General features: G+C 63.3%; 103 protein-coding genes and 5 pseudogenes (1 of these 108 only partly in view). 68 read left to right on the forward strand and 40 right to left on the reverse strand.

The window, feature by feature from the left end:
- Positions 1-26 precede the first annotated feature (26 nt).
- From QCE83_RS16695 to QCE83_RS16705, 3 genes are read right to left on the reverse strand one after another with little or no spacing between them, the layout of a single operon-like run.
- On the reverse strand, positions 27-602 hold the full coding sequence (locus QCE83_RS16695) for an ABC transporter permease subunit (RefSeq protein WP_309812975.1): 576 nt from the start codon (positions 600-602) through the stop codon (positions 27-29).
- A gap of 14 nt (positions 603-616) precedes the next feature.
- Entirely contained in the window at positions 617-1,471 is an 855-nt protein-coding gene (locus QCE83_RS16700; protein ID WP_309812979.1) for an ABC transporter substrate-binding protein, read from the reverse strand.
- Positions 1,472-1,527: 56 nt separating this feature from the next.
- Entirely contained in the window at positions 1,528-1,905 is a 378-nt protein-coding gene (locus tag QCE83_RS16705) for a RidA family protein (RefSeq protein ID WP_309812982.1), read from the reverse strand.
- A gap of 173 nt (positions 1,906-2,078) precedes the next feature.
- Here QCE83_RS16705 and QCE83_RS16710 point away from each other — a divergent pair, with 173 nt between their 5' ends.
- On the forward strand, positions 2,079-3,008 hold the full coding sequence (locus tag QCE83_RS16710) for a LysR family transcriptional regulator (protein ID WP_309812985.1): 930 nt from the start codon (positions 2,079-2,081) through the stop codon (positions 3,006-3,008).
- Positions 3,009-3,049: 41 nt separating this feature from the next.
- Here the strand turns inward: QCE83_RS16710 and QCE83_RS16715 are convergent, their stop codons facing one another.
- Positions 3,050-3,961, reverse strand: coding sequence for a LysR substrate-binding domain-containing protein (locus tag QCE83_RS16715; protein WP_309812989.1), 912 nt, complete (start codon positions 3,959-3,961; stop codon positions 3,050-3,052).
- A 153-nt stretch (positions 3,962-4,114) separates the two neighbouring features.
- Between QCE83_RS16715 and QCE83_RS16720 the strand changes: the two genes are divergently transcribed.
- Genes QCE83_RS16720 through QCE83_RS16760 form a run of 9 tightly spaced genes read left to right on the forward strand, consistent with a single transcriptional unit; the run spans position 4,115 to position 11,954 of the window.
- Positions 4,115-4,936, forward strand: a complete 822-nt coding sequence (locus tag QCE83_RS16720; protein WP_309812991.1) for a transporter substrate-binding domain-containing protein — start codon at positions 4,115-4,117, stop codon at positions 4,934-4,936.
- A 40-nt stretch (positions 4,937-4,976) separates the two neighbouring features.
- Positions 4,977-5,684 carry an amino acid ABC transporter permease gene (locus QCE83_RS16725; RefSeq protein WP_309812993.1) on the forward strand — a complete coding sequence of 236 codons (708 nt, stop codon included), beginning with the start codon at positions 4,977-4,979 and terminating at the stop codon, positions 5,682-5,684.
- Positions 5,681-6,523 (forward strand): ABC transporter permease subunit, encoded by an 843-nt coding sequence (locus tag QCE83_RS16730; RefSeq protein WP_309812996.1) that lies wholly within the window; start codon positions 5,681-5,683, stop codon positions 6,521-6,523. Before QCE83_RS16725 ends, QCE83_RS16730 begins: the two co-directional genes overlap by 4 nt.
- On the forward strand, positions 6,520-7,290 hold the full coding sequence (locus tag QCE83_RS16735; protein WP_309813001.1) for an amino acid ABC transporter ATP-binding protein: 771 nt from the start codon (positions 6,520-6,522) through the stop codon (positions 7,288-7,290). Before QCE83_RS16730 ends, QCE83_RS16735 begins: the two co-directional genes overlap by 4 nt.
- Before the next feature lie 16 nt (positions 7,291-7,306).
- Positions 7,307-8,344: a C-terminal binding protein gene (locus QCE83_RS16740; RefSeq protein WP_309813003.1), complete on the forward strand. Its 1,038-nt coding sequence runs from the start codon at positions 7,307-7,309 to the stop codon at positions 8,342-8,344.
- Positions 8,345-8,354: 10 nt separating this feature from the next.
- A complete protein-coding gene (locus QCE83_RS16745) occupies positions 8,355-9,026 on the forward strand; it encodes an RraA family protein (RefSeq protein ID WP_309813006.1) in 672 nt (223 codons plus the stop codon).
- Positions 9,027-9,031: 5 nt separating this feature from the next.
- Positions 9,032-10,231, forward strand: a complete 1,200-nt coding sequence (locus tag QCE83_RS16750) for an alpha-hydroxy acid oxidase (protein ID WP_309813010.1) — start codon at positions 9,032-9,034, stop codon at positions 10,229-10,231.
- A gap of 38 nt (positions 10,232-10,269) precedes the next feature.
- A complete protein-coding gene (locus QCE83_RS16755) occupies positions 10,270-11,625 on the forward strand; it encodes an acyclic terpene utilization AtuA family protein (protein ID WP_309813012.1) in 1,356 nt (451 codons plus the stop codon).
- The gene (locus QCE83_RS16760; protein ID WP_309813015.1) at positions 11,622-11,954 is read left to right on the forward strand and encodes a DUF4387 domain-containing protein; all 333 of its coding nucleotides are present in this window, start codon (positions 11,622-11,624) and stop codon (positions 11,952-11,954) included. Before QCE83_RS16755 ends, QCE83_RS16760 begins: the two co-directional genes overlap by 4 nt.
- 297 nt (positions 11,955-12,251) lie before the next feature.
- Here QCE83_RS16760 and QCE83_RS16765 read toward each other — a convergent pair whose 3' ends face one another.
- Positions 12,252-13,733, reverse strand: coding sequence for a mannitol dehydrogenase family protein (locus QCE83_RS16765; protein ID WP_309813019.1), 1,482 nt, complete (start codon positions 13,731-13,733; stop codon positions 12,252-12,254).
- A gap of 119 nt (positions 13,734-13,852) precedes the next feature.
- On the opposite strand from QCE83_RS16765, the gene manD reads away from it, so the two are divergent.
- The 5 genes from manD to QCE83_RS16790 all read left to right on the forward strand — a co-directional run bounded on the left by manD (position 13,853) and on the right by QCE83_RS16790 (position 19,843).
- Entirely contained in the window at positions 13,853-15,061 is a 1,209-nt protein-coding gene (gene manD, locus QCE83_RS16770) for a D-mannonate dehydratase ManD (RefSeq protein WP_309813022.1), read from the forward strand.
- A 50-nt stretch (positions 15,062-15,111) separates the two neighbouring features.
- Positions 15,112-16,482 carry an MFS transporter gene (locus tag QCE83_RS16775; protein WP_309813024.1) on the forward strand — a complete coding sequence of 457 codons (1,371 nt, stop codon included), beginning with the start codon at positions 15,112-15,114 and terminating at the stop codon, positions 16,480-16,482.
- 30 nt (positions 16,483-16,512) lie between these two features.
- The gene (locus tag QCE83_RS16780; protein ID WP_309813027.1) at positions 16,513-17,550 is read left to right on the forward strand and encodes an L-idonate 5-dehydrogenase; all 1,038 of its coding nucleotides are present in this window, start codon (positions 16,513-16,515) and stop codon (positions 17,548-17,550) included.
- Between the two features lie 66 nt (positions 17,551-17,616).
- Positions 17,617-18,912 carry an MFS transporter gene (locus QCE83_RS16785; protein WP_309813030.1) on the forward strand — a complete coding sequence of 432 codons (1,296 nt, stop codon included), beginning with the start codon at positions 17,617-17,619 and terminating at the stop codon, positions 18,910-18,912.
- 115 nt (positions 18,913-19,027) lie between these two features.
- A complete protein-coding gene (locus QCE83_RS16790) occupies positions 19,028-19,843 on the forward strand; it encodes a GntR family transcriptional regulator (protein WP_404985213.1) in 816 nt (271 codons plus the stop codon).
- Positions 19,844-20,302: 459 nt separating this feature from the next.
- On the opposite strand, the gene QCE83_RS16795 is transcribed toward QCE83_RS16790, so the two are convergent.
- Both QCE83_RS16795 and QCE83_RS16800 read right to left on the reverse strand, forming a co-directional pair.
- Positions 20,303-20,995: an alpha/beta family hydrolase gene (locus tag QCE83_RS16795; protein ID WP_309815414.1), complete on the reverse strand. Its 693-nt coding sequence runs from the start codon at positions 20,993-20,995 to the stop codon at positions 20,303-20,305.
- 489 nt (positions 20,996-21,484) lie between these two features.
- Positions 21,485-22,546, reverse strand: a complete 1,062-nt coding sequence (locus QCE83_RS16800; protein WP_309813036.1) for a LacI family DNA-binding transcriptional regulator — start codon at positions 22,544-22,546, stop codon at positions 21,485-21,487.
- Positions 22,547-22,744: 198 nt separating this feature from the next.
- On the opposite strand from QCE83_RS16800, the gene QCE83_RS16805 reads away from it, so the two are divergent.
- From QCE83_RS16805 to QCE83_RS16830, 6 genes are all read left to right on the forward strand, one after another.
- Positions 22,745-23,896 carry a sn-glycerol-3-phosphate ABC transporter ATP-binding protein UgpC gene (locus QCE83_RS16805; RefSeq protein WP_309813039.1) on the forward strand — a complete coding sequence of 384 codons (1,152 nt, stop codon included), beginning with the start codon at positions 22,745-22,747 and terminating at the stop codon, positions 23,894-23,896.
- Between the two features lie 9 nt (positions 23,897-23,905).
- The gene (locus QCE83_RS16810) at positions 23,906-25,846 is read left to right on the forward strand and encodes a beta-galactosidase (protein ID WP_309813042.1); all 1,941 of its coding nucleotides are present in this window, start codon (positions 23,906-23,908) and stop codon (positions 25,844-25,846) included.
- 46 nt (positions 25,847-25,892) lie between these two features.
- Positions 25,893-27,158 carry an ABC transporter substrate-binding protein gene (locus QCE83_RS16815; RefSeq protein WP_404984939.1) on the forward strand — a complete coding sequence of 422 codons (1,266 nt, stop codon included), beginning with the start codon at positions 25,893-25,895 and terminating at the stop codon, positions 27,156-27,158.
- Positions 27,159-27,233: 75 nt separating this feature from the next.
- Positions 27,234-28,193, forward strand: coding sequence for a sugar ABC transporter permease (locus tag QCE83_RS16820; protein ID WP_309813045.1), 960 nt, complete (start codon positions 27,234-27,236; stop codon positions 28,191-28,193).
- A gap of 9 nt (positions 28,194-28,202) precedes the next feature.
- Entirely contained in the window at positions 28,203-29,054 is an 852-nt protein-coding gene (locus QCE83_RS16825) for a carbohydrate ABC transporter permease (protein WP_309813051.1), read from the forward strand.
- Between the two features lie 109 nt (positions 29,055-29,163).
- Positions 29,164-29,544: a hypothetical protein gene (locus QCE83_RS16830; RefSeq protein ID WP_309813054.1), complete on the forward strand. Its 381-nt coding sequence runs from the start codon at positions 29,164-29,166 to the stop codon at positions 29,542-29,544.
- 54 nt (positions 29,545-29,598) lie between these two features.
- On the opposite strand, the gene QCE83_RS16835 is transcribed toward QCE83_RS16830, so the two are convergent.
- Positions 29,599-30,309, reverse strand: a complete 711-nt coding sequence (locus QCE83_RS16835; RefSeq protein ID WP_309813057.1) for a pirin family protein — start codon at positions 30,307-30,309, stop codon at positions 29,599-29,601.
- A 61-nt stretch (positions 30,310-30,370) separates the two neighbouring features.
- Positions 30,371-31,123, reverse strand: coding sequence for an SDR family oxidoreductase (locus QCE83_RS16840; RefSeq protein ID WP_309813059.1), 753 nt, complete (start codon positions 31,121-31,123; stop codon positions 30,371-30,373).
- 115 nt (positions 31,124-31,238) lie between these two features.
- On the opposite strand from QCE83_RS16840, the gene QCE83_RS16845 reads away from it, so the two are divergent.
- Both QCE83_RS16845 and QCE83_RS16850 read left to right on the forward strand, forming a co-directional pair.
- Positions 31,239-32,156 carry a LysR family transcriptional regulator gene (locus QCE83_RS16845; RefSeq protein ID WP_309813061.1) on the forward strand — a complete coding sequence of 306 codons (918 nt, stop codon included), beginning with the start codon at positions 31,239-31,241 and terminating at the stop codon, positions 32,154-32,156.
- Between the two features lie 202 nt (positions 32,157-32,358).
- Complete coding sequence (locus tag QCE83_RS16850) at positions 32,359-32,982, forward strand: glutathione S-transferase (RefSeq protein WP_309813064.1); 624 nt, start codon at positions 32,359-32,361, stop codon at positions 32,980-32,982.
- 256 nt (positions 32,983-33,238) lie between these two features.
- Here QCE83_RS16850 and QCE83_RS16855 read toward each other — a convergent pair.
- Positions 33,239-34,210 (reverse strand): annotated as a pseudogene (locus tag QCE83_RS16855) (LysR family transcriptional regulator); the annotation flags it as partial.
- Positions 34,211-34,310: 100 nt separating this feature from the next.
- On the opposite strand from QCE83_RS16855, the gene QCE83_RS16860 reads away from it, so the two are divergent.
- From QCE83_RS16860 to QCE83_RS16885, 6 genes are read left to right on the forward strand one after another with little or no spacing between them, the layout of a single operon-like run.
- On the forward strand, positions 34,311-35,333 hold the full coding sequence (locus tag QCE83_RS16860; RefSeq protein WP_309813066.1) for an asparaginase: 1,023 nt from the start codon (positions 34,311-34,313) through the stop codon (positions 35,331-35,333).
- A complete protein-coding gene (locus QCE83_RS16865; RefSeq protein WP_309813068.1) occupies positions 35,324-36,082 on the forward strand; it encodes an amino acid ABC transporter ATP-binding protein in 759 nt (252 codons plus the stop codon). Before QCE83_RS16860 ends, QCE83_RS16865 begins: the two co-directional genes overlap by 10 nt.
- Before the next feature lie 59 nt (positions 36,083-36,141).
- The gene (locus QCE83_RS16870; protein WP_309813071.1) at positions 36,142-36,978 is read left to right on the forward strand and encodes a glutamate ABC transporter substrate-binding protein; all 837 of its coding nucleotides are present in this window, start codon (positions 36,142-36,144) and stop codon (positions 36,976-36,978) included.
- Between the two features lie 13 nt (positions 36,979-36,991).
- Positions 36,992-37,636 carry an amino acid ABC transporter permease gene (locus QCE83_RS16875; protein ID WP_309813074.1) on the forward strand — a complete coding sequence of 215 codons (645 nt, stop codon included), beginning with the start codon at positions 36,992-36,994 and terminating at the stop codon, positions 37,634-37,636.
- On the forward strand, positions 37,633-38,523 hold the full coding sequence (locus QCE83_RS16880; RefSeq protein ID WP_309813078.1) for an amino acid ABC transporter permease: 891 nt from the start codon (positions 37,633-37,635) through the stop codon (positions 38,521-38,523). The genes QCE83_RS16875 and QCE83_RS16880 overlap by 4 nt, the downstream gene beginning before the upstream one ends.
- Positions 38,524-38,527: 4 nt before the next feature.
- Positions 38,528-38,950 (forward strand): hypothetical protein, encoded by a 423-nt coding sequence (locus QCE83_RS16885; RefSeq protein WP_309813081.1) that lies wholly within the window; start codon positions 38,528-38,530, stop codon positions 38,948-38,950.
- 82 nt (positions 38,951-39,032) lie between these two features.
- Here QCE83_RS16885 and QCE83_RS16890 read toward each other — a convergent pair whose 3' ends face one another.
- Positions 39,033-39,974: a LysR substrate-binding domain-containing protein gene (locus tag QCE83_RS16890; protein ID WP_309813084.1), complete on the reverse strand. Its 942-nt coding sequence runs from the start codon at positions 39,972-39,974 to the stop codon at positions 39,033-39,035.
- A gap of 252 nt (positions 39,975-40,226) precedes the next feature.
- Here QCE83_RS16890 and QCE83_RS16895 point away from each other — a divergent pair, with 252 nt between their 5' ends.
- Positions 40,227-41,372 (forward strand): porin, encoded by a 1,146-nt coding sequence (locus QCE83_RS16895; protein WP_309813087.1) that lies wholly within the window; start codon positions 40,227-40,229, stop codon positions 41,370-41,372.
- 28 nt (positions 41,373-41,400) lie between these two features.
- Entirely contained in the window at positions 41,401-42,903 is a 1,503-nt protein-coding gene (locus QCE83_RS16900; protein WP_309813090.1) for a CoA-acylating methylmalonate-semialdehyde dehydrogenase, read from the forward strand.
- Positions 42,904-42,917: 14 nt separating this feature from the next.
- Here the strand turns inward: QCE83_RS16900 and QCE83_RS16905 are convergent, their stop codons facing one another.
- From QCE83_RS16905 to QCE83_RS16920, 4 genes are read right to left on the reverse strand one after another with little or no spacing between them, the layout of a single operon-like run.
- Positions 42,918-43,709 carry an SDR family oxidoreductase gene (locus tag QCE83_RS16905; protein ID WP_309813093.1) on the reverse strand — a complete coding sequence of 264 codons (792 nt, stop codon included), beginning with the start codon at positions 43,707-43,709 and terminating at the stop codon, positions 42,918-42,920.
- Positions 43,710-43,724: 15 nt separating this feature from the next.
- Positions 43,725-44,465 (reverse strand): beta-ketoacyl-ACP reductase, encoded by a 741-nt coding sequence (locus QCE83_RS16910; RefSeq protein ID WP_309813095.1) that lies wholly within the window; start codon positions 44,463-44,465, stop codon positions 43,725-43,727.
- Positions 44,466-44,487: 22 nt separating this feature from the next.
- A complete protein-coding gene (locus tag QCE83_RS16915; RefSeq protein WP_309813098.1) occupies positions 44,488-45,831 on the reverse strand; it encodes an MFS transporter in 1,344 nt (447 codons plus the stop codon).
- 47 nt (positions 45,832-45,878) lie between these two features.
- Entirely contained in the window at positions 45,879-46,817 is a 939-nt protein-coding gene (locus QCE83_RS16920) for a 3-keto-5-aminohexanoate cleavage protein (RefSeq protein ID WP_309813100.1), read from the reverse strand.
- Between the two features lie 147 nt (positions 46,818-46,964).
- On the opposite strand from QCE83_RS16920, the gene QCE83_RS16925 reads away from it, so the two are divergent.
- Positions 46,965-47,990 (forward strand): AraC family transcriptional regulator, encoded by a 1,026-nt coding sequence (locus QCE83_RS16925; protein ID WP_309813103.1) that lies wholly within the window; start codon positions 46,965-46,967, stop codon positions 47,988-47,990.
- A gap of 84 nt (positions 47,991-48,074) precedes the next feature.
- Here QCE83_RS16925 and QCE83_RS16930 read toward each other — a convergent pair whose 3' ends face one another.
- From QCE83_RS16930 to QCE83_RS16950, 5 genes are all read right to left on the reverse strand, one after another.
- The gene (locus QCE83_RS16930) at positions 48,075-48,236 is read right to left on the reverse strand and encodes a hypothetical protein (protein WP_309813106.1); all 162 of its coding nucleotides are present in this window, start codon (positions 48,234-48,236) and stop codon (positions 48,075-48,077) included.
- 19 nt (positions 48,237-48,255) lie between these two features.
- On the reverse strand, positions 48,256-49,617 hold the full coding sequence (locus QCE83_RS16935) for a DEAD/DEAH box helicase (protein WP_309813108.1): 1,362 nt from the start codon (positions 49,615-49,617) through the stop codon (positions 48,256-48,258).
- A 140-nt stretch (positions 49,618-49,757) separates the two neighbouring features.
- On the reverse strand, positions 49,758-50,540 hold the full coding sequence (locus QCE83_RS16940; protein ID WP_309813111.1) for an alpha/beta hydrolase: 783 nt from the start codon (positions 50,538-50,540) through the stop codon (positions 49,758-49,760).
- A gap of 122 nt (positions 50,541-50,662) precedes the next feature.
- Positions 50,663-50,806, reverse strand: coding sequence for a hypothetical protein (locus QCE83_RS16945; protein ID WP_309813114.1), 144 nt, complete (start codon positions 50,804-50,806; stop codon positions 50,663-50,665).
- A gap of 21 nt (positions 50,807-50,827) precedes the next feature.
- Positions 50,828-51,226, reverse strand: coding sequence for a 4-oxalocrotonate tautomerase family protein (locus tag QCE83_RS16950; protein WP_309813117.1), 399 nt, complete (start codon positions 51,224-51,226; stop codon positions 50,828-50,830).
- A 105-nt stretch (positions 51,227-51,331) separates the two neighbouring features.
- Between QCE83_RS16950 and QCE83_RS16955 the strand changes: the two genes are divergently transcribed.
- The 17 genes and pseudogenes from QCE83_RS16955 to QCE83_RS17035 all read left to right on the forward strand — a co-directional run bounded on the left by QCE83_RS16955 (position 51,332) and on the right by QCE83_RS17035 (position 76,497).
- The gene (locus QCE83_RS16955) at positions 51,332-52,216 is read left to right on the forward strand and encodes a LysR family transcriptional regulator (protein ID WP_309815423.1); all 885 of its coding nucleotides are present in this window, start codon (positions 51,332-51,334) and stop codon (positions 52,214-52,216) included.
- 238 nt (positions 52,217-52,454) lie between these two features.
- A complete protein-coding gene (locus QCE83_RS16960) occupies positions 52,455-53,324 on the forward strand; it encodes a transporter substrate-binding domain-containing protein (RefSeq protein ID WP_309813120.1) in 870 nt (289 codons plus the stop codon).
- Between the two features lie 13 nt (positions 53,325-53,337).
- Positions 53,338-54,063: an amino acid ABC transporter permease gene (locus QCE83_RS16965; protein ID WP_309813123.1), complete on the forward strand. Its 726-nt coding sequence runs from the start codon at positions 53,338-53,340 to the stop codon at positions 54,061-54,063.
- Between the two features lie 12 nt (positions 54,064-54,075).
- Positions 54,076-54,720, forward strand: a complete 645-nt coding sequence (locus QCE83_RS16970) for an amino acid ABC transporter permease (RefSeq protein WP_309813125.1) — start codon at positions 54,076-54,078, stop codon at positions 54,718-54,720.
- Entirely contained in the window at positions 54,717-55,469 is a 753-nt protein-coding gene (locus tag QCE83_RS16975; RefSeq protein ID WP_309813128.1) for an amino acid ABC transporter ATP-binding protein, read from the forward strand. The genes QCE83_RS16970 and QCE83_RS16975 overlap by 4 nt, the downstream gene beginning before the upstream one ends.
- Positions 55,470-55,480: 11 nt before the next feature.
- The gene (locus tag QCE83_RS16980; protein WP_309813131.1) at positions 55,481-56,230 is read left to right on the forward strand and encodes an IclR family transcriptional regulator; all 750 of its coding nucleotides are present in this window, start codon (positions 55,481-55,483) and stop codon (positions 56,228-56,230) included.
- 209 nt (positions 56,231-56,439) lie between these two features.
- Positions 56,440-57,180, forward strand: coding sequence for an ATP-binding cassette domain-containing protein (locus QCE83_RS16985; protein WP_309813134.1), 741 nt, complete (start codon positions 56,440-56,442; stop codon positions 57,178-57,180).
- A 24-nt stretch (positions 57,181-57,204) separates the two neighbouring features.
- On the forward strand, positions 57,205-58,230 hold the full coding sequence (locus tag QCE83_RS16990) for an ABC transporter permease (RefSeq protein WP_309813138.1): 1,026 nt from the start codon (positions 57,205-57,207) through the stop codon (positions 58,228-58,230).
- 21 nt (positions 58,231-58,251) lie between these two features.
- Positions 58,252-59,244, forward strand: a complete 993-nt coding sequence (locus QCE83_RS16995; RefSeq protein ID WP_309813141.1) for a sugar-binding protein — start codon at positions 58,252-58,254, stop codon at positions 59,242-59,244.
- Positions 59,245-60,254: 1,010 nt separating this feature from the next.
- The gene (locus QCE83_RS17000) at positions 60,255-68,372 is read left to right on the forward strand and encodes a hemagglutinin repeat-containing protein (protein ID WP_404985216.1); all 8,118 of its coding nucleotides are present in this window, start codon (positions 60,255-60,257) and stop codon (positions 68,370-68,372) included.
- A gap of 1,065 nt (positions 68,373-69,437) precedes the next feature.
- Entirely contained in the window at positions 69,438-69,818 is a 381-nt protein-coding gene (locus tag QCE83_RS17005; protein WP_309813143.1) for a barstar family protein, read from the forward strand.
- A gap of 24 nt (positions 69,819-69,842) precedes the next feature.
- Positions 69,843-71,468: pseudogene (locus QCE83_RS17010) on the forward strand (hemagglutinin repeat-containing protein); the annotation flags it as partial.
- A 120-nt stretch (positions 71,469-71,588) separates the two neighbouring features.
- Complete coding sequence (locus tag QCE83_RS17015) at positions 71,589-72,029, forward strand: polymorphic toxin type 22 domain-containing protein (protein WP_309815428.1); 441 nt, start codon at positions 71,589-71,591, stop codon at positions 72,027-72,029.
- 436 nt (positions 72,030-72,465) lie between these two features.
- Positions 72,466-73,086 carry a hypothetical protein gene (locus QCE83_RS17020; protein WP_309813146.1) on the forward strand — a complete coding sequence of 207 codons (621 nt, stop codon included), beginning with the start codon at positions 72,466-72,468 and terminating at the stop codon, positions 73,084-73,086.
- A 10-nt stretch (positions 73,087-73,096) separates the two neighbouring features.
- Positions 73,097-73,453, forward strand: a complete 357-nt coding sequence (locus QCE83_RS17025; RefSeq protein ID WP_309813149.1) for a hypothetical protein — start codon at positions 73,097-73,099, stop codon at positions 73,451-73,453.
- The gene (locus QCE83_RS17030) at positions 73,432-74,502 is read left to right on the forward strand and encodes a hemagglutinin repeat-containing protein (protein ID WP_309813152.1); all 1,071 of its coding nucleotides are present in this window, start codon (positions 73,432-73,434) and stop codon (positions 74,500-74,502) included. The genes QCE83_RS17025 and QCE83_RS17030 overlap by 22 nt, the downstream gene beginning before the upstream one ends.
- 204 nt (positions 74,503-74,706) lie before the next feature.
- Entirely contained in the window at positions 74,707-76,497 is a 1,791-nt protein-coding gene (locus tag QCE83_RS17035) for a ShlB/FhaC/HecB family hemolysin secretion/activation protein (protein WP_309813155.1), read from the forward strand.
- Between the two features lie 61 nt (positions 76,498-76,558).
- Here the strand turns inward: QCE83_RS17035 and QCE83_RS17040 are convergent, their stop codons facing one another.
- Complete coding sequence (locus QCE83_RS17040; RefSeq protein ID WP_309813157.1) at positions 76,559-77,452, reverse strand: LysR family transcriptional regulator; 894 nt, start codon at positions 77,450-77,452, stop codon at positions 76,559-76,561.
- A gap of 105 nt (positions 77,453-77,557) precedes the next feature.
- On the opposite strand from QCE83_RS17040, the gene QCE83_RS17045 reads away from it, so the two are divergent.
- Entirely contained in the window at positions 77,558-78,673 is a 1,116-nt protein-coding gene (locus tag QCE83_RS17045) for an NADH:flavin oxidoreductase (RefSeq protein ID WP_309813159.1), read from the forward strand.
- A 12-nt stretch (positions 78,674-78,685) separates the two neighbouring features.
- On the opposite strand, the pseudogene QCE83_RS17050 reads toward QCE83_RS17045, so the two are convergent.
- A pseudogene (locus QCE83_RS17050) lies at positions 78,686-79,159 on the reverse strand (helix-turn-helix domain-containing protein); the annotation flags it as partial.
- 115 nt (positions 79,160-79,274) lie between these two features.
- The gene (locus QCE83_RS17055; RefSeq protein WP_309813161.1) at positions 79,275-80,126 is read right to left on the reverse strand and encodes a LysR substrate-binding domain-containing protein; all 852 of its coding nucleotides are present in this window, start codon (positions 80,124-80,126) and stop codon (positions 79,275-79,277) included.
- 134 nt (positions 80,127-80,260) lie between these two features.
- On the opposite strand from QCE83_RS17055, the gene QCE83_RS17060 reads away from it, so the two are divergent.
- Positions 80,261-81,133 carry a DMT family transporter gene (locus QCE83_RS17060; RefSeq protein WP_309813162.1) on the forward strand — a complete coding sequence of 291 codons (873 nt, stop codon included), beginning with the start codon at positions 80,261-80,263 and terminating at the stop codon, positions 81,131-81,133.
- Positions 81,134-81,150: 17 nt separating this feature from the next.
- Here QCE83_RS17060 and QCE83_RS17065 read toward each other — a convergent pair whose 3' ends face one another.
- The 4 genes from QCE83_RS17065 to QCE83_RS17080 form a co-directional block, all read right to left on the reverse strand.
- Complete coding sequence (locus tag QCE83_RS17065; protein ID WP_309813163.1) at positions 81,151-82,026, reverse strand: MBL fold metallo-hydrolase; 876 nt, start codon at positions 82,024-82,026, stop codon at positions 81,151-81,153.
- 17 nt (positions 82,027-82,043) lie between these two features.
- On the reverse strand, positions 82,044-83,405 hold the full coding sequence (locus QCE83_RS17070) for an MFS transporter (RefSeq protein WP_309813165.1): 1,362 nt from the start codon (positions 83,403-83,405) through the stop codon (positions 82,044-82,046).
- A 29-nt stretch (positions 83,406-83,434) separates the two neighbouring features.
- Positions 83,435-84,451 (reverse strand): succinylglutamate desuccinylase/aspartoacylase family protein, encoded by a 1,017-nt coding sequence (locus QCE83_RS17075; protein ID WP_309813168.1) that lies wholly within the window; start codon positions 84,449-84,451, stop codon positions 83,435-83,437.
- Positions 84,452-84,571: 120 nt separating this feature from the next.
- Positions 84,572-85,447 carry a LysR family transcriptional regulator gene (locus QCE83_RS17080; protein WP_309813172.1) on the reverse strand — a complete coding sequence of 292 codons (876 nt, stop codon included), beginning with the start codon at positions 85,445-85,447 and terminating at the stop codon, positions 84,572-84,574.
- A 73-nt stretch (positions 85,448-85,520) separates the two neighbouring features.
- Here QCE83_RS17080 and QCE83_RS17085 point away from each other — a divergent pair, with 73 nt between their 5' ends.
- On the forward strand, positions 85,521-85,757 hold the full coding sequence (locus tag QCE83_RS17085; protein ID WP_309813176.1) for a hypothetical protein: 237 nt from the start codon (positions 85,521-85,523) through the stop codon (positions 85,755-85,757).
- 30 nt (positions 85,758-85,787) lie between these two features.
- On the opposite strand, the gene QCE83_RS17090 is transcribed toward QCE83_RS17085, so the two are convergent.
- Positions 85,788-87,434: an ATP-binding cassette domain-containing protein gene (locus tag QCE83_RS17090; RefSeq protein ID WP_309813179.1), complete on the reverse strand. Its 1,647-nt coding sequence runs from the start codon at positions 87,432-87,434 to the stop codon at positions 85,788-85,790.
- Positions 87,435-87,617: 183 nt separating this feature from the next.
- Between QCE83_RS17090 and QCE83_RS17095 the strand changes: the two genes are divergently transcribed.
- Entirely contained in the window at positions 87,618-88,136 is a 519-nt protein-coding gene (locus QCE83_RS17095; protein ID WP_309813182.1) for a cytochrome P460 family protein, read from the forward strand.
- Between the two features lies 1 nt (position 88,137).
- Here the strand turns inward: QCE83_RS17095 and QCE83_RS17100 are convergent, their stop codons facing one another.
- Positions 88,138-88,785, reverse strand: a complete 648-nt coding sequence (locus QCE83_RS17100) for an isochorismatase family protein (protein WP_309813186.1) — start codon at positions 88,783-88,785, stop codon at positions 88,138-88,140.
- 413 nt (positions 88,786-89,198) lie between these two features.
- Between QCE83_RS17100 and QCE83_RS17105 the strand changes: the two genes are divergently transcribed.
- Positions 89,199-91,139: a hypothetical protein gene (locus QCE83_RS17105; RefSeq protein ID WP_404985218.1), complete on the forward strand. Its 1,941-nt coding sequence runs from the start codon at positions 89,199-89,201 to the stop codon at positions 91,137-91,139.
- Between the two features lie 54 nt (positions 91,140-91,193).
- Here QCE83_RS17105 and QCE83_RS17110 read toward each other — a convergent pair whose 3' ends face one another.
- From QCE83_RS17110 to QCE83_RS17135, 6 genes and pseudogenes are all read right to left on the reverse strand, one after another.
- On the reverse strand, positions 91,194-92,096 hold the full coding sequence (locus tag QCE83_RS17110; RefSeq protein WP_309813191.1) for a DUF72 domain-containing protein: 903 nt from the start codon (positions 92,094-92,096) through the stop codon (positions 91,194-91,196).
- 47 nt (positions 92,097-92,143) lie between these two features.
- The gene (locus tag QCE83_RS17115) at positions 92,144-92,455 is read right to left on the reverse strand and encodes a hypothetical protein (RefSeq protein WP_309813193.1); all 312 of its coding nucleotides are present in this window, start codon (positions 92,453-92,455) and stop codon (positions 92,144-92,146) included.
- Positions 92,452-92,826, reverse strand: coding sequence for a phage holin family protein (locus QCE83_RS17120; RefSeq protein WP_309813196.1), 375 nt, complete (start codon positions 92,824-92,826; stop codon positions 92,452-92,454). Before QCE83_RS17120 ends, QCE83_RS17115 begins: the two co-directional genes overlap by 4 nt.
- 484 nt (positions 92,827-93,310) lie before the next feature.
- Positions 93,311-94,138 (reverse strand): annotated as a pseudogene (locus tag QCE83_RS17125) (YihY/virulence factor BrkB family protein); the annotation flags it as partial.
- Between the two features lie 726 nt (positions 94,139-94,864).
- Positions 94,865-95,350 (reverse strand): annotated as a pseudogene (locus tag QCE83_RS17130) (ferritin-like domain-containing protein); the annotation flags it as partial.
- 1,057 nt (positions 95,351-96,407) lie between these two features.
- Entirely contained in the window at positions 96,408-97,547 is a 1,140-nt protein-coding gene (locus tag QCE83_RS17135) for an L-dopachrome tautomerase-related protein (protein ID WP_309813198.1), read from the reverse strand.
- A gap of 193 nt (positions 97,548-97,740) precedes the next feature.
- Between QCE83_RS17135 and QCE83_RS17140 the strand changes: the two genes are divergently transcribed.
- Positions 97,741-98,136, forward strand: coding sequence for a DUF3331 domain-containing protein (locus QCE83_RS17140; RefSeq protein WP_309813202.1), 396 nt, complete (start codon positions 97,741-97,743; stop codon positions 98,134-98,136).
- 17 nt (positions 98,137-98,153) lie between these two features.
- Here the strand turns inward: QCE83_RS17140 and QCE83_RS17145 are convergent, their stop codons facing one another.
- Together QCE83_RS17145 and QCE83_RS17150 are read right to left on the reverse strand one after the other, a co-directional pair.
- Positions 98,154-99,029 (reverse strand): MBL fold metallo-hydrolase, encoded by an 876-nt coding sequence (locus tag QCE83_RS17145; RefSeq protein WP_309813205.1) that lies wholly within the window; start codon positions 99,027-99,029, stop codon positions 98,154-98,156.
- Positions 99,030-99,050: 21 nt separating this feature from the next.
- Positions 99,051-99,281 carry a hypothetical protein gene (locus QCE83_RS17150; RefSeq protein ID WP_309813208.1) on the reverse strand — a complete coding sequence of 77 codons (231 nt, stop codon included), beginning with the start codon at positions 99,279-99,281 and terminating at the stop codon, positions 99,051-99,053.
- Between the two features lie 58 nt (positions 99,282-99,339).
- On the opposite strand from QCE83_RS17150, the gene QCE83_RS17155 reads away from it, so the two are divergent.
- The 11 genes from QCE83_RS17155 (at position 99,340) to QCE83_RS17205 (ending at position 109,361) form a co-directional block, all read left to right on the forward strand.
- Positions 99,340-99,921: a hemerythrin domain-containing protein gene (locus QCE83_RS17155; RefSeq protein WP_309813211.1), complete on the forward strand. Its 582-nt coding sequence runs from the start codon at positions 99,340-99,342 to the stop codon at positions 99,919-99,921.
- A gap of 152 nt (positions 99,922-100,073) precedes the next feature.
- Complete coding sequence (locus tag QCE83_RS17160) at positions 100,074-100,439, forward strand: glycine zipper domain-containing protein (protein WP_309813213.1); 366 nt, start codon at positions 100,074-100,076, stop codon at positions 100,437-100,439.
- Between the two features lie 88 nt (positions 100,440-100,527).
- Complete coding sequence (locus QCE83_RS17165) at positions 100,528-101,841, forward strand: cation:proton antiporter (RefSeq protein ID WP_309813218.1); 1,314 nt, start codon at positions 100,528-100,530, stop codon at positions 101,839-101,841.
- Between the two features lie 102 nt (positions 101,842-101,943).
- On the forward strand, positions 101,944-102,900 hold the full coding sequence (gene coxB, locus QCE83_RS17170) for a cytochrome c oxidase subunit II (RefSeq protein ID WP_309813223.1): 957 nt from the start codon (positions 101,944-101,946) through the stop codon (positions 102,898-102,900).
- Positions 102,897-104,819 carry a cytochrome c oxidase subunit I gene (ctaD, locus tag QCE83_RS17175; protein WP_309813226.1) on the forward strand — a complete coding sequence of 641 codons (1,923 nt, stop codon included), beginning with the start codon at positions 102,897-102,899 and terminating at the stop codon, positions 104,817-104,819. Before coxB ends, ctaD begins: the two co-directional genes overlap by 4 nt.
- Entirely contained in the window at positions 104,816-105,460 is a 645-nt protein-coding gene (locus QCE83_RS17180; RefSeq protein WP_309813229.1) for a cytochrome c oxidase subunit 3, read from the forward strand. The genes ctaD and QCE83_RS17180 overlap by 4 nt, the downstream gene beginning before the upstream one ends.
- A complete protein-coding gene (locus tag QCE83_RS17185) occupies positions 105,457-105,792 on the forward strand; it encodes a hypothetical protein (protein WP_309813232.1) in 336 nt (111 codons plus the stop codon). The genes QCE83_RS17180 and QCE83_RS17185 overlap by 4 nt, the downstream gene beginning before the upstream one ends.
- The gene (locus tag QCE83_RS17190) at positions 105,771-106,712 is read left to right on the forward strand and encodes a cytochrome c oxidase assembly protein (RefSeq protein ID WP_309813235.1); all 942 of its coding nucleotides are present in this window, start codon (positions 105,771-105,773) and stop codon (positions 106,710-106,712) included. The genes QCE83_RS17185 and QCE83_RS17190 overlap by 22 nt, the downstream gene beginning before the upstream one ends.
- 4 nt (positions 106,713-106,716) lie before the next feature.
- Complete coding sequence (locus QCE83_RS17195) at positions 106,717-107,079, forward strand: c-type cytochrome (protein ID WP_309813237.1); 363 nt, start codon at positions 106,717-106,719, stop codon at positions 107,077-107,079.
- 53 nt (positions 107,080-107,132) lie between these two features.
- Complete coding sequence (locus QCE83_RS17200; RefSeq protein WP_309815435.1) at positions 107,133-108,356, forward strand: cytochrome c; 1,224 nt, start codon at positions 107,133-107,135, stop codon at positions 108,354-108,356.
- Between the two features lie 771 nt (positions 108,357-109,127).
- A complete protein-coding gene (locus QCE83_RS17205; RefSeq protein ID WP_309813242.1) occupies positions 109,128-109,361 on the forward strand; it encodes a hypothetical protein in 234 nt (77 codons plus the stop codon).
- A 75-nt stretch (positions 109,362-109,436) separates the two neighbouring features.
- On the opposite strand, the gene QCE83_RS17210 is transcribed toward QCE83_RS17205, so the two are convergent.
- Both QCE83_RS17210 and QCE83_RS17215 read right to left on the reverse strand, forming a co-directional pair.
- Entirely contained in the window at positions 109,437-110,645 is a 1,209-nt protein-coding gene (locus QCE83_RS17210; protein WP_309813245.1) for a zinc-dependent alcohol dehydrogenase, read from the reverse strand.
- 238 nt (positions 110,646-110,883) lie between these two features.
- Positions 110,884-112,032 (reverse strand): HAMP domain-containing sensor histidine kinase, encoded by a 1,149-nt coding sequence (locus QCE83_RS17215; RefSeq protein ID WP_309813248.1) that lies wholly within the window; start codon positions 112,030-112,032, stop codon positions 110,884-110,886.
- Positions 112,033-112,337: 305 nt separating this feature from the next.
- Between QCE83_RS17215 and QCE83_RS17220 the strand changes: the two genes are divergently transcribed.
- Both QCE83_RS17220 and QCE83_RS17225 read left to right on the forward strand, forming a co-directional pair.
- Positions 112,338-112,556 carry a DUF2795 domain-containing protein gene (locus QCE83_RS17220; protein ID WP_309813251.1) on the forward strand — a complete coding sequence of 73 codons (219 nt, stop codon included), beginning with the start codon at positions 112,338-112,340 and terminating at the stop codon, positions 112,554-112,556.
- A gap of 55 nt (positions 112,557-112,611) precedes the next feature.
- Complete coding sequence (locus tag QCE83_RS17225) at positions 112,612-115,041, forward strand: membrane-bound PQQ-dependent dehydrogenase, glucose/quinate/shikimate family (protein ID WP_309813253.1); 2,430 nt, start codon at positions 112,612-112,614, stop codon at positions 115,039-115,041.
- Between the two features lie 38 nt (positions 115,042-115,079).
- Here QCE83_RS17225 and QCE83_RS17230 read toward each other — a convergent pair whose 3' ends face one another.
- A protein-coding gene (locus tag QCE83_RS17230; protein WP_309813255.1) for a DUF6723 family protein crosses the window boundary here: on the reverse strand, positions 115,080-115,343 show its 3' portion. 30 nt of this gene lie beyond the right edge of the window; only the last 264 of its 294 coding nucleotides appear in the window; its start codon lies off the right edge, out of view — the gene reads right to left on this strand; it ends in the stop codon at positions 115,080-115,082.

The following is a 115,343-nucleotide window of genomic DNA, read 5'->3' on the forward strand; positions in this document are numbered from 1 at the left end:
ACGCGTGGCTCTGACGCGCACCGCCATCATGGGAAATCAATCAACGTATGGCGCGGGAGCACGCGCCGCCGAAGCGCCGCCGCCATCTGCGTAACGACCTTGTTGGTGGCGATCAGCTTGATCGACGGGCCGAACGGAATGCCGATGGACAAGGTCGGCACCAGCGCAGAGAAGAAGTAGATGAAGAGGATCATCACGAGTGGCGGAATACCACGGAAGATCCACGTGAAGCCGGCGCTCGACCACGACAGCAGCGGATTCTCGGACAACCGCATGATCGCCAGCAGGATCCCCAGACCGATGCCGACGATCTCTGCAAGCACCGTCAGCAACAGCGTATTGCCGACGCCCGCCAGAATCGGCGCGCTGAACAGATAGTCGAGCACGGTGCGCCATTCCCAGCGGGGATTGGTGATCAGGAGATCCGCGATCGAGAGCAGCACGAACAGCATCAGCGCCGCGCACAGCCAGCGGCCTGGATGGCGCAGCGGCACGACCGTGAATTCTTCCGGCGGCGACGGCTGCGGGCGCGCGTCAGGCGGCAGGGTCGGCGGCGCTTCGGCGGCGCGTGCTCCCGCGCCATACGTTGATTGATTTCCCATGATGGCGGTGCGCGTCAGAGCCACGCGTCGTTGATGCTGATCTTGTCGGCTCGCGTATCGCCTTGTCCCCACTTGTCGAGGATCTGCCGATATTTGCCGTTGGCCTGCAGTTGATCGAGCGCCGCCTTGACGGCATCACGCAACTGCGTGTTCTGTTTGCCGACCGCATAACCGAGCAACGCGATGATGCGCATGTCGCCGACCTGTTCAAGCGCGTTCGGATACTGCTTGACCGCGTACGCGACCTGGGCGGTGTCGCCGGACCATACGTCGGCGCGGCCCGAGCGCAACGCCAGCACGGCGCCGGATGCATCGGTGAAAGTCTGGATGTCGAGCGAGCCGCCTTGTGTCTTGCATTTGGCCTGCTGCGCCGACAGCTCGCGTTCCTGGAAGGTGCCGCGCACCGCCGCGACGGTCTTGCCGCACAGGCTCGACAAACCTTTGATGCCCGCGCCGCTGCCTTTCGGCGCCGCCATGCCGACACCCGCTTTCACGTAGTCGACAAAATCGACTTGCGACTGGCGCGCTTTCAGATCGCCGATCGAGCCGACCGCGAGATCCGCGCGGCCTGCGGCGATCGACGGAATCAGGCTGTCGAAGGTGCCGGACGTGAGCTCGAGTTTCACGCCGAGCGCATCGGCCACCGCCTGCGTCAGATCGATTTCCATGCCTTCGAGCGTACGTGCGTCCTTGCCCGCATAGATCATCGGGGGACTGTTCGGCGATGCGATCACGCGCAGCGTGCCGGCCTCGCGAATCGATTGCGGCAGCGTTTTCGTCAGCGCGGTATCCGCGTGCGCGGACATCGCGACGGCTTGGCTCAGCGCAACCATCAGCGCCTGCACGACGAGCTTCGAGCACCCCTTCATGGCATTTCTCTCCTTTCGATCCGCAAAGTTTTGCGCGCCTGACGGAGGCGCCGAACTCAGCCCAGGTTCGCGTTGACGACGATTTCGATCCGCATGCCTTCCAGCATCAGTTGCTTGACGACCACCGTCGCGCGCGCGGGATACGGATCGGCGAAGGTCTCGGTCCAGATCGCGTGCATCGGCGCCCAGTCGGCGGGGTCGGTCAGATAGACCTGCACCAGCATCACGTCGGCGAGCGTGCCGCCGGCCGCCTGCATCGCGCGGTCGAGCTTGTGAAATACCTGGCGCACCTGAGTCTCGATGCCGCCGTCGACCAGCTTGCCGGTCGCGCTGTCAGTCGGGGTCTGCACGGTCAGGACCTGGCCGCCTTTGCGGACCACGCCGGAAATCGGGTGACCGGGGCGTTTCGGTCCGACGTCGATGCTTTCGAACATGTTGTCTCCGTAAGTTATTCTTTAGCGCATAGGGTCAGGCGCGCATCAAACTGCGCGTAATCCCTTATGAATTATGGATCGGCGAGTGAGTAAGCGCACCTTATCACTCCGATTTTGCCGGCGGAACTGCGATTTTCGTTATGCTTGCATGCGTTTTGTTATAGGGGGCGGACGTGAAGCGTGGGCAATTGCAGTTGAAGCACGTCGCGGCTTTTCGCGCGGTCATCACCGGTGGCAGCGCCTCTGCGGCAGCGCGCGCGCTGGGGCTGTCGCAGCCCGCGGTCAGCAAGATCGTTGCGCAGGCGGAGGACTACGCGGGCATCCGCCTGTTCGACCGGCAGCTCGGACGGCTGATCCCGACGCCGCTGGCCTACCAGCTGTACAACGAGACCAACGTGCTGTTCTCGACCATCGACCACATCGATCAGATCGTCTCGCGCGTGATCAACAGCGAAGTGCAGCCGATCGCCTTGGGCTCGGTGCCGCTGATCGCGGTGTCGCTGCTGCCGAAGGTGCTGCCCGACTGGCAACGCCGCACCGGGCGGTCGATTCTGATCTACACCTATGACACGCCGAATCTGCTGAACGTCCTGGCGACGCGGCGGCTGGAGATCGGCGTCGCGGTCGGGGGTCAGCCGAGTCACGGGCTCGAGACTGCCGCGCTGATCCGCAGCCCGATCTACTGTGCGGTGCCGAAGGACCATCCGCTCGCGCAACGGCCGCTGATCCGCGCAAGCGATCTGGATGGCGTCGATTACGTCAGTCTCTCGCGAGTCGAGAGCGCGCAGGCGGGCATCGACCGAATGTTCCTGGTCGAGAACGCGCGGCCCAACGAAGTGATGCAGGCGCCGCTGATGGCGGCGGCGATCCGGATGGCCGAGGAGGGCGTCGGTGTGACCCTCACCGACGTGTTCGGAATGGACGTTGCCCGACGCGATCGGCTGGTGTATCGGCGCTTCGAACCGGCGATCTTCTTCGATTACTTCGCGGTGTGGCCCAAGGATCGGGAAGCGGATTTCGATCGCGACGAGCTGATCGCGCTATTGCGGCAAGCTGCGAGAGGCATGCTCGAGGATGCCGAGAGACTCGTCGATGCGGTTTGACGAAAGTCGTTCAGCCCCCATGGCTCCCCATGAATGAACGACTAACGCCGATCGGGAAACGACTCGTTCGCTAGACGAACGAGTTCCCCGGAAGCGTACGCAGCGAACGTTTCGATCAGCGCGAAGGGCCGCGCGATCTTCGGCCGGATCAGCCAGATTTCGAATTCCATCTTCGGCTCGAATGCGCATACGACGAAGTCCGCTCCGGCATTGTTGTAGACGCTGATCGGATCCACCACTGCGACACCCATGCCGTTCGCAACGAACGCGCAGGCAGTCTCGGACTGACCGACTTCGATCTGAATCCGCCGCTGCACATCCGCTTCCTCGAAAATCCTGTCTATCTGGAAGCGCGAATGGTCCTGCGGCCCGAGCGCGACGAAGGCCTCGCCATCCAGATCCTTTGCGCGAATGAGCCGCCGCGCAGCAAGTCGATGCCCCTTCGGCAGAATGCAAACTCCCCGCAAGGTACACACATAGGTGCTGTTGAGCTCGGGCCGATCGCCCGGCAGCACGCTGAAGCCGAGATCGACCTGTTGCGTCGCGATCGCGTCGAGAAGCGAGTTCGACCGCATGCTCTCGACGCTGAACTTCACATCGGGCCGATCCTTGCAAAACGTCGTGACGATGCCCGGCAGCACGCGCCGTGTGAGCACCGGAAACGACGCCATGCTGAGCGCGCCCCACGACTGGTCGCGCAACGCCTTGGCGACCCCTGCCACGCGCCCGACGCCGATGAACATGCGCTGCACCTCGGCATAGAGCACCTCTGCCTCGCGGGTGGGACGCATTTTCGTGCCGGCGCGCGTGAACAGGGAAAACCCGCAACTGCTTTCGAGCTGTGCGATCAACTGGCTTACCGCCGGCTGCGATACGCCCAGCAGGCCGGCGGCCGCAGTCAGGCTTCCGGCGGACATGGCGGCCTGGAATGCCTCAAGTTGACGAACATTCATGACTCGATGCCTGCATAAGCCATCCTTATAAACAGTGAATTTTGTCCTATTTGACTATTATAGGACGCGATCGAAGAATAGCCTCATGCCAGACGCCGCTCACCGCGTTGAACGGCTGACGCGTTTCACCTGTTTCTTCTTATGGAGATGTTCATGTCGAAGCGTTCGTGGTGGGTCGTTCTGATGATGCTCGCGCTCGGCTTCGGCTGGCTTTCCGGCGTGGCGCGCGCCGATCAGCTCGACATGGTCAAGGCACGCGGCAAGCTCGTCGTCGGCATCCGCAATGACTACGTGCCCTTCGGTTATCTCGACAGCAAGGGCCAGTTGATCGGCTTCGAAGTGGATCTGGCGAAGTTCGTCGCCAAGGACATGTTCGGCTCCGATACGGCGATCGAATTTGTTCCGGTCGTGGCGTCGAACCGGATCGAGCTGCTCAACGCGGGCCGTATCGACGTGATCTTCGCCACGCTCGGCAAGAACCCGGACCGCGCGAAGGTGATCGACTTCACGGACCCGTATTACATGATGGCCGGCATGGTGCTGCTCGCGCCGAAGACAACGACCATCGGCAAATGGGAAGACCTCAAGGGCCGCAAGGTGTGCGGCAGTCAGGGCAACATGTACAACCGTGCACTGCAGGAGAAGCTCGGCGCGGAGACGGTGCTCTTCACCGGCACGGCGCAGATGTACAAGGCGTTCCAGGACAACCGGTGCGAGGCGATTGCCTACGACGGTCCGAATCTCACGCTGAAGGTCAACGAAGACGGCTGGAAGGACAAGGACAAGATCGCGCTCGATGCCTACGAATTCGTGCCCATCGTCGGCGGCGTGCGCAAGAACGAACCGAAGTTCCTCGCCGCGCTGAATCAGTCGATCAGGCGGGCGGAAACGGCCGGCGTGCTCGTCAACGCGGAGAAGACCTACAACATGGGCACGAGCAAGTTCGTAACCGAGCAGCAGGCGTCCGCGAAGTAGTCGCGCGCGCCGACCCGGACGACATGCGCAAGGGGCGCCCATGAGTCTCGACTTCACCTGGCTGGCCGATCCGCTGTATCAGACCTGGCTCGTGCGCGGCGTGGGCACGACGGTCACGATGTGCGTGTGTGCGATCGCGCTGATGTTCGTGATCGGCATCATCGGCGCGGCAGTGATTTATTTCCGCATGCCGCTGCTGGAAACCCTGACCACCATCGTCGTCGAGTTGTTGCGCAACACGCCGCCGCTCGTGCAGTTGTTCGTGCTGTATTTCACGCTGTCGGAATTGGGCCTGTCGCTGCGCAATCTGGCGACCGGTCAGCAGATTCCGGTGTTCAGCGGCTTCACGTGCATGGTGCTGTCGCTTGCGCTCTACAACGGCGCGATCGCGGTGGAGATCGTGCGCTCCGGCCTGCATGCGGTGCCGCAAGCGACCGTCGATGCCGCGCGCAGTCTCGGCTATTCGCGGCTGCGCACCTTCTGGCATATCCAGTTGCCGATGGCGATGCGCCTGTCCATGGTGCCGATGACCAACAATATCGTGAGTCTGATCAAGACGTCGTCGCAGGCCGCGTTCGTCGCGGTGGCCGACGTGATGTACTACGCCACGCAGATCACGCTCGACAACTTCCGCAATCTGGAAGTGATGCTGGTGGTGTGGGTCTGTTATCTGATCCTGGCTTCGTTTGCGTCGATGGTGGCGGGGCGCATCGGGCGCGCGGTGCGGATTCCGGGATACGGCCTATGAACGCGACGACCACGCTTAAACCGCTGGCGCCCGCACGCGGCATGCAGCCGGAGACCCGTGCGTTCGTGTACGGCATGATCGGCGTGCCGTTGTTGCTGCTGGCGGCGCTCGTCGGCTGCTACGGCCGCGCGAGCGGCGATGCGTTCGCGCTGCTCGCCTCGCGCAGCGCGTTGCTGCTCACCGGCGCACCCGGCGCGGGACTCGCAGGCGGCTTCTGCGCGAACATCCTGATGAGCCTCGCGGCGATGGCCGTGTCGCTCTGCACCGGCGTGCTGCTGTGCGTCGGCACGATTGCGAACACGCGTGTGGTGCGCTTCGTCGCGCTCGGCATCGTCAATCTGCTGCGCAACACGCCCTGGCTGATCGCGCTGTACGCGATGCTTTATCTGCTGCCGTTCTACGTGCCGGCATTCGGCATGGTGATTCCGTTTTCGCCGTTCGTGAAGGCCGTGGTCGGGCTCTCGCTGCCGGTAACGGCGAACGTTGCGGAAGTCATGCGCGGCGGCATCGAGGCGATACCAGGCGGACAGTGGGAATCAGCGCGCGCGCTCGGCTATCGCAAGAACCAGATCCTGCGTTACGTGGTCGTGCCCCAGGCCATTCCGCTGATCCTGCCCAACATGATGACGGTGTACGCGGGCCTCTTCATCGGCACGAGTCTCGCGGTGGTGACGGGGACCTCCGATGTCCTCTCGGTAGCCAACACGATTACCGCGAGCGACGGTTCGAACTATGCAACGGCGGTGCAACTGTATGTGCTGCTGCTGTTCTTCCTCTTCAGTTTTCCGCTTGCGACCTTGAGCCGTCGCCTTGAACGACAGATCCGGGAGAAGCAATGAACGTGATCCAGCAACACGCGCCGCTGATCGAACTGGTCGACGTGCACAAGGCGTTCGGCGGCACCGACGTGCTCAAGGGCGTCTCGATGACGATCCGGAAAGGGCAGACGGCCTGCATCATCGGGCCGTCGGGCTCGGGCAAGTCGACGCTGCTGCGTTGCCTGAACGGCCTGATTCCGGTGGATCGCGGCACCATTCGCGTCGGTTCATTCGCGGTCGAGCAACTCAAGCGCGACCGGGACCTCGTGCCGCTGCGGCATCAGGTGTCGATGGTGTTCCAGCAGTACAACCTGTTTCCGCATCGCACGGTGCTCGAAAACATCATGATGGCGCCGATGCAGGTGCTGCATCAGCCGCGCGACGAAGTGAAGCAACGCGCGCTCGACCTGCTCGCGCGGGTGCGCCTGACCGGCAAGGAGAGCGCGTATCCGGCGCAGTTGTCGGGTGGGCAGCAGCAGCGTGTCGCGATTGCGCGCGCGCTGGCGATGCAGCCCGCGATCATCCTGTTCGACGAAGTGACAGCCGCGCTCGACCCCGAAATGGTGAGCGAAGTGCTTGCCGTGATCCGGGATCTGAGCCGTGACGGCATGACCTGCGTGCTGGTCACGCATGAAATGCGCTTTGCAGAAGAAGTGGCCGACGTCGTGTTCTTTACCGACCGCGGCACCATCGTCGAATCCGGTGCGCCGGCCGACATCTTTCACGCGCCGCGCGATGCGCGCCTCAGGAGCTTTCTCGGCAAGATCCTGTCGCGCACGGCGGCGTGATTCAACTGGAGGAGCAGTGTCGAACCCACTCAAGGTACTGGTGCCCGACGCGCATCTGCGCGATCTCGATGTCGAACGGGGCGTGACGGGCGCGCTCATCGACTATCAGGTCTTCGACGAGACCGACGCCGCGGCGATTCCCGACGACGCCTGGACTTCATGCGATGCGATCCTCGTCTGGCATCGCATGAAGATCACGCGTGATGTGGTGAGCCGTCTGGCGCGTTGCCGGATGATCGTGCGCGTGGGGGTCGGTTTCGACAACGTCGATACGGCGGCCTGCCGCGAACGCGGCATTCCGGTGTCGAACGTACCGAACTACGGCACCACGGAGGTAGCCGATCACGCGATCGCCATGATGCTGTTCCTGGCGCGCGGACTCGGCACATACGAGGCGCGCCTGAAGGCCGATCCCGCACGCGGTTTCGTCGCGGAGAACGTGCCGGTCGTGCGGCGTCTGCGCGGGGGCACCTTCGGCGCGATCGGCATGGGGCGGATCGGCACGGCGATCGCGCGGCGCGCAGCGGCGCATGACATGCATGTGGTCTATTACGATCCGCATCTGCCGGAAGGGCACGAGCTCGGTCTCGGCTACGAGCGTGTCAATTCGCTCGATGCGCTGCTTGCGCGCGCCGACGTGGTCAGCCTGCACGTCCCGCTGTCCGACGAAACGCGTTACATGATGGGCGACGCGCAGTTCCAGGCGATGAAGCCGAACGCGATCTTCATCAACATCGCACGCGGCAAGCTGGTGGACGTGGACGCGGTCTATCGCGCGCTGCGCGCCGGACATCTCGCGGCGGCCGGTCTCGACGTGCTGCCGTCCGAACCGCCGGTGCCGCTGCCGCCGCTGCTCGACGCGTGGCGCAACGACGAGCCCTGGCTCGCGGGGCGTCTCGTGGTCACGCCGCACGCCGCGTTCTATTCCGAAGCCGGCTATCTCGACATGCGCACGTTCTCCGCGCAGATGCTCGTCGACTATCTGGTGCACGGACGCTTGCGCAACAACGTCAACCCGGGCTGGCGCGACGCCGTGCCCGCATCACACCGGTAAAGCGACCGCCATGGCCTATCACCAGCTCGATGTGAACTTCAAACAACTGTCTGACGCCGTGCTCGCGCAGTGGCGGCTCATCCCGCCGGCCGTCGCGTCCGATTGCATGAACCGCACGCAGGTGATGGCGTCGGTCATCAAGCCGATCTTCGCGGGCGCGCGGCTATGCGGTCAGGCGCGCACCATCGCCACGATGGTCGGGGATTGCGGGCCGATCTGCAACGTGATCGGCAGCGCGCGGCCCGGCGAGGTGCTCGTCGTGGACGCGGGCGGCGCGGAAGACATCGCCGTGTGGGGCGGCGTGATGGCCGAGGAAGCGGTGCATCGCCGGCTCGGCGGCGCGGTGGTCGACGGCGCGGTGCGCGATGTCGCGGACATGCGGCGCCTGAAGTTCAACATGTTCTGCCGCTCGGTCGTGCCGCGCGGCCCGCATCACGGTTTTGGCGGCACGGTGGATGCGACCATCGCGGCGGCGGGCGCGCCCGTCAGCCCCGGCGATATCGTGCTCGGTGACGACGACGGCGTGGTCATCGTGCCGCTGGCAATCGCCGACCAGGTGCTCGAAGCGGCGCAGGCTCATCTGTTGAAGGAGGCGAAGTGGATCGATGGCATTCGGGGCGGGGTGTCGATCAGCGAGATGTTCTCGCTGCCGCAGGCCCGGACGAGCGAGCCGCAGCGCTAGCGCAGATGCACGCACGCCGCGTCGAGGCGCCGGACCTGCCGGCGAGTCTGCGCGACGTGCTGTGCCTGAACGACTTCGCGGCGCTCGCGAAACGTCGCCTGCCCGCGGCGATGTATGCGTATGTGTCCGGCTGGTCCGAGGACGGCGCGGCGCATCGGCGCAATCTGCGCGGCTTCGAGTCGCGGGCGTTCGTGCCGCGCGTGCTGGTGGACATCGAGCGGCGTGACACGCGCACCACCCTGTTCGGCGTCGAATATGAAAGTCCGTTCGGCATTGCGCCGATGGGCTTCAGCCGGATGGCCGCCGCTCGCGGCGACGAAGTGCTCGCCCGCGCCGCCGCCGCTGCGGGCGTGCCGTTCATCCTGAGCGGCGCGTCGCTGACGCGGCTGGAGACCGTGCGCGCGGCGGGCCCGACGAGCTGGTTCCAGGCCTACATTCCGGGCGATGCCGGGCGCATCGATCCGATGCTCGATCGCGTTGCGCAAGCGGGCTTCGATACGCTCGTCATCAATGTCGATACAGCGGTGCACGGCCAGCATGAGTACGCGGAGAAGCACGGCTTCCGGTCGCCCGTGAGGCCCGGCGCGCGGCTGGCTTGGCAGGCGCTGACGCGGCTGTCGTGGTGCTGGCGCGTGCTTGGCGAGAGCGTGCTCACGCGCCGTCCGTTGCGCTTCGAGAACATGGACGCCGTCGCGGGGCCGCCGGTGTTCTCACGCACGCTGGTGCGCGACATCGGTCGGCGCGGCGCGCTTTCGTGGGCGCATCTGGAGCACATTCGCCGGCGCTGGAACGGACGCATCGTGCTCAAGGGCGTCATGTCCGCCGACGACGCGGTGATCGCGGAGCAAGCCGGGATCGACGGGATCATCGTGTCGAATCACGGCGGACGGCAAGTGGATTGCGCGATCGGTTCGCTCGATGCGCTGGAGGCGATCGCCGCCCGTGTCGATACGCTGACGCTCCTGTACGACGGCGGCGTACGGCGCGGCTCGGACGTGCTGAAGGCACTGCATGGCGGGGCACGCTTCGTCTTCGTCGGCCGGCCGATGTTGCTGGCCGCCGCCGCCGCCGATGCAACCGGCGTCGCGCATGCGCTCGCGATCCTGAAGCGCGAGATCAGCACGAACATGGGATTGCTCGGCATCAACCGCATCGACGAGGTCGCCCAGCTCGAACTGTTGCGCGACCGGGGCGGCGCGCTGTGATCTTCCACGACGCATCACGCGTCATCATGAGGACCGGGATGGACAAGCCAATACGCGTACTCACGCCCACCTGCACGCTGGGCTACGGATTCGCCGACGAAGCATTCGAACGCGCGATGTCGATGCGGCCCGACGTAATCGCCGTCGACGCCGGATCGACCGATCCCGGCCCGCATTACCTCGGCTCGGGCGAAGCGCTGGTGTCGGAAATCAGCATTCGCCGCGAACTCACGACGATGATCGTGGCCGGCAGGCGGGCGGGGATTCCGGTGATCGTCGGCAGCGCGGGCGGTGCGGGCACGCGCGCGCACGTGGACGAAGTGGTGCGCATCGTGCGCGGCATCGTCGCGGAGCACGCGCTGAACCTGCGTCTCGCGTGGATCTACGCCGATATTCCCGCGGGCGTCGTTGCCGATGCCGTGGGCCTGGGCGAGGTGCGCGACTTCGAGGCAGGCTGGGAACTGAGCGCCGAGGAGGCGCGAGCGAGCCACGCGATCGTCGCGCAGATGGGACACGAGCCGATCGTCGAGGCGCTCGCGGCCGGCGCGGACGTGATCATCGCCGGCCGCGCGTGCGACGACTCGGTGATCGCCGCGTTCCCGATCTGGAAGGGCGCCGATCCGGGGCTGGCCATCCACATGGGCAAGATTCTCGAATGCGGCGCGTTTTCCGCCGAGCCGCACGGCACGGACGTGATGATGGGCACCATCGACGAGACGGGTTTCACGCTGGAACCGGGCGGGCTGAACCGGCGCGCGTCGCTCACGTCCGTGGCGGCGCACACGCTGTATGAACGCGAGAACCCGTTTCTGCAGGCGGGGCCGGGACATGAACTCGATCTGTCAGCATGCGATTTCGTGCAGATCAGCGAACGCGAAGTGCGCGTGACGGGCTCGCGGTTCATCGAGGCGGACGATTACTGGGTCAAGCTCGAAGGCGCACGGCGGCGCGGTTACCGGAGCATCACCGTGGCGGGCGTGCGCTGCCCGACGATGGTCGCGCGCATCGACACGCTGCTCGCGGATGCGAAAGCCGCCGCGCTCGCGTATTTCGATGCGCCCGACCTCGATGTTCAGTTCCATGTCTACGGCCGCGACGGCGTGATGCGCGGACTCGAACCCGTGCGAAAAACGACGAGCCACGAACTCGGTCTCGTGATCGAAGCGGTCGCGCACGAGCAGTCGCTCGCGCATGCGGCGGCCCATTTCATCAGCGGGACGCTGTTGCACGTGAGCTTTCCGGGCATGTACAACACGGCGGGCAATCTCGCGTTTCCGTATTCGCCATCCGAAATCGATGCCGGGCCCGTGTACGAATTTTCCGCGTATCACCTGCTGAAGACTGCGTCGGCGACGGCGCTCTTTCCCGTTCATTTCGAGGCGCTCGCATCATGACAACGGTTCCGCTTTCGTCGCTCGCGACGGTGATCCGCAGCAAGAACGCCGGTCCGTTTCTGCTCACGTTCGACGTGTTGTTCGAGGACACTGCTCACTTCGATACGGTGTGGGAATCGGGGCGTTTCACCAAGACCGCCATGGCCGAACTGTTCGGCGTGGAGGATGGCATGATCACGTCGATCTTTGCGGTGCCGCGCGGACAGGCGATCAAGGTGACCATGCGCCGGCAGTTGCCGCAAGGGCGGCTCGGCGAGTCCGACATGTACGGCTGTCAGCAGCACGCGCCGCTGCTGGACTTTGCGATTCCGGTCGGCCTGGAGGACTGAAACGCTCGGCAAGCTGCTCGTCGTGGCGGCGCAGTTCATCGTCGGGTCCGATCCGAACCCGGTACTCCGGGCCTTGCTCCAGGACATGCCTCAACATGCCGGCGGCGAGAAGACTTGCTCGATTCGGGACGCGAATCCAGGCGTTCGAACCGAGGCTGGATCAGAGTGATATTTGACGGCCAAGCTCTGCCGCAAGCCCTCACGAACGACGCAGCGTGCGATCCAGTTCTCCGAGCAGCCGGTCGATCAGCGGGCCAAGGTCCGGCAAGCCCGGCAGACTCCAGCAAAGCCGCCGCCTCAACGCATCTCCGCATAACGTTCGATAGCCGGGCGCGTTCCGCCTTCGAGCAATCGAACGCCACGAATGAGCGAAGCTCGCAACGCCTTCTCGTTGGCGAGCGCTTCGGGAAAAACCTCTCGCACGCCGAGCATCGCATCGACGAGTTGTTCCGCATTCCCGGCCGACAAGCTGAGCTGCGTAAGGCGCTCGCCAAGCGGATCGCTGATCGTATAGCGCGTACCGTCATCGGTCTGTCCGCGAAGGAACATGAACCAGGCCGCGACCGCCAGAGCAAGCCGTTCGAACGGCTGGCCCATCGCGATACACGCATGGATCGTCGACAGGATACGGGGCGGCAGCTTCTGGCTGCCGTCCATCGCAATCTGCGCGCAGCGATGCTTCAGCGCCGGATTCGCATAACGGTCGAGCAGCGCATCGCGATAGGCGAGCAAGTCGAACGAGGCCGGCACGTCGAGCGTCGGCGCGATCTCATGCGTCATCATCGCGTGGATCAGCGTGCGCAGCGGTGCGTGGCTGACGGCGTCGCTGACGGTTTCGAAGCCCGCGAGCATCGACAGATACGCAAGCGTCGAGTGCGTCGCGTTCAGCATGCGCAGCTTGGCGATCTCGAAGGGCGCGACGTCATCGACCAGTTGCGCGCCCGCGACTTCCCACGCCGGACGTCCCGCAGTAAAGCGATCTTCGATCACCCATTGCCGGAACGGCTCGCACGGCACGGGCACATCATCGATGACGCCGAGCGCGTCGCGCGCAGCTTTACGATCGGCGTTGGCTGTAGCGGGCACGATGCGGTCCACCATCGTCGATGGAAACGCGACGTGTGACTCGATCCATGCCGCGAGCGACGGACTGAGCCGCGCCGCGAACGATACGACTACTCGTTTCAGCGCCGCGCCGTTGTGCGAGAGGTTGTCGCATGAGAGCACGGTGAAGGGCGGCATGCCCGCGTCGCGGCGCGCCTTCAATGCCGCCGTGAGGATGCCGGGAACGGTGGACGGTTCATCGGGCCGGGCCAGATCGCTCACGACGGCTGCATGGGAGAAATCCGCATCGCCGGTGGTCGCGTCGCGGCAATAACCCTTTTCCGTCACGGTCAGCGACACGATACGCACGCGCGCATCCGCCAGCAGTTCGAACAGGCGCGCACGGTCGAAGGGCATCGCGAGCACTTCGCGCAGCGCACGCACGACGGTCACGCGCTCGCCGTCAGGTCCGCGTTCGACCACGCTATAGAGACCATCCTGCGCCATCAGCGCATCGCGCTTGCTGACATCGCCCTGCAGGGTGACGCCGCAAATGCCCCAGTCGCCGCCGCGCGCGAGCATCGCCTCTTCGGTATAGAGCGCCTCGTGCGCACGATGAAAATTGCCGATGCCGAGATGCACGATGCCGATGTCCGGCTCGCGCCATTCCGGCGAGAGAAGGTGCGGCTGCAAGGGATCGAGTCGAGTACGTGCAAGCCTGTTTGCGCTGGTCATGGGTCGGATGCGTTGATTGATTTTGCGTCGGGACGACGAAGGGAAAACCCGGAGTAACTCTGTAACATACTGGTATGGTAGTATTCACTCGCAGGTTTCGCCATCTAAGGAATTCCCCTATGAAGATCATTCGTGCGGATGTCATCGTGACGTGTCCGGGTCGCAATTTCGTGACCTTGAAGGTGGTGACGGACGAAGGCGTCCACGGCATCGGCGATGCCACGCTCAATGGCCGCGAACTGGCGGTGGCGTCGTATCTGAAGGACCACGTGTGTCCGCTTTTGATCGGTCGCGATCCGGGTCGTATCGAAGATACCTGGCAGTTCCTCTACAAGGGCGCGTACTGGCGCCGCGGTCCGGTGACGATGACCGCCATCGCCGCCGTCGACATGGCGCTGTGGGACATTCTCGGCAAGGTCACGAAAACGCCGCTCTACAAGCTGCTCGGCGGCGCATCGCGCGAAGGCGTGATGGTCTACGGACACGCGACGGGCCGCGACATTCCCGAAGCGCTCGACAAATACGAAGAACACGTCGAGCAAGGCTACAAGGCTATTCGCATTCAATGCGGCGTTCCGAACATGCGCTCGGTGTACGGCGTATCGAAGGGAAGCGGCATGTACGAGCCTGCGACCAAGGGTGAGGTCGAAGAGCAGAGCTGGTCGTCCGAGAAGTATCTGGATTTCGTGCCCAAGCTGTTCGAAGCCGTGCGCGAGAAGTTCGGCTTCGACACGCACCTGCTGCACGACGTGCATCATCGGCTGACGCCGATCGAAGCCGCGCGACTGGGCAAATCCATCGAGCCGTATCGTCTCTTCTGGATGGAAGATCCCACGCCTGCCGAAAATCAGGCCGGCTTCCGTCTGATCCGGGAACACACCGTCACGCCGATTGCAGTCGGTGAAGTCTTCAACAGCATCTGGGATTGCAAGCAGTTGATCGAGGAACAACTGATCGACTATGTCCGCGCGACGCTCACGCACGCGGGCGGCATCACGCATTTGCGGCGCATCGCGGATTTCGCCTCGCTGTATCAGGTGCGCACGGGCTGTCATGGGCCGTCGGACCTGTCGCCGGTCTGCATGGGCGCCGCGCTGCACTTCGACCTGTGGGTGCCGAACTTCGGCGTGCAGGAATACATGGGCTTTCCGCAGGAAGCGCTCGACGTCTTCCCGCACGCGTGGTCGTTCGATCGCGGCATGATGCATCCGGGCGATGCGCCGGGTCACGGCGTGGATATCGACGAGACGCTCGCCGCGAAGTATCCCTACGATCCCGCCTGGCTTCCGGTCGCCCGGCTGGAGGACGGCACGCTCTGGAACTGGTGACGGCAGACGCTCCAGGCTTTCGAAAAGACACTATTCGCGGAGACGAAGACATGGCGGACAAGGAGACGAACGCGATGCTGCGCAGGGTGGCAGCGGCATCGACCATCGGCACGGCGGCGGAATACTACGATTTCTTCGTGTACGGCACGGCAGCGGTGCTGGTGTTCGGCGCGAAGTTTTTCCCGGCGAGCGATCCGCTGATCGGCACGCTGGCCGCGTTCGCCACCTACGCCGTGGGCTTCGTTGCGAGGCCGATCGGCGGCATCGTGTTCGGTCACTTCGGCGACAGGCTCGGGCGCAAGAAAGCCTTGATCGTGACCATTCTGATCGTGGGTCTTGGCACCTTCGCAATCGGTCTTCTGCCGGACTATTCGCAGGCGGGCATCTGGGCGCCCGCGGCGCTCATCTTCATTCGCGTGCTGCAGGGCTTCGGCGTGGGCGGCGAACAGGCTGGCGCGGTGCTGCTGACGGCGGAATACGCGCCGCCGCGTGAGCGGGGCTTCTTCGCGAGTCTCGTGCAACTGGGCGCGCCTGCGGGGTTTCTGATTCCCTCCGGCATCTTCGCGCTGCTCACGTCCGCACTCACGCACGATCAGTTCATGAGCTGGGGCTGGCGGCTGCCGTTCCTGGGCAGCATCGTGCTGGTAGTGGTCGGGTTGTATATCCGCTTGCGCACCGAGGAGTCGCCGGTGTTCGCCGCCATTCGCGAGACGCAGGCGGTCGAATCGCGGCCGGTGGTCGAGGTCGTGAGGCAACATGGCGGCATCATTGCCAAAGGCGTTGGTGCGAAGCTGATCGAAGCATGCACGTTCGGCATGTACACGATGATCGTGCTCGCCTATGGCCGCGCGCATCATGTTTCCGACGCGCTCCTGTTGCAGACCATCATCGTCGCGGTCGTGCTCGAACTCATCGCGATTCCGCTGGCCGGTGCGCTGTCGGACCGCATTGGACGGCGCGCCACGTTCATGGCGGGCGCGGTGCTGCACGTGCTGCTGGTCGCACCGCTCTTTCATGCGATCGACAGCGGCAATCGCCTTGCGATCCAGACCGTCATGATCCTTGCGATCACCGTCGGCCACAGTCTCTGTTATGCACCGCAGGCCTCGCTCTTTCCCGAACTGTTCCCCGCGCGCGTGCGATGCAGCGGCATTGCGCTGATCTGGCAGATCGGTTCGCTGATCGGCAGCGGCGTGCTTGGCCTGGTCGCGGTCAAGCTGATCCAGGCGACGGGCGGCAGTTCTACCGGCCTGATTGCGTATGTCGCCGTGCTCGGCATCGTATCGGCGATCTCGATCTTCCTCTTGCCCGAGACCGCGCCCGTGCGGCGCGGCGGGGACCTGCATGACTGGATCGCGCCGCCGCACGAGGCTGTATTGCACGAGGCGCCTGCGGCCGCCACGCTGGCTGCACGCCGCTGAATCACCTTTCGCCAACACGAGAACCTCATCATGCTTGCAGCCGTCCTTCACGAAGCGAAGAAGCTTTCCATCGATGAAATCGATACGCCTCAACCGCTTGCGGGCCAGGTGCAGATCCGCGTGCGCGCGGGCGGCATCTGCGGCTCGGACCTGTCGTATTACTTCAAGGGCAAGAGCGGCGATTTTGCCGTGCGTGAGCCCTTCGTGCTAGGCCACGAAGTCGCGGGAGAAGTAGCGGCGCTGGGCGAAGGCGTGAGCGGCTTGTGGGTCGGTCAGCGTGTCGCGGTGAATCCGGGCCTCAATTGCGGCGCATGCCGCTATTGCGTCAAGGGCATGCCGAATCATTGCCTGAACATGCGCTTCATGGGCAGTGCATCGACGTTTCCGCACATGCAGGGCATGTTTCGTCAGTACCTCACGGCGACGGCGCGTCAGTGCGTGCCGGTGCCTGACACGCTCGATTACGCGCAGGCGTCGATGGCCGAGCCGCTCGCCGTCGCGCTGCATGCCTTGAAGCAGGCCGGCACGCTCGTGGGCGCGAGGCTGCTGCTGGTGGGCTGCGGGCCGATTGGCTGCATCGTGGTGGCGGCGGCGCGCAGTGCGGGCGCGCATCGTATCGTCGCGCTCGATCTCGCGCCGAAGGCCTTGCAGATGGCTGCCGCCCTGGGCGCCGACGAAACCGTATTGGCCGACGATCGGGCGACCATCGACGCATGGTCGCGCGAGCGTGGCAGCTTCGATATCGTGATCGAGGCATCGGGAGCCCCGGCAGGACTCGATACCGCATTGCGCGCGGCGCGTGCGGGCGGCACGGTGATTCAGCTCGGCAATCTGCCGGCGGGACAGTCGCCGGTCGCGGCCAACCTCGTGATGTCGAAAGAGCTGCGCTATCAAGGCTCGTTCCGCTTCACCGATGAATACGCGATCGCCGCCGAGATGCTGGCGTCGCGCCGCATCGACCTGACGCCGCTGATGACGCATGCGTTCCCGCTTCAGGACGCAAATCGCGCGTTCGAAGTCGCGCATGACCGCAACCAGTCGATGAAGGTGCATATCCGGTTCGACTGAACCCACCCGACAACACGAGCCGCCCATTCAACATAAACACAAACGCGCGGCGCACAGGAGACATACATGATCAAAAGCCAGCGATGGTTCGTCGTCGGCCTGCTGTTTCTCGCGGGCGTCATCAACTATCTGGATCGCGCGGCGCTGTCGATCGCTGCGCCGCTGATCCAGAAGGACCTGCATTTCACGCATGCGCAGATGGGCGTGGTGTTCAGCAGCTTCTTTGTCGGCTATGCGCTGTTCAATTTCGTCGGCGGCGTGTTGTCGGACAAGATCGGCGCGAAGAAAGTCTTCGGTGGCGCCATGGGCATCTGGTCGCTGTTCTGCGGCGCGACGGCGCTCGCGAGCAGTCTGGTCTCGCTGATCGTATTGCGCGTGTTGTTCGGGATGGGTGAAGGGCCATTCAGTTCATCCAACAGCAAGATGATCAACAACTGGTTTCCGCGTCGCGAAGTGGCGAGCGCCATCGGCGTGCTGAATTCGGGCACACCGTTGGGCGGCGCGCTGGCGGGTCCGATCGTCGGTTATATGGCCGTGCAGTTCGGCTGGCGCTGGGCGTTCGTCATCATCATGCTGATCGGCTTCGCGTGGCTGCTGTTGTGGGCGCTCACGACGACCGAGCATCCGCAACACAACCGGCGCGTGTCGAAGGACGAGCTCGAACTGATCGTGGCGGGGCAGGCCCTCGGTGAATCGAAGGAGCAGACCGGGCAGGGCGGCGCGCGTCTGGGCTTCTATCTGCGCCAGCCGATCATCCTCGCCACCGCGTTCGCTTTCTTCTCCTACAACTATGTGCTGTTCTTCTTCCTCTCATGGTTCCCGACGTATCTGACCGAAGCGCATCACATGTCCCTGCGTGACATGAGCATTGCGACGGTGATTCCCTGGCTGCTCGGCAGCATCGGGCTGGCGGCGGGCGGCTTCATCACGGATGCGATCCTGCGCGTCACGGGCAAGCCGCTGCTGGCGCGGCGCATCGTGCTGTCGGTGTGTCTGGGCATGGCGGCGTTGTGCGTCGGCTTTGCAGGCCGCGTGCAGACCACGCAGGGGGCCGTCGCGCTGATGTCGGTGACGATCTTCTTTCTGTATGTCACCGGCTCGGTCTATTGGGCCGTGATCCAGGACACGGTGCGACGCGAGCGCGTTGGAAGCGTGAGCGGCTTCGTGCATTTCCTGGCCAATCTCGCCGGCGTGATCGGGCCGGCGGTGACGGGCTTCATCGTCGAAGCGGCGCATGGCGCCTATGGCGCGGCGTTCGTGCTGGCGGGCGGTATTGCCGTGCTCGGCGCATTGTGTGCGTTCGTCTTCATTCGCGAGCCGAGAAAGCAGGCGAGCCGCGAGGCGCAGACCCGCACGGCGTAACGCCGCGAGGCGCGATCATGCGTCCGGAACGGCAATGAAACATAGTAGTATGGCGGCAAGGCATACCTTCCCCACCGCATTGAGCATCATGAAAGCCTCGAAATCCGACGACACGATGTCGCCCCACGCCGGCAGCGCCGAACATGCAGGTCCGGCGCGCAAACGCGGGCGTCGCCGGCTGGGCGCGGGGGACGCGGAGGCGGTTACGCTGCCTGACCTGCGCGCGCAAGTGTCGCTGGATTCGCCTGAGCCCATTACGCGGCAGATCTATCGCGCGCTGCGCCAGGCGATCTTCGTGGGTGAGATGATGCCCGGCACGCCGCTGTCGGAGAAGGAAGTCTCCGACATGTTTCATGTCTCGCGCCAGCCGGTGCGGGAGGCGTTCATCAAGCTGGTGGAAGCGGGCGTGCTTCAGGTGCTGCCGCAACGCGGCACGTTCGTGAAGCGTATTTCACCGAGGCGCGTGCGCGAAGGGCGCTTCATTCGCGAGGCGATCGAAACCGCGGTCGCGCGCAAAGCCGCTGTACATATCACCGACGAACAACTCAAGCTGTTGGCCGACAATCTGCGCGATCAGAAGGTCGCCGCGAAGGCGAATGACACGGCTGCTTTTCTGGCGCTCGATGAGGCGTTCCATTTCACGATCGCGCAGACGATCGATTGCGGCGCCGCGTGGGAGACGATTCAGGACATCAAGGCGCAGATGGATCGCGTGCGCTATTTGAGTCTGCCGGACGATTCGCCGCTGGATCATCTCATCCGGCAACACGCGAAGATTTTTGCCGCGTTGCGGTCGCACGATCCGGATGCTGCCGAGCAGGCCATGCGCGCGCATCTGAGGGAGATCCTGGTGACGCTGGGTCCCATCGCGGCGCGCAATCCGAACTGGTTCGAGGCGGATGAAAGGGAGACGGTGCCGCTGTCGGAGTAGGGGTAGACCCGAGATGAAACGTTTTCACCCTGCACATTGCATCGGTTTTCGCGCGAGCGCCGGGCATTCTTTAGTGCGAGCGGACGCCAGAACACTTGGCGTCACCGGGCGAACGGGTTGATGGGCCGCACGGCCCCTTTGTCGCTTGCTCGTTCGAGCAGCTGCACCGTCTCCCACGCTGCGACCGTGGCCTCCACATCCCTAAGCGACCACCCACGGATCGACGCCGACCAAACCAAGGCAGATGCCTTCCGCGATACTGGGGGCGGGTCACCGCACGCGGATCTGACAAACTTATTTATTCTGCTCTGGGAAAACGTCGCCGCCGCGACAGCTGTCGCTTCTCGTGGCTATGCGACAGACCATCCACCGTTAGCGAAGGGATTGAGCGACCGAGTGCAGTACGGCGAGTTCGCCGGCTCGCCGTCCCGACTCTGCTACAGGCACTCCTGCGCTTGCTCAGGTAAGGCGCGCGAACTTGCCTTCGGCTAAGAACCACGCCGACATCGTTCGTGCCAGTTCGAGCACGACCTCCGCGTCGGTCCGGCCGGAGGATGCGCGCACGTGGAACGAATGATCCGCGTCGTCCACCACATGCAGCGCGGCGCGTGGGCTCAGCGTGTCGACGACCGACCTCAGCAAGTGCAGCTCGGCCAGCTTGTCGCGCGTTCCCTGCAGGAAGAGCATCGGCACCGTGACGTCTGCCAGATGCTGTGCCCGCTCAATGCCGGGCGCGCCTGCCGGGTGCAGCGGGAACGCAACAAAAGCAAGGCCGCGTACCCCATCGAGCGGGGCGATGGCCTGGGCCTGGGACGTCATGCGGCCGCCGAACGACCTGCCGCCCGCGAAGAGCGGCAGGGCTGGCAGCCTCCGGCGGGCCTCTGCGACGGCTGCCCGCACGGCAGCATGTGCCACGGTGGGCGAGTCGACCCGCTTGGAGCCGCGCTCCATGTACGGAAACTGGTAGCGCAATGTAGCGACATTGGCCGCCGCAAGCGCGTCTGCCAATGTCGACATGCCGGCATGCTGCATACCCGCCCCGGCCCCGTGCGCGAAGACATATAAGGCTCGCGCGTCCTCCGGCACTTGGAGAAGCGCGGAGACGTTAGTGCCGTCGGGCAGAGCCAGGGAAAGCGATTCTGGGTCGTCCATCATATTCAGTTCGTGTCGTTGTGGCGTTTGCGCTGATTCTGCATCAATGAGCCATCGGGGCAAGTCTGTGGAGGCCTCCGGAAAGGCATTGGGCAGGTCGAGCTTGCCAGCCTATCCATGGAGCGCGCTCATCGTGAACGGGGCCGCAGTCGCGAAGTGTCTGTTGACGACCACAAGCCCGACCTGCGGGCCGCAACGAAATCCGCGCTTTGATACATCTGCGATATTGTCAGCGAGCTGTTACGGCACTGCAATCAAAGTCACAAGGAAGGGTTTATTCAAGCCGCTCGCAACGCTCGTGTCAGAACCTTCCGCGACAGCAGCGACAGCAAAGGCTTCTGCGTGTATGACGGACGACACCCGTTCGCCAACGATCAATTTTGGCGAGCTTGCTGTAGATGGGCAGTCACTTTGAGCACCGACCGCTCATCATCAAGTCCCTCGTGACGTTGCATCGGTCGTCGACGGCGTCGGCCCGGCACGCGCAGGTCATATCGGAGACGGCCGGCCCGGGCACGCTGCATTGCCGGCCCTCGCCCGATCGACAGGCGCCGTCGAGCCACGCACGATCAAACGCGGTTCCGATGCGACGCGCATCCGGTTCGCGAGACTCGCGGGCTGCGCAATCAACTCACGCAGCAGCGAGACGGCCAGGCTCGCCGCTTCGACGGTCGGCACGGCGACGGTCGTCAGCGGAGGCCGCCATTGTTGCGCCAGCTGGATATCGGTGATCCCCACCACGGAAAGATCCCGCGGCACGGCGCGGCCAATATCCGCCGCGGCGTCGATGGCGCCGAGCGCCGGAAGATCGTTGGTCGCGAAAATCGCCGATATGCCGGGGTCGCGATCGAGCAGCGCGAGCGCCGCAGCGTACCCGCCCTGCACGGTGTCGGGCGCGTGCAGCACCTTCGCGGCGGGGACTTCCAGACCGGCGCGGCGCATGGCATCGGCGAAACCGTCGTAGCGCGATGCATGAATGCCCATCGGCTTGCTGCCGACGATCGCGCCGACGCGCTCATGTCCCAGCGCGATCAGATGTTCGCCGGCGAGCCTTCCCGCCAGCTCGAAATCGACGGCGACGCACGGCAGCGCGGGCGGATCGGCAGGCCGCTCCCACATGCACAGCACGACGGGCGTGCCGCCGGCCTGCGTGCGATGCAAGTCGTCGAAATCGAGATTGGCGTTCATCACGAGCACGCCTTCCGACAACGTCCCCGCGATCTGTTCGAGGTACGCGCGGCCCGTCAGCGGATCTTCATTCGTATTGCAGATGATCACGAAATGCCCGCTCTCGCGCGCGGCCCGTTCGACCGCCAACGCGAACTCCGGATAGAACGGATTGGCGATGCTGGAGACCATCAGCGCCAGGGTCGGCGCGCGTCCCTCCGCGAGCGCGCGCGCCGCGAGGTGAGGGCGATAATTCAGCGCGGCGACCGCTTCCAGGACGCGCCGGCGCGTTTCCTCGCCGACGCGCCCGCGGTTGCGCAGCACGTTCGACACCGTCGCGGCCGTGACGCCCGCATGCTTCGCGACCTGGCTGAGCGTGGACATGATTCGGAAGGCGAGGTCAGTATGTGGGAGACATGTTCAGCATTTGCATCGTCCAGGAAGGCCATGCACTATGCGCGAAACACCAGAACGATTTGACGGAGACAACCTTACGTATGCTGCACTTGCAGCAATTTTTTCGTACGCAAGGTTAAGCGCTTAATCTCCGTGCCGGACCGATTAAATCACGGAGTTCATGCAATGGCGAGTGTTTCGTTGCGAGGCGTGCAGAAAGCGTACGGGAATAATCCACCGGTGATCCGCGATGTCGATCTCGAGATCGGCGAAAACGAGTTCTGCGTGTTCCTTGGCCCCTCGGGCTGCGGCAAGTCCACCTTGCTGCGCATGATCGCGGGTCTCGAAGACCTGAGCGATGGCGACCTGCTGATCGGCGGACGCGAGGTCAACGACGTGCCCGCGGCCGAGCGCGGCGTGGCGATGGTGTTTCAGAGCTACGCGCTGTTCCCGCACATGAGCGTCTACGAGAACATGTCGTTCGGCCTGAAGCTGGCCAAAAAATCCAAATCCGAAATCGACACGCGCGTGCGCGAGGCCGCGCGCGTGCTTCAACTGGACGCGCTGCTCGAACGCAAGCCGCGCGAGCTGTCGGGCGGACAACGGCAACGCGTTGCGATCGGGCGCGCCATTGTGCGCGAACCCGGCGTGTTTCTGTTCGACGAGCCGCTGTCCAATCTCGACGCCACCTTGCGCGGTCAGACGCGCATCGAGATCGCACGTCTGCACAAGCAGTTCGCCAGTGCGAGCGTGGTCTACGTGACGCACGATCAGACCGAAGCGATGACGCTCGCCGACAAGATCGTGCTGCTGCACGCCGGCGCCGACACCGCGCGCCACGGCAGCATCGCGCAGGTGGGCGCGCCGCTCGAGCTGTATCACCGGCCTGCGAGCCGCTTCGTCGCGGGCTTCATCGGCTCGCCGCGCATGAACTTCTTGGCTGCGACCGTGAGCGCGGTCGACGCGCAAGGCGTCACGGCGACGCTCGTGCAGACGGGCGAAGCGATGCGTGTCGCCGTCGACGGAACCGGCTTGCAGGAGAACGAGCCGGTGACGGTCGGCGTGCGGCCCGAGCATCTGGAACTGTCGGCAGGCGATGCGCGCGACGCGGGCGGCACGCTCACGCGCACGGTCTCGCTGACCGAACATCTCGGCGAACACAGCTACGTGCATCTCGAACAGCCCGACCGTGGCGTGCTGATCGCCAAGGTGCCGGGCAATGTGCAGGTCGACCGCGGCCAGCGCGTGAGCTTCGTGGCGCGCCCGGACGTCTGCCATCTTTTTACCCAGGATGATTTCTCCGTGAAACCGCTCGCCGCCGTGGCCCACACCCTATAAGGAAAACTGATGCGTCTCGGAGTCTGCTATTACCCCGAACACTGGCCGGAAACGATGTGGGAGGATGACGCGCGCCGCATGAAGGCGCTCGGCATCGAACAGGTGCGGATCGCGGAGTTCGCGTGGAGCCGCATGGAGCCTTCGCCGGGCGAATACGACTGGGGCTGGCTGGATCGTGCGATCGACGTGCTCGGCGCGGCGGGATTGAAGGTCGTGATGTGCACGCCGACGGCAACGCCGCCCAAATGGCTGATCGACCGGCATCCGGACGTGCTGCCCGTCGGCGCCGATGGCCGTCCGCGCGCGTTCGGCTCGCGGCGTCATTACGACTTCTCGTCGCCGTCGTACTTCGAGGCGTCGCGCGCGATCTGCACGGCGGTGGCGCAGCGCTATGGCCAGCATCCGTCGGTCGCGTTCTGGCAGACGGACAACGAGTACGGATGCCACAACACCGTGGTCAGCTATTCGCCAGCGGCCGTGCAGCGCTTTCGTCAGTGGCTCAAGGCGCGCTACGGCAGCGTCGATGCGCTCAATCGCGCGTGGGGCACCGTGTTCTGGAGCATGGAATATCGCAGCTTCGACGAGATCGATGCGCCCGTCGCCACCGTAACGGAAGCGCATCCGTCGCATCGCCTCGACTATCAGCGCTTCGCCTCCGATGAAGTCGCGCGCTACAACCGCATGCAGGTGAAGATCATCCGCGCGCATTCGCCGGGGCGGCCTGTCGCGCACAACTTCATGCAGCTGTTCACGGAGTTCGATCACTACGACGTCGCGGCCGATCTCGATATCGCCACGTGGGACAGCTATCCGCTCGGCGCGCTGGAAGAGCAGTGGTACGCGCCAGACGTGAAGGCGAAATATCTGCGCACCGGTCATCCGGACTTTGCCTCGTTCAATCACGATGTGTATCGCGGCATGTCGAAGCTGCCGTTCTGGGTGATGGAGCAGCAACCCGGGCCGGTCAACTGGGCACACTGGAATCCGTCGCCGCTGCCGGGCATGGTGCGCGTGTGGTCGTGGGAAGCGTTCGCGCACGGCGCGGGCTGCGTGTCGTACTTCAGATGGCGGCAGGCGCCGTTCGCGCAGGAGCAGATGCACGCGGGGCTTAACACGTCCGATAACCGCCTCGATGTGGGCGGCAGCGAAGCGCATCGTGTCGCGGAGGAAATCGCCCGCGTCGAAGCACACGCCGATGCCAACGCGCCCGTGCACGGCAAGATCGCACTCATCTGGGATTACACCGCAAAGTGGCTGTTCGCGATTCACCCGCAAGGCGCGGACTTTTTCTATCCGCGCTTTGCGTTCGAGTATTACTCGGCACTGCGCTCGCTCGGCTTCGACGTGGATATCGTGTCCGCGCACGCACCGCTCGACGGCTACGCGATGATCGTCGTGCCGCCGCTGCCCATCGTCCCCGATGACTTCGCCGCGCGGCTGAAGGCATCGGGCGCGCAGGTCGTGTTCGGGCCGCGCTGCGGATCGAAGACCGGGAGCGTGCAGATTCCGTCCAACCTGCCGCCGGGTTCGCTGTCCTCGATTCTTCCGGTGCGCGTATGGCGCGTCGAATCGATGCGGCCGAACGTGACGGAAGCGGTGGAGGGCGGCTATGCGCGTCATTGGCGCGACTTGATCGAACCGGGGCAAGCGACGGTACACGCGCGCTTCGCGGACGAACATCCCGCTTATGTCCAGGCGGACAAGGTGCATTACTTCACGAGCCTGTTCGACGAAGCGCTCACGCAAACGCTCTTCGCCCGCATTGCAAAAGAAGCGGGGCTGGCGCCGACGCCGCTTGCGGACGGTATCCGCGTGAGCCGCCGTGGCGGGCTGACTTACGTCTTCAATTATTCGAACGAGCCCTACACCATCGACGATATTGGCGGCGACCGTTTCATCATCGGTTCGCGTGAAGTAGAACCGCAAGGCGTGGCGATTTATCGAGCTTGACAAGCGAAGGCCGTACAAAAAACACAACATCAACAGGAGACAGGACATGACAGCAGGCAGCCTCAAGACACGCATGCGCATCGCCGCGACGGCGTTCGCGCTGGCGATGGGCGTGACGTCGTTCGCCACGGGAGCGGCGCAGGCCGCAACGATGACGATCAACATCGCGTTCAAGGGCGCGAGTCAGCGCGCGGTATGGCAGGAAGTCGTCGATGCCTTCAAGAAGGCGCATCCCGACGTCGACGTGAAAGTGTCGTTCATCGACGAGGAAGCCTACAAGGTGCAACTGCCCGGCTGGCTGTCGACGGTCGCGCCCGATATCGTCAACTGGCACAACGGCGAGCGCATGGCGTACTACGCGCGGCGCGGCCTGTTCGAAGACCTGAGCGGCGACTGGAAGAAGAACGGCTGGGACGGCATGTATGCATCGACCAAGGAATCGTCGAGCTACAACGGCAAGCAGTATGCCGCGCCCACGGTGTATTACTCGTGGGGTCTGTTCTATCGCAAGGATCTGTTTCAGAAGGCCGGCATCACGGAAGAGCCGAAGACCTGGGACCAGTTGATGGACGCGTGCAAGAAGCTGAAAGCAGCGGGCGTGACGCCGTTCGCCGTCGGCGGGCGCGATGCGTGGACGCTTGCCGGCTGGTTCGATTATCTCGATCTGCGCCTGAACGGCAACGCATTTCATCAGCAGCTGATGGCGGGCAACGTGCCCTACACCGATCCGCGCGTGAAGAAGGTTTATCTCGCGTGGAAGCAGTTGCTCGACGATAAGGATTTCATCGACAACTCGCTGTCCTACGATCTCGATGCCGCGCAGCCCTTCCTGTTCCAGGGCAAGGCCGCGATGATGCTGATGGGCACGTTCATCACGGGCGGCTTCCCCGCGAACGTGAAGCCAGAGATGGGCTACTTCCAGTTCCCGATCATCGACCCGAAAGTGCCGACCGCCGAAGACGGCCCGGTGGAATCGCTGCACATTCCTGCGAAGGCCAAGAACAAGGCCGATGCCCACGCGTTTCTTGCGTTCGTGGAAACGCCGGAAATGGGCGCAAAGCTCGCGCAAGGGCTGGGCTCGCTTTCGGCGAACAGCAAGTCGCCCGAGCCGGACGATCCCATTTCGAAGATCGGTTTCCAGATCCTGTCGAACACGAAGGGCGGCATTGCGCAGTTCTATGATCGCGACATGACCAAGGAAATGGCCGACGAAGGCATGAAGGGCATGCAGCAGTTCGTCTCCGATCCGTCGAAGCTCGACAGTATCCTGGCCCAGCTCGAACAGACGCGCAAGCGCATCTACAAGAAGTAAGGTCGAAGGCAAGCCGGCGCGCGGCGGCTCGAAGCCGCGCGCCGCCGCCGCGAAGAAAGGAGAAGGAGAGCCGTCGTGCCGCATTTCGCCACCCGTCAGGACGTCAACGCGCAGCCGCGCGAGCCGGATGCGTCCCATCCGCCACGTTCGCCGCATTCGCGAACGAAGCGGCGCGGACCATCGCCGACGGCGCGCAGGCAACGCAAGGCAGCGGTGCTGTTTCTCGCGCCCGCGTGCGTCATGGTCGCCGTCTACGTCATATGGCCGATTCTTTCGTCGATCCGGCTCAGCTTCTACAACTGGGACGGCATGACGGAACCGGCCTTCGTCGGCCTGGACAATTTCATCGAACTGTTTCAGGCGCCGACCTTCTATACCGCGCTGAAGAACAACATCATCTGGCTCGCGCTGTTTCTCCTTGCGCCGCCGATGGGTCTGGCCGTCGCGCTCTATCTGAATCAGGCGGTGGCGGGCATACGCATCGTCAAGTCGCTGTTCTTTGCGCCGTTCGTGCTGTCGGGCGTGGTCGTGGGGCTGATCTTCTCGTGGTTCTACGATCCGACCTTCGGTCTGCTGGCGGTGATTCTCGGACACGGCGTGCCGGTGCTTGGCGACGCGCGCTATGCGACGTTCGGCATCGTCTTCGCAGCGCTGTGGCCGCAAACCGCTTACTGCATGATTCTGTATCTGACCGGCTTGACGGCGCTCAACAGCGAGCAACTCGAAGCGGCGCGCATGGAAGGCGCGAAGGGCTGGACGATGCTCTGGCATGTCGTGTTGCCGCAATTGCGCCCCGTGACCTTCATGGCGATCGTCGTGACCGTGATCGGCGCGCTGCGCAGCTTCGATCTGATCTCGGTGATGACGGGCGGCGGTCCCTTCGAAAGCTCGACGGTGCTCGCGTACTACATGTACGACCAGGCCATCAAGTATTACCGGATCGGTTATTCGGCGTCGATTGCGGTGGTGCTGTTCGCGATCATGCTCGTGTATATCGTCTATCACTTGCGGCGCATGCTGCGTAACGAACGCTAAGGAGCGAGCATGTATCCGATGCCCGTGCAGAAGTGGAAGCCGCTCAACCGGCGCCTGTACAAACTCTCGCTTCCCATCGCGCTTCTGATCTGGCTATTGCCCATGATCGCGGTGCTGGTGACGTCGGTGCGTTCGAGCGAGGAACTCAGTCTCGGCAATTACTGGGGCTGGCCGCAGCACATCTCGCTCGTGGCCAACTATCGCGAGGCGCTCACCGCATCGCCGATGCTGCACTACTTCATGAACAGCGTGCTCATTACCGTGCCGGCGGTGCTCGGCGCGATCGCGCTCGCCGCGATGGCGGGCTTCGCCCTCGCGATCTATCGTTTTCCCGGCAACACGGCGCTGTTCGCCACGTTCGTCGCGGGCAATTTCGTGCCCATCCAGATTCTGATGATTCCGGTGCGCGATCTCTCGCTGAGCCTCGGATTGTTCAATACGGTGGGCGCGCTGATCCTGTTCCATCTGTCGTTTCAGACGGGATTTTGCACGCTGTTTCTGCGCAATTTCATCAGCCAGCTGCCGTTCGAGTTGATCGAGGCGGCCCGCATCGAAGGCGCGAGCGAATGGACGGTGTTCACCCGCATCGTGCTGCCGCTGATTCGTCCGGCGCTCGCGGCGCTTACGGTCCTTGTCTTCACCTTCGTGTGGAACGATTATTTCTGGGCCTTGTGTCTCACCCAAGGCGATGATGCCGCGCCGATCACGGTCGGTGTCGCGGCCTTGAAGGGTCAGTGGACGACGGCGTGGAATCTCGTGTCGGCGGGGTCGATCCTGGCCGCGCTGCCGTCGGTGGCGATGTTCTTCGCGATGCAGAAGCATTTCGTCGCCGGACTGACGTTCGGGGCGACGAAGGGGTGAGCGGGGACACTGTCCTCCAGGTTGTCATTCTCACCTAAGCATCTCTCGTTAGTCTGTGGGTCTTGTTCGTCTATCCCATTCGAGGTGAATCATGATTCGCAGATGGCCTATGCTTTTGACGGCTCTCGGTGCGTGCCTGCTGATGACGGCATGCGCCACCCCGGCCCAGCGCGCCACTCAAAAAGACGATCTGTTGTCAGCCGCCGGGTTCCACATCGTCCCGGTCACGACGGACCAACAGCGCCAACAACTGAAAACCTTGCCGCCGAATCGCGTGGTTCAGAAGATCAAGGATGGCAAGCCAGTCTTCGTGTACGCAGACCCTTATGCGTGTGGGTGCTTGTACATCGGCGACGAAACTGCATGGGACACGTACAAGCGCGACCAACTACAACAGAGCTTCCTCGATCAGGAACGCATGAACGCCGAAATGAACGAGAACGCGGCCTGGAACTGGGGCTTGTGGGGGCCTGGCTGGTGGGCGTATTGAGGAGCGCGGGCGCGGGTCAAGCATGTTGAGTGCCAGCGCTGTCCCGAAGACGCATCAGCCGTCGAGCGTCTCCAGAAGCACGATGCTTGTGTGGTCGCATGCAGTGATCGACAGCGCCGCTTCGTTGCGCACCGCCGCGCCATCGCGCGCTGCGAGACAGACATCGTTCACGCGTATGCGCCCGGTCATGGGCACGAGATAGGCCTGCGCATCCTTCGCCAAAGCGCGCGCAAGGCATTGTCCCTTGCGCATGTCCGCGACCAGCAGGCGGGCATCGGCATCTATCGGCAGCGCGCCGGCGTCGATGTCGGCGGATGCACCGCTCGCAACGATGACGAAGCCTGCCTCAGTGTGGCCCAGACCAAGGCTTCGCCGGGCCCATCGCGGTTCGGCGTCGCGAGTGCGCGGCGTCAACCAGATCTGAAACAGCTGCGCAGGCTCTTTTTCTTCGTTGCGCTCGGCATGCCGGATACCGCGTCCGGCGCTCATCACCTGGACATTGCCTGCCTCGATGCGACCCGTGTTGCCGAAGCTGTCCTCGTGCGTGATCGCGCCGGAGCGCACCAGGCTCACGATCTCGACGTTCGCGTGCGCGTGCATGCCAAAGCCTGACTGCGCCGCGAACGTATCGTCGTTCCAGATATACAGCGGGCCGAGCGCCGAGTGCTCCGGCGGACCGATCTCGCCGAAGCGAAAATGCAGGCGTGCGTCGAGCCAGTCTCGCTCGATACGCCCGAGTGTTTCAAAGGGGCGGTGCTCGATCATGGCGTTCCTCGTCAGACGCGTGTGGCAACGCAGCCTCGCCTTGCCACATCAGGAAGCCGCCTCAGACTTGCGCCTGACCGCCGTCGACGAACAGTTCTGCGCCGTTTACGAAGCTCGCGTCGTCGGATGCCAGGAACAGCGCCGCGGCAGCGATCTCGTTCGGGTCGCCTACACGGCCCAGCGGGATGCGCGACGCGAGGTAATCCAGCAAGCCTTGCTGCTGGGTAGCGTCCGGCCCGGCAAGCTCGACCAGACCGGGCGTTTTGGTCGCACCGGGACTGATGGTGTTGACGCGGATGCCGCGGTCCTTCAGGTCGAGAATCCAGCTGCGCGCGAAGTTGCGGATCGCGGCCTTGGATGCCGAATAGACGCTGAACGCCGCCGTGCCTTCGATGGTCGTCGTCGACCCGGCGAGAATGACCGATGCGCCTTTCGACAGAAGCGGCAACGCCTTCTGCACGGTAAAGAGCGTGCCTTTCACGTTGCGGTCGAAGGTGTCGTGGTAGTGCGCCTCGGTGATTTCGCCGAGAGGGATCATCGCGCCGCCACCTGCATTGGCAAACAGCACATCCAGCCGGCCTTGCTCCTCACGGATCTGCGCATACAGCGCATCCAGCTGTTCCAGCTTCGACGAATCGACGCGTACGCCCGTGGCGTTGCCGACTTCCACGACGGCCGCATCGAGTTCAGCCTGGCGACGGCCGGTGATGTACACATGCGCGCCTTCTGCCGCGAAGCGCCTGGCCGTCGCGAGGCCAATACCGCTGGTGCCGCCGGTGACGAGAGCGATCTTGCCTTCGAGCTTGCCTGCCATGGTGTTTCTCCTTGAGGGTTTGGTTGAGTGCTTCGTTGAAGCGATGTGAGAAGAATATCGACGCACCGATCTTTTCGAAATAGAATCGCCTGCAAACCATCATTGCAAAAATGAAATGAACCGATTTCCGGATTTTGAAGGGCTGGCGATGTTTGCCAAGGTGGCCGAAGAGGGCTCTTTTGCGGCGGCCGCTCGGGCCATGGGCGTGTCGGTCGCTACTGTCTCGCGGGGTGTCGCGCGGCTGGAAGAGCGGCTGGGCGCGCGGCTGTTCAATCGGACCTCGCGGCAACTTGCGCTCACCGAGTTCGGCGGAACGATCGCCGGGAAAGCCGGAGACATCTACCGGCAAGCCGAGGAAGCGGAAAACGCGGCCCGTGAGATGTCGGTTCAGCCGCGTGGCCTTGTGCGTCTGGCCGTGCCCATGTCGTTCGGCTTGCGCTGGGTCGCGCCGTTATTGCCGGGCTTCTTCGAGGTCTGTCCGGAGGTGTCGATCGACCTGCATCTGTCCGATGCCACGGTCGATATCGTGGCGCAAGGCTTCGATGCGGCGTTGAGGATCGCCGCGTTGCCGGACTCGTCGCTGGTGGCCAGACGCCTGTGTCCGATGTCGCAACTGGTCGTCGCGTCTCCCCGGTATTTGCAGCGCCACGGTCGTCCGATGCATCCTCGCGAGCTCGTCGAAAGGCCATGCCTGTCTTATGCATACCGCGCGCGCAGCGATGTGTGGCGATTCGTGAACGATGCAGGCGACGAAGAGCCGATTACGCCTGTCGGTCCGCTGCGGGTGACGAACTCCGACGCGCTGCTGCCCATGCTGCTCGAAGGGCTCGCCATAGCGGAACTGCCTGAGTTCATCGCGGGTGAATATCTGGCGGACGGGCGCCTTGAAACGATTCTGACGGACTGGCACCTGACGAGAGGCGGACTGTTTTTCGTGACGCCGTCGGCGCGCGCGCGACCGGCCAAGGTCACGGCGCTGGCCGATTACTTCGCGCAGCATCTGTCGAAGCCGGTCTGGAATCAAGTGTCGTAGGGGCGGAATGAACGAACCCATCGACCGACAAACAAAGCGACAACGCGTCAAAAGACTTCACCATTCGCTGAATGCCGAGTAGCAGGGGCAGAGGATGAGGTCGGAGTCGGGGGCAGGCGATTACCGCTGGGCCGGACGCTACAATAAGGCGACGATTCCGCTGGCCTAAACTGACCGGTTCCACATCTCCAACGGCGCCCGCATGCTGAAAATTCTCGGAAAAGCATCGTCAATCAACGTCCGCAAGGTACTCTGGGTGTGTGCGGAGTTGCAACTTCCCTTTGAACAAGAGGACTGGGGAACGGGTTTTCGATCAACCAACACGCCGGAATTCCTTGCCTTGAATCCCAATGGCCTCGTCCCGGTCATCCGGGACGGAGACTTCGTTTTTTGGGAGTCGAACTCGATTATCCGTTACCTTGCATCACGATATGGCGGCCAGTTTCTCTATCCATCTGACGCGCTGGCACGAGCGCGGATTGATCAATGGATGGACTGGCAGTCTACGGATCTGAATCGCTCATGGAGTTACGCGTTCCTGGGTTTAGTCAGGCGATCCGCCTCTCACCAGGAGCCGGACCATATAGCCGATTCGATCAGGAACTGGACCAAGCACATGCACGTACTGAATAGTCAGATCGAAATGACAGATGCCTTTGTCGCCGGGACAGACTTTTCGCTCGCGGACATTGCCATAGGACTGTCGGTGAACCGTTGGTTCAGTACTCCCTTTGAACATCCGCATTTTCCGGCCGTGTCGAAATATTTTGAGCGCTTGGCTGGATGTCGTGGGTTTGCGACTTATTGCAAGAATGGGTTGCCATGACTGTCGGCGGCAGGTCTGAATGAGCTTGAGTTGTATGGCCGCTTTCAGGATGCGCGACTGGCCGCTTGGGATTTGAATCCAGGATCTACACCAAAAAAGTTGATCATGATGATTATGTCTAATTATGCCGCTGAGTTCATGCGCGACGTCGGAGACCCTTATCACGTTCGCCTCATGGCCTCCATCAAGGCTCCTTCCTGACCTTTGCCGTTCGCAAGACGCGAGGCTTGGCAACATTTGACCGCGGCCGCTTCGTAGCCGCAGGATCTCGCGCATTTGCCAAATCCGTAGGCAATTCCCCAATCCCCAATAGATGTTCAGTGAGAAACTCACGCAGTACACGAACCTTCGTCGAAAGCCGCCGGTTCGGCAGATAGGCCATGTAGATCATGCGTCCGGTCAACGCGTTGTCGAGCCGATAGGCAGGAAGCACGAGTTCCAGCTTGCCATCCTTGAGAAGATCGCGGACCAGCCAGATTTCGAATTCGGCGATGCCGAGACCCGCGCACGTCGCTTCCAGCAATAACTCCGAATGATCCGACTGCAGGTTGCCTTGCGGAAGCATCGACTGCGTGCTTCTGCCCTTCGACAAATGCCAGCGCGGGTCGCCCTCCGGATGCAGATAGCGCAGGCAGTTGTGCTGCGCAAGATCGCCTGGCGTCACGGGCCGGCCGCGCTGCGCGAGGTAGCCAGGCGCCGCGCACAGGACGCTGTCGTTGCGCGAGATCGGCTGAACGATCAGGTTATCGAGGTAGTTCTCGCCCTCGTGAATATCGAGGTCGAAGCCGCCTGCAACCATGTCGTTGTGATTGTCGGTGAGACGCAGATCGAGCTGAATGCCGGGATAGCGCACGAGAAACGGAGTCACCAGCGGCGCAAGGTAACGTCGGCCGAAGGCGACCGGCGCAGTCAGCTTCAGAGGCCCGCTCGGCGCGGCATCGAGTTCAGCGACGACGCGCAGCGTGTCGTCCAGGTCCGCGATCATCGAGACCGCGCGCGAGTGATAGAGATTGCCGGCTTCGGTCAGCGCGACATGATGCGTCGAACGATGCAACAGCGGCACGCCCAGCATATCTTCGAGCGCCGTGATCTTGCGCGCGACCGTGGAAGTCGCCAGCTTGAGCTCGCGCGCCGCCGCGGACAGACTTCCAAGCTCGACGACGCGCACGAGCGCGCGCATGGCGCCGAGATGATCGAGGCCGGTTTCCTGTGCTTTTTTTCGGACCATCTGGCGTTGCACCCCATGCAAAACGGTTTTCGAAATTACGCCTGAACACAGTTTTTTGCAATAATTAAACTCGCACTACCGTGTTCACTTTCCAGACCCGATGACCCTTCCCTCGCATGTCCCGCTTGCCATCGCGAGCCGCAACACCCATGTCGAACGCATTCACTGGGGTTCGGTGGCCGTCGTCGACACGGACGGTGCGTTGCTTGCCTACGCGGGCGACCCGCACGCGAGCGTCTTCTCGCGCTCCACGCTCAAGCCGTTTCAGGCGCTCCCGTTCGTGCGCGACGGCGGTCCCGGCCATTTCCGCTTCACCGACGCCGAACTTGCGCTGGCGTGCGCGAGCCATGGCGGCGAACAGTTCCACTTCGACGCGGTGTCCAGCATGCTCGACAAGATCGGCGCGGCGGAGTCCGATCTGCGCTGCGGCGTGCACATGCCCGACGTCTACGGCGAGCACAACCTGCCGCCGCGCGGCAGTGTGTTCGATCAGCGTCACCACAACTGCTCCGGCAAGCATGCGGGCTTTCTCGGCTATTGCACGCTGCACGGTCACGCCCGCGACTCCTATCTCGAACCCGAACACGCTCTGCAGCGAGCGATTTCCCGCGAGGTCGCTGCGCTCGCCGACATGCCCGAGGCGGACATGTGGTCCGGCATCGACGGATGCAGCGCCCCGAACTACGGCATGCCGCTCGAACGGCTCGCGCGCATGTGGGCGCGGCTCGCCGCCGGCACGTCGCCCTCGGGCGCGGAAACGGACGCGTCCCTCGCCCGCATCTATGGAGCCATGGCCGCGCATCCGGAGATGGTGTCCGGCACGGGCCGCTGCGATCTGGCGCTCGCGCAGGCATCGCACGATGGCGACTGGGTCACGAAAGTCGGCGCTGACGGCGTGCATGCGATCGGCGTGCGCAGCCGCGGCATCGGCGTGGCGGTGAAGATCGCCGACGGCGATTTTGCCGCCGTCTATGCCACGACCATCGCCGTGCTCAGGCAACTCGACTTGCCGCTCGTCACCGCGGGCACGCAACTCGAAAAATGGGCGGATCCGGTGCTGCGCAACGTGCGCGGCGCGGCCGTGGGCCAGCTTCAGTCGACGGTGAAACTCACATGGGCGTGAGCGCGCACCCGGAGAGGCCGCTCGTGTCGCTGCGGGGGCTGAACAAGTCGTTCGGAACACAGCAGGTGTTGTTCGACGTCGATCTCGAAGTCGGATGCGGGGAAGTCGTGGTGGTGATCGGACCGTCCGGCTCCGGCAAGTCCACCCTCTGCCGCTGCATCAACCGGCTGGAGACGATCGATGCGGGCGAGATCCTGATCGACGGCGAGCGGCTGCCTGAAGAAGGCCGCGCGCTCGCCGCGATGCGCGCGCAGATCGGCATGGTGTTTCAGTCGTTCAATCTGTTCTCGCACCGCACGGTACTGGAGAATGTGTCGATGGGCCCGCGCAAGGTGCTCGGCCAGCCGCGCGCGACCGCCGAAGCCGAGGCGCGGCGGCTGCTCGCGCGCGTCGGTCTCGCGCACAAGGCCGATGCCGCGCCGGCGGAACTGTCGGGCGGTCAGCAGCAGCGCGTCGCGCTGGCCCGCGCGCTGGCGATGAACCCGAAGCTGATCCTGTTCGACGAACCCACGTCGGCGCTCGATCCTGAAATGGTCAGCGAAGTACTGCAGGTCATGCTCGAACTGGCGAAGAGCGGCATGACGATGATCGTGGTGACGCACGAGATGGGCTTCGCGCGCCAGGCGGCGGACCGGATCGTCTTCATGGATGCCGGGCGGATCGTCGAGGTGGCGCAGCCCGGTTCGTTCTTCGCGGGGCCGCAGTCCGAACGCGGCCGCGATTTCCTGTCACGCATCCTGGAGCATTGAAGTTCCGATACTGAAGCGTCCATGAGGCCGCTTAACCATAACAGCACGGAGACAAGCGCATGAAACTCAAGTCGATCGTCGTCATTGCCGCATGCGCCGCGAGCGCGTGGCTGTCGGCAAGCACGGCCGCTCACGCCGAGACCTTCCCCGCCGACTCGACCATGGCGAAGATCCAGAAGCGCGGCAAGCTCGTGGTCGGGACCTCGCTGAACACGCTGATGTTCTCGGTACGCAATCCGATGTCAGGCAACACGGAGGGTTTCGAAGCCGATCTCGCGCGCCTGCTCGCAACCCGGCTCACGGGCTCGCCCGACAATGTCGAGTGGATCAAGACGACGACCGAGAACCGGCTCCCGTTCGTGCAGAACGGCCGTGTCGACGTCGTGATCGCCACGCTCACCATCAACGATCAGCGCAAGAAGGTCATCGGCTTCGCAGGGCCGTACTATGTGGCCGGCCAGGACATTCTCACGCGCCGTGCCGATACCTCGATCAAGGCTCCGCAGGATCTGAACGGCAAGACCGCGTGCGTGCTGAACGGCACGACGGTGGAAGACAACGTCAGGAAGATCGCGCCGCAGACGAAGTTCGTCACTTTCAACGACACCGCGGCATGCGTCGAAGGCGTCGCCGACAACCGCTTCGACGCCTACGTCGACGATGGCGCCACGCTCGCGGGCGAAGCGATGCGTCAGCCGAACAAGTTTCGCATCATCGGCAAGCCGTTCACGCAGGAACCGTGGGGTATCGGCGTAGCGAAACAGGACGAGCAGTTCCGCGAGTGGATCAGCGCGCAGCTGCAGCAGTCGATCAAGGACGGGACCTGGGACAAGCTCTACGCGAAGAACCTCGAGGGTACGCTCGGCAAGCCGCAGGTGCCGACGATCGAACGCTGATTCGCGCGCATCCATGGACCCTCTTCATTCGTTTGCGTGGCGCTTCGTCGAAGCGATGGGCGTCACGATCGAGCTATCGCTGCTGTCCTTCGCGATGGCGTTCGTGCTGGGCATCGCACTGACGGTCATGGCCATCGGACCGCTGGCGCCGCTGCGCTGGTTCGCGGCGACCTACATCGAAGTGATGCGCATGACGCCGCTGCTCGCGCTTCTGCTGCTGTTCGTGTTCGGCTTGCCGAAGCTCGGCTTCATGTACTCGCTCACGACGTCGTCCATCCTCGTGCTCGGCTTCTACACCGCCGCGTGGGTCGCCGAAGTCCTGCGCGCCGGCGTGAACGCGGTGCCGTCCGGGCAGATCGAAGCGGCGCGCAGCATCGGCATGCGCTTTACGCAGGTGGTCGGCAACGTCGTGCTTCCGCAGGCCGTGCGTACGGTGATACCGCCGCTCGGCAATCTCTTCGTCAATCAGATCAAGGCATCGTCGATCGCTGCGGCGGTCGGCGTGTTCGACATCACCTACACGGCCCAGCGGATCAACTTCGAAACCGCGCAAGCCGTGCCCACCTTCGCCGCCGCGATGTTCGCCTACATGGCGCTCACGGTGCCGCTCGGCCTTCTCATGCGTCGCATCGAACACAGCATGGCGGTGGCGCGATGAAGCGCACCACCGCGCTCTACGAAGCACCGGGTCCCATCGCGCGTAGCCGCCAGCGAGTCTTTTCGATCGTGAGCGCCGTTGCCGTGCTCGGTCTCTTGGTGGCGATCGGCGTGCGGCTCGAATCGAGCGGACAGTTCGAGGCGCCGAAGTGGGCCATTTTCTGGCATTGGGGCACCGCGAAATTCCTCTTCGACGGACTCGTCTCGACCCTCCAGGCCGCGCTGTGCTCGGCGCTCGCTGCATTCGTACTGGCCATCCCGCTTGCGCTCGGGAGGTTGTCCTCGCGCGGCTGGGTGCGCGCGCTGTCGGGCACGTATGTCGAATTGTTCCGCGCCGTGCCGTTGTTGTTGCTGATCCTGTTCATGGTGATCGAGCTGCCCGCCCTGGGTTTCGACTGGCCTGCCCTCGGCTTTCTCGTCGTGGCCATGGCGCTGCATCACGCGGCGCTCACCGCGGAAGTGGTGCGCGCAGGCATTCTCTCGCTGCCGCGCGGACAACGCGAAGCGGCGCTGGCACTGGGCATGCGTCCGTGGCAGGCGATGCTGCACGTCGTGCTGCCGCAGGCGCTGCGCAACATGCTGCCGGCGCTGATCAGCTCGTTGCTGGCCGTCGTGCAGGACACGTCGCTCGGCTATGTGATCCCTTACGACGAACTGCTGCACCGGTCGCAGGACATATCGAGCTATGCGCCCGAGTCGCTGCTGCAGGCGGCGTTCATCGTGACCGTGATGTATGGATGCGTCAGCGCCGCGCTGCTGTTCCTGAAACGATGGGTCGTGCGTCGCCAGAATCGCGGAGCCGTACGCAAGGGGAAATCGACCGCCTTGCGGGAGCCGGTTCTCGAAGGCGGCGAAATTGTCACCGCTGTGGACTCCAACAAGGCGTGAGGAGATGCGCCCCAGCGCCCCGTGGTATGTTTGGTTCCTGGCAAAGAAGCTGGATGGACATCGCCGATGTCTGTTTTTCCAGGGGCTCAACATGGCACAAGGTAACGAGACGACCGATATTGGCGACAGCCAGAGTATTCAGGCCCTGCAAGCACTTGCCGGGGTACTGGAGCGTGCGCTCGACGAGGCGACGAGCGTGGTGCTGATTCGGCATGTGCCGGAGGTGTGCACGGTCTATCTCGGTGACCCGTCCGGGCCGCGAGAGCAGCTTCGCCGAGTCGGAAAAGTGCCCCGTGAGATCGCGGATGAAATGTTGAAGCTGACGTCATCCGGGCCGAATCGCATTCAGATCGGCGATCAGCTGTATCGCTTTGTTCGGACCTTTACGCAGGTTGAAGGAACCGCTGCCGTGGTTCTTTCGATTTGAGCGTGTCACACTTTTAACGGATCGAACTTGCCCCTGAAAGCGAAGCACGCTTTCAAAACGGGGCGTTCTGAGCAAAGCGCTGTTACCTCACCTGTTCGAGACATTGCGTCTCGTCCGGGCTATCGGTTGCGGTTCTGAAGAAGTCGATGCAACAGTCGACGAAGTTTCTCAGCCGTGCAGGCAACAGTTCGCGGTGAGGATAGAAAAGACATACTTCGACGCTGCCGCTCGAACCTGTACATCCGGGCAGCAGCTGCACGAGATGCCTCGCATGGATGTCTTCACGGACCATCGTATCGGGCAGAATGGCGATGCCCATACCGGACATTGCTGCCGCGCGTAGCAGCACCTCGTCGCCTTCCATCGAGGATATCGGGGCTACCACCACCTTGCTCCCCTCCTCATCCAGTTCAACCATCCCAGGCCTTTTTGCTCTCGCGCCGTGATGAACCAGCAGGAAATGTCCGGCGAGATCCGCCGCACATTGGGGCAAGCCATATTCGGCAATATAGGCGGGTGAAGCGACCAGGATCGACGTCGACCTCAATAACGTGCGTCGGATCACCGTCGATTGCTCGACCAGATGCGACGGCAGCATCGCGAGATCGAAGCGGCCGCCGTAGAGATTGACCGGCCCCTCCTCCACGGCAATCGCGAGCCTGATGTGCGGTGCAATGCGCCGATAATGGCGCAACAGCCGCGCGAATTTGCCGCTCATGAGCGTGGGATGAATCGCCAGTCGAAGGCTGCCGCCATCGAACTCCCGCTCTTGCGAGATGCGCCGGTTGGCCTGATCGAGTTCTTGGAGCAGACGGCTGCACGTGACGAAGTACGGCCGTGCGGCGTCGGTCAGAAAGACGGATCGCGTCGTTCGCAGCAGGACTCTCGTCTGCATGCACGCTTCGAGCTTCGCAATTGCCTTCGATATCGAGCCCGTGCTGACATTCAACGATTCGGCGGCCTTGCTGAAACTCTGGAACCGCGCGGCCGCCACGAATGCCCGCAACATGTAAAGCTGATCCATCTCGCACCTCACGATTCAGTCTATAAAAAAGACTAGGTGCAAAGCGCCGGCGGCTCCAGCGTCCGTTGAGGTGCCGGGCACATGCTTGCGTATATGCACGCCATACCAGCGGATAGTTCTGCTTGCGCATTCCGGATGGCACGCATATTCGCCACGGCGGGAAAGCTGTTTTAACCGCCGCGCGTTTGAACAGCAGCGCATCGGCCGATACTCTTTAGACACCCACTTGTCCTGTCCGCTCCGGGGTGTGACATGAAGAGACTCGCTCTAGTCGTGATATCCGGCATCGTGGCGGCGTCGGCCCAGGCACAGTCTTCTGTCGTGTTGTATGGGTTGATCGATGCAGGGCTGTCCTATGCGAACAATGTCGCCAAGGGCGGCTCGCAAGGCGCGCTGTTCCAGACGACCAGCGGCCAGATCAACGGCAGCCGTTTCGGCTTGCGCGGCACGGAAGATCTGGGTGGAGGACTGCACGTCATCTTCGTCCTGGAGAACGGCTTCAATCTTCAGAATGGCAAGCTTGGACAGGACAACCGTTTCTTCGGCCGGCAAGCCTTCGTGGGTCTCGATGCAAAGCGCCTCGGCACCGTGACCGTGGGCCGGCAATACGACTTCGTGACTGACTTCGTCGAGCCGTTGACAGGTGTAGCCACCACGTTCGGTGACGCAAGCTTCGCGCACCCGTTCGACAACGACAATCTCGACCACTCGATCCGCATGAACAATGCCATCAAGTACACGAGCGACGATTACTTCGGCTTGAAACTCGGCGGACTCTATGCGTTCTCGAACAGTCCGTCCTTCGCGAACAATCGTGCCTACAGCGTCGGCGGGACTTATACCCACGGCTCGTTCAATGCCGCCGCCGCGTATCTGCAGGAAAACGGCTCAAACTCGACGACGAATGCCTCGGGTGCAATCGATTCAATGGAGACCCAGTCCAACGGCACGGCCGGATTCCAGCTTGGAGCCGATGTTCAGCGCACCGTCGCGGCCGCACTCAGTTACGCCTTCGGCAGCGCGACCGTGGGATTTGCTTACTCGCACAGTCAGTTTCAAGGGACGCGGTCATTCGGATCGAACAACGGCACGCTGAGATTCGACAACTATGAACTCAACGCAAAGTATGCGTTCACGCATGTGCTGGTCTTCGGCCTGTCCTACACCTACACGGACGGACATGTGACGCAGAGCACCAGCTATAGCGCGGATCCGAAATGGAATCAGGTCAACCTGCAGGCGGTGTATTCCTTGTCGAAGCGTACCGATGTCTACATGGAAAGCATGTTCCAGCACGCAATCGGACACGGCTATGTCGCGTTCGTCAATAACTCCGGCGGCGCGTCCTCGACATCGAATCAGGTGGTCGTGGCCGTCGGGATGCGCGCGCGGTTCTAGGCGCACGCAGGACAGACAGGAGAGAGCAATGAGCGAAGCCAGCGATTCGAAGTCATCCACGGTGCGGGAGCTGGGCCATTTCATCGACGGTCGACGGGTCGCCGGCACCAGCGGCTCGTTTTCCGACGTGTTCGATCCCGCACAAGGGCGCGTATCCGCGCGCGTGCCGGTCGCAACTTCTGATGAAGTCGCCGCCGCCGTGAGCGCGGCACAAGCCGCATTCCCGGCCTGGAGCGAAACGCCACCGCTGCTTCGCGCGCGCCTGATGTTCAAGTTCAAGGCGCTGTTCGAGAAGCATGCCGACGAAGTGGCGGAACTCATTACCCGCGATCACGGCAAGCTGTTCGACGATGCCAGGGGTGAAGTGGTGCGCGGTCTCGAGATCGTGGAGTTCGCATGCGGCATTCCCGACCTGCTCAAGACCGATTTCACCGATCAGACCAGCGTGGGCATCGACGCATGGAACCTTCGTCAGCCGCTCGGCGTGGCGGCGGGCGTCACGCCGTTCAATTTCCCGGTGGTCGTGCCGTGCTGGATGTTCGTCATGGCGACGGCCACGGGCAATACCTTCATCCTCAAGCCCTCCGAGCGCACGCCATCGGCGTCCATACGGCTCGCCGAACTATTCGTCGAGGCAGGCTTCCCGAAAGGCGTCTTCAACGTCGTGCATGGAAGCAAGGAGGTCGTCGACTTGCTGATGGCGCATCCCGACGTGAAGGCGATATCGGCTGTCGCCTCGACGCCCGTCGCCGAGTACATCTATACCGAAAGCGCGAGGCACGCGAAGCGCGTCCAGGCCCTCGGCAGCGCGAAGAATCATCTCGTCGTGATGCCCGACGCCAATCTCGACCAGACGATCGATGCCTTGATCAACTCGTCGTACGGCTCGGCAGGCGAACGTTGCATGGCGACGTCGGTGGCCGTGGCCGTCGGCGCTATTGGCGATGAACTGGTCGAGCGCCTCATTCCGCGCGTGCGCTCGCTCAGGATCGGCGGCGGCATGGAGCCCGATCTCGACATGGGTCCGCTCATCAGCGCGGCTCATCGCAGCAAGGTCACGCGTCATATCGAAGCCGGCGTCGCGGCGGGCGCCAGGCTGCTCGTCGATGGCCGTGGACACACCGTGCGCGGCCACGAGGAAGGATTCTTTCTCGGCGGTTCGCTCTTCGACGACGTGACGCCCGACATGAGCATCTATCGCGAAGAGATTTTCGGGCCGGTGCTATCGGTCGTGCGCGTGCCCGATCTCGCGAGCGCCATCGCGCTCGTCAACGCGCACGAACTGGGGAATTGCGTCTCCCTCTACACATCGGACGGCGCCGCTGCGCGTAGCTTCTCTCGCCAGATCCAGGTGGGCATGGTGGGCATCAATGTTCCCAGCCCGGTGCCTTCGGCGTGGCATTCGTTCGGCGGCTGGAAGCGCTCGCTATTCGGCGATCATCACACTCACGGAGAAGAAGCCGTGCGTTTCTACACGAACTACAAGAGCGTCATCCAGCGCTGGCCGGATAACGCCGGCAGAGACCGTTGAGCTGCGCCGCGTGCTCACAGATACTCGACATTCCCGTCGACGCTAATTGCCTGCCCCGTGATATTGCGGGCAGCGGGCGACGCAAGAAAAAGCGCCATTGCGGAGATGTCGTCGACCGTGACCATGCGACGCAGCGAGATTTTCTTCAGATACTCGTCACGCATCGCCGCCTCGCTCACACCGAGCGATTCGGCGCGTGCCGCGATCACGCGATCCATCCGCTCGCCCTCCACCACGCCCGGAAGAATGGCGTTGACCCGGATGTCGCTGGGTCCCAGTTCGATGGCCAGGGATCGCGTGAGTCCAACCAGCGCCCACTTCGTCGCGGCATACGGCGTGCGAAAAGCGTAGCCGAGCCTTCCTGCCACGGACGACATCGTAATGATGCCCGCACGCTGCGAAGTCGCTTTCATCAGCGGCACGGCCTTGCGCAGGAAGTTGAACTGCCCGTTCAGGTTCGTCGTGACGGTTTGCTCCCATTGCTGCGCGTCGATTTCTTCGATGGCTCCGGTCGGCCCCGCAATGCCGGCGTTGTTGATCAGCAGATCCAGTCCGCCCAGCGCGCGTTCGGCCAGGGCCGTCACCTGCCCGACCTGAGCCGCATCGCTGACATCCGCGACGCAGCCGTACAACGAAGCGCTCGCCGAAGTGAAGCGCTCGACGGCGGCCGCATCGACATCGCAGATCACGACTTGCGCGTCCACTTCAACGAAGGCGCGGGCCATCGCCGCGCCGATGCCCGAGGCCGCGCCGGTGATCAACACCCGCAGACCCGGCTGCGGCTTCAACAGTTCAAAAGGTTTCATGGCAAGGAGAAAGTTCTAGAGCGTCATGCCGCCGGACACTTCGATGACGGCGCCATTGATGTAGCTCGCCTCGTCGCTCGCCAGGAAGGCGTAGACGTTCGCGACCTCTTCAGCCGTCCCGAGGCGCGCCAGCGGAACCTGCTCGCGCATCTTGCGCAGCATGTCGTCGGGAATCGTCGAGAGGATGGCCGTGTCGATGAACCCGGGCGCGACCGCGTTCACACGAATGCCCTTCGGACCCAGTTCGCGGCTCCATGTCTTCGTGAATCCGATCACGCCGAATTTCGATGCGGCGTAATTGGTCTGCCCGAAGTTGCCATGGATGCCTACGACCGAACTCGCGTTCAGGATCACGCCCGAACCGCGCGCGACCATCCCGTGTGAAACCGCCTGACTCAGGTGGAAGACGCCGCGCAGATTGACGTCGATGACGGCGTCGAACTGATCGAGCGTCATTTTCTGAAGCCGTGCATCGCGCGTGATGCCGGCGTTGTTCACCAGCACGTCGATCCGGCCGAAGCGATCGAGCACGCTCGCGATCACTTCGTCCACGCCGTGCCGGTCAGTCGTATCGATGCAGTACGCCGCCGTCTGCGCGCCTGCGTTCGTGCATGCTTCGGTGACCGCGTTGAGCGAGGCAGCGTTGATGTCGCACGCGACCACCACCGCGCCTTCGCGCGCGAACTTGAGCGCCGTGGCGGCGCCGATGCCCTGCCCCGCGCCCGTGATCAACGCAACCTTGTCTTGTAGTCTCATGTTTTTCTCTGGCGTTAGTCGTTCAGGAATGCGCGCCGGCAGCGCTGGCGTTTCCAGGCGGCGGCGACGCTTCGGCTTCGCGGCGAATGGCCCGGGCGAACACGGGCACCAGCAGCAAGCCGAGCAAGGATGCCACGAGGATGATGTAAAAGCCGGAGTCGCTGCGTCCGGTAACCGTTTCAGTCAGTCCGAACAGATACGGTCCGACAAAGCCGCCGATCAGCCCGATCGTATTGATGAAGGCGAGCCCCGCGGCTGCCTGGATGCCGTGCAGCCGCTTCATCGCGATCGCCCAGTACGAGGGCAGCACGCCGCCGGCAAAGAACGCGGTGACCGCAAGCAGCACCATGCGCGCCGCCGGGCTCGATGTAGCGATGAACGCGCACGCACCGGCGATGAGTCCGACCGTGAGCATGCCCAGAAACGCGCAGTCATTGCCGTAACGCCGATGAATCCGCGGCAGCACGAGCACGCCCAGCAGGAAGCCGAGACCCACACTCGCGGACAGCACACCGACGAGCAACGGCGTCTTCACATGCATCTGCTGGATCATCGACGGGGCGAAGAAATACAGACCGACGAACGCGACCTGATTGAGGAAGTAGATCAGGCCCATCAGCACCGTCGTGGGACGCTTCAGCGCGGCCATCCAGTCGGATGAGGTCAGTTCGGGATGAGCGTGCGCATCGGCGGCGGCGCGCGCTTCAAGCACGCGGGCTTCGTCGACGGACAGCCAGCGCGCATCGCGCGGACGTTCCGGCATCTTGAAGAAGAGCAGGATGCCCACGAGCACGCTCGGAATGCCTTCGATCATGAACATCCATTGCCAGCCATGCAGGCCGCCAAGGCCGTTCATCTGCATGAGCGCCCCGCCGAGCGGGCTGCCGAGCATCAGCGCGAGCGCCGGCGCGATATAGATCCAGCCCACCACCACGGGCTTTTCGTTCGGCGCGAACCACAACGTGACCATGTACATCAGCGCCGGGAACAGTCCGGCTTCGGCGATGCCCAGCAACGCGCGCAGCACGTAGAACGACCACTCGCCCTGCACGAACATCATCGCGGTGGAGAGAATGCCCCATGTCACCGCGATGCGCGCAATCCATCGACGCGGCCCGACCCTGTGAGCCGCGAGATTGCTCGGCACCTCCAGCAGCGCATAGCCGATGAAGAAGATGCCCGAGCCCAGTCCGTATGCGGCTGCGCTGATGCCGACATCGATGGCGAGTTGCGCCTTCGCGAGCGCCACGTTCGTGCGATCCAGGAACGACATGAAGTAGATCGCGCACATGAGGGGAATCAGCCGCTGCATCGCCTTGTGCGTGGCGACGCGATGCAGCTTGTCGAGATCGTCGATGAGGTTCATGGTGTCTCCGGGATGGGTCTGCGCCCTGTCTTTGAATATCGAAAGTCTTACGGTGCAACGGTGTCGCGTCCTTTCAGGCCGAGCATGGCGCGCGCATCGTCCGGTGTGGCGATCTCGAACGACAGCTCTTCGAGGATGCGGCGGATCTTGCGCACTTGCTGCGCATTCGATTCGGCCTTGACGCCCTTCGCGATGTAGACGCTATCCTCCAGCCCGACGCGGACATTGCCGCCGAGAATGGCGCTCATCGTGACGAGCGGCATCTGATGACGGCCCGCGCCGAGCACCGAGAAGTGATAGTTCTCGCGGCCGAAGAGCCGGTCGGCCGTGGCGCGCATCACGGTCATGTTCTCGGGGTCCGCACCCATGCCGCCGAGGATGCCGAACACCGACTGGATGAAGAACGGCGGCTTGATCAAGCCCTGATCGACGAAATGCGCGAGATTGTAGAGGTGGCCGAGGTCGTAGCACTCGAACTCGAAGCGCGTCCCTCGCCCGCCCAGTTCGAGCAGGATGTGGCGGATGTCCTTGAAGGTGTTGCGGAAGATCCCGTCTTCCATGCCTTCGACATAGCTCTTCTCCCAGTCATAGCGCCATGACGACACCTTCGCTGCGAGCGGATGAATCGAGAAGTTCATCGATCCCATGTTGAGCGAACACATCTCGGGCGCGGCCAGCAAGGGATACGCGAGCCGTTCCTCGAGCGTCATGCGGGTGCTGCCGCCGGTCGTGATGTTGATGACCGCATTCGTCGCTTCCGCAATCGCGGGCACGAACTGGCGAAAGATGTCAGGGCTGGGCGTCGGGCGGCCGTCGTGCGGATCGCGCGCATGAAGATGGATGATCGCCGCGCCTGCCGCGGCGGCCTCGATCGCCTGATCGCGGATCTGGGCGGGAGTGATCGGCAGATGCTCCGACATCGTCGGCACATGCGTCGCGCCGGTCACAGCGCAAGAAATGATGACCTTGCGGGCGGAATCGCTCATCGGGGTGTCCTTGTCTCCGTTTTGGGTCGGCCGCTCGCACGGAGTGGCGCCTTGTGACCGAAATCTTATTGAGATAGCATGCCCGGGGAAAGGTCTTTTTCGGACACCCGGACGTCATCAGAGGACATCAGAAAACACCAGGCAAGCATGGCTACCATCCGACCACCGTTGAACGAACGCATGTTCGCGCCTTACAAGATCGCTGCACTGGTCGAGGTGCTCGAAGAGCAAGGGATTGCACCCGAAGACAGCCTGAACGGCTCGGGCGTCACCGTGGGTGAACTCCAGGACGCATCGGTGCTGACGTCGGTCGGCCAGTACGCGACCGTCTGCCGCAATGCGGTCCTGCTCGGCTGCGAACCGGCGACGCCGTTCAAGGTGGGCCGCAAGCTGCATTTGTCGGCATACGGCATGTACGGCTATGCGCTGATGTCGTGTCTGTCGTTGCGGGACTATTTCAAGCTGGGCGTGAAGTACCACAGCCTGGCCACGCCCACGGTTGCGATCGAATGGACCGAGTATCCGGATCGCATGGTGTGGACGTTTCCCGATGCGTTCGTGTCGAGTCCGTCGCGCGAGTTGCGCGAATTCATCATCGAGCAGCAATACACCCAGCACGTGACGCATCTTCAGGACGTGGCGGGCGGCCTCTGCCCGCCGGTGCGCGCGTGTTTCTCGTATGCCGCGCCCTTGCATGCGGACATCTACCCCGAATATCTCGGGTGCGAGTGTCTGTTCGGACAGGACCAGTGCGAACTGATTTACGACAGCGCCATCCTCGGTCGCAAGCCGCAGCTCGCCCATCCGCTCACGACGGCAATGCTTCAGGAGACGTGCGATCGCCTGATAGGACAGGCGAAGACCTCGAGCGGCATCGCGGGCGAGGTGTATCAGAGCCTGATGTCCACGCCCGGAAGCTTTCCCGACATGGAAGCCGTCGCGAAGTCGATGCATCTGACTTCACGCACGCTCAGGCGTCGGCTGAACGATGAAGGCACGACGTTTCAGGCTATCGTCGATGATGTCAAACGCTCGCTTGCGCTGGAGTATCTCAGGACGACCAAGATGAGTACGGAAGACATCGCGATGCTGCTCGGCTTCAGCGACGCGGCGAATTTTCGCCGGGCGCTGAAGCGGTGGACGGGGAAGGGAGTCGAGGATTTGCGTGATTGATCCACTATGATTTTTGCTGTTGCAGTGGAGTAGTCGTGTCCCCGGACAACGATGACGGGAGTGCTCCCGGCGAGATCGGAACCATTACTCCTGCGCGGCGGCGCTGACCGAAATGACGCGGAAGCGGTCGCCCGGCCAGATCGAAGGACACACGCCGCTGCGACCGGGAACCGCCGCTGCGATGGCGGGAATGTAGTGGCCGCACATGCGCATCGTAAGTTGCGTCGCGGCCGTTGATTGCAGCAAGCTTCTCGTTCGAACTGGTTCAACGTGGGCGTTTGCTGCGGCCGCCCACGGGTTTGTCCGCTGGCTTGCGGGACGCCGCAGACGGTTTGCCGGCCGGTTTGCTCCGCGGCTTTGTTGCGCTGAACGGGTTCGGGCCGGACAAGCTGGTGTCTTCACCTCCGGCCGCTGCTTGCCAGACCTTGGGCTTTTTCGGCTTCTTCGGTTTCTTGATGATCTGGCCCGTCGCACTGGTTTCCGGTACGCGGTGATCGGCTTCGAAACCCGGCACCTCTTCACGACGCAGCGTCTGCCCGATCAAGGCTTCGATCGCGGCCAGCTGCGGCGCTTCATCCGCGCATACAAGGGACACGGCCACGCCACTCGATCCCGCCCGCCCAGTCCGGCCAATACGATGCACATAGTCTTGCGGCTTGATCGGCAGATCGACGTTGATCACGAGCGGCAGCGCGTCGATATCCAGCCCGCGCGCGGCTACGTCGGTGGCAACCAGCATGTGTACTTCGCCCGTCTTGAACCGCTCGAGCGCACGCAGGCGCGCAGGCTGCGGCTTGTCGCCGTGAATGGTGTCCACCGCGTAACCCGCTTCGTCCAGCATGGCGGACAGGTAGTCCGCGCCGTTGCGGGTCTTGACGAACACCAGCGCGTGCGTCCACTTCTTCTCAGCCACGAGGTGCATGAAGAGATCGGGCTTGTTTCGCTTGTCGACCGGCACCACCCATTGCCTGATCTTGCTTGCCGTGACATTGGGCGGGCTGACGCTGATGTCGACCGGATTGCGCAGAAGGCTCGCCGCCATGGCGCGGACTTCGTCGGTGAAGGTGGCCGAGAACAGGAGGGTTTGCCGCGCGGCAGGCAATGCAGCGCAGACCGCGTCGAGTTCGCGCGCGAAACCCAGGTCGAGCATGCGATCGGCTTCGTCGAGCACCAGCGTTTCTACCTGATCGAATTGCACCGCGTTCTGACGATTCAGATCCAGCAGACGGCCCGGCGTGGCAACGAGCACGTCCACGCCCTTGCGCAACTTCATCATCTGCGGGTTGATGCTGACACCGCCGTAAGCCGCCAGGAATCGCAGATCGAGCCCTTCGCCGTAGTCGGCAAAGCTTTGCAGCACTTGTTCAGCCAGCTCACGCGTGGGAACCAGCACCAGCACGCGCGCACGGTTGCTGGACACGCACGGGCCTTGTTGCACCAGCCGTTGCAGCAGCGGTAACGCAAATCCCGCGGTCTTGCCCGTGCCGGTCTGCGCCGAAGCCATGACGTCACGGCCATCGAGCACGGCGGGAATGGCCTTGAGCTGGATGGGCGTCGGTGTCTGGTAGTTGAGACGCTGCGCGTTTTTCAGCAGCGGGTCGATCAGACCAAGCGAGGCGAACGACATGAACGGAATCCGGGCTTAAAGCCGCAATTTTAACGGGTGCCGGGTTGCTCGCGTTCTGACGATGGCGGAGATCCCGGCACGTCAGTCCTTGCGGCGATCTGACAGTCCGCCAACGGTCAGGTGTCAACGCAAGCGACACGCTAGTTCTTCTCACCCACCGCATCGAGAATCAGATCGGCCACTTCCTTTGGATGCGATATCAGCACGATGTGGCTCGCCTTGATCTCGACGGTGTGCGCGTGCATGCGCCTGGCCATGAAGCGCTCGAGATCGGAATTGATGGTGCGGTCTTCGGTGGACACCACGTACCATGTCGGCTTGTCGCGCCATGCGGCAACGGTCGTTCTCGCCGTGGTGATGGCGCGCCCCATGGGTTGCTGAACGGCAAAGTAGGCCTTCGCTTCCGGCTTGGGGATGTCTCCGGCGAAGTCGTCGATGAACGCCTGCTCCGACAGGCTGCCGTAGCCGTCCGCCGACCACTGCAATCCCGCCGACGCCGGTGCGGCCGGGAATGTCTTCGTGAGGGCCGTGTAGTCCTCGCCTGCATCCGGCGCGCGCGCGGCGACATAGACCAGCCCGCATACCTTGGGATCGTCGCCGGCCTGGCTGATGACCATGCCGCCGTACGAATGAGCGACCAGCAGCGTCGGACCGTCCTGCTGGGCCAGGACGCGCTTGACGGCGGCAACGTCCGCATCCAGCGAAGTGGTCGGGTTTTGTACGGCGGTGACGTGCAGCCCTTTGGCTTGCAAGAGCGGAATGACCTTCATCCAGCTCGAACCGTCTGCGAAAAGACCGTGCACCAACACCACGTTCCTGACCGAAGCACACGCTGAAGCCTGGCTGGTTTGCGCGAAAGCAGGACTCGCTGCGAACAGCGCGATACACGTCATGGCAGCGACCGCACATGCTTTCAACTTCATAGGGATGCTCCTCTTGATAAGACTGCGAGTCAGGACGACTTCATGCTGCGAATCGTTGCCTGGAATGCATGCACGATCGCATCTGACTCCTGAGCCGGGTATCGGTCGAATGACCGACCCCGTCAGTGATCGGAAGCGCGGTCGTGCGCCGCGCTTGGATCTTCCGGCAGCGCCTCACTACGACCGCTGAAGGCCATCCTGTAGTGGATCAAGGCACTGGCCAACAAGCCCAGTGAGCCGATCGTTTCGAGCAAGTCTCCGAGCATGGCTGTCTCCCTGAAGTGCGCCTAGACGCCTGCCTGCTGATGCCGCCACTCTTGCGTCCGTCCGCCGAAGCCATACGCGGTAGCGCGAGCATCGATCAGATAGACGTACGAGACTTCATGCACAGCCGCCCGCAAGCCGCGCATCGCTTCGTGCACCTGGCGGATGAACTCCGCCTTTTCCGCCTTGGTATTCGTCTCGTCGGTGATGCTCACCTCGACGAAATACGATGCCGCCGACAGTTCAGCCAGGCTCTTCCCACCCACCAGCCAATCTTCGTCGGCGATGTAGTCAAGCGTCACGGCCATGTCGGAAGGCTTCTTGCCGAGAATGTCCGCGGTCAACTGGCTGACCGCTTCCGCCGCCCGCTGGCCCAGCGCGCGGTCACGGGATCCCGAAAGTTGAATGGTGATGTGAGGCATGGTTCGCTCCTGTGTGTGATTGGATGCGTTCATGGTGCGCGTCTCCGACGTTCCCGAAAAGCGGGAAGATGAGCTAATATCCATCGGGAAATCCGGGGGATGAAAATGCACGCATTCGACGTCGAACAGCTGAAGTCGTTCATTGCCGCGGTGGACGCGCGGAGCATCACGGCGGCGGCGCCCGCGCGCAGCCTGTCGCAATCGGCCTTGAGCGAGCAACTGGCCAAGCTGGAGGCCCGAGCCGGCCAGACGCTGCTGTTGCGCGCCAAGAGCGGCGTCACGCCTACCGCGGCAGGCGTTCAACTGCTGCGCCATGCAAGGAGGATCGTCGGCTTGTCGGAGGCTGCGTGGCGCGACATGCATGAGATTCCCGAGGACATCGAGGTGGGAATCGGTGTCACGGGGTACTTCCGCAGCGCGGATCTGGGACAACTGCTCGCGCGAGCCGTGACGGACTGTCCGCGGATCCGGCTGCGCAGCCTGGTCGGCATGACTTCCGATATTCAGTCCGCGTATGAGCGCGGCGAAATCGATCTCGCGTTGCTGATGAGCCTGACCGGCGCGAAGTCGCGCCGCTCGAACGACAGCACGGAGCTCGGTGTCGAGCCACTGCAATGGGTGACGGCCGCCGGCCGCCCGGATTTGCCGCGCGGGCGCCCCGTGCCGCTCGTCCTTCTGCCGGAGTTCTGTTCCCTGCATCGGCTGGCGGTGGACAGCCTGCAGAAAAAAGGCATGCCTTTCTACGTGAGCCATATCGCGTCCGGCGTCGAGGGCCTCACCGCCGCCCTGGAGGCCGGGCTCGGCGTGGGTTGTCTCAATGCTTCCGCAGCCGCGCGGCCCGGCCTTCGGACGCTCTCGAAACCTGCTCTTCCGTCCCTGCCGAAGGCCCGATTCTTTCTCAGGTCACGGCGCGAGGAGCGCTTCGATGAGAAGTCGGAATTGCAGGAACTGGCAGCGGTCGTGACGAAGCACTTCACGGAACGCGCTTAAGCGGAATCGGTTGCCAGGATAAAGTGCGTTCGCTAAATATCCCAACAAAAGCCAGAAAGCAATAAGGGTTCGGGCCGCTTGCACACTCCTTTTTTACGTCCAACACTCTGGCATCAATCCGGCTCGCCAGATAGCTGTCCGATATACCGGACAATCCATTGCTCCGATGGAAGCATCGCCAGTGCAAGACCGAGCCGGAAGCCGTTTCTCAGACCACCCCTTCGACCAGGATCTGAACATGAAGCTCGGCACCAAGGGCACCAAGAGCATCAAGGGCACCAAGGCCGTCTTGCTGCTTGCCGCAACCGCCGTAAGCGGACTACTCGCCCTCTCCGCCTGCACGAAAGTGGCGACGCCCGAACAGGGTTCATCCACGGCGGCCTCCGCATCGACGCTACAGGCCGTGCTTCAGCGCGGCACGCTGCGCGTCGGCGATTGCCTCACGTTCGCGCCGTTCGGCTTCTACGACAAGGACGGCAATCCGGATGGCTATGACGTCGACCTCGCCAAGGAACTCGCGAAGCAAATGGGCGTGAAGCTCGAAGTCGTGAACACGACCAGCGCGAACCGCATCCCTAACCTGCAGACCGCCAAGGTCGATGTCGTGTTCTGCAACTTCACGCGCAACCTCGAACGCGCGAAGGTCGTCGAGTTCACCTCGCCCTACGTGGTCGCCAGCGAAGCGATGCTCGTGAAGAAGAGCAGCGGCATCCAGTCGGCGAAGGACATGAGCGGGCGCACCATCGCGACGGTCAAGGGCTCGACCAACGGCGACGAAGTCCGCTCGATGGGCATCCCCGTCAAGATCCAGGAATACGACAGTTCGCAGGCGGCCATTCTGGCCGTCAAGCAAGGCCAGGCCGATGCCATGATCGAGGACAACAACTTCCTCGCCTATCAGGCGAAGCTCGATCCGGAACTGGCCGTGACCAACGAAGCCCTAGTGCCGCTCGAATACAACGCGTTCGGTGTGAAGGCAGGCGACCAGGCGTGGCTCAACTATCTGAACCTGTTCCTGTTCAACATCAACGCATCGAAGCTGAATGCGCAGTTGTACAAGAAGTGGTTCGGCGTCGATCCGAAATATCCGCTCAATCCGCATTTCTGAGGCGGAGGCGCAGATGAGCTATCAATGGATGACGCTATGGGGCTATGTCCCCGAGTTCCTCAAGGCCGGCTGGCTGACCTTGCAGGTCACGTTGCTGTCGTTCGTGCTGGCGCTTGCGCTCGGGCTGATCGCGGCGCTCGCCAGCATGTCGCCGTCGTCCATCGTGCAGTTCATCGCGCGGGCTTATGTCGAAGCCATCCGCAATACGCCGGTGCTGCTGCAGATCTTCATCGTGTTCTTCGGCTTGCCGTCGATGGGCATCGCGCTCGATGCCTATTGGGCCGGGGTCATCGCGCTGGGCGTGAACGTGGGCGCGTATCTCTCGGAAGTGTTTCGCGCGGGCATGCAATCCGTGCCGCGCGGACAGATCGAGGCAGCCGGCATTCTCGGGCTGGAACGCGGGCAGATCTTCAGGGAGATCGTGTTGCCGCAGGCAGCGCGCGCGGTGTATCCGGCCATCGTCAATTATCTGATCCAGCTGCTGCTCGGTACTTCACTGCTGTCGGCCATTGCGCTGCCCGAACTCACCGGCACTGCCACCGTCATCAATTCGCGCACGCTCCTGTATGTGCAGACGTTCGCGGTCGTGCTGGTCGCCTATCTGGTGCTGAGCAATGTGCTGTCGTGGATTGCCAGTCAACTCGGCGCACGGATGTTTCATCCGCCGCTCGTCGTGAGGCCGGGTGCGCGCAAGACTGGATTCACGCTGCGTCGTGCAAATCGCGCGAATGGTGCATGAGGGGATTGAGCCATGTCACTCGAGCTACTGAAAAACAGTCTGTCGATCCTGCTGCAAGGGCTCGTGACGACGCTGCTGCTGTCGCTTGCAGCGATCGTCGGGAGCACGCTCATCGGCCTGCTCGCTGCCGTGCTGCGGTCGTTCGGACCGTGGGGAACGGACCGGATCGCGAAGCTCTATACCGAGTTGTTTCGCGGTACGCCCGTGCTCATCACGCTGATGTTCATCTACTTCGGCGTCTCGTACTTCGGCTATGCCATCGATGTCTTTGCCGCGGGCGTGATTGGCCTGAGCGTGTATCAGGGCGCGTATATCGCGGAAGTCTTCCGCTCTGGCATCGAGTCGGTGCCGAAGGGACAGTGGGAAGTCTCGCAGATTCTCGGTCTGTCGCGCATGCAGGCCTTCACCTCGGTCGTGCTGCCGCAGACCGGACGCATCGTGCTGCCGCCGCTCGTCGGGCAGTATTTGTCCCTCATCAAGGATACGTCGATCGTCAGCATGATCGGCATGTCCGAACTGATGCACGGCGGCCAGGCGATCGTGGACCGCATCGGCAAGCCGGTGGAGATCTACGGGCTCGTTGCGCTGATCTATTTCGTCGTGTGCTTCCCGCTCTCGCAATGGGTGCGCCATCATGACCGCCGGAGACTGACGTGAGCGATTCGATTCAGACCAAACCCGCCATTTCATTGTCGGGCGTAAGCAAGGCATTCGGCGCGACGCGCGTGCTCAACGACATCAATCTCGACGTGCGCCCAGGCGAAGTGCTGGTGCTGATCGGCGCATCCGGTTCGGGCAAGAGCACGGTGCTGCGCATCATGGCCGGACTGGAGACGACGGACTCCGGCCAGGTGTGGGTCAACGACGTGCCCCTGCACGATCCGAAGCGCGCGCGCGAGATTCGCGGCCACGTCGGCATGGTGTTTCAGCAGTTCAACCTGTTCCCGCACAAGACCGCGCTCGGCAATGTCACGCTTGCATTGATCAAGGCGCGCGGCATGTCGCCCGCCGATGCCCGCACCCGCGCGATGGAGACGCTCGACCGCGTGGGACTCGCGGACCGTGCCTCGCACTATCCGATCCAGTTGTCGGGCGGACAGCAGCAGCGCGTCGCCATTGCTCGGGCGCTGGCGGTCGAGCCCGGCATCATGTTCTTCGATGAAGCCACGTCCGCACTCGATCCCGAACTCGTCGGCGAAGTGACGGAAGTGATGCGCGGCCTGGCGCGCGACGGCATGACGATGGTCGTCGTCACTCACGAGATGGGCTTTGCGCGCAAGACGGCGGATCGCGTCGTGTTCATGGACAAGGGCGTGATTGCCGAGCAAGGCGGCCCCGAGGACATCTTCGTCAACCCGGCGAACGAACGCACGCGGCAGTTTCTCAGCCGTGTACTCGACCATTGAAGGCTGAGCGAATGGCAGCAACGGAATCGTCGCGCGCGCGAGGCGTGGACCGTGTCATCGATATCTTCAGGAAGCTGCATCATGCGCAGCGGCCCATGACGATGCGCGAGCTGATCGAAGCGACCGGCTCGCCGCGTTCGAGCATCTATGAACTCGTCGCCATTCTCGCCGACGTGGGCTGGCTCGAAACATCGGCGGATGGCAGTGTGTTCTTCGGACGCGAGATGCATTACTACGGCTCGGACTACGCGGCGCACAACGACCTCATCAGCCGCGCGCATCAGTCCATTCTCGCGCTCGTGCGCAAATACGACGAGACCACGCAGCTGTGCATGCTCGAAGGAAACAAGTACGCGGTGGTGCTATCGGAGAACAGTGCGCGGCCCTTCAACATCAGCTCGGATATCGGCGTGCGCGTGCCGATTCCGTGGACCGCGACCGGACGCCTGCTGCTCGGCCACATGAACGCCGACGCCATCCGCGCGCTGATTCCCGCCGATGACTTCGTGCTCGACAACGGCGTGCGCATCGATTTCGATCAATTCATGCGCGATGTACAGCATGCGAAAACGCTGGGCTATTGCTGCACGGAAGGTCTGTCCAATGCGTTTCGGCTCTGCATGGCCGCGCCCGTGCGCGACCGCGCGGGCATTCCGATTGCCGCGCTGTGCTTCATGACGGGCCGCGACACCGACCCTGAACGCCGTCAGTCGATGCTGGACGATCTGCTGCAATCGGCGCAGGCGCTTTCGCCGCGCTGAGGGGAATGTAAGGCTTCGGCTGCTTGCGGCAAGCCTGTAAGGTGCGAGTCAGGACACGAGGCGTTCGCGACACACGCGGGCCTCGGGAAAGCGCTGATTGAAAGTGCCTTGCTAAAAGGGGCGCCATGCTCTAAAAAATTAGCTAGTCAGCGAATCCAACCGTCGCCCGCGCAGAAGCAAGGACGACTCCACCGCGAGCCCGCCCGTCCATGAGTCTTCTCGAACTCAAGGAGGTTTCGAAGCACTTCGGCGCGATACAGGCCCTGACCGACGTGACATTCAGTCTCGAGCCCGGCGAGGTGGTGGGTCTCATGGGCGACAACGGCGCCGGCAAGTCGACACTCGTGAAGATCATCGCCGGGAATTTTCCGCCGTCGCATGGCGAGATTCGCATGAGCGGCCAACCCGTTCATTTCAGCAAGCCTGTCGATGCGCGCGCCCAGGGCATCGAGGTCGTCTATCAGGATCTCGCGCTATGCGACAACCTGACGGCCGCCGCCAACGTCTTCCTGGGCCGGGAACCGCGCATCGGCGTCTGGCCTTTCCGCGTCCTCGATCACGCCACCATGTACCAGCGGGCCGGCGAACTCTTTCGTGAATTGAAATCCGAAACGCGCCCGCGCGATCTCGTGCGGCAGATGTCGGGTGGTCAGCGGCAGGCGGTGGCGATCGCGCGCACGCGTCTGTCGGAAGCGCGGCTCGTCATCATGGACGAACCGACCGCTGCGATCAGCGTGCGTCAGGTGGCCGAGGTGCTCGACCTGATCCGCCGGCTGTCCGAACATGGCATTGCCGTCATTCTGATCAGCCACCGCATGCCCGACGTGTTTGCCGTTGCGCACCGCGTGGTCGTCATGCGGCGTGGCCACAAGGTGTCCGACAAGCCGACGAAAGACACATCGCCAGAAGAAGTGACCGGTCTCATTACCGGAGCCATCGCCGTCGCCTGACTTTTCACCGCCTGGAGACCTCACTTGAAGGATGCCCAACAGAGGCCGAACCCGATTCCGGTCGTGCTCGATGATCCGCAGTCAGCGAGGACGCATACGCGCTGGTCCGGCATGCTTGCAAGCCAGGTGTTCTGGGTGGTGCTCGCGACGATCGTTGCCTGCATCGTGCTGTCTCTGGCGACCTCGACGTTCGCCACGTCGCAAAACCTGTTCAACGTGACGCGTAATTTCGCGTTCGTCGCCATCGTCGCGCTGGGCATGATGGCGGTGATCGTCACGGGCGGCATCGACATTTCGGTCGGCTCGACCATCGGCCTCAGCGGCGTCGTGCTGTCGGTGGTCATGAACGCCGGCTATCCGTTGTGGGCCGGCATCGGCATGGGCTTGCTGACAGCGGGTCTCGTCGGCCTGGTGAATGGCTTCCTGATCGCCTATCTCAACATGCAGCCTTTCGTCGTGACGCTTGGCATGCTGAGCGTGGGCCGCAGTCTCGCCCTCGTCATTTCCCGCAGCCGCACCATCTTCGATTTCGGTCCTGACGGCAGCAAACTGCTCGCGCTTGGCGGCGGATCGACGCTCGGCGTTGCCAATCCGGTGTGGTTTCTCGTCGTGCTCGCGCTGCTGTTCTGGTTTGCCTTCGGCTGGACGCGCTGGGGCCGCTATGTCTTCGCGGTCGGCGGCAATCGTCATGCGGCGAACCTGACCGGCGTGCCGGTGCGCCGGGTGATCTGCTCGGTGTACGTGCTGGCTGGCTTGATGGCGGGCGTCGCCGCGATCCTGGAGGTTGGCTGGCTCGGCGCGGTGACGACGGGTCTCGGCACGGGCGACGAACTGCGCGTGATTGCCGCCACGGTGATTGGCGGCACGAACCTGATGGGCGGCATGGGCAGCGCGTTCGGCACGGTCGTTGGGGCGGCGCTGATCGAAGTTATCCGCAACAGCCTGATCCTGCTGGGCGTTGATTCATTCTGGCAGGGAACGGTGGTGGGCTCCTTCATCATTGTCGCGGTGCTTTTCAACCGGCTCGGCGGCGACCGGCAGACGGACTGAGCTGTCTTACTGGAGACGAAAATGAAGAAAGCATTGGTGTACCTTGCTGCGCTGGGAGGCCTGGCGATGCTGGCCTCATCTGCCTACGCGGCGGACAAGACCTTGGCCCTGGTGGTGAAGGGCCTGGACAACCCCTATTTCGATCTGATGCATCAGGGCTGTGACCGGGCGAACAAGGAGCTGAGCAAGCAAGGCTATACGTGCTACTACACGGGGCCCGCGACGGCCGCCGACGAGAGTGCGGAAGTGCAGATCATCGACGACTTGCTGACGAAGGGCGTGGCGGCGATTGCGATTTCGCCATCGAATGCGCCTGCGATTGCTGAAGTGATTCGCCGGCGTGGCAGCAAGATTCCGGTCATCACTGCGGATGCGGATTTATTGCCGAAGGACCAGTCGTTGCGCAAGAGCTATGTCGGCACGGACAACTACGACCTGGGTGTGAAGCTTGGCGAGCAGTTGAAGACGCTGATGCCGAAGGGTGGAAAGATTTGTCTGGTGATGGGCAACCCTGCTGCTGAGAACATCAATCAGAGGGCTCAGGGGACGCGTGATGCGTTGGCGGGCAAGAAAGGCGTGTCGAAGCTGGCGGGCGAGAATGGCTGGAACGAGATCAGCGCGTGCCCGCTCTACGTGAATGATGATGCGGCGAAAGCGAACCAGATGATGCAGGACACGTTGACGGCGAACGCCAGCGGACTGGATGCGTTCGTGCTGGAGGGTGGCTGGCCGCTGTTTGCGCCGCAGGCCTATTCGCAGGTGGTTGCGCCGATCATGGACAAGATCCAGAGCGGCAAGTTCGTGATTGTGTCGGCAGATACGCTTGCGCCCGAACTGCAGGCTTTGAAGGATCACAAGGTGAATGTGCTGGTGGGTCAGCGTCCGGAGGAGATGGGTTATCAGGCGGCGATGGTGATGCGTGATCTTGCGGAGGGGAAGACGGTGAAGCCGATCGTGCATACGGGGCTTGACACGTGCACGTGGAAGAATGCCGACACGTGCCTGAAGCATTGAGGAGAGAAGCGCGGCGTGCGGCGTGCTGTGCTCATCATCGTTTCACCGCGTGCGCCAAACCCTTGCGCGATCGCGTCACAGATTTGGACAACAGGCAGCGAATCACGCACATTCAACGCATCGCAAGACTCAGAATCTTCTCAGTGCAATTAGGCGCGATTGTGCGTAGTTTTTGCGGTTCGGCGAGTGCATCGCGGAAGCAGGTTTCAACCGACCTGTGAGCCGCAAATGAGAAGAACCCCGCTTCGCCTGTCATGGGCGAGGCGGTTGAATTCGCAGGTTTCCGATCTCTCACGTCCTTGCACGGACGTGCATCGTGTCCGACCGTTCAATGGCGGGCCGTAGTAGAGGGTGCAGAGCGATTCGGGTTCTTCGTCGCTCCAGCCGCTCAACTCTGCTATTGGCCCGTCGCCTCTCCTGAAGAGGTACGCGGGCCCTCACCACAAGAGGGCGAACCCGTGGGCGTCAGAGGCACCGCATCCATACCCGTATCCACCCGCCCTCCCCCGTCATACGCGCGTACCTGAGTCAGCATCAGGCGACGTGCTTGATCACGATTCACCACGCAAGCAAGCTGCGCGGGCTCATTGCAAACGAGGTCGCCGCGCTTGGCTGACCTGCCCTCGCCTCCCTGAGAGGCGCCGATCCCAGGTCCCGCGTGATCGTTCCGTCGCGCCACGGACTGGCAACAGGCATGCCTCTGATTTTGCGCGTCGCCTCGTGCGAGGCGTTTTTTTCAGATTTATCGACCTACGCCGGGCAATTCGGAGCGCTGACAATACACGTGCTGCTTGCCTGCGTTGCCATGCCTCGCGAGCCGGTTCCGCCGACTCCCTTTCTGCAAGAACATGAATCACGGTCTTTTCAAGCTGGTGTACAACCGTCTGCGGAACATGCACGTCGCTGTCGCTGATTTCGCATGCGCTCACGATAGCGAACCAGCCGTATGGGTCGCAGGCACGCGCAGCGCGGCGCCGCACCTCCTGTTGCGTCCGCTTGTTGCCGCCGCCATGCTGTGCTTCGGAGCGCTTGCTTCAGTCGCACCGACTTGGGCGCAGATCGTCGCGGTCCCGGGCTCTGGTGCGCAGGTCCTACAGACGCAAAACGGCGTCGCACAAGTGAATATCGCGAAGCCTTCGGGTGCCGGTGTGTCGCTCAATCACTACTCGCAATTCGACGTTCAGCGACAAGGCGCGATCCTCAACAACTCGCCCGCCATCACGCAGACGCAGCAGGCCGGATTGATCAACGGCAACGCCAATCTCGCGCCGGGCGGCTCCGCGCGCGTGATCGTCAATCAGGTGATGAGCCCTTCGCCCTCCGCGATTCGAGGGTATGTTGAAGTCGCCGGGCCGCGCGCCGAGGTCGTTGTTGCCAATCCAAACGGTTTGATAGTCGACGGGGGCGGCTTCATCAACACGAGCCGCGCCATTCTGACCACGGGCACGCCGAACTTTGGGCCGAACGGGTCGCTGACGGGTTTCACGGTGAGCGGCGGCGCCCTCGTCGTGCAAGGTGCGGGATTGAACGCCGCCAACATCGATCAGGTCGACCTGCTGGCGCGTGCGATTCAGGTGAACGCGGCCATCTACGCGAACCGGCTCAACGCGATTACCGGCGCGAACGGCATCGATCACGATACGCTCGCCGCGACGCCGATCGCGGGCAACGGCACGGCATCCGCCGTCGCGCTCGACGTGAGCGCGCTCGGTGGCATGTATGCCAATCGCATCTTTCTGGCGTCGAACGAGTATGGCGTCGGCGTCTCGACGCGCGGCGTGCTCGCCGCTCAGGCGGGCGACTTGACGCTCACGTCGAACGGGAAACTCGTGCTCGGGGGGCAGACCAACGCAAGCGGCACGCTCAACATTTCCGCACGCGACGGCATCGACAATCGCGGTACGACTTACGCGCAAGGCGACCTCGTCGCCACGACGGGCGGAGTGCTGGCGAACAGCGGCGTGCTTGCGGCGCAGCGTCAGGCAACGCTGCGCTCGGACAACATCGCTTCGACGGGCACACTTGCGGCTGGCGTCAACGGTGACGGGTCGTTGGCGCAATCGGGTGACCTCGACGTGAGCGCATCGGGCGCCGTGACGATGAAGGGCCGCAATGTTGCCGGCGGCAATGCGGCCCTGAGCGGCAGCGCGCTCGATCTCGGCGGCAGCACCACGTCCGCGCACGGCGCGCTTGTACTAGCGGCGCGCGCGGCCGATGTGAACCTTTCGGGCGCGACGACTACGGCGGGCGGCGGCCTCGAGGTCAGCGCCGCGAATGCGCTGGTCAACGATCAAGGCGTGCTCAGCGCGGCAGATATCCAGTTGAGCGCGGCGTCGCTCTCGAACCGCGGCGGCTCGATCGCCAGCAACGGGCGGGTGGATGTCGCGGCTGGCGCAGTCGTGAACGCGTCGGGCTCCATGGCAGCCCGTGACGGCCTTGCGGTGATGGCGGACGGCATGCTCGATAACGCCGACGGCAAGCTGCTGTCGAACACGGACGTGAATCTGGTCAGCGCTGCGTTGAACAACGACGGCGGCCAGATCGGCGCAGGCACGAGCGAAACGATCCGGACCGGGCGACTGACCAATAGCCGCGGCTCGATCGTCGCGCCGAATCTCATGGTCACGAGTACCAGCACAATCGACAATACCGGCGGCGGGATCGAGGCGAACGCGCTCAATGTGAACGCGACGACACTCATTAATCACGCAGGCCGGATCACGCAATACGGCGCAACGCCGACGGGATTCCATGTCGGCGGCACCTTCGACAATTCCAACGGCGGCACCTTTCAGACCAACAGCACGGATCTGACGCTCGCGCCCGGCGCGTTCATCAACGACGGCGGCTCGATTATCGATGCTGGTACGGGCACGCTGACGATTACGCCCGGCAACGGCGCCGGCTATTTCTCGAACGCCGGCGGCCGGATCATTACAGCGGGCACGCTCACCGCGCAGGCCGCTGGCCTGAACAACGCGAATGGCGTGCTGGCCGCACAAGGCGCGATCTCTGCGCGCTTCGCCGGCGACGTCGACAATACGCAGGGCGCGATTCGCGCGCTCGGGTCGCTGTCGCTCGCCAGCGGCGGCGGCTGGACGAACACGAACGGGCAGATTCAAGCGGGCACAGGCGCAGGCGTTGATCTGAGCACGCTCGACCTTCAGGCGGCGAGCATCGACAATACGGGCGGGCTCGTGAGCAATCTTGGCCAAGGCGATACAGCCGTGCGAGGCGGCAACGGCATCGTCAGCCGCGGCGGCACGATGACCGCCAACGGCCGCATTTCGGTCGACAGTGCCGCGCTCGTCAACACACAAGGCGCGCAGTTGAGCGGCGCGAACTTGACGGTGCGGGCCGACACGGTCGACAACAGCGGCGGCGGGATCGGCAGCGTGGCGGGCTCGAATGGCGACGTGGCGATCACGACCTCCGGCGCGATCACGAACACGAGCGGCCAGATCGGCGCGACCCGTGACCTGACGATCAACGCGGCGACGCTGACGGGCGGCGGCGCCTACAGCGCGGCGCATGACGTGGCCGTGATCGTCCAGGGCGACTTTGCGCCAACCGCTGATTTGCAGTTCAGCACCGGTCACGACCTGGCCTTTACGCTGCCCGGCACGTTCACCAACGGCGTGCTGCTCCAGACCGCGAACAACCTCGACGTCAACGCGGGCGATGTCCGCAACAGCGGCACGATGATGGCGGGCGGCACGCTGACTACGCACTCAAACACACTGACGAATACCGGGGCGATCATCGGCGGCAGTGTTTCGCTCAATGCGAGCGGCGCGCTTCTCAATCTCGGACCGACGGCGCTCATCGGCGCGACCGATGACAAAGGCACGCTCGAACTACTCGCCTCCGACATCGAAAATCGCGACGACATCAGCGCGACCGATACGCAAGCGAGCACCGCGATCTACGGCCTCGGCAAGGTCGTGCTCGCGGGCGGCAGGGACGCGAACGGCGACTATACGAACGCGAACCTGATCCGCAATCAGTCGGCGCTGATCGAGTCGGCGGGCGACATGACGCTCTATGCCGCTCAGGTGACGAACACGCGCACCACGATGACGACGACCGGCCTCAATCAGCCGCTCAACCCCGCCTTGATGGAGCAGCTCGGCATCAGCATGTCGGGCTGCACCGCCTATTACGCCGCCGCTTGCTCCGGTCAAAACGTGCCGTGGGGCGCGCCGCCGGATCCAAACGCCATCGGCGGCGCTTACGTTGAACCGCCGCACGGCGGCCAGTGGAACAGCGGCTATCAGTACACGACCTATACGGGCGTCGCGCTCGCCAACCTGATCGCGTCGATCAGCCCGCAGGCGCAGATCATCGCCGGCGGCAGTCTCGACGCGTCCCATGTGGGCCTGTTGCAGAACTTCTGGAGCGCGGTCGCAGCGGCCGGCGACATCGCGGCGCCGTCAACGCTCGATCAGAACAGTTGGCGCGGACAAAGCGCGCCCGTCGTGCAGGTGACGTACTCGGGCTATTACCACTACAACAACTACGACGACTCGGAGCACAACTGGACGCTACCGTTCGGCGATGCGCCGTTTGTCGGCGGTCGTCCAGGCGGCTACGCGCAAGTCGCGCCCGCCGATATCCGCACCTATGCGCTGCCCGCCTACGAATCGAGTTTCGTCGCAGGCCGCACATTCTCCGGCTCGGGCGTGAGCATCAACAACACCGCCGCCAACGCGGGCTTGCCGTCCATCGGACTTGCTCCGGCTCAGGCGGGTTCAGGCGTCGTGATCGGCGATCTCGGTACGCGGCCCGGCTTGCGGGTGATCGATCCCGTGATCGCGGGCGCGACGTCGCAGAGTGTGTTGCAGAACCTCTCGATTCCGCAGGGCGGTCTGTTCAGTCGCACGAGCGCGCCGGACGCGACGTATCTCATCGCGACCAATCCGGCTTTCACGAACCAGCGGAGCTTCATTTCAAGCGACTACTTTCTGCGGCAGCTCGATCTCGATCCGCAGAAGGTACAGAAACGCCTGGGCGATGGGTTGTACGAGCAACAGCTCGTGCGCAATCAGGTCACGGCGTTGACGGGCCGCGCCGTGCTCGGTCCGTACACCGACACGCAAGCCATGTATGAGGCGCTATTGGCCGCGGGCGCGTCGCTCGCGAAGTCGCTCGATCTGCCGCTCGGCATGAGTCTGTCGCCGGAACAGGTCGCGGCGCTCACGAGCAACGTCGTCATCATGCAGACGGTCATCGTCGACGGTCAGGCCGTGCTCGTGCCCGTCGTGTACCTCGGGAAGGCGAGCCGGCAGAACACGAACGGACCACTGATCGCCGCGACCGATATCGATCTGAAGGACGCACAGACGTTCACGAACAGCGGCACAATGCAAGCGGGCAACACGCTCTCCATTCAGGGCAAGCAGATCGACAACGCTTTCGGCGCGCTGCGTAGCGGCGGCCTGATGTCCCTCACCACGCAAGGCGACGTCGATCTGACATCCGCCACCGTCAACGCGGGCAGCCTGGCACTAAACGCCGGCGGCAATCTTCTCTTCAATACCGCCGTCAATACAATCCACCAGGTCAGCGCGACCGGCGCGACGCGCACCGTGAGCACGCTCGGGCCGCTCGCGACCGTGAACGTTGCAGGCGACGCGGCGATCGTGACCGGCGGCGACGTTCAACAGAACGCCGGCACGCTGGACGTCGGCGGCAATCTCGCCATGCTCGTTGGCGGAAACTATGAGCTTGGCTCGGTGCAGACGGGCGAGAACAAGGTCGTCGAGCGCGCCAATGGCGTGTCGAATACCAACCTCAACCAGACGACCGGCAGCGCGCTGAATGTAGGCGGCGTGACGCAGATCGGCATCGGCGGCGACCTCACCGCGACCGGCGCGTCGCTGGATCTGAACGGCGGCGGCGTGCTCGCGACGAATGGCAATGTCACCCTGCAGGCCGCGCGCGCGACCTCGACCGTCGACAGCAACAGCGCAGGCGCCGACGGTCACGGCGCTTACTCGGAGTCGCTGCACCGCTCCGACAACACGCTCACGAGCACCGTGCTCAACGCGGGCGATTCGCTCGTCGTGGCGTCGGGCAAGGAGATCAACGTCGTCGGAAGCGCAATCAACCTCGACCACGGCACGGCCGCGCTTGCGGCCACCGGCAACGTCAACATTGCGGCTGCGACCGAGACGCACCTCGAGAACACGCAGGAGCAGCACAGCCACAGCAATGCGATCAGCGGAAAGGAGGTCACGAGTTCGCGCGCGAGCACGGCGACGCTTGCACAAGGCAGCATGGTTTCCGCAGACGCGGTGACGATCGCCAGCGGCCGGGACATCAACGTCCAAGGCAGTACGATCGTCGGCACGAACGATGTGGCATTGAGCGCGGCGCATGACCTCAAGATCGGCACGTCGCAGAACACCATGACGTCGTCGAGCAGCTATCAGGAAAAGCGCTCCGGGTTCGGCACTAGCGGCCTGAGCGTGACCTATGGCAGCAACAATCTCGCGACGACCGATCAGGCTTCGAGCGTGACGAACAACGCGAGCACGGTCGGCTCGCTGGCGGGCAATCTCTCGATTCAGGCCGGCAATACACTCCATGTGACCGGAAGTGATCTGATTGCGGCGAAGGACCTCGTCGGCCTGGGCGCGAACGTCACCATCGACGCGGCCAAGGACACGGCGCAGCGTTCGCGGACGGAAACTTCACATACGAGCGGGCTGGCGCTCGGGCTGTCGGGTTCAGTGGGCGATGCAATCAATAACGCCTACACGCAGAGCCACGCAGCAAGTCATTCGGCGAGCGCAGGCAACGACCGCGCGGCGACGCTGCACGCGATCGCGGCCGCGGGGAATGCGGCGATGGCCGTCGCCGGCTCGACCCGTGGCGCGCTGATGCAGAACCCGAGCATTGCCGTTCAATTGAGCGTCGGGTCGAGCAGCAGCCGCAGCGATTCGAGCGAGACGCAGACGATCAATCGCGGTTCGACTGTGAACGCAGGAGGCGCGGCGGCGTTCGTGGCAACCGAGGGAAACCTGAGCATCGCCGGCTCGAACATCAGCGCAAGCGACGTGTTGCTCGCCGCGAAGAATCAAGTGAACGTCGTCAATACGACCGACACGGCGTCGACGCGCAGCTCCAGCAGCAGCAAGAGCGCGAGCGTCGGCGTGTCGGTCGGCACGAACGGCTTCGGCATATCGGCGGCGATGGCGAAGGCGCACGGCGACGCCAACAGCGACGCAGCGATCCAGAACGCGTCGCACGTTACGGGCGCGAATAGCGTTGCGATCGTCTCGGGCGGTGATACGAACGTGATCGGCTCGCAGATCGCCGGAAGACAGATCGCGGCGGACGTCGGCGGCAATCTGAACATCGCGAGCGTGCAGGATACGACCGTCAGCGCGGCGCATCAGAGCAGCACCGGCGGCGGCTTCTCGATCAGTCAGGGCGGCGGCGGCGCGAGCTTCAGCGCACAGAACGGCCATGCGGATGGGAACTATGCGCAGGTCAAGGAACAGGCGGGGCTATATGCGGGCGACGGCGGCTTTGACGTGTCGGTCAAAGGCAATACGGCGCTGACGGGGGCGGTCATCGCGGGGGCGGATGACGCAGCGAAGAACAGTCTGTCCACCGGAACGCTGTCGTTCGCAGACGTCGGCAACCACTCGCACTATTCGGCGAACAGTGTCGGCGGATCGGTGGGCCTGTCGCCGGGTCCGAGCTCCGATAAGGCTGTCGGCACTGCTTCAGTGCCGGGCTCGGGTGGACCGGTGCCGATGATCGGCCAGAATGAGAGCGGCGACCAGAGCTCGGCCACGCGTAGCGCGGTGGGCGCGGGCACGGTCAATATCGCGGACAAAGATCGTCAGACGCAGGACGTGGCGAGCCTGAGCCGCGACACGACGAACACGAACGGGACGGTGGCGAGCACGCCCGACGTGAATGAGATCCTGAACAAGCAGGCCGACACGATGCAGGCCGCACAGGCGGCGGGCCAAGTGGTCGCGCAAGGCATTGGCGCGTACTTCGATATGAAGCACGCGCTGGCCATCGCCGATCACGATCAGGCGACAGCCGATGCAACGGCCGAGGGCGGAAGGGACCGGGTGATCGCGCACGTCATCGGCGGCGGCTTGATTGGCGGATTGGGTGGCGGCGGCATCGACACGGCAGCAGGCGGGGCAGCGGGCGCGGGAGTGGCGGCGGGATTCGCGCCACAGCTGAGCGGAGTCGCCGAGAGCGTGGGAAACGCGACCGGCTCGAAGACGCTTGGAAATTTCGCGGCGAATGTAGTCGCGGGCGCGGGCGGCGCGTTGGCAGGTGGCGAAGCAGGCGCCGTGACCGCCAGTAACGCGGATTTGTACAATCGGCAGTTGAACCAGAAGGAGAAGAAGACGATCGCGGACCAAGCGAACGGAGATGCGGCCGAGGCCAGTCGGTTGACCAAAGCGGCGTGCTATGCGGTGAAATGTTGGGCCGAATACGCGCCGGGCAGTGAGCAATACAACGCCAACTTCGTGAGTCAGCTTGAGGCGTCACAGCTCGGGCCGGAACTCGCATGGGTGAACAATCAGAAGGAGACGGGATTGTTCAATTACACGCCCGGGCAGAAGGTCACGGATATGGTGAGGAGTGATCCGATGGGCGTGGCGAAGGATGTCGTGAAGACTGGACTGGGACTGGTAACCGCGAATGCCGGGGGCTCGCTCTGTGGAAGCGGCGTGGGTTGTGCGGTTGGGGGATGGATGTTCGTCTTCGGCACGAGCGATGCAATCGAAGGCGCGACAAGCCTATCTAACCGCTACGATGGCATATCCGCATCTGGACTAAACCCGTTGCGTTATGGGTTCAACCAAGCGCTACCCGCCGGCTGGGGAGATGTGACATACGATGGAGCCAATCTTGCGACGGCACTTATAGCGCTTCGAGTGCCGGTGGCGTTGAACGTAGGGAAAGCGGACGGACTGAATCGTACAGGATCGATGTTTGACGTGACCGTGCCGAACATTAACAACTTGAAGACGGTTCCGATCATCGGCACTTCGAATATTGCTAATCGAGTATCTCTATGGTCCGGAATTGGAACTAAAGGCGCAACGGTGGTCAATGATGTCCGCCGCACGGGAGAAAAGAATTGAACTGGCGTCGAGCCTACGCGGTATTTCAGATTTGGTTCGTGATTTGTCTGACTTCTGCACTTGGAGCAGGATGCTATACCGTCGTCGTAATCGGAGTGTGCCGAAAGCTAATCGGCCTGAGCGACAACGTCGCAGTGTTCGCGATCGGTCTTCCATTTTTTTTAGTTCTTCTGCTTGTGTTCATAAAGCTTTTGCCAACGTCGTTACGCAAGGCAGGCATGCTGAGCGACGATCCTGAACTCTTCGGACCTTGGTTTGACAACAAATGAACTGGAGACGTCTCTACGCCGTTAGTCAGATACTTGGCACCGTCGGCTGCATCTCGATCGCGGCTGCCGGCCTGTACTCTGTGATCTTGATCGGCATATGTAGAAGGCTTATCGGATTGAGCGAGAACGTTTCTGTATTTGCCATTGGTATCCCGAGCTTCCTGCTTCTGCTAACAGTCTTTGTTCGGTATTTGCCGGCTCACCTTAGCAAGGCTGGCATGCTGAGCGATGACCCGGAGAAATTTGGTCCTTGGTTCAAATGAACTGGAGACGTCTCTACGCGACGGTTCAAATCTGGACAATGGTCTCGCTTGCTTCAACGATTGGTGCTGGCTGTTGGTCCTTCCTCGTTGCGGGTCTATGTCGTCTTGCCTTCGATATGAATGAGAATCTTGCGCTTCTGTCGATAGGGGTGCCGTTGTTTCTTGTGCTCTTCATTTGGTTTGCAAAAACTTCGCCAGTCCATCTCCGCAAAGCTGGGATGCTAAGCGACGACCCTGAAAGCTTCGGACCTTGGTTTAGATGAACTGGAGACGTCTCTACGCCGTTAATCAGATACTTGAAATGGGGAATCCCCATCATCGCAAAATGACGGTATCACCTTCAATAATCGGCCAATTGACGGAGCGCAACTTTTATCGGAACAGTCCTCCGGATACTACACGGAGTATGTAGTTTCTACTTCGGGCGCGAATGGGCAAGGGCCTGAGTGTCTTGTGGCAGGCAAGAACGGGAGGGATGTACTAAACCCCGGACCACTATCAGACATTTTTACCAGTACAAAGGTAAGAAAGCTATGACGATGAAGGAAGCTTTTGTCTTTGTGGACAATGCTTATCATTTTAATGACGAAAACGCTCTCGTAAGTCGGATTGACGGATGTTTGCGGACCCCGAAGGAACTATTCGACGTGCTTTATCAGTCGCTGTCGTTACCAAGTTATTTCGGGTTTAACTGGAATGCGTTCTTCGATTGTTTGAGAGACTTCCATTGGATTAGTCAGGAACGAGTCATCATCGTGCATGAACGGTTGCCTGAACTTGAGTCGTCTGAGATGAGGATTTATCTTGAAGTTCTGCACGATGCAATTCTAGACTGGCAGCCAGGAGAGGAACATTCTGTACAGGCGGTCTTCAACGCATGCGATCGAAATAGAGTTGAAGCGCTAATGGCATAGGCAAAAGACAAAAGTTAACTTCGATCGGTGGCGCATGCGATCAACAACGCGTACTCGGAAGGCAAAACTATCAGCCATTCCACGAGCACGGGTAATTAGCGCGCGGCGACGCTGCACGCGATCGCGGCCGCGGGGAATGCGGCGATGGGCGTCTCCGGTGCGACCGGCGGCGCGCTGATGCAGAACCCGAGCATTGCCGTTCAATTGAGCGTCGGGTCGAGCAGCAGTCGCAGCGATTCGAGCGAGACGCAGATAATCCATCGCGGTTCGTCTGTGAACGCAGGAGGCGCGGCGGCGTTCGCGGCAACCGAGGGAAACCTGAGCATCGCCGGCTCGAACATCAGCGCAAGCGACGTGTTGCTCGCCGCCAAGAATCAAGTGAACGTCGTCAACACGACCGACACGGCGTCGACGCGCAGCTCTAACAGCAGCAAGAGCGCGAGCGTAGGCGTGTCGTTCGGCACGAACGTTTTCGGCATATCGGCGGCGATGGCGAACGCGCACGGCGACGCCAACAGCGACGCGTTGATTCAGAACGCGTCGCACGTTACGGGCGCGAATAGCGTCGCGATCGTCTCGGGCGGCGATACGAACGTCATCGGCTCGCAGATCGCCGGAAGACAGATCGCGGCGGACGTCGGCGGCAATCTGAACATCGCGAGCGTGCAGGATACGACCGTCAGCGCGGCGCATCAGAGCAGCACCGGCGGCGGCTTCTCGATCAGTCAGGGCGGCGGCGGCGCGAGCTTCAGCGCACAGAACGGGCGCGCGGATGGGAACTATGCGCAGGTCAAGGAACAGGCGGGGCTGGTTGCGGGGGACGGCGGCTTTGACGTGTCGGTCAAAGGCAATACGGCGCTCACGGGGGCGGTCATCGCGGGCGCGGAGGACGCGGCGAAGAACAACCTGTTCACCGGCACGCTGACGTTCGCAGACGTCGGCAACCACTCGCACTATTCGGCGAACAGCATCGGCGGATCGGTGGGCCTGTCGCCGGGGACGAGCTCCGACAAGGCTGTCGGCACTGCTTCAGTGCCGGGCTCGGGTGGACCGGTGCCGATGATCGGCCAGAATGAGAGCGGCGACCAGAGCTCGGCCACGCGTAGCGCGGTGGGCGCGGGCACGGTCAATATCGCGGACAAAGATCGTCAGACGCAGGACGTGGCGAGCCTGAGCCGCGACACGATGAACACGAACGGGACCGTGGCGAGCACGCCCGACGTAAACGAGATTCTGAACCAACGGGCCGATACGATGCAGGCCGCGCAGGCGGCGGGGCAAGTGGTGGCGCAGGGAATCGGTGCGTATGCGGATGTGAAGCGCAATATCGCGCAGGCGAACTACGACAAGGAAGGTGCAGCGACTTGGGCTGAAGGTGGCAGCAATCGGGTGGCGCTCCACGTGATCGGTGGTGGTCTGATTGGTGGTCTTGGCGGTGGCAGTATCGGCACGGCAGCGGCGGGTGCGGCGGGCGCGGGCGTGGCGTCGAGGTTCGCCCCAGATCTAAACCGTCTGGCCGATGGGGTCGGAGATGCGACTGGCTCGATGACGATTGGCAATGCAGCGGCGAACGTGCTGGCGGGCCTTGGTGGTGCAATAGTCGGCGGTGGTGCGGGCGCGGCCACGGCGGCAAGTGCGGATCTTTACAATCGAAGCACAGGCAACGCTGACGGCCAGGGCAGCACGGCCAATTCTGCGTTCGGTAGAGGCAAGCGGCCAGGAGACATTGTTGCGCAGGCTTGTCCGGGGACGGTTCAGTGCAGCCCAGCCATGCTGAATGCTGCGATTCAGGCGCAGGGTGATCTGGGTCAGCAGGCGTCGGGGGCAATAGCGCCGAATTACGCGACTGTCGGTGCTTCGTCGTTATCGGGCAGTGTCGGAGGCGCAGTTAATCTTTACGATGGGGCGCGATACGTGTCCGCTGGCGTAACTCAGACATTTCCACCGGGTTCTTGGGCCCCTGGTTTTACAGGTAGCCTTGGCTGGATCTTCGGTGCACGCGATGCAAACTCAACAAATGCGTTCATGAATGGAGATGGTAACCAAGCCTTCATTTCCATCCCCACTCCATGGAAAGTTAATGCCTTCAGTGCGGTCACGCATGCCTACGGAGGATCGACGGCCATCGAGATCGGGGTAACAACGCCGTCGGGATTAACGTTTGGCGTTACTCCATGGGGCCACTCCGTTCCGATAGGAGGCTCTAAGTAATGAGGAGGATTTATGAGAGGACCCACTGACGAGGAGTGGAAGCGCATGAGCCCGGGGGAACGGCGCGCCTACTACATATTTGGCGCGATCGTTCTAACCATCTTGGGAGCGTTGCTGATTGAAAAGCTTCTAAGTTGAGAATCCTGAACAAGCAGGCTGACTCGATGCAGGCGGCGGATCAGTTGGTGGTGCAAGGTGCTGGAGCCTGAGCCGACATGCAGCACGATCAAGCGATCGAAAGCGCGAAACTGGCCTACGCGCGCGGTGATCTTGAATCGATGCAATACCGTCTGGACACGGCCGATTCGTGGTCGGAAGGCGGAATGAACAACCGCACCGCGATGCATGTGATCGGCGGCAGCTTGGTTGGCGGGCTGGGTGTTGGTGGCATCGGCGGGGCAGTAGGCGGTGCTGCTGGCGCAGGCATGTCTCGCACATGGCGGCCCACGCGAAAGATGTTGCGGACGGTATCGCAAGTGCAACGGGTTCCGAACTACTCGGCAAGTTCGCCGGCAACACGCTCAATGGCATCGTCGGCGGGTCGGCAGGCGCGGCTGGTGCGTCAGACATCAATCTGTACAACCAGCAGAACGACAAGAACGAGACGCAGGCGGCGAAGGACCAGAAGGAACTTCGCAAGATTCTGGACCAAGAGCGGGCGGCGCTTGGGCAGAGAAGCATTCAGCAAGCGGACAATGGAGCGGCGACCTTGTGGCCGCCGGTTGGGGCGCTTGGCGGAACACCGAAGATTCCAGTGAATCTGCAACCGTTCTCAAATCCGCCGCAAGCACCGGTTATACCTTCAAGTTGGGAAAGCCGTGACGGTAGATCGCCCGGAAGTACCATCTACTACCCGCCGGGAACAGTCCCGAGCGCGCCGGGAAGTACGTACATTCGCGTAATGCCTCCGGGAACGACGCCCGTGCCCGGCCTGCAAGAAGGTTACTGGATTTCGGTAAGGGACGGCCAACCGATCAATCCCGCCACAGGCGGAACAGGAACGAAGTGGGACACGCATATTCCGCTCCCGCCAAACTCATGGCCGCCGAAACGCTAGAGAGGACATCATGATAGAAGAGAAAGATTTGAATGAGTTGCGCGAAGGCCAGCTTACTGGAGTGACAATTGGTGTTGGTTCGATGGTGCTTACTTTCTCTAACGGCTCGCAAATCCTGATCCAATGCCCGTTCGAGCGAATTAATGGTTCAGACCTGCAACATGGACACGGCGAGCGTCTTGGGAGCTCAACGCTGCTATTCGACGTGCTAAATCATCGAGTTTCCAGTGCTGAATTCGACAGCGAATCGGTTCTAACAATTTCTTTCGATAACGCGCTGCGAATTCGAATCCTGCCGGAAGTCAATGGATTTGAATCATATGTCGTTACGACGAACTTCGGTCAATGCCCTGTGATGGTCTGCTGAATTCTGAACCAGCAGGCCGACACGATTCGAGCAGCAGCCACAGCGATTCGAGTGAGACGCAGACAATCCATCGCGGCTCAACCGTGAACGCGGGCGGCTCGGCGGCATTCGTGGCAACCGAGCGAAACCTGAACATCGCCGGCTCGAGCATCAGCGCAAGCGCCGTGTTGCCCGCCGCCAAGAATCAAGTGAACGTCGTCAACACGACCAATACGGCGTCGACGCGCAAGTCCAGCAGCAGCAAGAGCGCGAGCGTAGGCGTGTCGGTCGGTTCGAACGGCTTGGGCATATCGGCGGCCATGGCGAACGCGCATGGCGACGCCAACAGCGACGCAGTAATTCAGAACGCGTCGCACGTTACGGGTGCGAATAGCGTCGCAATCGTCTCGGGCGGTGAACAGGCGGGGCTCGTTGCGGGCGACGGCGGCTTTGACGTGTCGGTCAAAGGCAATACGGCGCTCACAGGCGCGGTCATCGCCGGGGCGGATGACGCAGCGAAGAACAGTCTGTCCACCGGTTCGCTGACGTTCGCGGACGTCGGCAACCATTCGCACTATTCGGCGAACAGCATCGGCGGATCGGTGGGCCTGTCGCCGGGTCCGGGTTCCGACAAGGCTGTCGGCCCTGCTTCGGTGCCAGGCTCAGGCGTGCCGGTGTCGATGATCGGCCAGCATGGGAGCGGCGACCAGAGCGCGGTGAGCGCGGACACGGTCCATATCGCGGACAAGGATCGACAGACGCAGGACGTGGCGAGCCTGAGCCGCGACATGACGAACACGAACGGGACCGTGGCGAGCACGCCTGACGTGAACGAGATCCTGAACAAGCAAGCCGACACAATGCAGGCGGCGCAGGCGGCGAGTCAAGTGATGGCGCTGAGTATCGGCGCGTATGCCGATATGACGCGCGATAGTGCGCTCGAGGACGCAGAGGCGGCGCAGGCGCTCGGCGACCTTGACGCCGTGCAGGCTCATCTCGATACCGCCGAATCGTGGGATGAAGGTGGGCTGAACATGATTCGCGCACTCGGATGGCCGCGACTAGGTTGAAGAATCTGATCATGGCGCAGTGACGCCGCGCGGCGTCGTGGCTACGCTGGCAAGCAAGCCATGCCGTCTCGAACTGATTTCAGACTTCGCGTGTTCCATACCTAACGCCGCTTCGCTAAAGTAGTTCTCGCGTATCCCACAGGAAGCGCGACCTCGAAGTCTTTGCCCCGCCGCGCGCCCGGTTTACCAGTCCGAACAAGCCACATGAAGGTAAATAACCGCCTGACGGCCCTTCCCCTTACCGCCCTTGTGTCACTCGCCAGTCATGCGCAGCAAGCTCCGGCGATCGCGGACGAAGCGGCGGCCGTACGCGCCAACGCCGAGCAAAACCAGCAGGTGCAACAGCAACGCGAAGCACAGCAACGTGACGCGGCCATGCGCGCGCCGGTCGTGCGCTCGACGGTGCTGGCGGTCACGGCCTATCCCGACTTGCCGCACGAAGCGCAGTGCTATCGCATCGACACTTTCGCGCTGATGGTCCCGAATACGCTATCAGACAACGCGCGCGCGCAAGGTGCATCGGCGTTGCCGTTCGATCCCTTCGCATTCGCGCGTGAGTGGGCCGAGCACTATCGCGGACAATGCATCGGGCACGACGGTATCGCGGTGCTCACGAAGGGTCTGCGGCAGGCCATACTAAGCCACGGCTACGTGACAACGCGGGTGCTCGTGCCCGAGCAGGACATCGCAAGCGGTACGTTGTCGTTCGCGCTCATGCCCGGCGTGATTCGCGAGATTCGTTTCGTTGAACCCGTCACGTGGGCGTCGTGGCGCTCTGCGTATCCCGCACGGCCAGGCGACCTGCTCGACGTGCGTGCGCTTGAGCAAGGCATCGAGCAGATGAAGCGGCCCGCGAGCCAGGACGCCGACATGAGAATCGAGCCGACCGACCGGCCCGGTGAGAGCGACATTCTGATTTCGCTCAAGCGCTCGAAGCCGTGGACGCTCGTCGCCTCGATCGACAATTCCGGCAGTCGCGCGACGGGCAAACTCCAAGGCAATGTCAGCCTCGGCCTGGACAACCCGCTCGGGCTGAACGACGTCCTGACCGTCGGCGCGTCGCAAGACCTTTACTTCGATGACAAGGGAGTCGGCTCGCACGGTTTCACCGGCTCGTATGCGGTGCCGTGGGGCTACTGGACGGCGTCGCTGTTCGGCTATTCGAGCACGTACTATCAGCAGATCGCGGGCGTCGCGCAAACCTTTGTGTCGAGCGGCAACTCGCAGACGGCAGGAATCAGAATCGCGCGCGTACTGCGGCGTTCCCAGAGCGACGTGCTCGGGGCCTATGTGCAGCTCTCGAAGCGGTTCGGCGCGAGCTTCATCAACGACACCGAGATCGAGATCCAGCGCCGGAATAACACCTTCATCGAGGCCGGGCTGACGGACCGGCACTACTTCGGCGGCGCGCAGCTTGACGCCTCGCTCGGCTACCGGCAAGGCGTCAGCGGCCTCGGTGCGACGCCCGACCCGGCGCCAATTCCCCAGATTCCGGCGACCTCGACGAGCCAGCCAGGCGGCCCGACGTATCGCTACCGGATGGCCGTGCTCGATCTCAACCTCTCCATGCCGTTCGTTCTGGCGGGACAGTCCTTGCGCTATGTGACGAGCTTCCGCGGTCAGTACTCAGCTGATCGGCTGTTCTACGTCGACGACCTCGCTATCGGCAGCCGCTACACGGTGCGCGGCTTCGACGGCGCACAGATACTCGCGGCCGAACGCGGTTTCTACTGGCGCAATGAGGTACAGGCGCCGCTCGGACAGACCCGCCAGTCTCTTTACACCGGCGTCGACTATGGGCGGGTTTTCGGGCCGAATACGGCGTTTCTGGCCGGCACGCAGCTGGTCGGCGCCGTGATCGGGATCCGCGGCGGCCTACCGTTCAACGCCGGCGGTTTGAGTTATGACCTGTTTGCCGCGACTCCAATCCATAAGCCGGCGTCGCTCGTCACGGCGCGCGTCACGTTCGGTTTTCAGGTGACGGCGCAGCTCTAAGGCGTCGCACCCCGCCGTCGAAAGTCACGGAAAGCGCTCGCTAAAAGAAACCTGTCCCCCCTCACCCGCCCTGCCCAGCCAGCTTCAAAACCTCCCCTTGCAGGGCAGCAAGAAAGACATTCACCCGATTCGGCACATACCGCCGGCTGGGAATGACGGCCCACACCGATAGTTCCTCCATCGCAGCATCTTCCAGCCGCACCTCAACGAGAGAATGATCATTGAGCTGCCTGAAAACGTCCCAATAGCTCAACATCACCAGCCCAAGCCCTTGCACGGCTGCGGTCCGTGCCGCTTCCACGCTGGTCGTCGCCACAGGCCCATCAATGCGCTTGCGAATCCGCACCCCATCGACGATGAGCGGCCACATTCCCACCGAATCGAGTCGAATGCAGCGGTGCTGCTCCAATTCCGCCGAATTCGCTGGCCGTCCATACCTCCGGATATACCCAGGCGACGCACAGATCATTCGTAGATTGGGAACCACCAACCGGGCCACCAGTTCCGAATCCTCCAACGGCGCAATCCGCAATGCGAGATCAAGCCCCTGCCCTACGATGTCCAGCTGGCGATCGGACAGATCGAGATCGACACGAAGCTCCGGATTCGCTTCCAGCAGGCCGGGAAGCATCGGCAACACAACGGATTGCCCGAATCCGCTTGGCGCCGTGATGCGCAACACGCCGGACGCCTTGCCCGGCAGCGGACTCAGATCGGCTCGCGCTCCTGCTTCTGCATCCACCATTGCGTGTGCATAGGGAACGAACGCTTCACCCTCGGCTGTCAAGGTCAGTGAGCGAGTCGTCCGATGAAACAGACGCACGCCCAGATCGTCCTCGAGCACGGCAATCCGGCGCGACACCTGCATGGGCACTACATTTAGCTGGCGGGCCGCTGCCGAGAGGCTTCCCGCCGAAACCACGGCGAGAAAGGTTCGTATGTCAGGAAGGAACATCGTTTATATCCGGAAGTGTTACGGCGGCTTCACGCTTCGAGCTCTGTTTCCTGCGGCGGGCGACGCCTACCATGCAGTCACCTTCCCCACCGAACGAGCAGCGAAATGAATCACTCGACCTCTGCCATCCATTCCCCGTATAGCGGCAACGGCATCGCGGTACGGAACCGCATCGCCGTGGCTCCGATGACGCGCATCACGGCCACCGAATCCGGACATCCGACGCAGACCATGTTCGACTACTACAAGCGCTTCGCGCTGGGCGGCTTCGGGCTCGTCACGACCGAGGGCATCTACACCGATCAGGCGTTCTCGCAAGGATACCGGTTCCAGCCGGGCCTGGCCGACGACGAACAGGCAAAAGCGTGGTCGGCACTCACGCGCGACATGCGGGAGCACGGCACCCCTGTCTTCGCCCAGCTCATGCATGCGGGCGCCTTGAGTCAAGGCAACATCTATCGGGATCACACGGTGGGGCCGTCGGCCATTCGCCCGACAGGCGAACAGATGCCGTTCTACTTCGGTCAGGGGCGCTATGCCGAGCCGCATGCAATGACCGATACCGAGATCGACGAGGCCATCCAGGGCTTCGTCAGTGCGGCCCGACGTGCCGTGAATATCGCGGGCTTCGCAGGCGTAGAGATTCATGGCGCCAACGGCTATCTTCTCGATCAGTTCCTGACGGCGGGCACCAATCATCGCACTGACCGCTGGGGTGGCGATACGAAGGCTCGGGTGCAATTGCTCGTCGATGTCGCAACGGCCGTCAGGCGCGACATCGGTCAGGCTGTGCCCGTGGGTATCCGGATCTCGCAAGGCAAGGTCAACGACTTTCATGCGAAGTGGTCAGGCGGCGAGGCGGATGCCGAAGCGATCTTCGGCACGCTAGCCGATGCAGGCGTCAACTTCATTCACGTCACCGAGTTCGAGGCCTGGCAGCCGGCATTCGAAGGCACGCATGAAAGCCTTGTCACACTGGCACGGCGCTACGCGCCTGCCGTGACGATCCTCGCGAACGGCGGGTTGCATACGGTTGAGCGCATCGAAAACGCCCTGATGTCAGGAGCGGATCTGGTGACGGTCGGACGCGGCGCACTGGCGAATCCCGACTTGCCGAAGCTGCTCGAACGCCACGGCGAGCCGCGGTCATTCGACAGTTCCATCCTTCATCCTGTCGCCAGCATCAAGCCTGAAGAACTCGCGATGCAGACCGTCGCGTGAGAGCGCGGCAGTTTATTGCGCCTCCGCTGACGGGGGCGCCGCGCGTTGCTTTTCTTGCTGCACACGCCGCCAGTCCGCCGGCGTCATGCCGAGCCGCTGGCCGAAGGCACGGCGGAATGCGGCGACCGACTGATAGCCGACTGCTTCGGCCACGGCTTCAGTCGAAACGCCTGGCCTCTTCAGTTCGTTGGCCGCCAGCGCCATGCGGATGTCCGTCAGCAGGTCATTCGGCGAACGGCCCAGCTTGTCCTGGAAGTGCCGGATCAAGGTCGCACGCGACATGCTGCAAAGGCTCGCCAATTCAGGCAGCGTCCATGGCCGAGCCGGGTCGCCGGCAATCGCTGCGAGCGCGGGAGAGAGACGCGGATTCCCCGCGACCGCGAGCAGTCCGACAGGCGCTTCGCCTGACTCGCTCGCCACGCGCAAGGTCAACGCGAACAACGCCGCCGACAGCGCGTTCATTATCGCAAACCCGCCCAGATTGTCCGCGCCGAAGGTCTGGGGCCGCTTCTGTCGAGGGTGCCTGCACGAGCCGGCGAGTAACTGAAGCGTAGTCAAGCGCATGGTGCCCGACGCGCATCATGCGCCGCACTGGCCCGCTCTAAAGCCGGAACTGCTGCCGTAGCGCCGACATGAGCAGATCGATCGCCTCGGTCGCGCGTCCAGTGTCATTGCGCATCAACACGACTTCGTGGTCGCCTACATGTGGAAGGCCGTCCAGCACGCGCATGTCCGCCGTCACGCGTGCACGGTCGAGCAAGGTCACCGCGAGTCCGGATTCCACGCATGCCTTGATGACATGCGTCGATCCGCTTGCGAGCACCACGCGCCACTTGCGCCCCGCGGCTTCCAGTGCCTCCGTCATCGCCAACCGGTAGGGACAGGGCTCGGCATAGAGCGCCAATGGGACCGGACGGGTATCGTCGAGAGCAAAGGTCGGACTGCCGACCCAGACGGGCGTCGTGAGGGTCAAGACGTGCGCGGATCTGCTGCGGTGCGCCGGTTGAACAAAGATCGCCACGTCGAGCTTGCCGCGCGCGAGTTGATCCCGAAGCTTGTAGCTCGGCGCGGCCTTGACTTCGAGCACGACGTCAGGCCAGCGGGTCGCGAAGTCCGGCAGGATGTCGTGAATCACATGAGCCGCGTATTCGTCGGGGATGCCGAGCACGACGCGACCCGCCAGCCGCTTTCCCTTGATCTCGTCGACGATCCGGTCGTGAGCCGTGAGCAACTCGCTCGTGCTCGACAGCAGCCGCTTGCCCAGCACGGTCAGCGTGACCGACTGGTTGTCCCGCTCCAGCAGCCGGCCGCCCGTCGCGGCTTCGAGGCGCTGGATGTGCAGGCTCACCGCCGCCGGGCTCCGGTTGACGTGCTCCGCCGCGGCCCGGAAGCGGCCCAGCCGCGCAACCGCATGAAAAGTCCGCAGCAGTTCGATGTCTAGCACCGTGGTCATCGCAAGGTTCCGGTTGGTTTAACGTTCTTGAACAACCGGATCAGTATATTTTAATTTTCGAAATGACAGCGGCGCGCTAATGTGGGCACATGGAGACCACCTGTACGAACCAACGCGCATCGCAACGAAACGCCGTGCCGCTCCCGCTGCTCGAAGCGGCGATGGTGCTCACATGGAGTTCGGGCTTTATCGGCATGCGGTTTTCGGCGGACTACGCGCCGGTCTATCTGGTCACGTTATGGCGCTTCGTCGCGCTCTCCATCGCCCTGTTTCCGTTCGTGGCGCGCGAGATGCGGCGCACCGCACGACCCGTGCTGGTCCGCCAGGCCTGTATCGGCGTATTGGCGATGGCGGGCTATCTCGCAGGCGTCGCGGGCGGCGTTCAGCTTGGTGTGCCCGCCGGTCTTGCTGCGCTCATCGCTGATCTGCTGCCGGTGGGCGTGGTGCTGATTTCCACTTGTCTGTATCGCGAGCGTAGCCCGGCTATCGTGTGGGCGGGCTTGGGACTCGGTCTCGCGGGGACGCTGGTCGTCTGTCGCGATGCCCTTTCCCTCGGTCAAGCGCCCGCATGGGTCTATGCTCTGCCGGTCGCGGGAATGCTGTCGCTCGCGGCGGGCACCGTCTGGCAGCAGCGGTCTTCGCGTGGCGACACCCTGAGTCCGCTCGGCATGCTCTGGTTGCAGAGCGTCGTATCGTGCCCGATCTTTCTCGCGTTGCAGGCGTCTCAAGGCCCGATCACCCCGATCCTGTCCGCCGGGTTCGCGGCGAGCGTCGCGTGGACTGCCATCCTCGCCACCCTCGGCGGCTGTGGCCTTTATTGGACATGTCTGCGGCGGTCCTCGTCTACGCGCGTAACGAGCGTGCTGTTCCTGAGTCCGCCCGTCACGCTGATCTGGGCACATGTCATGTTCGGCGAGCCGCTATCGTGGCTGATGGGATTGGGCACGCTGATTTCCGGCGCGGGAATACTTCTTGTCGTGAATCGCCGCAGTGGCAATGCTGCCTGACCGGACATGGCATTCGTTCACGCATAACGCCACTCGAATCCTTGCGCGGTTCGCGTCACGGTTCCCGCTGAGGTCTCGGCGAAATGCGCTGCGAATACGGTGGCGCCCGTATCCGCTGCATGTTCCAGCAGACGCATGCGCGAGGCACGCGCCTGCTGCCGGTCGAGACAGAACATCGAATCCCATTCCGGTCGATGCACCTGCACCGCACTGTGCATCACATCGCCAGAGAAGAGCGCTGTTTCGCCGCGCGAACGGATCTCGATCGCCATGTGCCCGCTACTGTGGCCGAAGGTCGGCAGGAAACGGATGCCGTCGAGAATCTCTTCGCCCTGGTCCGGTACCACACGCGCCTGACCCGACTCGATAACGGGAAGCACACTGTCCTCGAACACCCTGCGGCGCGATTCGCCTTCCGGCCCGAGCAGGAAATCACGTTCGCGCTCGCCGAATACGTACGACGCGTGCGGAAACACCGGCGCCCAGCGGCCGTCCTGCCAATGCGTATTCCAGCCCACATGATCCACATGCAAATGCGTGAGCAACACGTAATCCACTCTGTCTCGCGCACAGCCCGCTGCTTCGAGACGTTCGAGCACGGGGTTGTCGAGCATGTCGAACAGCGCGCTGAATGGACGCGACTTGCCATTGCCGATTCCCGTATCGACGACGATCGTCATGCCATCGATTTCGACGACCCAGAGATGGGTCTTCAGCGGCACGCGCGCATGGGCCAGGTCGAGCGTGTCAGTGGAGAAGCGCTCGGCCAGTGCTCGTCCGTGGTCCGCATTCCACGCGGGAAACAGCAGGTCCGGTGCGAGCGCGAAGCTGGTTTCATCGACACGCGTGATGGTCGCAGCGCCGACATGATGGACTTGCGAAGCGGGTTTCATGGCCTGGCGTCCTCCGGTCAACAATGTGAAAGCCTCATGATCACTCTGCGAGTCGCCAGCGCATAGAGCATGGCGCTTGCGAGCGCCGATGCGCCGCCGACTATCGCCAGCGACATGCCGAGGCTGGCGCCAGTCGCTCCCAGGCGCTCGTTGAGATAGCCGACCGAAAGCGGCCCAACACCGCCGCTGATCGCATTGGTCACGAAGACAAGCAAAGCAAGCGAACGGCCCCGCATGCGATTGGGCATGGCGATCTGCAGCGGCACAGGCGCCAGTCCCATCGCGATACTGGCCGTCAATGCGCTGACGCCATAGAGCAAGAGCGCAAGCTCGCTGCTGGCGACGAGCGGCATCGCAATGGCAGCAGGCGCCAGCAATGCAACAGCGCATGCGGAGAAGCCGAGCACCTTGCGCATAGCGGTGTCGTCGGTGACGCGGGTCGCGAGCAGACCCGCACATCCGACCCCGAGCATGCCGCCGATCATGTACGCGGGTGCCGCCATCTGTCCGACTACTTTCGGTGCGAGGTGAAACTGCCGCATCAGCAAGGTCGGGAACCACGCGGCATGCGAATAGAACAGCGTGATCAGCGCGACATAAGCCGCAAAGTACGGCAGGCAGAAGCGGTTGCGCACAAACAGTTCGACAAGGACGTCGCGCAGCGAGGGCATCTCGTCGTGCCTGTGTGCGCCGTGCGGGACCGCCTCGCGTCTCGCCGGTTCGCGGACCGTGAACGCCACCAGCGCGGCCAGCAACAGACCTGGCAGACCGACTGCAACGAACACCGCTTGCCACGGCGCCAGGCCGTACGCACTGAGCCACGCGTTGCGATGATCCGCCGCTGCCGACAACAGCATGCCCCCGCCGAACAACGCAGCGCCGCCGCCGACGTACGGCCCGAGCATGAAGACGCTGCTCGCGCGCGCGACACGGCGCGGTGCAAAGATATCACTGAAGATGGACAGCGCGGCGGGGCTCAGCGCGGCCTCGGCGACTGCGGTTCCCGCACGCGCGACGAGCAGTTCCGTGAAGTTGGTCGCGAAGCCGCACGCCGCCGTCGAGATTGCCCAGATCGCGATGCATGCAGCAATGAGCTTGACGCGGTTGCCGCGATCGACGAGGCGCGCGACGAACACACCCGCCGTGGCATAACAGATCGTGAACGAAAACCCTTGCAGCAAGCCGATTTGCGTATCGGTCAGCGCAAGCGACTGCTTGATGGGCTGCACGAGAATGCTGACGACCTGGCGGTCCAGATACGAAAACGCGAAGCAGACGAAGAACAGCAGCACGATATACACGGGATGGCCCATGCTTGCGTCGGGCTTCATGCGTGCGGCGTCGGCAGCGGGCTGGCTCGACATGGAGTGATCGCTCATATACGGTTCCCGGGGTTGATGAACGTGGCTCAGTCGGCATTCGTTTCGGAAGCGAGCAGCGCGATGCAGTCGCCGGGTTCGACGCGTGCGAAAGTCCGCATGCACATCACGATGCCGTCGCCATGAAACGCGAGATCGAGCGGGGCCTGCCACGGGCGATGCGGATCGAACAGGCGTCCGGCGAGTTGACCTTCGCGCACCTGATCGCCGAGTCTGAACGCCGGTTCGAAAACACCGGCAAGCGGCGCGTACACGTAATGGCGTGCCCCTTCTACTCGCATAAAGCGCGTCGTGCGCGGCGCCGCGACCGCGGCATCCGGTATCACGTCCAGCCGCTGCAAGACGCGCTGCAAGCCGCTTTCGACGAGCGCAAGGTTCGCCGCATCGCAGCCGGCATGTCCACCGAATTCCCCGCACAGAAAGAGCTTGCCGTGACGTTCGGCAGCCGCTGCCATGGTGCGGTCCTCGCCGAGCAGGTCCATGATCATCGTGTGCGGTGCGCCGAATTCACGGACCAGATCCATATACAACGCGCGCCGCTCGGGTTCGACGGGCGGCGACGCAAGCAGCGTCGGTGCGTGTTCGAAAGATGCGCCGCCGGCATGCAGGTCTATCGCGACATCGGCGCGCGGCAGCAGTTCGGTCTCCACGTAATGCGCGATCATTTCCGTCGGCGAGCCGTTGCGCGTCCCAGGGAACAGCCGGTTCAGGTTGCCGCGATCGATCGGCGACGTGCGTGTGCCGTTGATGAAGGCCGGAAAGTTCAGCGCGGGAATCACGATCAGGCGGCCACGTATCGACATCGACGGCATGTGCTGCATCAGCTTCATCAGTGCGACGGGGCCCTCGTACTCGTCGCCGTGATTACCGCCTGTCAGCAGGATGGTCGGACCCGTGCCGGCGCCGGCGTTGAGCACGGCGAGCGGAATGGGCACGTGGCCGTATGCCGAGCGGTCGTGTGAATACGGCAGACGCAGCGTTCCCGTCTGGAAGCCGGTTCGTTCGAAGTCGAGGTCGGTGGCGATGAGCGAGGCGGATGTGGACATGGCGCGATCGGTAAAGAGCTGGGGGTGTCTTTACTATCGGCGATGAAAAAACGTCCGGCCAATGCCGTTTTCTGCGGCGAGTGATGCTTCCCAGGCATCACTCGCCGAACGGTCGAGCCGCTAGCCCAGTAGTTCGACGAAACGCCGCAGCGCGGGATTGCCTTCCTGCGCGATGAAACAGAATTCGAGCGGCAAGGACACGGAGAGATCTCGCAATTCGACGAAGCGCACGCGCGCGGGCGGCCGGTCGCGATTCGCGGCGTTGACGATGGCCGCGCCCAGTCCCGCCGATACCAGCGACAGAATCGCCGTTTCCGTCGATGCCTCCTGACAGATATCGAGCGTCAGTCCCCGTTCGGCGCATGCGGAAAGCAGGCGGTCGTAATAGGCGGGATAGACGCGGCGCGGAAACGCGATGAACGGTTTGCCAGCGAGCTCCTGCGTGTCGACGGCGCCCGCGCTGCCCTGCGGCCATGCTTCCGGCACGGCGAGCACGACGCTCTGGTCGAGCACATGCACACTCCCGATGCCTTCCGGCAGCGCGCCAAAGCGATAGGCAAAACCACCATCGAGGCGTCCCGCGGCCAGCGCTTCGAGCTGCTCCGGCGTGTTCATCGGCGTGAGTTCGAGCGCGACATCCGGGGCGGCCTGTTCGAATGCGCTCAACGCGCGCGAAACGATGCCGCTCCACGCAGCGTTCTCGACAAAGCCGATACGCAGATGACCTTGCACGCCGGACGCGATGCGGCGCGCGAGGCGATTGGCGGTATCGACGCGCTCGAGAATGTCGCGTGCCTCGGACAGATACGCGTCGCCTGCCGGCGTCAGCTTGAGGCCACGCGATGTCCGCTCGAACAGCGTTGCGCCAATCGCGTCTTCGAGATCCTGGATTTGCCGCGATATCGCCGGTTGCGTCACATGCAGGTGCTCGGATGCGGCCCGCACGCTGCGCAGCTCCGCGACCGCGATGAAATAGCGAAGATGCCGAAGCTCCATGTCATTTCCTGCCCGATCCGATCGTTTTGCTTTGTGAGCCGCGAGCGCTCGACTCCTGGTCCATCAGCGCCCGATGCAACCGCTCGGTTTCAGCATTGACCGGCAGCATGCACTCCAGCCTCAACTCCTGCCCCGCAACGGTCTGCGGCGTTCCCACCGTGGTGACCATGGAAAAGAAACGCAGCGTCCGACCGTCCTTCGTGAGCTGCGGAACAGTCCCGCTGTGCCCAAGCATGTTCAGCTATACGGCTTCTTCTATGAAATGAACGGTGCCGATTTGATCGAAGTGGTGCGCGACATTCCTGCCTGAAACAAGGCCTGTCACGCTGCACACCTTAGCTCAGGCCGCTTCCTCACGCATCCGCCGCGCTTCCTCGCGCAGGAACTGCTGGTAATCGTCGAGATCGCCGTCGAAGGGCTCGACGCCGCCCTTGGTGACGAGCCAGAACTCGTCGCAGACGGCGCGCAGCAGCGATCGATCGTGACTGACCAGCATCACCGTGCCTTCGAACTCGTTGAGCGCCATGCCCAACGCTTCGCGCGTGGCGAGGTCGAGGTGATTGGTCGGTTCGTCGAGCAGCAGCAAGTTGGGACGCTGCCACACGATCATGCACAACACGAGCCGCGCCTTTTCGCCGCCGCTCATCGTGCCGACCGCCTGATGCACGGTGTCGCCACTGAAATTGAAGGTGCCAAGGAACGTGCGCAGCGATTGCTCGGTGCCGCTCTGGCCGGGCGCACGCAGATGCGGCGGCGTGTCCCGGGCAAGACGGATCATGTGTTCCATCGGCGTGTCGAGCGGGCGCAACACATCCAGTTCCTGCTGCGCGAAGTAGCCGATGTTGAGGCCCTTGCCTTCGCTGATCTCGCCGGCGATCGGCGCCAGTTCGTGCGCCAGCGTCTTCACCAGCGTGGACTTGCCCTGCCCGTTGGCGCCCAGAATGCCGATGCGTTGCCCGGCCAGCACGGAGCGGTTGATGCCGCGCACGATGACCGTCGGCGCGGTGCCGGTCTGCGCCGGATAGCCGAAGCTCGCCTCCGACATCGACAGCAACGGATTCGGAACGTTGAGCGGCTCCTTGAATTCGAACGTGAACTCGGCGTCGGCCAGCACGGGCGCGATCTTCTCCATGCGTTCAAGCGCCTTGACCCGGCTCTGCGCCTGTTTCGCCTTCGAGGCCTTGGCCTTGAAGCGGTCGATGAACTTCTGCAGGTGGGCGATCTTCTCCGCCTGCTTTGCCATCGCGGCCTGCTGCAACTCGAGTTGCTCGGCGCGCATGTCTTCGAACTTGCTGTAATTGCCGCCGTAGCGCACGAGCTTCGCATTGTCGACGTGCACCGTCACCTGAGTCACCGCGTCGAGGAATTCGCGATCGTGACTGATGACCACCAGCGTGCCCTGATAGCGCTTGAGCCATGCTTCCAGCCAGACCAGCGCGTCAAGATCCAGGTGATTGGTCGGCTCGTCCAGCAGCAGCAGGTCGGACGGACACATCAGTGCGCGCGCGAGTTGCAGCCGCATGCGCCAGCCGCCCGAGAAGCTGTTGACCGGCTGTTCGAGCTGCGCAGCCGTGAAGCCCAGGCCCAGGATCAGCGCTTGGGCCCGTGCGGGGGCATCGTGTGCACCGGCGTCGTGCAAGGCCATGTAGGCGTGCGCCATGCGCATGCCGTCGTCGTCGGCCTCGGCGGCGGTGACTTCGGCCTGCGCGGCGAGCAGCAGCGTGTCGCCTTCGATGACGAAGTCCGTCGCGCTCTGCTCCGTTTCCGGCATGTCCTGCGCGACCTGGCCCATTTTCCAAGCAGCCGGAATGGAGAACTCGCCGCCGTCTTCGTGCAGCGTGCCGTTGAGAAGGCCGAAAAAGGACGATTTGCCGGCGCCATTGCGGCCAACCAGACCAATCTTCTCGCCGGGAGTAAAAGTGACGGATGCGCGGTCGAGAACGACATTGACGCCGCGGCGGAGCGTGACATTACGGACGGAAATCATAAGAGGCAACTTCGGAGGGGACAGGCATGATAGCCGACCGGGCGTGCGGACCGGTCAAATTCGAGGCTTACGCCCGGGCGTCGGGACATGGGTGCGGCACGGCCTGACCTTGACAAGGGTGGATCGCAAGACTAGTTTCGAACCGGCTCGAACGGTGCGCCTTCGCTACGGAGAACCCTTGAGATGACTCGACACCTGATCGTCCTGGCGTTGATATCGACGTCGCTTGCCGCTTCGTTTCCGCTATCGGGCACGGCCCAGGAGAGCACCTCGCCGGTGTTCGGCGTCGCGCTTCCTCCGGGCTATCGCGACTGGCAATTCATCAGCGTTGCGCATGAAGCCGGCAACAACAACGATATTCGCGGCATCCTCGGCAACGACATTGCGATGAAAGCGCTCAAGGAAGGAAAGCTGCCCTTCCCCGACGGCTCCATCATCGTGCGGCTCGCCTACGAGTATGTTTCATCGGATCGAAACAACGCCATCTTTGGCCGTGAACAGTCGTTTGTTGCAGGCGCGCCCACCAATGTCCAGGTCGAGGTCAAGGACTCGAAGCGTTACGCGAGTACGGGCGGCTGGGGCTACGGGCAGTTCGAGAACGGCAAGGCCAATCCCAGCGTGAAGATAATCAATAGCTGCTTTGCGTGCCACGTGAAATTGCCGGCCGCCGCGGACCAGGTCTTCACGACTTACTCGAAGTAGCTCAGGTCATTCCCGCGATGACCTCGGCGGTGGGCGCCACCGCGTGGGCGAGGAACGCGTAGTTGATCATCGCGGCCTTGTAGCCATCGCCCCACACGGGATGGCGAGGCCCGGCAGTCGCATCGGCGACGACGCACACCTCGAAACCCTGTTCGAGCAGATCCCGCAAATGCGCCTCGACACACATGTTGGCGAGCATGCCGCCGAGGATCACCCGGCGCATGTTGCGTTTGCGCAGTTGCAATACGAGGTCGTTGGTTTGCGGCCCGAAGACCTTGTGCGGACTCGCGACGACAGTGCGCCCGTCGTCGATGTAGGGTTTGAATTCATCGAGCCAGTCCGCGCCGGATCCCTGGAAACCCGACAGATTCAACGCACCCTCGCGCGAGAACGTGCCGGTGGCGAACTCGTCGGCTTCCAGCGGACCATTGAAGTTCCACGCACGATCGGTCGGATAGAAGTAATGCGGCGAGATGAAGACATTGAAGTCTGAAGCTTTCGCCGCTGCGAATATCTTCAGCATGTTTTCAACGGTCTTGTTCTCCGTGACGCTTGCGCCTACCGCGCCCCAGTTCTTGCCGGAAGGACTCAGAACGTCGTTCTGCGGATCGATGAAGACCACCGCCGTATCGCTTCGATCGAAATTCATCATAAGTCCTTTTACAAGAGGTAAAGGGCAGATGCGTATTCAGTTATAGCAAAGATTCTGTCCTCGTTTCAAACGAACTAAAGGCACGCGTTGTACGGCTAGCCTGGCTGATACACCTTCACCGGCCATGCGGGAAAGCCCTCAGGATGAATCACCGGACTCAAGTTGTGAGGCACGTTTCCGTAAACGAAAGCAGGCGTCAGACAACGGAAAGGAACGACCGGGCTTGCGGTAAAACCGTCCTGCACGCCGCGTGGTTCGCCCGACTTGCGTCGTGCCTCCGCTCCCTCACGTTCAACCGGCTTTCGATCTTGAAACCCACTCTCATCAGCGGCGCCGCGCTCACGGCATTTTCACTGTCTCTCGCCGCATGCGGCGGCGGCTCCGGCCCAACGACCTCCGGCGGCGTGTATATGGGCCCGGTCGCGAACGCAATGGTGACGGTGCATGAGCTGTCCGCCGACGGCACGGCGTCCGAACGCCCGGTCGCCAGCGCGACCACCGCTGCGGACGGCACCTTCGTCGTCAAACCGGCACTGCGCTATCCGGTGCTGGTACGCGTGAGCGGCGGCACCTATCAGGAAGAAGCGACCGGCTCGAACGCGACCATGACGAGTGAGATCGACGCGGTCTACCTGAATGCGCCGTCGCAGATGATCGTCTCGGCATATTCGAATGCGATCGTCGCGGATGCGCGCGCGGCGGGCGGCCTCAGCGCCGGCAACATCGCCGCCGCGATTGCGCGCGTGAATGCCTTCGCCGGCGACATCGACGTGCAACAGACCGCGCCGGTCTTCGTGCAGGCCGGCGCTTCGACGGACATCACCGACGGCGCGAAGATGGCGCTCGCGCTCGGCGCGGAATCGCAAAGCCGCACGACGGCCGGCATCTCCATCGCGGCCAGCACGATGAACATCGTTGCGCAGTCGGGCAATGGCGAAACTTTGACCGATTGCCACGCCGGCGCAGGCGACACCGCAACCGACGGCACCCTCGCCGCGCCCGCCGGCGGCAATTGCGCGATCACCGCGGGCGCCGCCGACTATGTCAAGGGCGCGCGCAACCGCTCAGGCATAGCTTCGCTCGCGGCGCTGAGAAACGTGCTGCCCGGCAAGCCCGACGCGATCACCGTCAGCGGCGCGGCATGCACCGACCGCGACGCATTGCTCGCGCAGCACGGCGCGCTTTTCAGGACCCGCCAGGATGAAGTGCAGGCGCAGACGGGCAACAACACACACGGCGTGACCGCCGCCAACTGGAAGGACTTCGGGAACGGCGGTTCATGGGGGCCGCGCGCCGCGACTTATGGCGCCATCACCACCGCCTCGTGCAGCAGCGACACCGGCACGTTCCAGCGTGAATTGCTGATGGCCGTGGAAAATTACTGGGTCGATCAGGGGCTCAACTACTGCCATCATCACATCCCGGGCTGGACGCCGCCGCTCAAGTTCCGCAACTCGTCGTCCGGCAGTACCTCGGGTGGCGACAGTTCGGGCATGACCTGCACCGCGTATCGCAACCGCGACCGGTCGCAGAGCCTGACCGCGCTGAAGCACGACGACACCAACTGGCAAGGCGTCGACTGTTCCGACTTCACCTCGTGGGTGTACAACTTCTCGGGCATCACGCACCAAGGCGGCAACCTGGAGACCGGCATCGGCACGCAGGCCTGCTCGACCGGCGCGGATCCGGTGTCGGTGTCGGGCCAGGAACAACCGGGCGTGCTGCTCGACATCAACCACGACAACGTGACGAGCCTGCTTGCCTACCTGAAGCCGGGCGATCTGCTGTACATCACGGCAACGTCCACAGTGCCATCCGACAGCCCGCTGTCGAACGTCGTGGGCGCGGCGCCTGTGTCGCACGTCGTCACCTGGACCGGCAAGCGCTTCAACGATCTTCGCAATGGTCCGGAAGGCTGGCGCTTCGACCCGGCCCGTCTGGGCTCGGCGGATTCGCGTCTCGGCGCCGATCTCGCCTCGTATCTGCCCTACCCGCCGAGCGAACTCGGCACCGGCACAGGCGACGACAAGAACCCATGGATGATCGTCGACAGCCACTATGCCGGCCCCGCCTACCGGCCGTTCGTCGCGGTGACGGCAAGCTCGAAGGGCGACTGGTACGGGCAGAATCTGTCCCACGTTCGCCGCATCATCGACGCCGATACCGCCCGCATGGACCCCGCGCTCGCGCCGCTCGTGATCGAAGCGCACAGCACCGGCAGCGGCGCCTTCGGCAAGGCCGTCACCTTCAGTTCGACGCTCGGCCGCGCGGGCAGTCACGCCCACCAGTGGATCTACCAGCGTCCGTCGGCCGGCGGCACGCCGCAGTGCTATCGCATGGACACGCATTAAACCCGGCTGAGGCCGGGCCGATGTAGTCAGGCGAAGCTCGTTCGCCTGACTACATCACCCCCGCGCGTGCTCCGGATCGACCCCGAGACGCTGCATCAGGCGCTGTGCGTCGAACGGCGCTTTCACCTTCTGATCGTTGTCGAAGTAGCAGAACACGTCGCGCGATGTCCGTCGGCGCGGCATGCGAGGGGTGATGAGACGCGCATCGCCGGGCTGGCGGCCTGCCGCCCAGCATTCGATGCGCTCCGCCCATGCTTCGATGGCGTCGTCCGTATAGGAGCCGCCATACAACGTCTCGCTGCCATGCAGACGCAGGTAGGCAAAATCGGCGGTCAGGTCTTCCGCGTACGGCCAGCCCGCCGTCGAGTCCGATACGACAAGCGCCGCGCCGTACGTCCTCAGCAGTTGCACGAACCCCTCTTCGAGGAAACTCGGATGCCGTACTTCAATCGCATGGCGTAACGCCCGCCTCTTCCTGGGCGGTTCGAACCATGGCTCCTTGACGCGCGCGTCATGCTGCCCCGCAAACGCGGCGGCAGCCGTCGTGTCCTTCGGCAAGAGCGCAAGAAAGCGCTCGAAGGCATCGGCGTGAAAGGCGAAGGTGGGCGGAAATTGCCATAGAAACGGGCCAAGTTTGTCACCCAGACCCAGGACGCCCGATGCGAAGAAGTTGGCCATTGCACGAGTTGCCGTTTCGTCGCGAAAGCGCAGCATATGGGTCAGATAACGCGGTCCCTTCACACTGAACACGAAGTTATCAGGCGTGGCATCGTGCCAGGCGCGCCACGTGGATGCGCGTTGTAGCGAATAATGCGATCCATTGATCTCGACGCTTTGCACGGCGCGCGATGCGAATTCGAGTTCACGCGACTGTGCGAGCTTCGGTGGATAGAAGACGCCGCGCCAACCCGAATACCGCCAACCCGATATGCCGATGCGCACGCAACCTGTCTGCACTCAAGCTCCCTCGAGCGGTTTCACGGGCCTTGACGTCACTTGGGCGTTCACTTCTTTTGAAGACCCTCGAAGGCATCGGCGATTGCCCGATGCGCCAGCGTGCTGACACCAGCCGTAGCGACGCCTTGCACGGTACGCCGTACACCAAGAATGACGAACGCGACGAGGGTTGCCGCGATCAGTTCTGCGTTAGGCGACTGCAGGAACCAGGGCGACACAGTGGGCTGCAGCGCCACCGGGCCGATCCTGTCTGGACGGGGTATTCCCTCTTCCGGGGCGCATGCCGCAAGCAATGCCGTGCGTGTCTCCGCCATCCGCGCCAGCAAGGCCGCTTGGCTATCCGAATAGGCCCGGCTCATTGCAGCACCTTCCTGATGGCTTCCACATCGCGCTCGAACTGATCGCGCACAACCTGGAACGGCTCGGTGGGCTTGCGCGTCATGATCACGGCTGTAGCGATCAACGCGACCGCAAGCCACGCGCCGGCGACACACCATGCGGTCAGTATCAGATGAGGCGTGCCGACTGCGGTCACGATGACAGCGATCGATACGAACGACAGCGTGAACATCGCGCCGACGATCAGCGCCACCATGGCAATCAGTTCGTGCAGGACGCGCGTCTTGGCTTCCGCGAACTCGATCGACATCAGCTCGCCATAGTCGACAATTCGTCGCGCACAGAAGTCCTTGACGGTGCGCCACGCTGCAATTTTTCTTCCAAGCGACATGAACGATCTCCCTTCAATCAAGTGGGCGATCCGGCGACGATTTCTGTCTGCCGACCGCACGCCTCGTTAGTCATTGCGCGTCAGAGCGTGCAAGCTTCAAGGCAAGGCATGCTGCCGTTCGAGCGAATCACGGCAGCCCTTTTGTCACCACAGCACCCGTCCCGCCTCGCTCCGCCCACGACGTTCACGGCCGCTTGCGTACGGGCGCGCGGTGTCCGCTTCTCGTGAGTACGAAGAGCCCTGCACCGGCAGCCGCGATTGCGACGCGTGCCGGATTGGATCTCACGACCTCAACGCCTCGGGCCAGAACATGCATCCAGGGCGGTTGGTCCTCGTACTTTACTGACCTCACGGGCGCAGGCGCGGGCGCGAGGCCCGATGGTTCAGGACGTCCTGCAGTGGGGTGCTCGTGCACGGTCGTCGTTGCCTGCGACGGAACCTGCGCGCGGACCTCGCGCGTTTCGTGTCCTTCACGCGCTTCCAGACGCGTTGCGGCCGCTTCGGCGCCGAGCAGCAAGACCGCTGCAGCGAAGTAGAGCCACATCAACAACACGGCAAGCGAGCCTGCCGCACCGAACGCGCTCGCGGTTCCCGCGTGCGTCAGATAGAGCGCAAACAGCTTCTTGCCGAGCGAGAACAGCACGGCCGAGATAAAGCCGCCGACGAACGCGTCGCGCCAGGGCACCGGGCCGTCGGGCAAATACTTCAACAACGCGGCAAAGGCGCACGTCAGAAGCGCCAGTCCCAGTACCAGCTGCACGATATCGCCAACGATCAGGAGCGGCGAACTACCGAAAGCCCACTTGCCCGCGGCCTGCACGGCGGTATCTAGTACGAGTGAAACGATCAGCAGAAACGCTACGCCCATGACAAGGCCGAAGGAGATAAGCCGCACCTTGACGAGTGTGGCCACGCCTGACTGCTGCTCACTGCCCTTGGGCCAGATCACCGACAGCGCCGTATTCAGCGATGAGAACGTTGCCGATGCTCCGACCGCCAGCAAGACAAACGACATGATCGCCGCGAAGCCGCTGCCGCCGCTCCGATGCGCGTGCTCGACGATGGTCTGCACGCTTACTGCAGCATCCTTGCCGATCATGCCGCTGATCTGCTGAAAGAGTTGTCCGCGCGCGGCTTCGGCGCCAAATGCCAGTCCCGCGACGGCGATCACCATGACGAGCGTCGGCGCAAGCGAGAAGGCCGAATAGAACGCGATGCTCGCGGCCATCGGCGCGCCCCGATCGGCACCGAAGCGTTTGAACGTGCGGACGGGCCAGGCCAGCGCGCCGCTCATCAGAGTCTTGCCGGTCATGACCATCTCCATGAGGTGTGTACGCCTCCGACAAGCATTCGAAATGCCAGCCTTCGTTGCGCTCTCAGGCCAATGCTCGCGTGTATGGCTGCCTGCGGCATGACGATTGCAGAACATCAATGCGTGCCGCACGCGCCGCGTCACGATCGCGCGTCCAGCGCCCTCTGGTCCTGCGGCCAGCAGGCACCTCAATATCCGCAAGTCAGCGCACAACCCGCTCAACAAGGAGCGCATCATGATCAGACACATTACGTTCAAGAGCGCGTCGATTGCTGCACTGTCGGCGTGCATCTGTCTCACCGCAGGCTGCAATCGCAACAGCAGCGAGTCAGGAAGCAGCGGCTCAGCGAGCAGCACATCCAGCGCGTCCGCGCCTGCTGCGGTGAGCTTTCCTGCCACCGCCGCCAGCGATACGCCGTCAGGCGCAAGCCAGTAATGCAGCGCTCGGGCGCCTGCGCATGCTTCCCGCCTTAACGACGCGGCAAGTCTTCGCCGGGCTCTCGAGCGCGGCAGTGGAAAGGGATGGAAGAACTGCTTGATAAGGTGATCTGCGGACGAAGCGCCGAAGACCGTCTAACGCCGATGTCCTGAACGACACGCGCCGCAAGCCGTGGGGTTGCGGCGCGCCGGCGCTTACTTGGAGACCTGTTTCTCCGCCTGCTTTTCTGCCTGTTTGGCCGCAGGCTTCTCCGCGCGTTTTGCTTCCGGCTTGGCAACGGTCTTGCCAGCCTGCTCTTCTGAAACCTCCTGCTCTGCGAGCAACGTCAACTTCTCGTCCGTCGCCTTCTCTTCTTTCAAGGTGTCGAGAAGAAGATTCATTGCTTCAGTATGACCAAGTTTTTTTGCGAGCGCCGCGAGTGTGCCGTACGTCGCAATCTCATAGTGTTCGACCTTCTGCGCGGCGGCGATCAATGCCGCGTCGAGGATGGGCCCTTTCTCGATTTCCTCGATCTGCTCCTGCCCCTCCTCGACGAGCCCCTCCATGGCGACACACTTGACACGCTTAAGCTTGATTCCGGTGCTCTCGACGACCTGGTCGATACGTTCGATCTGCCCTTGCGTTTCTTCCAGATGCGTCTTGAAGGCTTCGGCAAGATCAGGGTTGGACGTCGCCCGCGCCAGTCTCGGCAGCGCCTTGGTCAGTTGCTTCTCTGCGCTGTAGACGTCGGACAGCGCGTGGATGAACAGATCCTGCAGAGTCTTGATAGCCATGATGCCTCCCGGTTGGATGGATGGTTACGCTGGTCGTCGACCAGCATGGCAGGCCCAACGCAATGGCCATGCCTTACCTGGGCCAGAGCATCGCGCCACCGGGTGGAGCGCGACTTTGATCGGTCATCAGCGGCTCGCGTGTTTCGCGTTGGGGAACGCGGCCGCATGCGATATCGACCAGCACGTTTCTTTTTGGGAGCGTCTTGAAGAAATTCGCAGGATGAGAGAAATCACGGCGCCGGCCCAGGGCACACGCGTTGCTGACGCTTCCCCAGCCTGAGCCTTGCGGGAAGCGACCCGCTGACGCGCTTGTCCGCTCATGCCCCTCTCGACTTCCTGAACATCATCATGAATCACGCTACCGAATCACATTCCCGCACTGCGAAGGGTCGATCACTTGCGCGAGGCCTCGGATGGTTCAGCCTCGCGCTCGGCGCGGCCGAACTGCTCGCGCCCCGCGCGGTTGCCCGCGCAGCCGGTATTCGAACAAGTCCGGCGCTGATGCGACTCTATGGTCTTCGCGAGATTGCAGCGGGCATCGGCATTCTTGCATCAGGCGATCCGTCTCGTTACGTGATGGCCCGTCTGGGCGGCGATGCGCTCGATCTGATGACGCTTGGGACCGCTGCACCCTTGCCCGAGCGCGCGGCTTCCAGGCGCAGAGTGACGGCAATCGTCAACGTTACAGCCGTCACGGCGCTCGATGCGCGGGCCGCAGTCGCGCTCGCCGCCGACAGAAGCCATCAGCGCCGCCAACGGGCGGAGTGTGCCGTCGCGCTGTACAGCGACCGCAGCGGCTTTCCACGTTCGCCCGAAGCGATGCGCGGCGCCGCCGTTCGCACAGGAGCGAACGGTTCAGACGTTGCGCGAGCGGGATGAACTCGTCTCCGCGATGGAGCGCCGGTCTCGGCGTGGGGTTACGTCGCCGCGTTCGATCTCGATGCCAATAAGGCGGCCTGGAAAAAACGTATCGATATGACACGCGATAAGCTCGGCGATTGCGTCATCGCCACGCGCTGCCCTGATCGAACGAGCTCCGGGGGACGCCATGGTGCATTCACCTGCGGATAGCGTAAAGACGTGTCGGCAGCGCCGCGGGGTTCTGCGGCTGGTACCAGCTCATGTCGGGAATGCGGGAGTCGGTGACATAGATCGTCCCGTCCGGACCCTCCGAGAACGTATCAGGCCAGATCAGCTGGCGGTCGCGCACGAGCGTCGCGAAGCGCTCGCCCTGGCGCACCCGGATTGCATGGTGTTCGACTGACGACACATACAAGCGTCCGCGCGGGTCGATCCACAATCCGTCTGCGGGGCCGTCCACGCCCACCGCTTCCACGCGCGAAGCGACCTGGTCCGCGCCGAGCTGAGCGTTCTGCAACGCGTCGGTGGCAATGCGATAGAGCGTCTTCCCCTTGACCGCCTGCCAGTACAGATAGCGTCCGTCAGGCGTCAGCGCGATGCCGTCTGCGGCGAAGCTCACGCGTCGTCCGTCCGTTTGCTGCAAGGGCTTGCCGTTCACCGTGACCGTCACGCTCTTGTCGGCTTGCGTGCTCGGATCGCCGTCGAGAACGCGGCGCGCGACGCCGGACTCGATATCGACGACGACGATTGCGCCACGCACACCCGAGTCCGTGATGTAGGCCGTGCGTCCGTCCGGACTGATGCGCACGTCGTTCAGATAACTGCCTTGCGGCGCGATACTTTCGTCGAACGCATAGGTTCGAGCAACACGATTCGACGCGAGATCGATGCGCACCAGCTTCGGCGCGCCCGGCACGATCAGCGATTGGGCGGGCGCGCCGGGATCGATGACCCAGAGATTGCCGCGTGTGTCGGCCACCACCGATTGCACGCATACCCAATGATCGCCGGGCGTGACTTCGTCGCGGCGCGCATTGCGCCAGGTGTTCCACTCGGCATCCGGGTAAGGACGCAGATCGCCGCCTGAACCCACCTCTGCCACCGAGAGCGGCGCGTCTTCGGTCCAGCGCGGGAAGTTCACGAACATGCGTCCGTCGGGCGCGACGGTCACGCCCGTCACCTGGTGATCAAACGAAGCGACAAGTTGCAGCCGGGCGCTGTTTGCGTGCTCATCCCGGCTCGTTCGCCAGGCGGGATCGTCGGCATCGCCGGCTAATGCGGCGTGCGCGCACAAGGCGGCGCCAAGTGCGATCAGATAACGGCGATACGGTTGCATGGTTGGCTCCTGGTGACGCCGCGATGCGCGGCAATCGCCAGCAGCAATCAGGATGCCGTTCCGAAGAAACTCCCGGGCGCCGGAAGGCCCTGCTTTACGGACACTGCGGCGTACCGCCCGACGGCCCGTCGTGGCATGCGCGGTGCGCGGTTGATGGCACCTTTCTCACACGCAGTACTTCCGGGGAACCGCAATGCCGAACATGCCAGTTGACGAGAACTTCACGCACGACCGATCCACGACATGGTTCGATTGCCTGGTTCCCTCGCAAGACCGATGCGCCCGAGTCGAGGCGCCGGCCTTTGATCCCTGCGCCCGCAAGCACCTGTCGATCACGATCGTCGAACGGCTCTCGCCGCACACGGCGCTGCTCTCATGGTCCGACCCGCGTCTCGGCTGCATGGCCGAGCAGACCTGGACGTTCGGCAGGGCGCGGCAGGAGGACGTATGCGCACTCAGCGGCGAGCTCATCAAGCGCGGGGATCCGGTGTATCGCCCGCGCAAGACAACGCCTCCGGCGCTCAACGCCCGCTGCGTGATTGCGGCGCACCACGTCGTGGACGCCATGCAGTCGTTCGAACCCCTCTGAACCGGCTCTCGGCCCGCTCACGCAAGCGGCCGTATCAGCGCCTCGGCGGGAACGCTCGCCGCGCGCTGTGCAAGACGCTCGAACTCGACCGGATCGTGGCTGCAGAAAACGCGGACATCACGGGCGGCGTCGGCATTGCAAAGTGCGCGCAGCCTTGCCTGATTGTGCCGGCGGGCTGCGCGGTCCTTGTCCATCATCCACTGATAGAACGCCAGGCCGGGAGTACAGTGCGGCCGCTCGCCGTCCATCTCCGTGTGATAGAAGTAGGCGTCGGCGGCAAGCAGCAGCCAGCCCGATCCCGTGCGCACCGCGATACCGGCGTGACCGAACGTATGTCCGCGCAGCGGCACGAGGGCGATGTCGTCGGCGAAGCGCGCAAGCGGCCTCACGCGGTCGAAACCGTGCCAGCGGTCGCCTCCTTCGGCGTGAACCACCCACTTGTTGCGGGTCGACCACTGCTGCGGCCGGAAACGCTGCCGGTCCAGCCAGGTCTTCTGCTGCAATGCGTAGTCACGCTCGGTCTGGAGCATATGGACGGTCGCATGAGGGAAGTCGTCGAGGCCGCCGGCGTGATCGAAGTCGAGGTGACTGAGCAGAATATGGCGCACGTCGGACGCGGCAAAGCCGAGCGCCTCGACCTGCCGGACCGCCGTCATCGTCTCGCGAAAATCCGGCTTCAACATGAGGAGAAAGAACGTGCTGAGGCGGCTGCGCGGGTTCGCGACATCGCGCAAACCGAAACCCGTGTCCACCAGCACGAGACCGTCATCGGTCTCGATGAGCAAGCAGTGGCAGGTCAGCTCGCCGCGTTGCAGAAGGCCTGCCGTGCGCCCGTCGAAGAGCTTTCCGCCGAGAGGACAACTCGAAATGCAATTGAGGTGATGCACGCGCATGTCGTGGCTCCGTTAGGACCGTCACGTGCGCGGGTCCGCTTCACTGGACGGCATCCGTGACGCGATGTACCCGCAGGCAGGATTCGCCGCGACGAGCCCGCGCTTGTGCGCACCGGGAGAGTGCGACTTGCCGTTCAGCAGTTCGTATGCCAAAGGCTCGACCGTGCCCGGCGCGATGGACACTTGACGATGATCTCGACGCGGCACGACGAATGCGCAGCGCGATTGCCCCGTGGCTGCCTGATTCGTCATGCACCCGGGTGCGTCCCCATCCATACCCCGGCGCAGGCGCCAAGGAACGAGCATGGACATGCCCAATTACTCTCCGTCCATCACGACCATGATCCGCATGGACCATACGCACGTGATGGCGGCTTTTCATCGATATCATGCCGCCACGTCCTGGTGGAGGAAGCGAGCGATCGTCGAACTGGCTTGCACGGCACTGGAAATTCACGCTCAGCTGGAAGAAGAGATCTTCTACCCGGCACTCGCCGGCGTTCTCCATAGCGATGACACGCTCGAAAAGTCGAAGCCCGAGCACGACGAAATGCGTGCGGACATCGCGAGGTTACGCGCCATGCATCCGCGCGATGCCGCCTTCGACGCGCGCTTCATGAAGCTCATGCGCGAAGTGATGCACCACGTCGCTGACGAGGAAACGATGTTGCTGCCCGCTGCGGAGCGTGCGCTCGCGGCCGAGCTTTCCGCGCTCGGCGCGCGCATGACTCGCCGCCGCCTGCAACTGGTGGCGCAGAAGCGGCCTGCAGCCATCGCTGCGAATACGGTCGGGACTTTCCCGTTTGCGTCGCTCGCGATGGCAACGCTGGGCGCCGTCGCCATCGCTCGCTGTCTGCGGCCCGCCAGCGTCCGGCGCGGGCGCCTCGGATGAAAACGCGTGTCGGGAATGACCTTGCGGCGCGTTCGGCACGTCGATTGCATGCCCGGGTGTGCCGTATGCGCGGCCTGCTTCAGGAACGACGCACGTTTCCTTCGTAGCGCTGTGCAGCGTCATATGTTCCCTCATGCCGACAGGAGAGAAGGATGACTGACCCCGATCGCACACACGACCCTGTGGACGCCCTGAAGACCGAGCGCGCCGACAGTGCCTACGAATTCCCCACGAGCGAGAGCGTGGCTGCCGGCGAACGGCACGCGCCGGTCCAGAACAGCGACGACCACGGGTTCCGCGATGCGTCCCAGTCCTGGGACGCCGGCCACGACGGTTCGTCCTCGGCCGATAAGCGCGCGCAAGCGAAGGCCAGACTCGTCGGCATGCAGGATGCAATGAACAGGAAGTACAGGGTGGCCGCCGACACGACCGACGATTTCGTGCATGACAACCCATGGAAGGCCATTACGTTGGCAGCGTTGGCTGGATTTGTGATGGGCATGCTCGTCTCGCGATAAGCGCACGCGCGGCGCGGCCGGGTTCAGCGGTGGCTCCGAAAAGGCGCCGGCTGTCGGCCCGCCCGCGCGCACCGGAAGGGAGTGAGCGGTGATCATCGAGGCGGTCTGGTTCATCGTAGTGGGCGCGCTCCTGATCCTCATGGCGGTCATGCGCGGGGTGATCGCGCGTCTGCCCATGACGGGCGCCATGGTCTATCTCCTCGCGGGCTTCGCGCTGGGCACGGCCGGCGTCGGCTTGCTCGAACCGGACATCGAAGGGAACCTGCGCCTGTTGCGTGTGCTGACCGAAGCCGGGCTTGTCATTTCGTTGTTCGCGATCGGCATGCATCTGCGCGTACCGCTCTCCAGCGAACTCTGGCGTCTCACGCTACGGTTGGCCGGCCCGGCGATGATCCTGACGATCGGTCTCATGTATTGCGCCGCGCGCATTGGCCTCGGCCTTGCAGCGGGGCCCGCGCTGCTGCTCGCAGCGATACTTGCTCCGACCGATCCCGTGCTTGCCAACGAACTTCGCGTGCGTCGGGCGGGCGATGACGAGCCGCTGCGCTTCGCACTGTCATCGGAGGGCGGCTCCAACGACGGCGCCGCCTACCCTTTCGTACTGATCGCGCTCGCCCTGTGCGGCAGCGCCAGCCTCGGCAGTGCCCATTCGTGGACCTTCGCCGCCGCCATCGTCTGGGGCATCGCCAGTGCGCTTGCAATCGGCTGGGGCATCGGCTCGGGCGTCGTGCGCCTCATCATCCGTCTGCGCACGCGCTATCGTCAGGCACTCGGGCTGGAAGGGTTCATCGCCCTCGGACTCATGGCGCTTGCCTACGGCGCGGCGCTGCTCGTGCATGGCTATGCGTTCATCGCCGTCTTTGCGGCCGGCGTGGCCTTGCGTCGGCAGGAGCTGGCCGCCACCGGCGACACCGCGCCCGGCAAGGCGCTCGAGTCGGTCGAGCGCGGCGAACGGGAGGAAGCCGCCAAGGACCCCGAGCTCGCGCACGCCTACATGGCCGAGACCATGATGGCCTTCGCGCTCGAGTTCGAGCGGCTGGTCGAATTCGCGCTGATGCTGTTGATCGGCAGCGTCGTTTCGGCCCATTGGCAGGCGCTGCTCCACTGGCAGGTCGTCTGGCCTGCTCTCTTCCTGTTCTTCGTGGCCCGACCGCTCAGCGCGTGCCTGTCGCTCGCCGGATCCTGCATGGACCGCCAGCAACGGCTGCTTTCCGGATGGCTCGGCATTCGGGGCGTCGGTGCGTTCTATTACCTGTTGTTTGCCTTCGAGCAGGCCGGCAAGGAGCAGGTCCAGCCGATCGCGCCGATCGTGCTCGCCACCATCGTCCTCTCCGTCGTCCTGCACGGCACGAGCGCCACTACGCTTCTGCACCGCTACTTCTCCGACCGAAAAGCCGCGTGATGCCTGATTGGAACAACGATTGCTGGTTCTGGCAGGCTTGTCCGGTTTCTGTCCATTTCAGACGAGATGCCCCAGCGCGAATAAGACCCGGCCGCCCTCATCATGCAAAGCGCTTTGTTCCCCGCCGGCGTTCAGGCCAGCCGCATCCTCGATCTCTGGCACCTGACGCTGGGGGTTTGCTGCGCAGTGTTCGTCGCCATCCTGCTCGCATGCTTCTTCGCCATGCTGCGCGCCCCGCGCGCCACGCGCGCGACGCCGCCGGAAACCTCCGGCGCGCACGCTTCGCAGCCTGGCTTGCGCCTTTCCGTGATCCTGGCGACCAGCATCTCGGTCATCCTTCTGTTCGGCCTCATTCTCGCGGACGTACTGACCGATCGGGCGCTGTCCCGCCTGCCTGTCGACAAGGCCCTGCATATCGAAGTCACGGGCTATCAGTGGTGGTGGCAGGCCCGCTATCTGTCCGACGATGGCGCACCCGCTTTCACGCTCGCCAATGAACTCCATGTCCCGGTGGGCCGTCCGGTGGTCGTCGCGCTGAAGGCCGCCGACGTCATCCATACATTCTGGGTGCCCAATCTGCACGGCAAGAAAGACATGATTCCTGGCCGCGACGCGACCATCGAATTCCGCGCGGATAAACCGGGCGTCTATCGCGGACAGTGCGCCGAATTCTGCGGCTACGAACATGCGTTGATGGCGTTCCTGGTCACCGCCGATCCTCCCGCGCAATACGAAGCCTGGGCCGCGCGGCAGCGCCTGCCTGCCGTGGATACCCTGGATACGGTTGCCGCGCGCGGCCGGGAGGTGTTTCTGACGCAGGACTGCGCGCGCTGTCATAGCGTTCGGGGCACGCCGGCGCAGGGAAACATCGGGCCCGATCTGACGCACGTCGCAAGCCGGCAATTCCTTGCCGCCGGTACGCTCGCCAACAATCGCGGCAATCTCGCCGGCTGGATCGTCGATCCGCGAACGCTCAAGCCGGGCACGGCCATGCCGTCCACCCGCCTGCGGCCCGAAGACCTGCAGGCGCTGCTCACGTGGATGGAGACCCTGAAATGAGCGATACGCCGCTGACCGACGGCCCGCACGCCGCGCCCGAAGCGCGCAGTACGCTTGCGCAGACCTGGCGCGACCCGGTCGGATTCATCGGCATGTTGAGCGCGATCAATCACAAGACGATCGCGCGCCGCTTCGTCGTGACGACCTTCGTGTTCTTTCTTCTCGCTGGCGTGCTCGCGCTCGCGATGCGCACCCAGCTTGCGCGTCCGGACCAGCGTCTGATCGGTCCAAATCTCTACAACGAACTCTTCACGATGCACGGCACGACGATGATGTTACTGTTCGCCGTGCCCGTGATGCAGGCCGTCGCCGCCTATCTCGTGCCGCTGATGATCGGCGCACGCAGCATTGCCTTCCCCCGCATGAACGCCTATGCGTACTGGGTCTTTCTGTTCGGCGGCCTGCTGCTGTTCGGCGCGCTGGTCGTGAACACCGCGCCCAACGCCGGCTGGTTCAGCTATGTGCCGCTCGCCGGCCCCGACTACTCGCCGAACAAGGGCGCGGACATCTGGGCGCAGATGATCACCTTCACCGAGCTCTCCGGGCTTCTCGAAGCGGTCGTGCTGATCACGACCATCTTCAAGCTGCGCGCGCCCGGCATGTCGCTCAACCGGATGCCGTTGTTCGTCTGGGCCACGCTCGTGACGCAGTTCATGGTCATCTTCGCGATGCCGGCCGTCATGTTGTGCAGCACGGCTCTGATCCTCGACCGTCTGGTCGGCACGCATTTCTATAACCCGGCGAAAGGGGGCGACGTGCTCCTGTGGCAGCACCTCTTCTGGTTCTTCGGACATCCCGAGGTGTACCTGATCTTCATTCCGCCGCTGGGATTCATATCGTCCATCATCCCGACCTTCGCGCGCCGTCCCGTGTTCGGCTACCCGGCAATGGTGCTGTCGCTCATCGCCACCGCGTTCCTGGCATTCGGACTGTGGGTGCATCACATGTTCGCGACCAATATTCCCGAGCTCGGCAAGAGCTTCTTCACGGCCGCGAGCCTGATGATCGCCATCCCTTCGGCGATCCAGATCTTCTGCTGGATCGGCACATTGTGGACCGGCAAACTCAATCTGCGCGTGCCCCTGCTCTTCGTGCTCGCGTTTTTCTTCATTCTCGTGATGGGCGGCATGACCGGGATCATGGTGGCCTCCGTGCCGCTCGACCTGCAGGTTCACGACACGTATTTCGTCGTGGCGCACCTGCACTACGTGCTGTTCGGCGGCGGCGTGTTTCCGCTCTTCGGTGCGTTCTTCTACTGGTTCCCGAAGTTCGCGGGCCGCATGCTGGACGAGCGTCTCGGCAAATGGCAGTTCTGGCTTTTCTTCATCGGCTTCAACGTGGCCTTCTTTCCGATGCATCTGCTCGGTCTGCACGGCATGCCAAGGCGGGTGTGGACCTATCCGCACGGGCTCGGATGGGACGGCATGAATCTCGCCGCGACGATCGGCGCCTACATGATCGCGTTTTCCGTACTGCTGTTCATCGTCAATGTCGTGAAAAGCATGCGCCGCGACGAACCCGCTCCGGCCGACCCGTGGGGCGCGGGCACGCTCGAATGGAGCGTGCCGTCCCCACCGCCGCCGCACAATTTCGATGCGATACCGGTCGTGCACGGCCGCGATCCCCTGTGGGAACCGTCGGCGCAGCCCGCGTTCGTCGCCGGGCTCGCCGCCGATGCGCGCGAGGTGCTGGTCACGAGCGTGCTCGATGCGCAGCCCGATCATCGTCCGCTGTTTCCGAAGCCCTCCATCTGGCCGTTCGTGAGCGCCGTGGCGACGACCGTGTTGTTCATCGGCTCCATCTATACGCCATGGGCGATCGTCTGGGCCTCGCTTCCGGTGGCGGTCACGATGATCGGCTGGTTCTGGCCGAATCGCGCCGAGAACCGCGCCGCCGTCGCGCGGGAGCGTCAGCCATGAATGCCGATAGCCACAAGGCCACACCCCGCCCCGACGCGGCCGACAAGAGTCAGTTGGTGCTCGACGTCCGCGCGCTGCCCACCTTCGCGTTCAGTCATCGCAGCCTGATGTGGTGGAGCACCGCCGGCCTGATGCTGATAGAAGGAACGGTATTCGCCATTGCGGTGATGATGTACTTCTACCTGCGCACGCGCGCGCCCGCCTGGCCGATGGCCGCGGACGCTCCCGAACTTCTCTGGGGCACGGTCAACACCGTCGTTCTCCTCCTGAGTCTCTGGCCCAATCAACTGGCGAAGAACGCGGCGGAACGCGGCGAGCGCAGGAACGCGGCGATCTGGCTCGCGCTCTGTCTGGCTGCGTCGGTGGCGTTTCTCGTGCTGCGCGGCTTCGAATTCGCGACGCTGAACGTGAGCTGGTACACCAACGCTTATGGATCGGTCGTCTGGCTGCTGCTCGGTCTGCATACCACGCACCTGATCACCGATACCGTCGATACGGCCGTGTTGACCGCGCTCCTGTTCACCGGTCCGTTCGAGAGCAAGCGTTTCGTCGATGTCAGTGAGAATGCGCTCTATTGGTACTTCGTCGTGTTGAGCTGGCTGCCGATCTACTGCGTGATCTACTGGGCGGCGCGGCTATGAAAGTCTGGTTTGCGCTGCTCGGCGCTCCCTCCATCGTGCTCGGCTGCCTCAGCCTGAACTACGTGCTCGTGACGCCGGCGTGCCGGCTCGGAGGCCAGGCGTTGCTGCACGGTGTGAGCGGCGCGAGCGCGCTCGCGTGCGTGGCGGCCACGCTGCTTGCCTGGCAGCGCTGGCGCGCGGCGCGGCGTGACCTCGCCCTGCCGACGCCCGATTCCGCCGACCGCCCTGCGCGTCCCGCATTCGTCGCCGTGGTCGCGGCAGGCGTGGGCGCGCTGTCGGTCTTGTCCGTCATCGCCATATCGATACCGCAATGGCTCCTGTCCGCGTGTTGATATCCGGGCTGATTCCCGGCCTTCTCGCGTGTGCCGATGCTCACGCGCACGTCGCTGCCGAGACGGGCGGAGCGGCCGGGGCGTCGCCTCTCGCATGGACCTTCGAGCCGTGGATCATCATCGTGCTGACGGCAAGCATAGTGCTCTACCTCTGCGGCTACATGAGGCTGCGCAAGCGCAGCACGCACGGTCGCCGGGAACGCACGAGACGGCTCTGCGCGTTCGTTGCGGGCTGGCTCACGCTCGTCGTCGCACTGGTATCGCCGCTGCATGCGCTGAGTGAATGGCTGTTCTCCGCGCACATGCTGCAGCACGAACTCTTCATGCTCGTCGCGGCGCCGCTGCTTGTCATCGGCCGGCCGCTTGCCATGTGGCTCTGGGCATGTCCGGCCGGCGCGCGGCTGCGCATCGGCGCGGCCACGCGCTCTCGCTGGATCGCACTGCCGTGGCGCTGGCTGACGCTGCCGGTCGTCGCATGGCTGCTGCATGCCGCCGCGCTCTGGGTGTGGCACGCACCGCGCTTTTTCGAAGCCGCGCTGGCGCGTCCTGGCATTCATACGCTGCAACATGCGAGCTTCCTCGCCAGCGCATTGCTGTTCTGGTGGACCGTGTTCGGCCGCGTATCGGACGCGCGCGGTGCGTCGAACGCCCACGCGATGCTGTCGCTCTTCACGACCATGATTCATACCGGCGCACTCGGCGCATTGCTCACGCTCGCACCGGACGTCTGGTATCCGTCGTGCATCGAGACCACGCGCGCGCTCGGATTCGACCCGCTGCAGGATCAGCAACTCGGCGGTCTCGTCATGTGGGTACCGGGCGGGCTTGCGTATCTGATCGGCGGATTGCTGGTCGGCGCGCGCTGGCTGATGAGACGCCCGCCTTCGCGCGTTGACGACGGCATCGTCCGTGAAGGATGACAGCATGCACAAGCTCATCCTCGCGCTGGTGCCGGTCGTTGCGTTCGCCGCTTGCAAGGGTCGGCCGCCATCGTCGGACGCGATCGTGGGCGGCAGTCCGCAACGCGGTCTCGAAGCAATCCAACGCTACGGCTGCGGCGCGTGTCACCGGATCGACGGCGTGCCGGGCGCGTACGGCAAGGTTGGCCCGACACTGCAAAAGCTTGGCGAGCGCGCCTATATCGCGGGCAAGTTGCCCAATACGCCGGAGAATGTGCAGACCTGGATCCGCTTTCCCCAACGTGTCGTGCCGGGCAACGCGATGCCCGACCTCGGCGTGAGCGAACGTGACGCCCGCGACATCGCTGCCTACCTGTACCAGCCATGACGAGACCGGTCTTCCGCCTGTTTCTTGCCCTGCTTCTGTGGCCGCTCGCGGTCATGGCGGGAGATGCGGCGCCGTCGCAGGCATTGATAGCGCGCGGTGCGTACCTTGCGAAAGCCGCGGATTGCGCGGGCTGCCACACGGCGGCCTCGAACGGCGCGCCGTATGCCGGCGGACTCGAACTGACCTCGCCGTTCGGCACCATCGTCAGCAGCAATATCACGCCGGACCTGGAAACAGGCATCGGCCAGTACAGCTACGAGGACTTCGCGAGAGCGCTGCGCGAGGGGCTGCGTCGCGACGGCAAGGGTCTGTATCCCGCCATGCCTTATACCGCCTTCGTCAAGATCACGGACGACGACATGCGCGCGCTCTACGCTTACATGATGCAGGGCGTGCCTGCCGTCAAGTACAAGCCGCCCGAGACCCGGGTGCCGTTTCCGTTCAATCAGCGCTGGGCGCTGCGTCTCTGGCGTGCGGCGCTCGCGCCGAAGGAACGCTTCACGCCTCGCCCCGACCGCGATGCCGACTGGAACCGCGGAGCGTACCTCGTGCAGTCGCTCGGACATTGCGGTTCGTGTCACACGCCGCGCGGCCTCGGATATCAGGAGCGCGGCTATGACGAATCATCGCAAGCGTTCCTTTCGGGCGGCCTCAACGACAACTGGTTCGCGTCGAACCTGCGTGCGGACCCCGGTTCGGGTCTTGCACGCATCACAGCGGAAGACCTCGCGGCCTTCATGAAGACCGGCCACGGCGCAGGCATCGCGGCGTATGGCAGCATGGTTGAAACGATCGAGGACAGCCTGCAGTATCTGACCGATGACGACCTGCGTGCCATCGCGGTGTATTTGAAGACGTTGCCCGCGACCGGCGCCGCCGACGGCGTCTTCGATCCAGCGCTTGCGCAACCTGGGCGGCTGAAAACACGCGCGCCGGATGCTCCGCCCGCACAGGGCGCCGCGGTCTACGCGGGCTTTTGCGCGCAGTGCCATCGCGATGACGGCAAGGGCGTGCCGCAAGTGTTTCCGGCACTGGCTGGCAATCCCTCTGTCATCGGCGAAGACACGACGTCCCTCATACGGCTGCTGGTCGAAGGCGGCAACAGTCCGGCGACCATTCACGGGCCGCCGCGCCAGGCAATGCCGTCGTTTGCTGAACGCCTCACGGATGTGCAGATCGCGCAAGTGCTGACCTACGTGCGCGCCTCCTGGGGCAACGACGCGCGCCCGATCACCACGAACGACGTGGCGTCGCTGCGCAGCACGCTGCACAAGTAGGCTAAAGAACAGGTTGAAGGCCGGGGACCGGCTGCATGCGTTCGGCATGGCCGTCGGCGGCGCAAGGAGAAACAGCGCGAGCCAGATGATCTTGTTCTCCTTTCTTTACGGCGGCGCGCGGCATCGAGCCGCCGTGAACCGGCTTGCCTTCGACCTTGCTTCTTGTAAATGCGTTTGCGCGAATGATTGTTTTGGCGAGTGGGCAGCGTCCGAAGCCGTGGAATGCTATCTCGACTTACTGCTGACACGACCATGCCGGTCAAGACCGTGATCACTCCGCCTCGGGCGGGTCGTTTGCCGAATGGTGCGGATCGTTCGCAGCCTGCGCAAACTTGACGGTCGTTGCAATGGCCAGAAAAAGCGGCGACCGGCATACGGGACAAAAATTGCTGGCAGATGCGTCATCATCGGAGAAGAAAGACCCGCCGCACGTGGCGCAGTATTGAATAAGTCCCATGGGCCCTAAACCGCTCTGAAATCGATGACAAGCGACCTGGAGCGAGCCGCGACGGAAACCAGCCTGATATTGTTGCAGCGAAGAACTTAAGAAACGCTTAAGCGAAAAGAAGCCCGCTTATAGCGGGCTTAAAAACTTCCGAGGTCAAACACGCCGTGCGACCGGCGCGAGCGCAAGTATGAACAAATTCTGATGGGGCCGGGCAGTACGGATAGCTTGCCTATCAAGCCGTGACCCGTCGAAATCAACACGCCCAAGAGACGCCAGATTTGCTCCATTCTTGCTCAGTTTTGTAAATTCGAACGGAGGCGCACATGAACATCGACGACGAGAAGCAGGTCCTGGCCAAGGCGGACCGGGACATTGAGCAGGCTCGGTCGCGAATTGCCCGACAGAGCGAAATCGTGGAAGAGCTGCGCCGGGATGGACACAATACTGAAACGGCCGTTGACTTGCTGGAGACGCTCCAAGGCACGCTCAAAGCCATGATCGAGCATCGACAACTCATCGTCGAACATATCACGCGACTCGAGCGCGACGGCTCATGACATGGCATTCCGCACTGATGGCCGAAGGCTTGATGATCGGCATGCTCGACTCGAGCGGCTTCGCGATTTCCGGCTTCACGCGACAGGCTCCAGCGCAACCTTGATCCAGCCCGGTTGCCGCTTGTCGAATGCCTTATAGGCATCGATGACGTTCATCAGCGGCTCGCGCGTGGTCAGCACGTGCAACGGGTCGAAGGAGCCGTTGCGCACGCGCTCGATCAATCCCGGCGTAACTGCGCGATGGTTACAGTTTCCCATCTTGAGCGTCAGGTTCTTGTTCATCGCCACCCCGATCGGGAAGAAGCGGTCGCCGGGCGGATAGACGCCGATGATGCCGAGCGTGCCCGCCTTCGCCAACGCGCCAATGCTCCAGTCGAGAGCCTGTGTGGGTGCATCGCCGGGAACCCAGTTGCCGTTCGCCACGTTGCGCTCGGGCGTGACGATCCGGCTTTCGGATTCGCCTCGCTCCACGCTGTCTTGCGTGGCTGCGGGGCCTTGCTGCGCATGTTGTGAATCAACGCCCACTGCATCGATCGCGCGATCCACGCCAACGCCGCCCGTCAACGCGAGAATGGCCTCGACCGGATCTTCCTCATCGAAGTTGACTGCTTCCGCGCCTTGCGCGCGCGCCATCTCAAGCCGATCCGCGAGCCGGTCGACGGCGATCACGCGACCTGCTCCAAGCATGAACGCACTGGCTATCGCGAACTGACCCACCGGACCCGCGCCAAACACCGCCACGGTATCGCCGCGGCCGACTTCGGCAAGTTGCGCACCGAAGAAACCAGTCGGGAAGATATCGGAGATCAGGATCGCACGTTCGTCGTCGACGTTTTCCGGCAGTCTGATCAGGCTTGCATGGGCAAGCGGCGTGCGCGCATATTGCGCTTGCAGGCCATTGACCGGACCGGTCGACTGCGGTCCGCCGAAGAATGTAGTGCCGGCCGCCGCGCCGTTGGGATTCGCCTCGTCGCATTGCGCGGTGTAGCCCTTGCGGCAATACGAACAATGGCCGCACGAGATCGTTGACGGAATCAGCACGCGGTCGCCACGTTTGAAGTTGCGCACGCCCTTGCCGATCTCTTCAATCACACCCACGCCTTCATGACCGAGAATGGTCCCGGGCTTCATCCCAGGCAACGTTCCACGCACCATGTGCAGGTCCGTTCCGCACACGGCGCTCGCGGTGATCCGGACGATGGCGTCCTGGTCGTGCTGAATGGACGGATCGGCGACATTGTCGAGCGAGATGTTGCCGACAGCGTGAAAAACGACCGCTTTCATGGTTGGCTCCTTGTCTGGATTGGAGAAAGCAACGCTATGCGTGCTTTCATCGGCACGCCCGGCTTCGCGCCGGCTATTTGAAGATTCGACAGCCTGCTGCGATGCCCGGATGTACGGGTAATCGCGTGCTTCGCAGTTGCCCTTCGCCAATCCGCCCGCAACGCGCGGGCCCGGGTAGAAACCGGTCAGACAAGGACAGCGCAGTTCCAGGCACACCGTGAAAGAACGGAGACTGCGCTCACTCGGGCCGGCGCTCGTTCGGCGCGGATTCGCGCGGCAATGTCACAGTAAAGCGCGTCACGTGCGACGACGTCACGGTAATCGCGCCGCCGTGTGCCGTTGCAATCTCCCGCGCGATGTAGAGTCCCAGACCCAGACCGGCGCCTGCCCGGCGGGGCGTCGGCGAAGACGCCCGTCGCTTGAGCGGATCGAACAGCGTACGAAGGTCCTCACTGGGAATCGGGTTGCCCTCGTTGGTCACGGACAGCGTCACCGTGCCGTCCAGACCGGTGGCTTCGAGCACAATGTCGCCCCCTTCCCTGCCATGATCGATGGCATTCTCAAGCAGGTTGACGAGCATTTCCTCGACTCGTGCGGCATCCCATACACCTGCCAGGTTGCCGTGAAAGTGCGGCTGCAGGGTCTGCGCCGGGTGCAAGGCGCCGATCTCCGCGAGCGCGTGCTCACAGACTTGATCGAGACGCACCGGCCCAAGCTTGATGGGCAGCATGCCCCCGAGACGGATTCTCGTGAAATCGACGAGATCGCCGACGATCATCTGCGCCCTCTGGCTGCTGCGGTGAATATTCGCTGCGGCTCGCAGCGGCTTCTCGGACAGATCTTCCAGGCGCATCAGATAGTGGGCGGAATTGGAGATGGCGCCCAGCGGCGTTCGCAGATCGTGTGCAAGGATGCCGACGAACACATCCCGCATGCGCTGCAGCGAGTTCGAATAGCATGCGACGGATTCAGTCAGCGCCTGATCGACTGCCTCGTTGAAACGTACGAGCTGATGAGTGCTTTCCTCGGTCTCGTCGAGCGATGCGTCGAACCAGTGGCGAACCACGCTCGCGCGCAAGGCGCGATACTCCGCGACCATGTCGCTGAGCGACAGGCCAAGCTTGAGACGCTGTTCTGCGTGGGCACGCGCAGCAGTGCTGACGCCGGGCGAATGATCTGGCCTGTCGCCGATACCTTTCGCATCGCGCTCGCCTTTCGTTTGCGGCCGTCGCATGTCAGCGATGATCTGCTTGACCAGACGCACGGCCGAGTCTTCCAGTTCGCCGGGCTGCGGATGGGGTTGGGCGACGCCCAGCCGGCCGGCCTGCACCGCCCAGTCGTTCAGCACCCATTCAAGATGCGACTCGATGAAATCGGCAAGATCCATGCTGTCCCCGATGGTGTCCTTGACGGACGTGGGCGTCCCGGCGAGGAGCGAAGCGAGACAACAGTGACTGAAGCGCCGAAACCTTCTTCCAAGTAGGCCACAGTTCGACCATCAGCAAAAGGCGACGGACGCACTTCTCCGTGTACGTATCCGTTGCCATCCGCAAGCTGCCGGTCATGCAATAGCACACTCTTGGCTTCTCATGTGGTGGACACTGGATGCGTGACGAGGAACATTGGCACACCGACTGCTGTGAGTCACCTGCGGCTGAAACTGATCTTGCTGTCGATCACCGGAGGACATCCATGACTACGCAAAATGCAGGCGGCGGTTCGAACAGTGTCTTTATCGAATTGCAGAAGGCCTTGAAGGGTATCGACTACCCGGCGAACCGGCAGACCATCATCGAGACGGCTCGTAAGCACAACGCCGGCGACGCCGTCATGTCCGCGCTCGAAAAGCTGCCTGACCAGGACTTCCAGACGCCCGCAGAAGTATCCAAGGCAGTAGGCGCCGAGGGCTAGGCCTTCCACTCGCGGACGTGCAAAGCGGCGCAATCACGTTGACGACATGTAAAGAATGAACGCTCCATCATCCATCCCTCCTCGTCCGGCGCCGCGGCGCAGTCTTTCTGTGCCCGGCTGGCTGTCGGTCGTGTTCCTGGCGCTTGCGGGACTCTATCTCGTCATTGTCGGCAGCTGGCTTGTCATGATCGGCGGAACGCCTTACTACGCGTTGACCGGCATCGTGCTGCTGATGGTGGCGTGGTGTTTCTGGCGCGCCCAAGTCCTGGCGCTCTGGCTGTATGCGCTGCTGCTGCTCTGTACGCTCGGCTGGGCAGTAGCGGAAGCCGGCTTCGATTTCTGGGCGCTGGCGCCACGGCTCGACGTGCTGGTTGTCGCGGGAATCTGGCTGCTGTTGCCGTTCGTTCGTCGATCCATACTTGAACCCACGCGTCCGGCTGCGTTCGCGCTTGCCGCCACGCTCCTACTGTCCGGGGTCGCGCTGGGCTACGCCAGCTTCAACGATCCGCAACAGATTAACGGGACCTTGAGCCGCGCGGATGAGAAGCCCGTCAACGCTACTGGAACGCAGGCTGGAACCAGCCAGAAGCCGGGCGATTGGCTCGCCTACGGCAATACGCAGGGCGGCACGCGTTACTCACCGCTTGCGCAGATCAACGACAGGAACGTTGCGAATCTCAGGGAAGCATGGCGCTTTCGCACCGGCGACATGAAAGGTCCGGACGATCCCGTCGAAATCACTGACGAGGTCACGCCGATCGCCGTTGACGGCACGCTCTACTTCTGCACGCCGCACCAGATTGCCATTGCGATAGACGGCGCAACGGGCCGTGAGAAATGGCGCTTCAATCCAGGACTCAAGCCTGATCCCAGTTTCCAGCACGTCACCTGCCGTGGCGTGTCCTGGCATGAGACACCGGAGAGTTCGGCCGCCCGTCGAAGCGGCACGCCCGTAACAGGGAACACGTGCGCCCGCCGTGTCGTGTTGCCGGTGAACGATGGCCGCCTCTTTGAACTCGATGCCGATACCGGCAAGCCGTGCCCCGGTTTTGCGGACAACGGGGTGCTCGACCTCCAGCACCTTCAGCCGGTCAAGACACCGGGTCAATATGAGCCGACGTCGCCGCCCGTCGTGACCGCGAAAGTGATCGTCGTTGCGGGGGCCGTGACCGATAACTTCGGCACGCGCGAACCGTCCGGCGTCATTCGCGGATTCGATGTCGAAACAGGCAAGCTTCTGTGGGCATTCGATCCCGGCGCGCGCGACCCCAACGCCATTCCCGACGATCAGCACACTTTCACCCAGAACTCGCCGAATTCCTGGGCGCCCGCCGCCTACGATCCGCAACTCGATCTGGTCTATCTGCCTATGGGCGTGTCCACGCCGGACATCTGGGGCGGCCATCGCACGCCGGACCAGGAACGTTACGCGAGCGGCTTGCTTGCGCTCAATGCAACCACCGGCAAACTCGCTTGGTTCTATCAGACCGTCCACCACGATCTCTGGGACATGGACCTTCCGGCGCAGCCGACCATCGCCGATATCCGGGACCGGGACGGCAATATCGTGCCTGCCATCTACGCACCGGCCAAGACAGGCAACATCTTCGTGCTCGATCGCCGCACCGGCAGGCCGATCGTGCCGGCACCCGAGCAGCCGGTGCCGCAGGGCCCGGCGAAGGGAGATCGTCTGTCGCCTACGCAGCCGTTCTCGCAACTCACCTTCCGCCCACAGAAGAACCTGACCGGAGCTGATATGTGGGGCGCAACGATGTTCGACCAGTTGGTATGCCGCGTGATGTTTCACCGGCTGCGCTATGAAGGACCGTTCACACCGCCGTCGGAACGGGGCACGCTGGTCTTCCCCGGCAATCTGGGCATGTTCGAATGGGGCGGACTTGCTGTCGATACCGATCGTCGACTTGCCATTGCCAATCCCATTGCGTTGCCCTTCGTTTCGCAACTGGTGCCGCGCGGCCCCGGAAATCCTGTCGAGCCGCCCCAGGCGGGGCAGGCAGGCACCGGCACGGAGGTCGGTATTCAACCGCAGTATGGCGTGCCGTACGGTGTCGAACTGAATCCGTTCCTGTCGCCCCTGAACCTGCCCTGCAAGCAACCTGCATGGGGCTATGTCGCCGCGCTCGATCTCGACACGAACAAGGTGATATGGAAGAAGCGCATCGGCACGACGCGCGACGCATCACCGATTCCAATCCCCTTCCGGATGGGCATGCCGATGCTTGGCGGACCCGTCACGACCGCAGGCCGTGTCTTCTTCATCGCGGCAACCGCCGACAATTACCTGCGCGCCTACGGTACCGACAACGGCGCCGAGCTGTGGCAAGCCAGGCTTCCGGCGGGTGGCCAGGCGACGCCCATGACCTATGAAGCCAATGGAAAACAATATGTGCTGATTGCGGCGGGAGGACATGGCTCCTTCAGGACGACGCTCGGTGATTACGTCATCGCTTATGCATTGCCCTGAGCCCGTAGCGGGCGCACCCGTTCTGGCGCTGCGTCCGCTTAGATCTCGGGGTTTGCGATATCGCCGGTCACGATACTCTCGCCCTTGGCCTGAGCGGGCTGGATAGCCTCGTTCACTGTCTTGAACGGCCCGATCTGTTCCGCTCCGTCAAACGGAAAAAGCAGTCTGCTATCCGTTTTCCGCACGACTTTCAACGTTCCCATATAACCCGCAGTCTGACTGCCGCGGTAAGACGCATAAATCGCGAAGTCATCCGGCGTGGTACCTGGATGAGGCGTTGCCGGTTTCGCGAAGAGCACGAG

Origin of the sequence: Caballeronia sp. LZ034LL (assembly GCF_031451215.1) — a bacterium.
Taxonomy (GTDB): domain Bacteria; phylum Pseudomonadota; class Gammaproteobacteria; order Burkholderiales; family Burkholderiaceae; genus Caballeronia.

Bases quoted from the DNA above. Each gene is read 5' to 3' on its own strand.
- QCE83_RS16695 (WP_309812975.1), bottom strand. From the start codon at position 602: ATGGGAAATCAATCAACGTATGGCGCGGGAGCACGCGCCGCCGAAGCG.
- QCE83_RS16700 (WP_309812979.1), bottom strand. From the start codon at position 1,471: ATGAAGGGGTGCTCGAAGCTCGTCGTGCAGGCGCTGATGGTTGCGCTG.
- QCE83_RS16705 (WP_309812982.1), bottom strand. From the start codon at position 1,905: ATGTTCGAAAGCATCGACGTCGGACCGAAACGCCCCGGTCACCCGATT.
- QCE83_RS16715 (WP_309812989.1), bottom strand. From the start codon at position 3,961: ATGAATGTTCGTCAACTTGAGGCATTCCAGGCCGCCATGTCCGCCGGA.
- QCE83_RS16720 (WP_309812991.1), top strand. From the start codon at position 4,115: ATGTCGAAGCGTTCGTGGTGGGTCGTTCTGATGATGCTCGCGCTCGGC.
- QCE83_RS16725 (WP_309812993.1), top strand. From the start codon at position 4,977: ATGAGTCTCGACTTCACCTGGCTGGCCGATCCGCTGTATCAGACCTGG.
- QCE83_RS16730 (WP_309812996.1), top strand. From the start codon at position 5,681: ATGAACGCGACGACCACGCTTAAACCGCTGGCGCCCGCACGCGGCATG.
- QCE83_RS16735 (WP_309813001.1), top strand. From the start codon at position 6,520: ATGAACGTGATCCAGCAACACGCGCCGCTGATCGAACTGGTCGACGTG.
- QCE83_RS16745 (WP_309813006.1), top strand. From the start codon at position 8,355: ATGGCCTATCACCAGCTCGATGTGAACTTCAAACAACTGTCTGACGCC.
- QCE83_RS16750 (WP_309813010.1), top strand. From the start codon at position 9,032: ATGCACGCACGCCGCGTCGAGGCGCCGGACCTGCCGGCGAGTCTGCGC.
- QCE83_RS16755 (WP_309813012.1), top strand. From the start codon at position 10,270: ATGGACAAGCCAATACGCGTACTCACGCCCACCTGCACGCTGGGCTAC.
- QCE83_RS16760 (WP_309813015.1), top strand. From the start codon at position 11,622: ATGACAACGGTTCCGCTTTCGTCGCTCGCGACGGTGATCCGCAGCAAG.
- QCE83_RS16765 (WP_309813019.1), bottom strand. From the start codon at position 13,733: ATGACCAGCGCAAACAGGCTTGCACGTACTCGACTCGATCCCTTGCAG.
- manD (WP_309813022.1), top strand. From the start codon at position 13,853: ATGAAGATCATTCGTGCGGATGTCATCGTGACGTGTCCGGGTCGCAAT.
- QCE83_RS16775 (WP_309813024.1), top strand. From the start codon at position 15,112: ATGGCGGACAAGGAGACGAACGCGATGCTGCGCAGGGTGGCAGCGGCA.
- QCE83_RS16780 (WP_309813027.1), top strand. From the start codon at position 16,513: ATGCTTGCAGCCGTCCTTCACGAAGCGAAGAAGCTTTCCATCGATGAA.
- QCE83_RS16785 (WP_309813030.1), top strand. From the start codon at position 17,617: ATGATCAAAAGCCAGCGATGGTTCGTCGTCGGCCTGCTGTTTCTCGCG.
- QCE83_RS16790 (WP_404985213.1), top strand. From the start codon at position 19,028: ATGTCGCCCCACGCCGGCAGCGCCGAACATGCAGGTCCGGCGCGCAAA.
- QCE83_RS16795 (WP_309815414.1), bottom strand. From the start codon at position 20,995: ATGGACGACCCAGAATCGCTTTCCCTGGCTCTGCCCGACGGCACTAAC.
- QCE83_RS16800 (WP_309813036.1), bottom strand. From the start codon at position 22,546: ATGTCCACGCTCAGCCAGGTCGCGAAGCATGCGGGCGTCACGGCCGCG.
- QCE83_RS16805 (WP_309813039.1), top strand. From the start codon at position 22,745: ATGGCGAGTGTTTCGTTGCGAGGCGTGCAGAAAGCGTACGGGAATAAT.
- QCE83_RS16810 (WP_309813042.1), top strand. From the start codon at position 23,906: ATGCGTCTCGGAGTCTGCTATTACCCCGAACACTGGCCGGAAACGATG.
- QCE83_RS16815 (WP_404984939.1), top strand. From the start codon at position 25,893: ATGACAGCAGGCAGCCTCAAGACACGCATGCGCATCGCCGCGACGGCG.
- QCE83_RS16825 (WP_309813051.1), top strand. From the start codon at position 28,203: ATGTATCCGATGCCCGTGCAGAAGTGGAAGCCGCTCAACCGGCGCCTG.
- QCE83_RS16830 (WP_309813054.1), top strand. From the start codon at position 29,164: ATGCTTTTGACGGCTCTCGGTGCGTGCCTGCTGATGACGGCATGCGCC.
- QCE83_RS16835 (WP_309813057.1), bottom strand. From the start codon at position 30,309: ATGATCGAGCACCGCCCCTTTGAAACACTCGGGCGTATCGAGCGAGAC.
- QCE83_RS16840 (WP_309813059.1), bottom strand. From the start codon at position 31,123: ATGGCAGGCAAGCTCGAAGGCAAGATCGCTCTCGTCACCGGCGGCACC.
- QCE83_RS16845 (WP_309813061.1), top strand. From the start codon at position 31,239: ATGAACCGATTTCCGGATTTTGAAGGGCTGGCGATGTTTGCCAAGGTG.
- QCE83_RS16850 (WP_309813064.1), top strand. From the start codon at position 32,359: ATGCTGAAAATTCTCGGAAAAGCATCGTCAATCAACGTCCGCAAGGTA.
- QCE83_RS16860 (WP_309813066.1), top strand. From the start codon at position 34,311: ATGACCCTTCCCTCGCATGTCCCGCTTGCCATCGCGAGCCGCAACACC.
- QCE83_RS16865 (WP_309813068.1), top strand. From the start codon at position 35,324: ATGGGCGTGAGCGCGCACCCGGAGAGGCCGCTCGTGTCGCTGCGGGGG.
- QCE83_RS16870 (WP_309813071.1), top strand. From the start codon at position 36,142: ATGAAACTCAAGTCGATCGTCGTCATTGCCGCATGCGCCGCGAGCGCG.
- QCE83_RS16875 (WP_309813074.1), top strand. From the start codon at position 36,992: ATGGACCCTCTTCATTCGTTTGCGTGGCGCTTCGTCGAAGCGATGGGC.
- QCE83_RS16880 (WP_309813078.1), top strand. From the start codon at position 37,633: ATGAAGCGCACCACCGCGCTCTACGAAGCACCGGGTCCCATCGCGCGT.
- QCE83_RS16885 (WP_309813081.1), top strand. From the start codon at position 38,528: ATGCGCCCCAGCGCCCCGTGGTATGTTTGGTTCCTGGCAAAGAAGCTG.
- QCE83_RS16890 (WP_309813084.1), bottom strand. From the start codon at position 39,974: ATGGATCAGCTTTACATGTTGCGGGCATTCGTGGCGGCCGCGCGGTTC.
- QCE83_RS16895 (WP_309813087.1), top strand. From the start codon at position 40,227: ATGAAGAGACTCGCTCTAGTCGTGATATCCGGCATCGTGGCGGCGTCG.
- QCE83_RS16900 (WP_309813090.1), top strand. From the start codon at position 41,401: ATGAGCGAAGCCAGCGATTCGAAGTCATCCACGGTGCGGGAGCTGGGC.
- QCE83_RS16905 (WP_309813093.1), bottom strand. From the start codon at position 43,709: ATGAAACCTTTTGAACTGTTGAAGCCGCAGCCGGGTCTGCGGGTGTTG.
- QCE83_RS16910 (WP_309813095.1), bottom strand. From the start codon at position 44,465: ATGAGACTACAAGACAAGGTTGCGTTGATCACGGGCGCGGGGCAGGGC.
- QCE83_RS16915 (WP_309813098.1), bottom strand. From the start codon at position 45,831: ATGAACCTCATCGACGATCTCGACAAGCTGCATCGCGTCGCCACGCAC.
- QCE83_RS16920 (WP_309813100.1), bottom strand. From the start codon at position 46,817: ATGAGCGATTCCGCCCGCAAGGTCATCATTTCTTGCGCTGTGACCGGC.
- QCE83_RS16925 (WP_309813103.1), top strand. From the start codon at position 46,965: ATGGCTACCATCCGACCACCGTTGAACGAACGCATGTTCGCGCCTTAC.
- QCE83_RS16935 (WP_309813108.1), bottom strand. From the start codon at position 49,617: ATGTCGTTCGCCTCGCTTGGTCTGATCGACCCGCTGCTGAAAAACGCG.
- QCE83_RS16940 (WP_309813111.1), bottom strand. From the start codon at position 50,540: ATGAAGTTGAAAGCATGTGCGGTCGCTGCCATGACGTGTATCGCGCTG.
- QCE83_RS16945 (WP_309813114.1), bottom strand. From the start codon at position 50,806: ATGCTCGGAGACTTGCTCGAAACGATCGGCTCACTGGGCTTGTTGGCC.
- QCE83_RS16950 (WP_309813117.1), bottom strand. From the start codon at position 51,226: ATGCCTCACATCACCATTCAACTTTCGGGATCCCGTGACCGCGCGCTG.
- QCE83_RS16955 (WP_309815423.1), top strand. From the start codon at position 51,332: ATGCACGCATTCGACGTCGAACAGCTGAAGTCGTTCATTGCCGCGGTG.
- QCE83_RS16960 (WP_309813120.1), top strand. From the start codon at position 52,455: ATGAAGCTCGGCACCAAGGGCACCAAGAGCATCAAGGGCACCAAGGCC.
- QCE83_RS16965 (WP_309813123.1), top strand. From the start codon at position 53,338: ATGAGCTATCAATGGATGACGCTATGGGGCTATGTCCCCGAGTTCCTC.
- QCE83_RS16970 (WP_309813125.1), top strand. From the start codon at position 54,076: ATGTCACTCGAGCTACTGAAAAACAGTCTGTCGATCCTGCTGCAAGGG.
- QCE83_RS16980 (WP_309813131.1), top strand. From the start codon at position 55,481: ATGGCAGCAACGGAATCGTCGCGCGCGCGAGGCGTGGACCGTGTCATC.
- QCE83_RS16985 (WP_309813134.1), top strand. From the start codon at position 56,440: ATGAGTCTTCTCGAACTCAAGGAGGTTTCGAAGCACTTCGGCGCGATA.
- QCE83_RS16995 (WP_309813141.1), top strand. From the start codon at position 58,252: ATGAAGAAAGCATTGGTGTACCTTGCTGCGCTGGGAGGCCTGGCGATG.
- QCE83_RS17000 (WP_404985216.1), top strand. From the start codon at position 60,255: ATGCTGTGCTTCGGAGCGCTTGCTTCAGTCGCACCGACTTGGGCGCAG.
- QCE83_RS17005 (WP_309813143.1), top strand. From the start codon at position 69,438: ATGACGATGAAGGAAGCTTTTGTCTTTGTGGACAATGCTTATCATTTT.
- QCE83_RS17015 (WP_309815428.1), top strand. From the start codon at position 71,589: ATGCTGAATGCTGCGATTCAGGCGCAGGGTGATCTGGGTCAGCAGGCG.
- QCE83_RS17020 (WP_309813146.1), top strand. From the start codon at position 72,466: ATGGCGGCCCACGCGAAAGATGTTGCGGACGGTATCGCAAGTGCAACG.
- QCE83_RS17025 (WP_309813149.1), top strand. From the start codon at position 73,097: ATGATAGAAGAGAAAGATTTGAATGAGTTGCGCGAAGGCCAGCTTACT.
- QCE83_RS17030 (WP_309813152.1), top strand. From the start codon at position 73,432: ATGCCCTGTGATGGTCTGCTGAATTCTGAACCAGCAGGCCGACACGAT.
- QCE83_RS17035 (WP_309813155.1), top strand. From the start codon at position 74,707: ATGAAGGTAAATAACCGCCTGACGGCCCTTCCCCTTACCGCCCTTGTG.
- QCE83_RS17040 (WP_309813157.1), bottom strand. From the start codon at position 77,452: ATGTTCCTTCCTGACATACGAACCTTTCTCGCCGTGGTTTCGGCGGGA.
- QCE83_RS17045 (WP_309813159.1), top strand. From the start codon at position 77,558: ATGAATCACTCGACCTCTGCCATCCATTCCCCGTATAGCGGCAACGGC.
- QCE83_RS17055 (WP_309813161.1), bottom strand. From the start codon at position 80,126: ATGACCACGGTGCTAGACATCGAACTGCTGCGGACTTTTCATGCGGTT.
- QCE83_RS17065 (WP_309813163.1), bottom strand. From the start codon at position 82,026: ATGAAACCCGCTTCGCAAGTCCATCATGTCGGCGCTGCGACCATCACG.
- QCE83_RS17070 (WP_309813165.1), bottom strand. From the start codon at position 83,405: ATGAGCGATCACTCCATGTCGAGCCAGCCCGCTGCCGACGCCGCACGC.
- QCE83_RS17075 (WP_309813168.1), bottom strand. From the start codon at position 84,451: ATGTCCACATCCGCCTCGCTCATCGCCACCGACCTCGACTTCGAACGA.
- QCE83_RS17080 (WP_309813172.1), bottom strand. From the start codon at position 85,447: ATGGAGCTTCGGCATCTTCGCTATTTCATCGCGGTCGCGGAGCTGCGC.
- QCE83_RS17085 (WP_309813176.1), top strand. From the start codon at position 85,521: ATGCAACCGCTCGGTTTCAGCATTGACCGGCAGCATGCACTCCAGCCT.
- QCE83_RS17090 (WP_309813179.1), bottom strand. From the start codon at position 87,434: ATGATTTCCGTCCGTAATGTCACGCTCCGCCGCGGCGTCAATGTCGTT.
- QCE83_RS17095 (WP_309813182.1), top strand. From the start codon at position 87,618: ATGACTCGACACCTGATCGTCCTGGCGTTGATATCGACGTCGCTTGCC.
- QCE83_RS17100 (WP_309813186.1), bottom strand. From the start codon at position 88,785: ATGAATTTCGATCGAAGCGATACGGCGGTGGTCTTCATCGATCCGCAG.
- QCE83_RS17105 (WP_404985218.1), top strand. From the start codon at position 89,199: ATGGGCCCGGTCGCGAACGCAATGGTGACGGTGCATGAGCTGTCCGCC.
- QCE83_RS17115 (WP_309813193.1), bottom strand. From the start codon at position 92,455: ATGAGCCGGGCCTATTCGGATAGCCAAGCGGCCTTGCTGGCGCGGATG.
- QCE83_RS17120 (WP_309813196.1), bottom strand. From the start codon at position 92,826: ATGTCGCTTGGAAGAAAAATTGCAGCGTGGCGCACCGTCAAGGACTTC.
- QCE83_RS17135 (WP_309813198.1), bottom strand. From the start codon at position 97,547: ATGCAACCGTATCGCCGTTATCTGATCGCACTTGGCGCCGCCTTGTGC.
- QCE83_RS17140 (WP_309813202.1), top strand. From the start codon at position 97,741: ATGCCGAACATGCCAGTTGACGAGAACTTCACGCACGACCGATCCACG.
- QCE83_RS17145 (WP_309813205.1), bottom strand. From the start codon at position 99,029: ATGCGCGTGCATCACCTCAATTGCATTTCGAGTTGTCCTCTCGGCGGA.
- QCE83_RS17150 (WP_309813208.1), bottom strand. From the start codon at position 99,281: ATGACGAATCAGGCAGCCACGGGGCAATCGCGCTGCGCATTCGTCGTG.
- QCE83_RS17155 (WP_309813211.1), top strand. From the start codon at position 99,340: ATGCCCAATTACTCTCCGTCCATCACGACCATGATCCGCATGGACCAT.
- QCE83_RS17160 (WP_309813213.1), top strand. From the start codon at position 100,074: ATGACTGACCCCGATCGCACACACGACCCTGTGGACGCCCTGAAGACC.
- coxB (WP_309813223.1), top strand. From the start codon at position 101,944: ATGCAAAGCGCTTTGTTCCCCGCCGGCGTTCAGGCCAGCCGCATCCTC.
- ctaD (WP_309813226.1), top strand. From the start codon at position 102,897: ATGAGCGATACGCCGCTGACCGACGGCCCGCACGCCGCGCCCGAAGCG.
- QCE83_RS17180 (WP_309813229.1), top strand. From the start codon at position 104,816: ATGAATGCCGATAGCCACAAGGCCACACCCCGCCCCGACGCGGCCGAC.
- QCE83_RS17185 (WP_309813232.1), top strand. From the start codon at position 105,457: ATGAAAGTCTGGTTTGCGCTGCTCGGCGCTCCCTCCATCGTGCTCGGC.
- QCE83_RS17190 (WP_309813235.1), top strand. From the start codon at position 105,771: ATGGCTCCTGTCCGCGTGTTGATATCCGGGCTGATTCCCGGCCTTCTC.
- QCE83_RS17195 (WP_309813237.1), top strand. From the start codon at position 106,717: ATGCACAAGCTCATCCTCGCGCTGGTGCCGGTCGTTGCGTTCGCCGCT.
- QCE83_RS17200 (WP_309815435.1), top strand. From the start codon at position 107,133: ATGGCGGGAGATGCGGCGCCGTCGCAGGCATTGATAGCGCGCGGTGCG.
- QCE83_RS17205 (WP_309813242.1), top strand. From the start codon at position 109,128: ATGAACATCGACGACGAGAAGCAGGTCCTGGCCAAGGCGGACCGGGAC.
- QCE83_RS17210 (WP_309813245.1), bottom strand. From the start codon at position 110,645: ATGAAAGCGGTCGTTTTTCACGCTGTCGGCAACATCTCGCTCGACAAT.
- QCE83_RS17215 (WP_309813248.1), bottom strand. From the start codon at position 112,032: ATGGATCTTGCCGATTTCATCGAGTCGCATCTTGAATGGGTGCTGAAC.
- QCE83_RS17220 (WP_309813251.1), top strand. From the start codon at position 112,338: ATGACTACGCAAAATGCAGGCGGCGGTTCGAACAGTGTCTTTATCGAA.
- QCE83_RS17225 (WP_309813253.1), top strand. From the start codon at position 112,612: ATGAACGCTCCATCATCCATCCCTCCTCGTCCGGCGCCGCGGCGCAGT.